The organism is Xanthomonas sp. NCPPB 3442 (assembly GCF_056725145.1).
Window position 1 is genome coordinate 4,650,397 of the sequence record NZ_CM161514.1, and the last position, 114,317, is coordinate 4,764,713.

A 114,317-nucleotide genomic window follows, 5' to 3' on the forward strand; every position below is an offset into this window, starting at 1 on the left:
CATCCACTGCCGGTGAGACACAGCGTATTGCGCCCATGCCACTGCTCCGCGGTCAGGCTCGGCGGTGACACTTGCTAGAATTCTGAAGTGACTGGCCGCACTTCCTTCGTTGCGGCTCACCTTGTTCGATGGTGGCTACCGACACGACGCAGCAGTGCTGCGTGCGTTTCTTGGCAGCCACTCTCACGTTTGCGGCCCCCCGCCCCCAATCGGCCTCCCTCATGTTGAAGTGGCTCCTCATCGCGCTGTTCATCGCATCGGCGCTCTACATCCATTATCGCGGTCGCGTGCGGCACCGGCTCAGCCGGCAGTTGCTGGACCATTCCACCTTCATGGCCCCCATCAACACACTGATGTACCTGTGTTCGCGGGTGCCGACCACCCCGTTCATCGACCCGGGCAAGGAATTTCCCGAGCTGGCGCCGCTGCGCGCGAGCTGGCCGCTGATCCGCGACGAAGCGGTGGCGTTGCAGCAGATGCAGAAGATCCGCGCTGCCGAAGGCTATACCGACATCGGCTTCAATTCGTTCTTCCGGCGTGGCTGGAAGCGCTTCTATCTGAAGTGGTACGGCACCGCGCATCCGTCTGCCGCCGAATTGTGTCCGCAGACCACCGCCTTGCTGAAATCCATTCCCACGGTGAAGGCCGCAATGTTCGCCGAGCTGCCGCCGGGCAGCGAACTTCGCCCGCACCGCGACCCGTTCGCCGGCTCCATGCGCCTGCACCTGGGCCTGGCCACACCGAACGACGACCGTTGCTTCATCGACGTCGACGGCCAGCGCCACAGCTGGCGCGATGGCGAGTGGACCATGTTCGACGAGACCTATATCCATTACGCGCGCAACGACACCGACCAGGACCGCATCATCCTGTTCTGCGATATCGAACGCCCGATGCGTTGGCGCTGGGCGGCGGCGGTGAACCGCTTCGTCGGCCGCAGCCTGCTCTCGGCCGGCGCCTCGCCCAATCAGGAAGGCGACAAGACCGGCGGCATCAATCGCGTGTTCCGCTATTTCTACGCCGCCCGCCTCAAGGCCAAGGCGCTGAAGGAACGCAACAACCCGCTGTACCAGGTGCTCAAGTGGAGCATCTTCATCCTGGTGGTGGTCGGGATCGTGTTGCTGTAATTCCCGCCTACCCGCGTAGAAGCGCACCCGGGCGCGAGCGTCGTCGTCGATAACGCTTCATCGCACCCAGGTGCGCTGTTACGCAGCGCTGGTCGATGCGCTCAGCGCGATACCTGCGCAATCCATTCCTGCAGGTTGTAGTAGTTGGTCACGCGGGTGATCGTGTCGCCGCGCACGTCGAAGAACGCACCGCCCACCAGCACATAGGTCTGCCCGTTGGCCTCCGGCAGGCCTTCGTCGGTGGTGTGATAGACGCCATGCACCACGTACTCGGCACCGACCCGGGTGCCATCGTCGTTGGCGATGACGACCACATCGCGCAATTGCTCGCGGTAGCTGTCGTTCATGCGCTGCAGGAACGCGGCAAATGCGTTGCGGCCGATTTCGCGCGGACCTTGATTGAGGTCGTGGGCGACGTCCTCGGCCAGAAACGCCAACATGCCGTCCCAATCGCCACGGTTGAATGCTGCGTAGTAGGCCTGCACCAGGCCAATGGCGTGTTGCCGATGGGTCTCGCTCATGCTCGAACCTGCCCGCTGGGAAAGCCGCATCATAGGCCTGCGGTCACGGCCCTTGCACCACCAGATCGCGGTGGAAGTAATACACCTCCTGCAACAGGAAGCGCCAGCTGGTGTGGAAGCTGCGAAACCGCGTGCTCGGCGTGGACGAAGCCAGCGCGTCGATACCCAGTTCCTGGCTCAGCCGCAGCGCGCGCGCCATGTGCAGTGGGTCGCTGACGATGATCGCCCGATGCAGGCCGTGCCGCTCCATCAGCGTGCGCGCCTGTTCCAGGTTCTGCCGGGTGGTGCGCGAGGTGGTTTCGATCACGATGGCTTCCGGCGGAATGCCGTGGCGCAGCGCGTAGCGTCGGGCCACCTGCGATTCGGCAAAGCGTGCGCCGTTGCCGAAGCCACCGGTGAACAACAGCCGCGGCGCATAGCCCTGCGCGTACAGGTCCAATGCGTGCCGGATGCGTTCTTCGAACACCGGCGAAGGGCGCGCATCGTAGGCGGCCGCACCCAGCACGATGATCACATCGGCCGGTGCGGCCTGATCGCGGTCGCCGATCCACACGATCCAGCCTGCCACGGCCACCAGCCAGATCAGCGCCAGCATGCACAACCGCCAGCCCCAGCCCCACAGGCCGAGCCCGCGTGAGCGCCTGCTCACGCCGCGGCCCAAGGCAAGGCATCCAGATCGACATTGCCGCCGGACAGGATCAGCCCCACCCGCCGCCCGGCAAACCGTGCCGGCTGGGCCAGGACGGCGGCCAGGGCGATCGCCGAAGACGGCTCGACCACTTGCTTGAGCAACTGCCAGACCAGCCGCATCGCCTGGACGACCGCCGCATCGTCCACCGTGATCACCTGTGCCCCGGCGCGCTGCAGCACTGCGAAGTTGGGCGCGCCCAAGGTGCCGCGCAGGCCATCGCAAATGGTGTCCGGCACGAAATCGACCAGCCGCTGCCCGGCCGCCAGCGAACGCGCGGTGTCGGCTGCGCCGGCCGGCTCGGCCAGTACCAGCTCGCAGTCCGGCGAGGATTGCAGCGCCAGTGCGGCGCCGGCCGCCAGCCCACCACCGCCGACCGGCGCCACCAGCACATCCAGCCCGCCGCTTTGGTGCAGCAGCTCCAGCGTGGCGGTGCCCTGCCCGGCGATCACTGCACGATCGGTATACGGGTGCACCAGCGTGGCGCCGCTGCCGGCCTGCACCTCGGCGCACATCTGTTCCCGCGCCGCGATGGTCGGCGCGCAACGCCACAACGTGGCGCCGTTCCGGGAGATATTGGCCAGCTTGGCCGCCACCGCGCCCTCGGGCACCACCACATGGCAGCCGATGCCGCGCGTGCGTGCGGCAAGCGCCAGCGCCGCGCCGTGGTTGCCGGAGGAATGCGTGACCACACCATGCGCAGCCAGCTCATCCGGCAGCGACCACACGGCATTGCAGGCACCGCGGAACTTGAATGCGCCACTGCGCTGCAAATGCTCGGCCTTGAAGAACAACTGCGCACTGCTGAGCGCGTCCAGACTGTGCGATGTCAGCAACGGTGTCGGCGCGCAGTGCGGCGCAATCCGCGCAGCGGCCTGCAGGACGTCGGAATGGGCAAGGGGGACCGTCTCGATCATGCCTGCAAGATTAACGTATCGCCTCCTCTTCACGGGTCGCACGCAGTGCCGCCGCGCATGCTGGATCGATGACAAAGCGTCGCAATGCCGCACAATTAAGGACCGATTCAATGCATCGGTTCGACAGTGGCATCATGGTTGCAGGAGGGCACCATCCATGAAATTCCGTCTGATCTTCGCCGCCGGGCTCTTGGCCCTGGGCGGCTGCGCAACCTACGACTACACCGGCGGTGGGTCGGGCGGCTATTACCGTGGTGCGCCTGCCGTGCAGTATCGCTATCCGCCCGGCTACTCCCCGTACTTCTACGGCAATCCGTATGGTTTGCCATATGGGTATGGCGCCGGGTCGATCGGCCTGTACGACTACCCTGTGTATCCGGTCTATCGCGGTGGTGGCGGCTACTACTACCGGCAGTACGATCGCCGTCCGCAGTACCGTCCGCCGCGCCCGAACGGCTCGTTCAACAATGGGCAGCGCCCCGGCGGCTCGCGGCCCCAGCAACCCAATCGCCCGCCGGCAACCGGCGCGCCGCCGTCGCGGCCGCCACCGCGTATCGGCGCGCCGCCGCGCGTCATTCGCGAGATCCAGCGGCAAACCGCGCCGCGCAACACACGCGAACAGATTCCGTGAGAGGCTGACTGCGACCTGGCCCACACTTGGCGACATTGGGGGCTTGCGTTCAGCTGACGATTGGCCGCAAGCTAGGTGCTCTGTGTGACCCGCCACGTCATTTTTTGACCGGGCCAGCCCCACTGACGACTTATGTCGATGTCCGACAGGGAAATCTGGATCCCCCCTGTTCCGGCCCTGTCGGATATCGGCGCCTACAACACAGAAAGCCCCGGCATGCCGGGGCTTTCTGTTTTTGTTTCGATGGTTGCCAAGCAGGCTGCAGCGGAACGGGCGCGTGCTCCATTTCGCAGAAACCTTAAAAAATAAGGGTCGGCAGTCCCCCGACTACCGACCCTTACGCTACCCCATCGCACGCGCGGCTGGCCCCTGTTCCAATTCCAGCCTTTGCGCCCATGTCGCAATGCCACGACGGGTGCGGTAGGGATATCCGCACGAAACATGCCAACTTGAGGGTCACTTACGTAAATTGTGATTTTCATCACAATTTATAGCGAACGAGTGACCTCGCCCGCCCTTCAGCCGATACTTTCGCGGCCGTTTTCCTTTTCCCGCTCCTGGTCCACGCCCATGTCCGACTCCTTCTATCGCTACGACGTCATCGTGATCGGTGGCGGTCATGCCGGCACCGAGGCCGCCCTGGCGTCTGCACGCACAGGGGCGCGCACCTTGTTGCTCACCCACAACATCGAGACAGTGGGCGCGATGAGCTGTAACCCGGCCATCGGCGGAATCGGCAAGGGCCACCTGGTCAAGGAGATCGACGCACTCGGCGGGGCGATGGCACGCGCCGCGGATCTGGCCGGCATCCAGTGGCGCACGCTCAACGCCTCCAAGGGGCCGGCAGTGCGTGCCACGCGCTGCCAGGCCGATCGCAACCTGTACCGCACTGCGATCCGCTGCATCGTCGAGGCCCAGCCCAACCTGACCGTCTTCCAGGCGGCAGTGGACGACCTGATCATCCACAACGGCACGTCCGAAGCCGACAGCGTGCGCGGCGTCATCACCCAGACCGGGCTGCGTTTCCAAGCGCCTTCGGTGGTGCTGACCGCCGGTACGTTCCTGGCCGGCAAGATCCATGTCGGCGAAACCCAGTACGCGGCCGGGCGCATGGGCGACCCGCCGGCCACCACGCTGGCCGCGCGCCTGCGCGAGCGCCCGTTCGCGATCGACCGGCTCAAGACCGGCACCCCGCCGCGGATCGACGGGCGCACCCTCGATTACGGCGTGATGGCCGAGCAACCCGGCGACGACCCATTGCCGGTGATGTCGTTCATGGGCCAGGTCAGCGACCATCCGCGCCAGGTCAGCTGCTGGATCACCCAGACCACCGAACAGACCCACGAGATCATTCGCAACGCGCTGCACCGCTCGCCGCTGTATTCGGGGCAGATCGAAGGCATCGGCCCGCGCTACTGCCCGTCGATCGAAGACAAGGTGGTGCGTTTTGCCGAGAAGACCAGCCACCAGATCTTCGTCGAACCCGAAGGGCTGGAGGTGGCCGAGATCTATCCCAACGGTATTTCCACCTCGCTGCCGTTCGATGTGCAGCTGGCGCTGGTGCGCTCGATCCACGGCTTTGCGAACGCGCACATCACCCGCCCCGGCTACGCCATCGAATACGACTTCTTCGACCCGCGCGGGCTCAAGGCCTCGCTGGAGACCAAGGCGGTGGGCGGGCTGTTCTTCGCCGGGCAGATCAACGGCACCACCGGTTACGAAGAGGCCGCCGCCCAGGGTCTGCTGGCCGGACTCAATGCAGCGCGCCACGTGCAGGGGCTGCCGGCGTGGTCGCCGCGCCGCGACGAGGCCTACCTGGGCGTGCTGGTGGACGATCTCATTACCCACGGCACCACCGAGCCGTATCGCATGTTCACCAGCCGCGCCGAATACCGCTTGCAGCTTCGCGAGGACAATGCCGATGCGCGGCTGACCGGCGTCGGGCGTGCGATGGGCCTGGTGGACGACGCGCGCTGGGCGCGCTTTGCGGCCAAGCAGGAGGCCGTGCAACGCGAAACGACGCGGTTGTCGGCGCTTTGGGCGACACCGGGCAATGCGCTGGGCCGCGAGGTGGCCGACGCGCTGGGCGTGACGGTCAGCCGCGAAACCAACGTGCTGGATCTGATCAAGCGCCCGGAGCTCACCTACGCCACCTTGATGCGGGTGCCGACCCTGGGCCCGGGCGTGGATGATGCGCAGGTGGCCGAGCAGGTCGAGATCAGCGTCAAGTACGCCGGTTATCTGGATCGCCAGCGCGACGATATCGCGCGTCAGCAACGTCACGAAACCACGCCGATCCCGGACGGTTTCGATTACGCCAGCGTGCGTGGTCTGTCGATCGAAGTGCAACAGAAACTCGAGCGCGTGCGTCCCCAGCACATCGGCCAGGCACAACGGATTCCCGGCATGACGCCGGCGGCGATCTCGCTGCTGCTGGTGCATCTGGAGCGCGCGCGACGCAGCCAGGTGGCGTGATCGACGCGACGATCGCTGCCCGTCGGCAGCGAACGCCGGGCCATCCATCCCTCTGAAGGCAGCCGTGAGCACGCCAGTCATCGCGAAACGATGGCGTGTGCCGATTAGCGAACATGCGGGCGAGCAAAGGCGACCTGAGCCGACCGAACGGTCGAAGCGGACTCAAGCGTTATTGCTATGATTTGCCAACGACGACACATTTCGACACATGAACGCATCTCGCACGTTACTGCCGGCGATGTTTCGCAGCGCCTGCGCCCTCCTGCTGTTGACCCTGGCATGCAGTTGGCCGGCGCATGCCAGGACCGAAGAAGACGGGCGTTACTGGCTGAGCGTCTACGCGCAAGGCAAGCTGCCGGTCGAAAACCTGTACTGGAGCATGGATGTGCATCCGCGCTGGCGCGAGGAAGGCGAACAGTTCGATCAACTGATCTTGCGCCCTGCCGTGTTCTATCGGCTCAATCCCAAGGCCAGTGTCTGGATGGGTTACGACACCATCATCAGCCATCCGGCCGGGCAGCCATCCAACCGCGAGAATCGCTGGTGGGGACAATTTCAGTATCAATTCGATCCGATCGCCGAGATCACCATTACCAGCCGCACGCGCCTGGAACAGCGTCACCGCGAAGGCTTCAGCGATGAAGGGTATCGCGTGCGGCAGATGATCCGCGCGGTGCGCCCCAGCGGGTTCAGTCCGCAATTGTCGTGGGTGGCGTTCAACGAAGTGTTCGTCAATCTGGATCAGACCCGATGGGGCGCACAACGCGGTCTCGATCAGAACCGGGTGTTTGTCGGCATCAACTGGAAATTCAATGCCATTGCCAACGCCGATGTCGGTTACCTGAATCAGTTCGTCAACACGCGTACGGTGGATCGGGAAAACCACGTCCTGATGACCACGTTCCGCTTCAATTTTTGAGCATCACGTGCGCGTGGGCCAATGCAGGGCGAAGTTGAAAGCGCTGCGTTCAATCGACCCCGGCGCCATGCTGACTGGTTTCGATAGGACCTGCGGGTTGCCGACGAGCCACCGATGACGACCGTGACGGTTCGCGTGGTGCACAGCGCCCTTGGCGCCCACACAGCTGCCGGCGCACGGCTGCACCCAGGTGTTCTTTTTGCGAGGCGAGCCCGCACGCGGTGACACACGCCCCGACGCTGCAGTGACACCGCCACAGGTGCGGCAGCGCGTGCCTCGGCACGGCTGCCGCAGGCTGTCAGGCGGCCCTGCGTTCGATCGCGGGCAGCAGGCGCTGGCGTAGCGTCAACGCCGCCAGGTCCAGCGTTTCACCGGCGGCACGCAAGACGCTGCCCATGTTGATGAAGCCGTGGATCATGCCCGGGAAACTATGCAGGGTGACCTCCACTCCCGCCGCACGCAGGCGCTCGGCATAGGCGCGGCCTTCGTCGTACAGCATGTCGCGGTCGCAGACCACGACCAGCGCAGGCGCAACGCCGGCGACATCCGGCGCCAGCATCGGCGAGACACGCCAGTCGTTGGCCACCGCCATATCCGGCAGCAGATGGCGGTTGAAGAATTCCACCGCTGCCGCAGTCAACGGTGGCAGGCCGGCATTGAGCGAGCGCGATGGATACACGCCGCTGTCCTGGCGCGCGTCGGTCAGCGGATAGACCAGCAGCTGGCAACGCAAAGCGATGCCGGCATCGCGCGCGGCCAATGCGGCAACCGCGGCCATGGCGCCGCCGATACTGTCGCCGCAGACGGCAAGGCGCTGCACATCGGCGCCGACCGTGTCCGGGTGCGCAACCAGCCAATGCAACGTCGCGATGACATCTTCCACGCCGGCCGGCGCCGGATGCTCGGGGGCCAGACGGTAATGGATCGCCAACACCTGACAGCCAGCACGCGCCGCCAGTTGCCGGCACACATCGTCATGCGATTCCAGATCGCCCACCAGACCGCCGCCGCCGTGCACGAACAGGCAGGTCGGGGCCGGGCCGGCCGCGACCCCCGTGGGGCGATACAAGCGCAAAGGCACTGCACCGGTGGCGGCATCGGCCTGCAGATCGCGTACCTCGGCCATCTCGATGCGCGGGAAACCGAACTGCGCGCCCACCGCGCGCATCATCGCGCGCGCGCCTTCGATCGGCAGGGTTTCCATGGGCGGCTGCGCCGCCTCTTGAAGCTGGGCGAACAGACGCACGACATCAGGATCAAACGACATGACGAACTCTCCGATAAGCGATGGTCGAGCTTGCCAGATTGTTATGAACCATCACTATTCAAATCGTTAATCAGTACCGACAAAAAGGCCGGTGGTCCGGGCACGTACGCAAAAAAGCCCAAAATTGCTGAAAAAAGTGGCCGCACACGCGCAGATTGGCCGCTCGGCGATGTCGCAATGACTGCAGCGTGCGCGCTGAATTTGCTGCGCTGCATCGCAACCAATGCGCTGCTGCTGCGGCCTGTTGGCGCTTCCTAGTCGTTGTCTTCGGCAGCCGCTTCGCGGCCTTGCTGGCGAATGAGGTTTTCCTGGCGCGCATCTTCGATCGAGGCACGGACGGCGCGTACATCGGCGCGGCGGGTGTCGAATTTGAACCGCCCGGTGAGCACGCTGTCCGGGCGCAGTTCGCCCTTTTCGAACAGCGCCCACATCTCTTCGCCGTAATGGGTGTCCAGCAGCTCGGGCGCGAAACGGCCCAGGCAGTCGCGCAGGTTGTGCACATCGCGCAGCAGCATGTCGCGCGCGGCATTGTTGCCAGCGGCACTGACCACCTGCGGAAAGTCGATCACCACCGGGCCATCGGGCGAAACCAGCACGTTGTATTCGGACAGATCGCCGTGCACCAGGCCCAGCGACAGCATCTTGGCCACATCGCCGATCAGGCTGGTGTGGAAGGCGCGCGCCTGCTCGGGTTCCAGGTCCACCTCGCCCAGCCGCGGTGCGCTGTGACCGGCGTCATCGGTGACCAGATCCATCAGCAGCACGCCGTGGAAGTAACCGCGCGGTTTGGGCACATGCACCCCGGCATCCACCAGTTGATAGAGCGCGTCGGCTTCGGTGTTCTTCCAGGCGGTTTCAGCTTCCTTGCGGCCGAACTTGGTGGCCTTGCCCATCGCGCGGGCCTGACGGCTGCCACGCACCTTGCGGCCTTCCTGGTACTGCACGCGCGCCTGGAAACTGCGTTGCGCCATGTCCTTGTAGACCTTGGCGCACAGGATCTCGGCGCCTGCGCTCACGACGTAGACGGATGCTTCCTTGCCGCTCTTCAGTGGTCGCAACACTTCGTCGATGACGCCGTCGTCGATCAGCGGCTGCAGGCCGTTGGGGGTTTTCATGGACTAAGCGCACCGATCCGTCACAAACCAGCGGCGATTATGCGGCAAGCAGGGTGAAGCGCTTACATGCCCACGCACAGAGTGTGAGCCGGGGCATGCCATGGCGCGAGCGCTTACCATGCACGGACCTGTCCGCTGCCGCACTCCTATGCCCGAGCCCGCCTCCAGCCGCCGCAAACGTCCCGCCGCCGTGGTTGCGGCCGGCAGCGATCGCGGCCTGCCGCATGAGCTGATGCAGCAGATCGCCGCCGCCCAGGGCGATCCGGACTTCATGACCTCGCTGGGGCGCGGGCTGGTGGTGCTGAGCGTGTTCGCACAGCATGCGCGCGAAGTGACGATGTCGCAGATCAGCCTGGAAACCGGCATCTCGCGCGCAGCCGTCCGGCGCGTGCTGCATACGCTGGCCAAGCTGGGCTATGTGGGCGAGCAAGGACGTGGCTACGTGTTGCTGCCGCGCGTGCTGGGCATCGGCGGCGCGTACGCGGCGTCTTCATCGATGACCGCGGCCGCACAGCCGGTCCTGGACGGGCTGCGCGACCAACTGCTCGAATCGTGTTCGCTGGGCGTGCTGGATGGCGACGATCTGCTGTACGTGGCGCGCTCGGAAACGGTGCGCATCATGTCGATCGGGCTGCGCCCGGGGACGCGGCTGCCGGCCTACTGCACCTCGATGGGGCGGGTGTTGCTGGCCGCCCTGCCCGGCGACACCTTGCAGGCGTATCTGGAACGCACCACCTTGCGTCCGCGGACCGACCGTACGGTGACCCAGGCCTCGGCGCTGCTGGAGGTGCTGGCGCGCACGCGCCGCGAAGGCATGTGCCTGACCGATCAGGAACTGGAAATCGGCCTGCGCTCGATCGCCGTGCCGGTGCGCAACCTGCGCGGCGAGGTGATCGCCGCGCTCAACATTGGCGCCCAGGCCGGGCGGGTGAGCCTGCAGACGATGCAAACGCAGTTGCTGGAACCGCTGAAGCAGGCGGCGCAGCGGCTGGGAACCTTGCTGAGTTAGTGCAGCACCTTGCGTTGGCGCGGGCGTCGCCCGCGATGCATCTGACCTGCCGCTGTGCTGCATAAGCGCTAGTGGCGCAGTGGTGGTGGCTGGCAGAGGTCAAAAGCAATCGTGTCCACGCATTGCGCGCGTGCCCGACGTGCATGCGAGGCGGCACATCGCAAAGCGCCAGGCCAGGCCTGTTCGGATTGATCGCCACTTGCTGTTGCACGCGTCCCGACTCAGAGCGGCAAACAAGACATAGCGAGCAGTCGGCAGATGGGTGCGGATGACGCATAGGAACCGCAATGCACGAGGTTGCAATGACGCACCGGGCACCGGCCACGCCCGCCTGACGGCCGGGCAGTCTTTTGTTGACGGCTCCTAGCGCGGCCGGCGCAGAAAGCTCACCAGCGCGTCCACCCACGCCGCGTGGCTGTCTTCGACCTGGGCCACGTGGTCGGCGTGCGGTAGGGTCACCCAGCTGCGATCTTCGCTGCGCAGGCGTGCGTAGAGATGCGCGTTGTCTGCCTGGGTGGCGATCGGGTCGTCGACGCCGCGCAACAGCAAGACCGGCACCGTCGCGACTTGCTCGGGGTGGAAGGCGAACTGCTCCATGGCGCGCCAGTCGGTGCGCACCGGGTCCGCTGCCAGCGCCTGGGCGACGTAAGCCGCACGCACACCCGGTGGTGCCGCATTGGCGGTGATGAAGTCCTCACCGGCCGCAGCGGCCGTGGTGGGTGCGCCCAAGGGCCGATCTGCCGGAACCGCCGGCGCAGGCGCTGCATCCACGTCATCGGGGAAGCCAAACAACACCAGGGCAGACATCGCCTGCGGTTGCTGCTGCGCGAGCAGCAACGCCACCCGCGCGCCGTTGGAATAGCCCAGCAATGCCGGGGGCGGCAGGCCGGGATGGGTCTGCGCGACCCAGGCCAGCACATTGCGGACATCGGCCACTGCACGGGCGGGCGTATTCCAGCCCGTGCGGTCGCGTGGGCTGCCACCGTAGCCGCGCAGATCCACCGCATACGCGGCAAACCCGGCTTGCGCGAGCGCTGCAAGGACAGAGCGCGCGTCACGCGGCTCGCCAGGCACCTGCAAATCGAAGTTGGGCAATGCGCTCCAGGTGCGGCCGTGCACCAGCACGATCGTGCCACGTGGCTGCGCGGGCACGCGCGACCACACGGCCAGCGTCTGGCCATCGTCGGTACGCACCTGCGCCAACACGGTGCCGGGGCCGGGCTGCGGTTGTGCGTGCAGCGCCGCGGTTGCCAATGACACCACCAGCAGGCAGACCAATCGATGCAGCATGCAATGTCTCCGGTTGCGGTGGGTTGAGCGCGACCAACACGCGTGTGCGCGCAGTCGGCAGGCGATTCTGGACGGCGCGCCAGGCACCGCAGTGTACGAGTGGTCCCCGCCGCACCGGGTACCGACCACGCGCGCCGGGCGCTGAGCGCAGTCGGTTTGCCCGCCGCCCGGAGACCACTCTTACCGCGGTTGCACCGCCGATGCTGCGCCAGCGTCTGCCGCCTGTTCTTCCAGGATCGGCCTGGCCAGCACGAACGCGTGGTTGGCGGCCGGCACGCCGCAGTAGATCGCCGCCTGCAGCAGCACTTCCTTGATCTGCGCAGGCGTGACGCCGTTGTTGCGCGCCGCACGCACGTGCAGCTTGAATTCTTCGTCGTGGCCTAGCGCGATCATCATCGACAGGGTGATCAGCGAACGGGTGTGGGCCGGCAGGCCGTCGCGGGTCCAGATGCTGCCCCAGGCGTAGCGGGTGATCAGGTCCTGAAATTCTTCGGTGAATTCGCTACGCCCGGCCAGCGCACGGTCGACGTGCGCATCGCCAAGGACGCGTCGGCGTTCGCGCATGCCGGCTTGATAACGTTCGTCTTCGTGCATGGGGTGTCCTTGCAAGGTGGGAAAGCTCACTGGCCCTGAAGAAAGCCGAGTACCGCCTGGTTGAACGCGGCCGGCGATTCCAGGTTGCAGATGTGGCGGCCAGGCACCTGGGCGTAATGCCCGTCCGGCGCGGCATAGGCGATCTCGCGCAGGTCAGGCGGCGGGCACACCGGGTCGTCGTCGCCGGCCAGCGCCAGCAGCGGCAGGCTCAGCCCGTCCAATGCGCCGCGGAAGTCCGCATCGGCCACCGCCTGGCAGCAGGCGATGTAGCCGGCAGGCGAAGTGGACACGAAGGCAGCAGCGATCATGTCCAGGCGCTGCGCATGGCTGATGGCAAATTCGGGGGTAAACCAGCGCTGCAGCGTGGCATCGATCAGCGTCGGAAGGCCTTCGCTGCGCACCTGTTCGATGCGGGTTTCCCAGGTGGCCGCACTGCCGATCTTCTGCGCGGTGGCGCACACCACCAGCCGGCGCAAGCGCTGCGGTGCATGCAGGCCCAGCCACTGGCCGGTGAGCCCGCCGATCGACAGGCCGCAGAAATCGCTTTGCGCGATCTCCAGGGCGTCCCACAGTGCCAGCACGTCCTGACCCAGGTCGGCGACGCTGTACGGGCCGGGCGGCGTCTCCGAATACCCATGGCCGCGGCGGTCGTAGCGCAGGATGCGGTAGTGCGGAGCGAAGGCTTCGAGCTGCACGTCCCACATGTGCAGATCGGTGCCCAGCGAATTGCAGAAAGTCAGCCAGGGGCGTCCTTCGGTGCCGTCCAGGCGGTAGTGCAGGCGATGCGTGGGCAACTGGAGATAAGCCATCGAGGCACCGTCAACAGGAAGAAGATCCAGCCAGCACGCGGTCGATCCACACCGAGGACATGCCGCGCCAACTTGCGCTATCGAACACTGCCTGCAGTTGCGCGTGCGTGAGCACCGCGCTCACCTGCGCGTGCTCGCCAAGCACCTCGCGCAAATGCCGTTGCTGCGCCTGCGCGCGCAGCGCGGCCTGTTCCACCAGGGCGTGCGCCTGCGGCTTGCCCAGGTGTGGCGCAAGCGCGAACACGGCCGCCTCGGCGTAGAGCAGCCCGCCGTGGCTGTCCAGATGCGCCTGCATGCGTGGGCGATCCAGTTCCAGACCCGACAGGCACAGCTGCATCTGCGCCAGGCTGCCGGCGGTGAGGCAGACGATCTGCGGCAAGGTGTCCCACTCGGCATGCCATTGCCCGGCTGCGCGCTCGTGCGGCTGCGCCATGGCGCTGAACAAGGTGGCGACCAGGCCCGGTACGCGGGTGGCCGCAGCCACGGCTGCCACGCTGGAGACCGGATTGCGCTTGTGCGGCATCGCCGAGGAGCCACCTCTGCCGGCGGCGGCCGGCTCGAACGCTTCGCCCACCTCCGTTTGCATCAGCAACACCACATCTCCGCCGATCTTGCCCAGCGTGCCGGCCAGCAGACCGAAGGCGCAGCCGACCTCGACGATGCGGTCGCGCGCGGTATGCCAGGGCAGCGCGGGCAGCGGCAACGCCAGGGCGCTCGCCAGCGCCTGCGCCACTTCCAGGCCACGGCCCTGCAACGAGGCCAGGGTGCCGGCCGCGCCGCCGAACTGCAGCACCAAGGCATCGTGCCGCAAGGCGTGCAGGCGCCGCTGCGCACGCTGCAGGGCGTCCAGCCAACCGGCGACCTTTAGCCCGAAGGTGACCGGCACGGCCTGCTGCAGCAGGGTGCGACCGGGCAGGCCGGTGTTGCGCTCGCGTTCGGCCAGCACCGCCAGATCGGCGCACAGGGCGTGCAGACGCGGCAGCAGCAGATCCAGTGCGGCGCGCAACTGCAGCACCATGCCGGTATCGATGACGTCCTGGCTGGTGGCACCCCAGTGCACCCAGCGCGCGGCGGCGTTGTCGTGCGCGGCCACCTGCGCGGTCAGCGCCTTGACCAGCGGAATGGCGGGATTGCCGGCCAGCGCCGTGGCCTGCGCCAACGCGGCCAGATCGTAGTGCTGCACATCGCAGGCAGCGGCAATGGCCTGCGCGGCCTCGGCGGGAATCACCCCGCACTGCGCCTGGGCGCGCGCCAGCGCCGATTCGAACTGCAGCATCGCCTGCACGCGCGCGGCATCGTCGAACAAGGCCTCGCACGCAGGCTCGCCGAACAAGGATCCCAACAACGAAGATGTCGCACTCATGCATTGCATCTCTAGGCGAGCCGGCAGCATCGCACCGATGTACCAAGGTGCCAACTAGACCAAAGGGCAATGCATCGGGCGCGCCTGGCACTGCCGGGATGATGTGGATGAGGCCATGCGTGCTTGCGCTGCGTGCACGCGAGTGCACGTGTGCGCCTGCCTGCCACGATGCGCGCTGCCCCGGATGCATGTGCGTGAGGCGTCACGGCGCACTGCTTGTTGCCGGAGATACCCTGGCGATGTTTCGGCAGCAGGCGCTCGTGCAGCTGCGCCTGTGGCCCTGTGGACGTGGCCGCGTGCCGGCAGGATGCAGCGCTGTCCCTTTACGCATACGGCGTTTCAACATCGGCATGCGGATCAATAGCGGAAGAACACCGTTTCCGCGTCGCCCTGCATGTGGATGTCCCACGTGTACGCACCGCCTGGATGCGGCTGGGCCAGCAAGGTGGCGCGCCGCTCGGCCGGCACCAGCGCCAGGATCGGGTCGCTGCCCAGCTGTGGGTCGTCGGCGAAATACAGCCGCGTCGACACCCCGCGCAAGAGGCCGCGCATGAAGACCAGCACCGTCAGATGCGCCGCCTGCTGCTTGCCGTCCGGGCCCGCCACCCTGCCCGGCTTGATGGTGCTGAAGGTAAAACGCCCGTTGGCATCGGTGGGCACGCGGCCCCAGCCGTCGAAGCTGGGGTCGTGGGCCTCGCAGCGACCGTCGGCCACATGCGCATAGATGCCCGCAGCATCGGCTTGCCACACTTCCAGCACCGCATCGGCCACTGGCGCGCCGGCGCCATCGAAGATGCAACCGCTGATCTGCACATGCGTGCCCGCGGCCTGCGCAGGTGCGATCTGTTGGCGATACAGCGGCTCCAATCCCAGCCGGTAATACGGGCCGACGGTCTGCGACGGCGTTGCATGCAGGCTCATCGTGTCACTCCCAGACCGTTTGCTTGCGACCGCGCAAGACGATGTCGAAGCGGTAGGCCAACGCGTACTCGCTGACGGCGTTTTCCCAGTCGAAACTGGACACCATGCGTTCGCGCGCCAGCGCATCGTCGACACAGTTGAAGATGGGGTCGTGCGCCAGCAGCGGGTCGCCGGGGAAATACATCTGGGTGACCAGCCGCTGCCCGATGCCATCGCCGTGCAACGAAAAATGGATGTGCGCAGGCCGCCAGGCGTTGTAGTGATTGCGCCACGGATACGCGCCCGGCTTGATGGTCTTGAAACTGTAGCGGCCGTGTTCATCGGTCAGCACCTGGCCGGTGCCGCGGAAGTTGGGGTCCAGCGGTGCATCGTGCCGATCGCCAGCGTGCTGGTAGCGACCAGCCGCGTTGCATTGCCACACTTCCACCACGCTGTTACGGACCGGCCTGCCGTTTTCGTCGAGCACGCGGCCGGAGACGATGATGCGCTCGCCCAGCGGCGCGCCACTGAACCCTGCAGTGAGATCGGCCGCGTGCGCGCCCAGCGTGAGCCGATCCAGGCGCGGGCCGGTGACTTCCGACAGCGTGACCGGCAGGTCGATCGGATCACGCGTAGGCCCTCGCAATGTGGTGGAAGCGTATGCCGGATGCAGGTAGGCCGGCTGCGTACCGGGCCGGCTGCGGCGGTAGCCGAGCAGCGGGTCGGCGATGGCAGGTTGGTCAGCGGTGGGATCGCGCATCTTGAATCTCCGTCGGCAACAAGACGACCAGAACGACATGGGTGCAAGGGAAGGACGAGGGAGGTTGCAACAGCCGGTTCACAGGCGCTCGATCGCCAACGCCACGCCCTGCCCCACTCCGATGCACATGCTGGCCAGCCCGAGTCGCCCGTTGCCCGCCTCCAGCTGCCGCAGCAAGGTCAGCGCCAGCCGCGCGCCGCTCATGCCGAGCGGATGCCCGAGCGCAATGGCGCCACCGTTGGCATTGACGTGTGCGGCATCGTCGGCCAGGCCCAATGCGCGCGTGCAGGCCAGCGCCTGCGCAGCGAAGGCTTCATTGAGTTCGATCGCATCGAACTGCGCGATGCGCAGGTGCAAGCGCGCCAGCAGGCGCTGCGTGGCCGGCACCGGGCCGATGCCCATGTATGCCGGCTCCACACCTGCCGATGCAAACCCCAGCACCCGCGCGCGCGGCGTCAACCGATGCGCCTGTACCGCCTGCGCCGAGGCCAGCAGCAAGGCAGCGGCGCCATCGTTGAGACCGGAGGCATTGCCGGCTGTCACGGTGCCGGGCTGGCGAAACACCGGTTTGAGCTTGGCCAGCATCTCGGCCGTGGTGGTGGGCCGCGGCGCTTCATCGTGTTCGACCGTGGAGGCATCGCCGCCCTTGCGTGCTGCCACGGCCACCGGGGTGATTTCCGCATCGAAGAAACCGGCTGCCAGCGCCGCCGCCACGCGTTGCTGGCTGCGCAGTGCGAACGCATCCTGGTCTTCGCGCGCGATGGCGTACCGCTGCGCCACGTTTTCCGCCGTTTCACCCATCAGTTCGGTGCCATAGACCGCCTGCAGGCGCGGATTGATGAAGCGCCAGCCCATGGTGGTGTCTTCCAGCTGCTGGGTGCGGGCGAAGGCGCTGTCGGCCTTGCCCATCACCCACGGCGCGCGCGACATCGATTCGACGCCGCCGGCAATGGCAAGATCCAGTTCGCCGGCACGGATGCCGCGCGCTACCGTGCCGATCGCGTCCAGGCCCGAGCCGCACAGGCGATTGAGCGTGCTGCCCGGCACCGAAGACGGCAGGCCGGCCAGCAACAGACTCATACGCGCGACATTGCGATTGTCTTCGCCGGCCTGGTTGGCGCAGCCCAGGTACACATCGTCGATTGCGGCCGGCTCCAGCTGCGACTGCCGCGCCAGCAATGCGGCGATGGGCACTGCGCCCAGATCGTCGGCGCGCACGCTGGACAAGGCGCCACCGTAACGGCCGATCGGCGTGCGGATGCCATCGATCAGGTACACCTCACTCATGCCTGGGCTCCCATTGCCTGCACACCATGCGCTGCATCGGTGCGTGCCTGCAGCGCGCGCAAGGCATCCAGCTCGGCGGTACTGGGCGGCGTGGTTTGTGCAAGGTCGGCGGCGAACCGGATCGGCCACCCGGTCGCCGCGCTGACCTGCTCGCGCGTGGCGCCGGGATGCAGCGAGGTCACGGTGAGTTCGCGGGTCACGGGGTCGGGTTCCATCACGCACAGGTCGGTGACGACCACGGTCGGGCCGGCGCCGGGGAGGCCGGCGCGCGCGCGCGCATCGCCACCGTCCAGATGCCCGACCGTGGTGATGAAGTCCAACCGCGACACGAAGCTGCGTTCGGATTGGCGCATGATGATGAACACCTGCTTGGCGCTGGCGGCAATTTCCGGCGCGCCACCGGCGCCGGGCAGGCGCGTTTTCGGCGCAGCGTAGGAGCCAATCACGGTGGTGTTGAGGTTGGCGTACCGATCGATCTGCGCCGCCCCCAGAAAGCCCACATCCACGCGCCCGCCCTGCAGCCAGTAGCGGAAGATCTCCGGCGTGGAGACCACGGTGTCGGCGGTTTCGGCCAGCTCGCCGTCGCCGATCGAGAGTGGCAACACCTGCGGGCGCGCACCGATCGGGCCGGATTCGTAAATCAAGGTGACGTCCGGTGCATGCGTCAGCCGAGCCAGGTTGGCGGCAGTGGACGGCAAGCCGATACCGACAAAACACACTGCGCCATCGGGCAGGCGGCGCGCGGCAGCCACCGTCATCATCTCGTTGGTGCTGTAGGCGCTCATGCGGCCACCTGCTGCTGGGACTGTGCATACACGCGCTGAAAACCGGCGAAATCGTCGGTGTCGAGAATATGCGTCTGGATCCAGGCATGGAACTTCGCACGGTCGCGCGCGATCGTATCCCAGGCCAGATAGAACCGATTGTCGCGCGCGTAGTAGCCATGCGCATACGAGGGCGCCGCGCCACCAGGGACAACGCAGACCGCATCGACAACCCAACGCGGCAGGATGCAGGCATTGGGCGGCGCGTCCAGGCTGTCGACGATCTCTTCCACCGTCACGATCACCTTGCGCGCTGCCAGCACCGCTTCCTTCTGCACGCCCAGAATGCCCCAGAGCAACACGTTGCCGCGGCGGTCGGCCCGCTGGGCGTGGATCACCGTGACATCGGGGTTGACGGCCGGCGAGGTGGCCAGCGTTTGGCCGGTATACGGGCACTGCAGGAACTTGATGCTGTCGTTGACGCGCGGCAGATCCGAACCGACATACCCGCGCAGCACTGCAAACGGCAGCCCCGACGCACCGGCCACATAGGCATTGGCCATATCGGCGTGGCTGTGTTCGCGAATCTGCAGCGGCTGCGGCCAGGCGTGTTCCACTGCATCGCGCAGCCGGTGCAACGAGCCGACGCCGGGATTGCCGCCCCAGGAAAACCGCAGCGCTGCCGCGCAACCGGCGCCGATCAGCTGGTCGTAGATCAGGTCGGGGGTCATGCGCACCAGCCGCAGCGCGCGCTTGTGCTGGCGGATCACCTCGTGCCCGGCCGCATGCGGAATCAGATGGGTGAAGCCTTCCATCGCCACGCAATCGCCATCGGCGATCAGCTGCGACACCGCTTCCGCGAGAGCGACGATTTCGGCCATTGCGTTCCCTTCCAGCACAGCGAGCGTGGGCTCACGGTAGGCGCAGCCGGCAGGGCGGTCAATCCGATAATCGGTGATTCAAATCGATATTCGCACAATTTCGGCAACCCCGTGACGCGCCCACATTGTCTCCGGTGTATACATAACTTCGCTCACAAGCAGACGCCAGCGTTGCGATGCGCGCCAACTAGCTGCAGGCCGGCGCACGCCGCGTCGCATCCAGGTTGCCTACACACCCAGGAGTCACGGTCATGTCCCAGTCCAAGCCGCTGTTTCCCCTCAATGCGTGGTACGCCGTTGCCTGGGACCATGAGATCAAGCACGTGCTCAGCCCGCGCAAGCTCTGCAACCTGGATGTGGTGGTCTACCGCACCACCGCCGGTACGGTCGTCGCGCTCGAAGACGCGTGCTGGCATCGGCTGGTGCCCTTGTCGATGGGCAAGCTGCGCGGCGACGACGTGGTCTGCGGCTATCACGGGCTGGTCTACAACACGCAGGGGCGCTGCGTGCACATGCCCTCGCAGGACACCATCAATCCCTCGGCCTGCGTGCGCAGCTTTCCGGTGGCCGAAAAACACCGCTACGTATGGATCTGGCCGGGCGACCCGGCCAAGGCCGATACGCGCCTGATTCCCGACCTGCACTGGTCGCATGATCCGGCCTGGGCCGGCGATGGCCGCACCATCCATGCCAAGTGCGACTATCGGCTGGTGCTGGACAACCTGATGGACCTGACCCACGAGACCTTCGTGCACGGCTCCAGCATCGGCCAGGACGAAGTGGCCGAAGCGCCGTTCGATGTGGTGCATGGCGATCGCAGCGTTGTCGTGTCGCGCTGGATGCGCAATATCGACCCGCCACCGTTCTGGGCCAGCCAGATCGCCCGCCATCTGGACTATCGCGGCAAGGTCGATCGCTGGCAGATCATCCGTTTCGAGGCGCCCTCCACCATTGCCATCGATGTGGGCGTGGCCATTGCCGGCACCGGTGCGCCAGAGGGCGATCGCAGCCAGGGCGTCAACGGCTATGTGCTCAACACCATCACGCCCGAAACCGACACCACCTGTCATTACTTCTGGGCATTCATGCGCAACTACGCGCTGCACGACCAGTCGCTGACCACGCTCACCCGCGACGGCGTGACAGGCGTGTTCGGCGAAGACGAAGCAGTGCTGGAAGCGCAGCAACGCGCCATCGATGCGCATCCGGATCACACCTTCTACAACCTCAACGTCGATGCCGGCGGGATGTGGGCGCGACGCGTGATCGACCGCCTGATCGCGCAGGAACAACGCGCGCAGGATCTGTCGCTGCGCATGGTGGGCTGAGCACTTCGCATGCGGCCAGCCATGTCATCGCTCACAGCGCCGCATTGCGGCGCCATCACAGCCGGCGCCGGCCGGCAGACCTCATTGCCTGGAGCCCTTCATGCGTAAAGACACCCAGTGGCATCGCGCCCGCGTCGTCAGCATTGCCGACGCCTGCCCGGGCGTGCGCGAAATCGTGCTCGATCCCGGCACCGCTGCGCGCAGCTTCGAGGTGGGCAGCCATGTGGATTTTCGTGTGCAGCTGCATGGTCGCGACGATGTGCGCTCGTATTCGCTGGTGGGCGAACCGCGTGCCGACGGGTACTACCAGATCGCAGTGCGGCAAATGCCCGACAGCCGTGGCGGCTCGCTGCATATGTGGACGCTTGCCCCGGGCGATGTGGTGGAGATGTCGCCGCCCAGCAACAACTTCGCGCTGGATGAAAGCGGCGAGGAAATCCTGCTGATTGCCGGCGGTATCGGCATCACCCCGATCGTCGGCATGGCGCAGCGGCTGGCGCGTGGCCACCGCGCGTTCCGTCTGCTGTACGCCGGCCGCTCGCGCAGCGCAATGGCGTATGTCGACACGCTGGAAGCACTGCTAGGCGAACGTTTGCAACTGCAATGCGACGACAGCGCCGGCCCGCCGGATCTGGCTGCCGAACTGGCGCGCCTGTCGCCCAATGCCGAGGTGTATGTGTGCGGGCCGCTGGGCATGCTCGAAGCGGTACGCCAGCACTGGCACGCCGCCGGACGGCCACGCGCGCGCCTGCACTTCGAAACCTTCGGCAATAGCGGGCGGGTGCCGGCGCAGGCGTTCGTGGTGAAATTGCCGGGGCTGGGCCTGGAAGTGCCGGTCGCTGAAAACGAATCGATGCTGGACGCACTGGCCGACGCCGGGGTGGAGCTGATCGCCGAGTGCCGCCGTGGCGAATGCGGTTTGTGTGCAGTGGACGTGCTGGACAGCTCCGCCGATATCGATCACCGCGACGTGTTCTTCAGCGACGAGCAGCGCCGGGAGAATCGCAAGCTCTGTGCCTGCGTGTCGCGTGCGGTGGGCGGCAGCATCAGCATCGACACCGGCTATCGCAGCGAGCTGGGCTGAGCCGGCATCCGGCCGGCTGCGCATCGTCCGGCGGTTGCGGTCGATACCGGCTTCAGCGAGCAACGCGTTTGCGGCGCCCGCGTTTCATCGGCACGACCCACTGCGTGTCCACGCGTTGCTGCCCACCTTCTCGTTGGCGCTTCAGCGCGCACACACCGAAGGCGGCGATTTTACGAGCCCTGGCCGAGCTTGCCGGGTAATCGTATGCGTCCAGAGCCGTGAAGCCTCAGCGCAGCGCGTCCGGCATGTCGCCACGCGTGCACCGCTTCAGGCCGATGTTCGCCGGCAAGCCCTATCGCGCTCAGCGTGCACCCCGCCGTGTTTGCATCCTCACGCGTATGCGCGATCATCTGCGCATGGAGTCGACTCACTACAGGACGGTCCCGGCGCCGGCGTTGAACCCGCGCCAGGAGCAATTGGTGGCGCTGGTGCGGCAGCAGGGCTTTGCCGAGGTCGAAGGTTTGGCCACACGCTTTGAGGTGACGCCGCAGACCATCCGCCGCGATCTGACCTTGCTCTGCGATGCCGGCGTGCTGCGCCGCTATCACGGCGGCGTCAGCATGCCCTCCAGCGTGGAGAATCTGGCCTACACCGCACGCAAGGCGCTGCAGGCCCGCGAAAAGCAGCACATCGCCGCACGTGTGGCGCGTTTCATTCCCGACGATGCCTCGCTGTTCATCAACTTGGGTACCACCAACGAAGAAGTCGCACGCGCGTTGCTGCAGCACCGCGGGCTGCGCGTGATCACCAACAACCTCAACGTGGCGGTGATGCTCAGCGCCAACCCCAGTTTCGAGGTGATCGTGGCCGGCGGTGTGGTGCGCGGGCGCGACCAAGGCGTGACCGGCGAGGCGACGGTGGAGCTGATCCGCCAGTTCAAGGTGGACTTCGGGGTGATCGGCATTTCCGGTATCGATCTGGACGGCACCCTGCTGGATTTCGATTACCAGGAAGTGCGCGTGGCGCAGGCCATCATCGAGCACTCGCGGCACGTGCTGCTGGCCGCCGATCACAGCAAGTTCGGTCGCAACGCCATGGTGCGGCTGGGCGCTCTCGCCCAGGTGCACGACTGGTTCACCGACCGGCCGCCGCCGCAGGAGTTGGCAAGCGTCCTGGCCGAGGCCGGTACCCGGGTGCACTTGGCGGACGCGGACGCAACCGCCTGAGTTCGATGTTCGTTTTTGAGCGTTTTTACGCGATAGCCGCCGAAGACCATCGGGCCTGATAGGGACGCCATCTCTTAATCCGCTCTTACATAGCCGATTCGCGCTTACGTCACTGCTGATACTAAAGCTGTCCATCTTCACGCCCCCGCAAGGTTCGATGTTCGAATATGTTCGAACATGACAACTTGGGTTCGCTCATCAGCGCGCCCGGACGGAGGCACCGATGGGCGAGATGTACGATCTTCTGGTAATCGGCGGCGGCATCAACGGGGTCGGCATTGCCCGTGATGCGGCCGGGCGCGGTCTGTCGGTGTGCCTGTGCGAGCAGGACGACCTGGCCGCGCATACCAGCAGCGCCAGTACCAAACTCATTCACGGCGGCCTGCGCTATCTGGAGCAGTACGAATTCGCGCTGGTCGGCAAGGCACTGGCCGAGCGCGAAGTGTTGCTGCGGCTGGCCCCGCACATCATCTGGCCGTTGCGCTTCCTGCTGCCCCACCAACCGCACCTGCGCCCGGCATGGATGATCCGCGCCGGGCTGTTCCTGTACGACCATCTGGGCGGCAGCAAGCGCAGCCTGCCACGCTCGCGGCGGCTGTCGCTGCGGACGCACCCGGTCGGTGCGCCGCTGCAGGAATCGCTGCGCACCGGCTTCGTGTATTCGGACGCCTGGGTGCAGGACGCGCGGCTGGTGGTGCTCAACGCGATGGACGCCGCCAGGCGCGGCGCCAAGATCCACACGCGCACGCGCTGTGTCGGTGCCTGGCGCGATGCCGGCTTCTGGTATGCCGAGCTCGAAGACCGCGAGGGCCGCCGCCGCACGGTGCAGGCGCGCGCGCTCGCCAATGCGGCCGGCCCCTGGGCAGTGGCGTTCCTGGACACCGTGGCCTCGGTGCCGCACGAACACGCATTGCGGCTGGTCAAGGGCAGCCATATCGTGGTGCCCAAGCTGTTCGATCACGACCATGCTTACATCTTCCAGCAACCGGACCGGCGCATCGTGTTCGCCATCCCCTACGAGCACGACTTCACCTTGATCGGCACCACCGACGTGGACTACGAAGCCGACCCCGCCGCGCCGAAGATCGATGCTGCCGAGGTGCAGTACCTGTGCGATGCGGTGAACCTGTATTTCCAGCAGCAGATCTCCCCCGCCGATGTGGTGTGGAATTACAGCGGCGTGCGCCCGTTGCTGGACGACGCCGAAGACAACGCAGCCGAAGTGACCCGCGACTACCAGCTGGAAGTGGTCACCGAGGGTGCGCCATTGCTCAACGTGTTCGGCGGCAAGCTGACCACCTATCGCAAGCTCGCCGAAGAGGCAGTGGACCGGCTCACCCACGCGCTGGGCGCACGCAAGCCGGCGTGGACCGCACGTGGGGAGGCATTACCAGGCGGCGAGCAGCGCGATATCGCCAGCCTGCTGGAACGCGTCGGCCGCGCGCGCCCCTGGCTGCCGGCGGCGACTGCGCAGCGGCTGGTGCGCAACTACGGCACCTGCGCCGAACAACTGCTTGGCGATGCGCAGAGCCTGGCTGATCTGGGCACGCACTTCGGTGCGGACCTGTACCAGGCCGAGGTGGATTACCTGCGTCAACACGAATGGGCGGTGGCTGCCGACGATATCCTGTGGCGGCGCAGCAAGCTCGGCCTGCGGATCGATGCGGCCGGGCGGCAGCGCCTGGAAGACTATCTGCAGACGCAGTCGATCCGGCAACGCGATGCCGTTTCTGCTTGAACACACCGCGTTGCCGGCGAGGACGGGTCGCCCGGCAACGTATTCCGGCGCTTCAGCCAGCGTCACCCAAGTCACGTGGAGGGCACCCCAGATGAGCATCACCGACCACCGCTGCGCGCGAGCAAGCGCGCTGCACGCTGTTTTCTGCATCTTCGACCTTGCGGGCATGCACGCATGAGCCGGCAACTCGTAGGTGAGTTGATCTCCGAGGCGGTCGCGATGTTCATCATCATCGCGCTCGGCGATTCGGTGGCGGCAATGTACATCCTGTACGACCCCAGCCCTTATCAAAACGCCTATTGGGGCGTGTGTATCGCCTGGGGCCTGGCGGTGACACTGGCGATCTACGTGACCGGCTCGGTGTCCGGCACGCACGCCAATCCGGCGGTCACGCTGGCGCTGGCGCTATTCCGCGGTTTTTCCTGGAAGAAGGTATTGCCCTACTGGTTTGCGCAGGTGGTCGGCGCATTCCTGGGCGCGGCCATCGTCTATCAGTTGTACGGGCCGGTGATCGATCACTTCAACCAGGTGCAGCAGCTCACCCGCGAAGCCGGCGGCGCAGCCGGGGTGTTCTTCACCGCACCGGGGCTGGCGGTCACGCCGATGCATGCACTGGTCGACCAGATCATCATCACGGCGTTCCTGATCTTCGGCATCTTCGCCATCACCGAGCAGTTCAACGAGGCCGCACCCACTGCCAACTCCGGCGCGTTGATGATCGGCTTGCTGGTCGCCACGCTGGGCGCGTCGATGGGCTATCTGGAGGCCTGGGCGATGAACCCGGCGCGCGACTTCGGCCCGCGCCTGTTCGCGTATTTCGCCGGCTGGGGCGAGGCCGCGTTGCCGGCCAAGGACAACTATTGGTGGATCCCGATCGTTGGCCCGTTGATCGGCGGGCCGATCGGCGCGCTGGCCTATCAGTGGCTGATCCTGCCATTCCTGCCGGCGCGGGTGCGCCATCTGCAGGGCGGCAGCAAACCGCTCGATCCACTGTGATGGTGCTGCGCCAAGCCAACAATCACGCTGACGACGCGTGAGGTTACCTGTGGCCAAGCCCTGATGGCCACGCGGCGTCATCGCCTGCACCGACCTTTCTCGCCGTGCGCCAATGCCGGCATTGTTCGAGGAATCTTCGATGGAAAAGCAGTACGTCCTTGCGATCGATCAAGGCACCACCAGCTCACGCGCGATGTTGTTCGACCGCCAGGGCAAGGTGGCCGGCGTGGCGCAGCGCGAATTCGGCCAGATCTTTCCGCAGCCGGGTTGGGTGGAACACAACCCGCGCGAGATCATGACCAGCGTCTATACCACCATCACCGAACTGCTCAACAACGCGCAGATCGATGCGCGCGCGATCGCCGGGATCGGCATCACCAACCAGCGCGAGACCGCGGTGGTGTGGGACAAGGCCACCGGCCAGCCGATCTACAACGCCATCGTGTGGCAATCGCGGCAGACCAAGGACATCTGCACCCAGCTCAAGGAGGCCGGGCATGAGCAGATGGTGCGCGAGAAGACCGGCCTGCTGATCGATGCGTATTTTTCCGGGACCAAGGTCAAGTGGATTCTCGACCACGTCGAAGGCGCGCGCGAACGCGCGCAGAAAGGCGAACTGGCGTTCGGCACCATCGACAGTTGGCTGATCTGGAATCTCACCGGCGGCAAGGTGCACGTCACCGACTACACCAATGCCTCGCGCACCATGATGTTCAACATCCACACGCTTGAGTGGGATGCTGAACTGCTGGCCATGTTGGACGTGCCCGCGCAGATGCTGCCGGACGTGCGTTCGTCCAGCGAGGTCTATGGCATGACCCAGACCCAGTACTTCTATGGCGAACAGGTGCCCATCGCCGGCATCGCCGGCGACCAGCAGGCCGCGTTGTTCGGCCAGGCCTGCTTCGAACCGGGCATGGCGAAAAACACCTATGGCACCGGCTGTTTCATGCTGATGAATACCGGCGACAAGGCGGTGGCGTCCAAGGCCGGTTTGCTGACCACGATTGCCTGGGGCATTGACGGCAAGGTCGAATACGCGCTGGAAGGCGCGATCTTCGTTGCCGGCTCGGTGGTGCAGTGGCTGCGCGATGGCTTGCGCATGCTGGGCAAGGCCAGCGACTCGCAAGCCTATGCCGAGCGTGCCGGCGACAACGATGGCGTGTACATCGTGCCGGCCTTCGTCGGCCTGGGCGCGCCGTACTGGCGCAGCGACATCCGCGGCGCGGTGTTCGGGCTGACGCGTGGTACCACCAAGGAACACTTCGTGCGTGCAGCAGTCGAATCGATGGCCTACCAGACCCGCGACGTGCTCACCGCGATGCAAAGCGATTCCGGCATCGAGCTGAAAGAACTGCGTGCCGACGGCGGTGCCATCGCCAACGACTTCATGGCGCAGTTCCAGAGTGACATTCTCAATGTGCCGGTACTCCGCCCGGAAGTTGCGGAAACCACTGCGCTGGGTGCGGCGTATCTGGCAGGGCTTGCAACTGGATTCTGGGGCAGCCGCGAAGAAATCGCCAAACAGTGGGCCGTGGATCGTCGCTTCGAGCCGGCCATGGCCGACGACAAGCGCCAAGCGCTCTACGCCGGCTGGCAGCAAGCAGTGGAAGCGACGATGGGATTTCGCATCAGCTGACACTGGGGCCGCCAACACGGCAGCGCCCACCGTGAGGTGGGCGCTGTGATGAGCTCATCTTCGAGCGTCGAGGACACACGCAGGGCCACGCAACGCAGCCTGGTGTGCAGCGGTGGTTACTGGCCGCCGGTGCTGGCACGTCCGGCGATGGTGTCCGGGTCCCAATGTTCCTTGATCAGGCCCTTCTCGATCCGGAACATGTCGAACCAGGTGGTGGTGTACGTGGTGCCGGGCTTATTGGGGTTGGGTAAGGTGCGCACCGACACCAGGGTGACCAGATCGCCATCGGCGGTGATGGCGACCAAGGGCAATCGCACCCGCGGCTGCACCGGCGTCGGCTTCACGAATGCAGTCAGGAAGGCGATAAACGCATCGCGCCCATTGGCCACGTTCGGATTGTGCTGGATGTAGTTCTTGTCCATGTACATCGGCGCGTATTGCACCTGGCCAGCTTCGAACACGGTGCGCCAGAAGTCGTAGACCAGCCGCTTGTTTGCAGTTTCATACCAGGTGCTGCCGAGCAGCATCTTCTGATGATCGGGATTGGCCGTTACCGCGGTCTGCGCAAACGCAGCCAATGGCGCGATGAGCATGACCAGCAGCAAGGCACGGGAGAGCAATTTCTTCATGGAGTACTCCTGGGTGGAGAGTGGCAGTGCGCTCATCGGGGATGCCAGCAACGTGTCCGTTGAGCGGGGGAAGACGCGCGTGCGCACAGCTGCATTAACGCGTCATCGCCACCCTAACGGTGCCGTTCACCGGCCCGCTAGCCGCCTGAGCATGCACCTGGGCACTTGTGCAACCGTTGGTGAGGAAAACATCACCATGTGGTGAGCGCCAGCGTGCTGCTGCACCGTGTACAGAATGGACCCGGGGTGTGGCGGTCGAGCAGGCGATGACCGCAATGGAAGCAATGCATGTGCGCTGACGCGCATCATTCAAGCCGGTTTGGGGAAGCGCTGTTGTGCGCACGCATCGCACTTGCGCAGCCAAGGCGACATCGAGCCAGGATATCCACCTAGAAATCCGCTCCGCGGCGTCTGCTATTACGCAATCACGAATGCGCCATCAGTCCGATAGCGCGGCCAACGGGAGACCTGCATAATTTTCCGCCAGCGTCGCGCGGCCCGCCTCGCTACCGAGCAGATAGTCCAGCTCCGCTCCGTGCAGCCGCGCAGTGAATGCGTCTTCGTCATCGAAGCGGTGCAACAGGGTGGTCATCCACCACGAGAACCGCTCGGCCTTCCACACACGCTGCAAGGCCAAGGTCGAATACTGTTCCAGCACACCGGCATCGCCGCTTGTCTTCCAACGCTCGAACAGCTGCGCCAACAAGCCGACATCGCCAAGCGCCAAGTTCAGGCCCTTGGCGCCGGTGGGCGGCACGATATGTGCAGCATCGCCAGCCAGGAACAAGCGGCCATACTGCATCGGCTCGGCGACGAAACTGCGCAGCGGTGCGATGCTCTTCTCGATCGATGTGCCGGTGACCAGTTGCGCCGCCAACGCAGGCGGGAGCCGTGCACGCAACTCGTCCCAGAACGCCTGATCGCTCCAGGCCTCCACCTGCGCGCTGGCCGGCACCTGGATGTAATAGCGCGTACGGGTGGGCGAGCGCATCGAACATAGTGCAAACCCGCGCCGGTGACGTGCGTAGACCAGTTCTTCGTGCACGGGTGGCGTATCGGCCAGCACCCCGAGCCAACCGAACGGGTATACGCGCTCGAACAGGCGCAGCCGCTCGGCGGGGATGCTGGCACGGCTGACGCCGTGATACCCATCGCAGCCGACGATGTAATCGCAGTCAAGACGCCTGCGCTGGCCGTCCTGCGTGAACTCCACTGCAGGCGTGGGGCCTTCCACATCGCACAGGGCCACGTCCTGCGCGTTGTAATGCGTGGGTGCCCCGCTGCGCTGGCGCGCATGCATCAGATCGGCGGTGACCTCGGTCTGCCCATAAACGGTGACGCCGCGGCCGCAGCCGCGCAGCAGATCGATACGCTCGCGCTGACCGTCCAGGGACAATTCGAAGCCGTGATGCAGCAAGCCTTCGCGCTGCAACCGCTCGCCGACGCCGGCGCGCTGCAGCAGTTCCACACTGCCCTGCTCCAATACCCCGGCGCGGATGCGCGCCAGCACATGCTGGGGCGTCTGCCGCTCGACGATGACGCAATCGATGCCGGCGAGCCGCAACAGTTCGCCCAGCAACAGGCCCGATGGTCCGGCGCCGATGATCGCAACCTGCGTTCGCATGCACTGCTCCTGGCCTGGATGGCGATGCGTGCAGTGTCGGTAGCCAAAGCGCTGCGTTGAAGGGATGATTGCGTGCAGTCCTTGGACTTTTCGACGATGGCCACATCCGTGCCCGACACTGCCGCAGTCCCTGCCTTCGGCTTGTACGGCGAGCAACACGCCGATGCCGCCGAATTGCTGCATTGGGAATCGATTGCCGCACGCAGCCGGCTGCACGACTGGCAGATCGTGCCGCACCGACACGAGGATTTGGCGCAACTGGTCTATGTGCAGCGCGGACCGGCCACCCTGCAGCTGGATGGGCGCACCCAACGCCTGCGCGGTGCCAGCGTGGTGTGGCTTCCGCCGCTCTGCGTGCATGGCTTTGCCTTCGACCCGGCAGTGCGTGGCCACGTCATCACCATGTGCATGCCGCTGGTCAGGACGGCGCTGAACGCTGCGCCGTTACTGCAACAGGTCATGGCCGCGCCAGCCGTTGTGCACGCCCAGCATGCGCGCAAATGGCTGGATGTGTTGTTTGGCAGCATTGCGCAGGACCACGCACGCCGGTCGATCGGCGATGACCTCGCAGCGCAGGCCGCAGCGGCGCAGCTGGTCATCTGGATGGCGCGTACGGCACTGGAGCGGGCCCGGCATGCCGCAGCGATCAGCCCGCAGGCAGACCCGGCACTGCGCCATCTGCGCGCCTATCAAGGCTTGATCGACCAGCACTACCGCGCCCACTGGCCGATTTCCCGCTACGCCGATCAACTCGGGTTGACGCCCGGTCACCTCAACGCGCTGTGCCAGCGCCTGGCTGGCGCCTCCGCACTGCAGTTGTTGCAGCGCAGGATCATGCTGGAAGCACGCCGCACCCTGCGTTACACCAGCCTGAGCGTGCAACAGATTGCCGCCAGCCTTGGATTTTTCGACGCCGCCTATTTCAGTCGCTACTTCGCACGGCACGCCGGTTGCTCGCCGACGCGCTTTCGGGCCGGTCAGTAGGAGCGACCAGCAGAACGACTCACTCACTCGCTGCGCGCGTAGCAGGGAGAACGATCTGCAGACCAGCTGCAGGGTCCTTGCCCGCCCACCATCGCAGGACACGCTGCACGTGGCGAGGGCACCGCGCGCTCGACCAGTGAAGCCTTTGCCTGCATCCAGAACTGATGCAACGCCGCACCAAAAAATCCAAGGCAATGGCCGGGCACGTGACCGCCATCCATACAGCGATGGAGAGGCCGAGCCAGCCGCCCCATCCCCAAGCCATTGCCATCAGAACGGATACTGCGGCACTTCGCTCTTGATCGTCAGCCATTGCCAGTGCGTGTACTGCTCCCAATCGGCGGGGCCGCCGACGCTGGTGCCGTTGCCCGACGCACCGGTGCCGCCGAATGGATTGACGACTTCGTCGGCCACCGTCTGGTCGTTGATATGCAGCAGGCCGGTGTGCAACTTCTCGCCCAGGGCCAGCGCGCGCGAGACCGATGCCGACAGGATGCCGGCCGCCAGCCCGTACTCGCCCTGGTTGGCCAACTCGGCAGCGTCGTCGTCGGTGTCGAACACGGTGATGTTGATCACCGGGCCGAACACTTCTTCGTCGAACGCGCGCATGCCAGGACGCACGTTGGACAATACGGTCGGCGCATAGAACAGGCCTTCATGGGTGGCGCCGGCCTCCACGACCGCGCCGGCTGCAACGCTATCGTTGACGATGTCGACGACGCGCTGCAGCTGGCGTTGATCGATAATCGGGCCCAATGCCACGGTGCCGCTGACCGGGTCGCCTACCGGCAAATGGCGCGCTTTTTCGGCCAGCCGTTGGGTCAGTGCCTGCGCCACGCTGCGGTGCACCAGCACACGCCCGGTCGCCATGCAGATCTGGCCCTGGTGCATGTAGGCGCCGAACGCGACCGCCGAGGCAGCCTTGTCCAGATCCGCGTCGTCGAGCACGATCACTGCGTTGTTGCCACCCAGTTCCAGCGAGACTTTCTTCAGATGGCGGCCGGCAATTTCGCCGATGCGGCGGCCGGCGGCCGTGGAGCCGGTGAACGCAATCATCGGGACATCCGGCGATTCCACCAGCGCCTGGCCAATCTGCGCATCGCCATGCAACACGTGCAGCAGGCCCTTGGGCAGGCCGGCTTCTTCGAGCACCTGCGCGATGATCACGCCACCGGTGTAGGGCGTGCGCGGGTCGGGTTTGAGAATGACCGCATTGCCCATCGCCAGCGCCGGCGCCACCGAGCGCAGCGACAGAATCAATGGGAAATTGAACGGCGAAATCACCCCGATCACGCCCAATGGCAGGCGGCGCGCAAGGCTGAGTTGGCCGGATGCGGTCGGCAACATCTGGCCGCTGGCCTGCAACGGCATTGCGGCAGCCTGCTGGTAGAACACCACCGATTCGTCCACCTCGCGCTGGGCCTTGGGCAGGATGCCGCCGGTTTCGCGCGCAATCAGCAACGTGGCTTCGGCACTGCGTGCCTGCATCGCCTGCGCAGCACGATGAAAGACGGCTGCGCGTTCGCGCGGCGGTGTCGCGGCCCAGGCACGCTGCGCCTGCTTGGCCTGTGCGATGGCAGCGGCGACATCGGCCAGGTCGGCCTTGCCCACTTCATGCAGCAAGGCGCCGGTTGCCGGCTCATGGATGGGCACGCTGCCACCGCGACCGGGCACCCAGTCGCCATTGAAGATGCAGCCATGCCACGCGGGCGTCTCGGTCGCAGCGGCGGTTGCGCTGGTAAGGGCATTCATGGTCTAGCCTCCTGCTAAAAACGTGTGGGGATTACAGCGTGGTGGAAGCCAGCCCGCCATCGATCGGCAGGGTGATGCCGTTGATCCAGCGGGCTGCGTCGGATGCCAGAAACACGATGCCCTCGGCCACTTCATCGGCATAGGCCGGGCGGGTCATGCGCTTGGCGTCTGCCTTGACGCGTTCCTCGCCGAGCATGGCAGCAAAATCGCCCAGGATCGGGGTGAACACCGGGCCCGGAGAGACGTTGTTCACGCGCACGCCGTGGTCGGCGAACCAGGGCCGCGATTGCAGCAAGGTCCACACGATCAAGGCCTCTTTGAAGTATTGGTAGCAGGTGTCGTGCGCCACCGGATGCGCCGCCAGCCACGCGCGGCCGCTTTCGAAGCTGTCGGTTGCCGCCAGCTGCTTGTGCAGGTCCAGACGCTGCGGCCATTCGGCGCCCAGGATCGAGGCGACATTGATGATGGAACCGCCCGGCACGATGCGTGGCAGCAACCCCTGGGTCAGATGGCGCAAGCCCAGATAGTTCACCCGCGCCACCACATCCAGCGGCGCGGTGCCCGGCACGCCGGCAATGTTCGCCAGGGCATCGATGTGGTCCGGCAACGCCTTCACCAGGGCATCGATGGATGCCGGGTCGCCGAGATCGGCCTGGTGAAAGCCGTGCAGGGTCATCTGCACGGGCGTGCGATCGACCCCGATCACCTTGGCACCATGAAACCGCGCCAGCCGTGCGACCTCCGCGCCAATGCCCGACGCCACGCCGGTCACCACGATCGTCTTGTTCTGCAAATTCATCGCCATCCTCCAAAGGAGCCAGCCGTGCCGGCGCTAGAACACATGGACATACTCGAAATTGACATTGTTGCCGGACGCGGCATTGCGTACCTCCACCGGTAGATAGACGTTGGCGAACAGGATGTTGTTTGCATCAAAGCGCCACACGCCACCCGGCCCTGCATAGAACGCGCGTTGACGGCTGTCCGGCACGCGCTGGTCGTTGGTGCGGTTGTCGCGGAACTGGGTCAGGTAATACGCATTGATGCCCAGCCGCAGCTTCGGTGCCACTTCCCAGGAGGTGGCGAAATTGATCCATCCCGCATCGCCTGCCTGACCATTGCGGAAGTCGAAGCCTGGTTGCAAGTTCGGACGGCGCTCGCTGCGAAAGTTATAGATGTAGTTGATGCGTGCGCTAAGTTCCCAATTGGGCGTGGGCAGTACCGTGAATGCGTAGCTTGGAATGAGCGACCAGTAACCGGAACTCTGGTTGAGATCGCGATTGCCGTCGTACTTGCCAATCGGTGCCACGGCGTCGAATTCGAACCGCTGCGAGAACACCGGTCGCCCGTTGCGTATCAAAGGTGGCATTTGCAGATACGGCCCGAACGTCACATCACCCACGCCAGCGCCATTGTCACGCAGCGTGGCAATGCTGTTGCGGCCGAAGGAGGCATCCAGATTGACCAGCGGCACCAGCGCAGTGATGCCGAGCGCGCCGCCGAATACGTGATAGGGCGTGACGTAGGCGAACTGGGTCAGCAACACGGTGGAATCGATCCGCGGGTTGTCGAACACCGGGATATCGTTGCCACGTGCGTCCTTGATGGCATCCAGCGCGTTGTGCCGCAGATAGGTGACCACCGCCAAGCCGGGCGTGGTGCTGGTAAAGCCATCCAGGAAACTGGTGCCCCCGGTATTGATGCCATTGGTCAGCGCCGCGCTCTGTGGCGCATTTTGCGCAGGCGCCGCACCCGCTGCCAGGCATGCCGCCAGGCCGAGCAACGCGCGCAGCCGCCAGCCTGCTGCCACACCCGCACCACGCATCACCGATGATCGAATCACTGCAGATATCTCCAGCGTTGGGAAGCAACAGCGGTGCGTGTCACATCAGCGACGGCAGGCAAGCGCGCGCCCCGCGCGACGCACAGCACGTGCCGTGGAAACGTTCGTTGGGAATGGCTGCCGGGCGGCAGGCCGCCGACCGAGGCGGGTTACGGCGTGTCCAGACGGTCCAGACGGTCCAGGGCGCGCAACAACGGTGCTTCGCTGGAACCGAGCACGGCACTGAGTTGCTGTTCCATGCGCAGCACTTCGGCCTCGGCGGCGGCCAGGAGCGCGGCACCGGCCGCGGTCAGCGAGAGGTGCTGCATGCGCCGGTCCTGCCGCCCACGCACCTGCCGCAGCAGGCGACGCTTGACCAGCCTGGCCACCACGATCGCCAGATTCGGCGGCGACACGTGCAGCACATCGCCGATCTGGCGCTGGTTGATGCCAGGGTTGCCATCCACCAGCATCAGCAGCGAGAAGTCGACCGGCTTGAGGTCGAAGGCGGCCACGCACTCCTGGAACATCCGCCGCACCATCAACTCGGTGCGGGTGATGCGATACCCCAGCAACCGCAGCAGCCGCGCCTGATCCACCGTGGTGACGGCATCGGGCAAGGGTGCAGCAAGAGCGGTGACGGGCATGGCGGTTCTCGCGACGGGGGCAGCGGGCGGACCGGTACGCGCAATGCGCCGCATCCGCAACGCCGATCCACGGCGTGCACCGCATTGTAGACGCCACCGGGCCTGCCGATGTGGACAGGCACGCCGCGGGTGCGTCAGCCCCGACGCCCCGCCACGCACGCAGCCTGCAGCGGCGGGCCAGCGCTGCGGCTGACGGGGGGCGACGGTGATCCGGGCAAGGCTGAGACATGGTTCCGGCCGGCAAGTGATTGCGTTCCGGAATAGTTATTGATCATAACTACATTGCCAAGCTGCAGCGCAGCATGGTCGCGTTCGCTAGCGGGGTGGCGCTTCTGTGCAAGGAGTGTCGCGGTGATCGGCGCGCATGACGCACCGCGCGCATTGCCGCGGCGGCTGCCGATTCAACGCCTGTATAGCCCGTCTAGGGCAGCCAGAGCTTTTCCAGATCGCGGAAGCCCCATTCGGCAGGGCTTTCCATCTGCGCAATGCGGTCATGGCAGTCCGGACGCGACAGGTCGATGTCCTGCACCAACACGTGGCTGCGCAACTTGGCCGAATAGAACACGCGCACCTTGGGCTTGAGCAGCGCATCGGGCGTCTGTTCGATCACCACCGCAAGTTTTTGCGACTCCAGCCGCACCAGCGAGCCGACCGGATAAATCCCCAGCCGGCGCACGAAAGCCTGGAACACCACCGGGTCGAAATGGCCCTTCCAGGACGCCATTTGCTTGAGCGATTCGGCCGGATCCCAACCGCGTTTGTAAGGGCGGTCCGAGCTGATGGCGTCGTAGACATCGCAGACCGCACCCATGCGCGACATCAACGAAATATTCTCGCCCACCAATTGATTCGGATAGCCGCTGCCATCCATCTTTTCGTGGTGATGCAGCGCGATTTCCAGCACCACCGCGTTCTGCACGCCGCCGGCCACCAGCAGCCGATGGCCATCCAGCGGATGCTGGCGCATGATCTCCATTTCGTCGTTGGTGAGCCGGCCGGGCTTGTTGAGAATTTCCAACGGTGTCACCGCCTTGCCCATGTCGTGCAGCAGGCCGCCCATCGCTGCTTCCACCACCTGCGATTCGGGCAGGCCGAGCTGGCGCGCCAAACCGCTCATCAGCCCGGCCACGGCCATCGAATGCAGATAGGTGTAGTCGTCGGCGGTCTTGAGCCGCGCCACGCTGATCAAGGCCTGCGGATGCCGCAGCACCGAGTCGTTGATGGCTTCCACCAGCGGCATGGCCGCTTCTGTGTCGACGGTGCGCCCCAGCCGCACATCGCGGAACATCGCCTCGACCATGTCGCGGCCGTCTTCGAAGATGCGGCGTGCGCGTACCACCTCCGCTTCGATGCCGACCTGGGCGGTCACGCTGTTGGTGCGCACGCTACGCGGCGCGGCGGCAGGCTCCGGCGGTTCGGGCGCAGCAGGCGCCGGGCTCGGCGGCGCGGCTGGTTCGGCGGACACGCCAGGGGGCGCGGGCGCCTCCACATCCAGCCCGCGCGCGGTATCGATCACCAACTGCTCGATGCGGCTGTCATGGATCTTCTCCACATCGTCGGAATCGACCAGAAACGACGTCTTCCAGAACGGATGGTGCACCCACGCGCCCAGCAGCTTGTAGACGTACATGCCGGGGCGGAGTTGATCTGAGTCGATGGTTCTGAGCATGCCGGCGCTGGTCTGCACAATGTCCAGGAAAAGTTCGCCACGACTTGGCGGTCTGCGGTGTTATCGGCACATGGCACGATTTCTTTGGCCCGCGGCCAGGTCGAGAACGGCCCGGATGTGATGCCGGACGCGGCTGTGGGCGGGCCGCTCAGCGGTTGGGCAACCGCATTGCCAGCACGGCGAGGATGGCAAACAGCAACGGCACGCTGCAGGCCAGATACAACATGGCCGGTGACCATCCGGCGTCCAGCAACACCCCGGCGCAGAACGGCGACAAAATCGCACCCAAGCGCCCCATCCCGATCGCCCAGCCCAGCGCAGTCGAGCGCACCGCAGCGTTGAAGACGATCGGGACAATGGCGTACATGCCGCCCACCGCAGCAAACATCGCTGCCCCGGTAAGCAAGGCGACGGCGAAGGCCCAGCTCAACTGCGTACTGCACAGGCCGGAGGCCAGCATCGCCAGGCCCATCAGCAACAGGGACCCGATCGTCAGGCGCGAGAGCCGCACGCACGATGCCAACCCGCTGAACAGCAAGCCGCCGCCGATGCCACCAAGATTCAACAGCACCCCGCCCGTGACGCCGTCCGTGGCCGACGCGCCGGCGGTCACCAGCAGCTTCGGCGTCCAGCTGATCACGAAGTAGAACGCAAACATCAGCGAGAAAAAGCCAAGCGCGATCAGCAGCGTGTGCCGCCGCATGGCAGCGTCAAACAGGGCCCGATAGCCTTGTGCCTGCGTGGCAGATTGCGGCGGCAGCGGCGGCAATGCGTCGTGCGGCGGCATTCCCATCCGCGCCAGCACGGCGTTGAAGCGCGCGACGGCATCGGGTGGCCGGCGCATGATCAGGAACTCCAGCGACTCGGGCAGGAATGCAAGCACCAACGGCACGCACAGCAACGATGCCACCGCCCCGAGTACGAACACCGCGGGCCACGACCATTGCTGCATCAATAGTTCGGCAATCATGCCACCCAACGTGGCACCGACCGGGTAGCCGGTCACCTGCAGCACGATGGCAGTGTTGCGCCAACGGGGGCTGGAAAACTCCCCTGCCGTGACCGCAACGCAGGCCAACATACCGCCGATACCCAGACCGGTCAGCAGCCGCAGCGCCCCGAGCTGCCACGCAGTGCTGGCCACTGCCGACATGCCCATGCCGACGGTCAGGATGGCCAGACATGCCAGCGTCAGCGCGCGACGGCCGATGCGGTCGGCCAGCGGCGCCAACCCCAGTGCGCCAAGCGCCATGCCGATCAGGCCCGCGCTGAACAGCATGCCCAGCAGCTTGCCCGACAGCTGCCAGTCTGCCGACACGTGCGGTGCGGTGAACGCCATCGCCATCACGTCGAAGCCGTCGAGCATCGTCAGCAACACGCACACCGCAACGGCTCTCCACTGAAACGGCGTCATGCGCTCCAGCACGAAATGCCCAAACGATGCAGTGTGCTGAGGCATTGGCATGTCCTGTGGTGAGAGAGGGTTGAGGCGAAGGCACTGCAGTGGCCGTTGAACGGCGCAGTGTGCGAGACCGGCTACACCGCGGTGCAGCGATGCGTGCAATCGCCGATGCGCAGTGGCTTGCGACCGCCTGCACACGCTAGCCCATTGCACTGCCGGTTCAAGGCCGATGACCGCAACGCTGTGCGCTTATCGGAAATGCGCCAACACACTTGGCCAGCGCTGCGATGTCTCCGGATGCACCGCGTGACGTGCTGCCCGCGGCTTTGGAATCTCTGGCGACGCGACACACTCCATTGCACGTCGGCCCACCCGGCCACCTCTGCCAGCCACCTCGCACACATTGCATCCGTGCGTTGGTGACTGCAGCCCGGTGCGCTGCCGCAGCGGCAACCGCAGCGCAGGTATCATCCGCAGCGTGTCCGCAGTGGGCGGCACGCTGACCTGACGGAGATGCCGTGACCCCGATTCGCTCCTTTTTGCACCACACCCCGCAACTGGGCGCCCGCGTTTACGTGGATCCTGCCTGCACCATCATCGGCGAGGTGAGCCTGGGCGATGACGTCTCGGTCTGGCCGGGCACCGTGATTCGCGGCGACGTCAATCATGTGCAGATCGGCGCGCGCACCAACGTGCAGGACGGCACCATCATCCACGTCAGTCACCACAGCCCGTTCAACAAGGCCGGCTACCCCACCGTGATCGGCGAGGACGTCACCGTCGGCCACGGCACCATCCTGCATGCCTGCACCATCGAAGACCTGTGCCTGATCGGCATGGGCGCCTGCGTGCTGGATGGCGCAACGGTCAAACGGTATGGCTTTGTGGGTGCCGGCGCAGTGGTGGGCCCGGGCAAGGTGGTGGGCGAAGCCGAGTTGTGGCTGGGCAATCCTGCACGCCTGGCGCGCACGCTCAGCGACAAGGAAATCGAAAGCCTGCATTACTCCGCGCAACATTACGTGCGGCTCAAGGATCAGTACCTGGGCGCCTCACCCGCCGGCTGAGCCGCAGCACCGGCGCACCTGTCTGGCGCGGGCGCGACGGTACCAGGTGCGCGCGGCTACGGCTGCGTGGCGTGCTCCAGTGCCGTCAACATCGCCAGCGCCTGGGCGCGCGATTCACCGCACATGTCCTGGGACGGGCGCAGGCTGGTGCAGACCGCCGGCCGCGTCGGCAGGCCGAACAGGCGGCAGCGGCCCTGCCCGTCCAGTTGCACGCACGGCACCCCCGCCGGCTTGCCGTGCGGCATGCCGGGAATCGCCGAACTGATGGATGGGGCGATACAGCAGGCCGCGCAGCCAGCGCGGCAGGGGATGTCCATGTGCATGCCGCAGTGTAAACCGCCGCCACCTCCCGGCAGCGGCGGCGCTGCCGGCTAGCGGGGCGGAATGTAGCTGGACAGACGTACGTCGAAGAATGCCTGTACGGCGGCGAGATTGGCCTTGGCCTGGATGTCCGCACCCACGTCGCGGCTCATGCCCAGCACGTCGTCGTCCGGCCACCCGGGGCCGAAGCACCATTGCGTGCTGGGAATGTTGTAGGCCTGCAGATGCGCCAGCATGCGCGTGGTGGCGATCTCCGCGCTGCGATTGCCTGCCGGATAGCCGTGCTCGCCCAGGTAACCGCGCTTGCCGGCCTGCTGCAGCGCTTCGATAAACGGGCTGACCATGTTGATGCCGGTATCCGGCTGGATCACCTCGTTGCGCCCACCGGGGCCAATCCAGTTGCCGCCCCCGCTGCCGTTGTTGTCGAGATAGTTGTGCGCCTCGTACACGATACGATCGTACGGGTCCGGGATGTCGAACAGGTCCATCGAATCGTCCTGCCAGCGCCGGGCGCTGGCATAGCCGTTGCCGCACACGAACACGAAATGGTTTCGATCGCGGTCGATGATGGCCTTGGAGCAGGCGGTGGCGGTCTTCTGCCAATGTGCGGCCATCGACAGTACGCTGCCATCGGCGTTGCGCTCGGCGCCCTGGTACGGCTCGTTCATGACGCCCCAGCCGAACACCGCCGGGTGCTGCTTGAACCGGTTGACGAGACGCGCCCACAGATCCGGCAAGCCGGCGTCGTTGTAGAGCGTGCACCCCGGCGTGCCGATCACCCGGTATTCGTAGAGCTTGAGCAGTTGGTCGCGACTGTCCAGATAGCCCACGTAATTGAAGTTGCGCAGCGGGTAGGTGTCGGCCCACAACCCGGCCGCCGCCAGGTCGCCGACACGGTTGCCACGCGCATCGACCACTGCACCGCTGGCATCGCGCCGATAACCGCTTTTGGCCGCCACCCGCTGCGGCAGCCGCATGTAATCGTGCAACTCCACGATGGCGCGCTTGCCGCGCGCAGCAATGTTGTCCAGCGCGTCCTGCACCTGCCTGCAGTAGCTCTCGTTCAACGGCGCGCCCTGTCCACGCGTGAAGCGCGCGGCAGTGGTCGGCAGACGGAAGAGCGGGCAGCTCCCCGCCGCGGCCACATGCTGGGCAGTGATGGCGCGGTAATGCGTGCCGATCTCGGCGTTCTCCACATAGCTATTGGAGGCCAGACCGGACAGGTTGAGGCCAGCGAACGGCAGGCTGGCGCTTTGCGCGGCCGCATGGCCTGCCCAACCGGTGGTGGCCACGACCGCAGCGCCGGCCGCGCCTTGCAGCACGCGACGGCGGCTGATGCCGCCGGCGACCGGTGGCGTGGTGGAGTGAGATGATGCCGCTGGTACGCGGCGTGGAGAGGGATGGTCGGACATGGGGCGCCTCCTGCGGTGCCGTTGGAAAGATCCTCGCCGGCGCAGCTCCCCTCGGCCGCAGCGGTCCGGTTCGATGGTGGCCGCGCCCCAGCGCCCGGATCTGCGCGCCGGTTCGCACTCCTGCCACTGCATGCCCGGACGCATACGTTTACATCGCATTACATGACAGGCAAAGGCGCCGCGCACGTGCAGCCTCGCAAGGCAATGGTGTACGTGCGGTCACTGCACGGCATGCCGGCAGCGCCCGCCGCTGCACTGCAGGTGCACGTCGGCGTGCGTGCTACCGTGCGGACCCTGCGCGTGCGGCGACGGTTGCAGCAGCAACAGTCACGACGCGCTCTAATTGCCAGCCACCGCTCGCCAATCAGCCGTCGAATTCGCCATGCCCGAGTACCGTTCCAAAACCTCTACCCACGGCCGCAACATGGCCGGCGCCCGCGCCCTGTGGCGTGCCACCGGCATGCGCGATGGCGACTTCCACAAGCCCATCATCGCCATCGCCAACTCGTTCACGCAGTTCGTGCCCGGGCATGTGCATCTGAAGGATCTTGGTCAGCTGGTCGCGCGCGAGATCGAACGCGTCGGCGGCGTGGCCAAGGAGTTCGACACCATCGCCGTGGATGACGGCATCGCGATGGGCCACGACGGCATGCTGTATTCGTTGCCCAGCCGCGAGATCATCGCCGATTCGGTCGAATACATGGTCAATGCGCATTGCGCCGACGCGCTGGTGTGCATTTCCAATTGCGACAAGATCACCCCCGGCATGTTGATGGCCGCGCTACGGCTCAACATCCCCACCGTGTTCGTTTCCGGCGGCCCGATGGAAGCCGGCAAGACCAAGCTGGCCGAGCACAAGCTCGACCTGATCGACGCGATGGTGATCGCCGCCGACGACACCGCCTCCGACGAAAAGGTGGCAGAGTTCGAGCGCAGCGCCTGCCCCACCTGCGGCTCGTGCTCGGGCATGTTCACCGCCAACTCGATGAACTGCCTGACCGAAGCGCTGGGCCTGTCGCTGCCCGGCAACGGCACGGTTGTGGCCACGCACGCCGACCGCGAACAACTGTTCCTGCGCGCCGGACGCGTGGCGGTGGAACTGTGTCACCGCTGGTACGGCGGCGAAGATCCCACTGCCCTGCCGCGCGGCATCGCTACCTTCGAAGCCTTCGAAAATGCGATGACGCTGGATATCGCCATGGGTGGCTCGACCAACACCATCCTGCATCTGCTCGCTGCCGCACAAGAGGGCGAGGTTGCATTCGGCATGCACGATATCGACCGCCTGTCCAAGCGCGTGCCGCAGCTGTGCAAGGTCGCGCCGAATACGCCCAAGTACCACATCGAAGACGTGCATCGCGCCGGCGGCATCATGGCCATTCTCGGCGAGCTGGCACGTGGTGGCCTGCTGCATACCAACGCCGCCACCGTGCACGCACGCACGCTGGCCGAGGCCATCGCGCAATGGGATGTCACCCAGACCGACGATGAAACAGTACACACGTTCTACAAAGCCGGCCCGGCCGGCATTCCCACGCAGATCGCCTTCAGCCAGGCCACGCGCTGGGACAGCCTGGATACCGACCGCAGCGACGGCTGCATCCGCGATGTCGCACACGCGTTCTCGCAGGAAGGCGGCCTGGCCGTGCTGTACGGCAATATCGCCCGCGACGGCTGCGTGGTGAAAACTGCAGGCGTGGACGAATCCATCCACGTATTCGAAGGCACGGCCCGCGTGTTCGAGAGCCAGGATGCGGCAGTCAAGGGCATCCTTGCCGATGAGGTGGTCGCAGGCGATGTGGTGGTCATCCGCTACGAGGGCCCCAAGGGCGGCCCCGGCATGCAGGAAATGCTCTACCCCACCAGCTATCTCAAATCCAAGGGCCTGGGCAAACAATGCGCCCTGCTCACCGACGGCCGCTTCTCCGGCGGCACCTCGGGGTTATCGATCGGCCACGCATCGCCGGAAGCCGCCGCAGGCGGCGCGATTGGCCTGGTGCGCGACGGCGACAGGATCCTGATCGACATTCCCAATCGTTCGATCAATCTGCTGATCTCCGACGAGGAACTTGCGCTGCGTCGTGCCGAGCAGGACGCCAAGGGCTGGAAGCCGGTGGAGGCGCGCCCACGCAAGGTCACCACCGCGTTGAAGGCGTATGCGCTGCTGGCTACGAGCGCAGACAAAGGCGCGGTGCGCGACAAGGCGATGCTGGACGGCTGAGGCGCGCAAGCAGCGCTTATCTCCCAGCCAGCGGCTGACGATCGAGCGGGCTGCGCACCGCCGACGCGCCTCGCCCCAGCATATGGGTGTAGAGTTGGGTGGTCGCCACGTCCTTGTGACCCAGCAGCTCCTGCACGGTGCGGATGTCGTACCCGGCTCGATCAGATGGGTTGCAAAAGCATGCCGCAGCGTGTGGCAGCTGGCCGGCTTGTCCAGCCCTGCCTGCCGACAGGCCGCCTTCACCGCACGCTGCAAACCCTTCTCATCCACATGATGGCGGCGAACTGCACCCCCTCATCTGTAGCCAGGACCGCCTACGCAGTCCTACAGCGGAGCAAGTGTTCGCCACTTGGCCAGGCGTCGAGACCTCATCCGCAGGCCTCAACAACGATGCAGAGAACCCGGTGACGCCTGAGCTCCTGCAATGGGCTGACCTCGTCTTCGTCATGGCGGGCACATCGCTCCAAGTTGTCGGCCAAGTTCAAGCCGAGCCTCGCCAAGGCCAAGGTCATCTGTCTGGAGATCCCAGACGAGTACGAGTACATGGATCCAGAGCTAGTCCGTTTGCTAAAGGCCAAGGTGCCAAGGCATTTGCCGTCGTACTGAGTGCTGCGTAGGCTGCAACCTAACTATTCGTTCAAGCCGACGCCGCTTCGCGGCGCGGCTTAACTCAGGTGTTAGGGCCCACAGGAGAGCTGATCGTATGCGTCGCTACTTGCTTCTCGCTGCGGCGGTATTCGTTCCCGTTGCGGCAGCCCAGAGCTCCGGGGAATACGTGCGCATGAGCCGCGCGTCCTGGTCTGCTTTTGAGTGTTCCGCGTACGCCGACGTGCTGGAAAAGTCGTCGGAACACGAACGCCTGTTCCGCTACGGGTACGAACAAGGAAAGGCATTCATTGAGGCAGCTCGGGCGGGTCACGTGAAGGAAGCAGATCTCCAATCAATCTCGCCCAGTGGCTTCCTCATGCTGGCAAAGGGCCCAACCGCTGATTTCGCGCTAGGCCGGGTATTCGAAGGTGCACTCGAGAACGCCCTCAAGGATGTGTATACGCCGGAGAACATCCTCGAAAAGGATTTGCAGAAATCCGTGGCGTCCCGCAAGTACGTTGCGGCGAACTGCGAGTTTTTGGGGCGTGGGCCCGACGTCCCCCCGCTCTGAGTAGCGGCCGGGTTTAGAGTCCGGAGTTGATGATATCGGTGTTGGCCAGCTGTTGGGCATACGCAGATGGCGTCATGCCGCCAATGGCCTTCTTGGGTCGCTCCTCGTTGTATTCGCGTCGCCAGCGTTCGATCTCGGTACGCGCATGCAGCAGGGTTGGGAACCAGTGCTCGTTGAGGCATTCGTCGCGCAGCCGGCCATTGAACGATTCGACGTAGGCGTTCTGGTTTGGCTTGCCAGGCTGGATCAGCCGTAACTGCACGCCACGCGCATGTGCCCAGGCCACCATCGCTTTGCCGCAAAACTCCTTGCCGTTATCTGTGCGGATCACCTGTGGCAAGCCGCGACTGTGCGCCAGCCGATCCAGCACGCGTGTCACGCCATGGCCCGAGATTGCGCGCTCCACCTCGATGGCGATCGCTTCGTGGGTTGCATCGTCCACGATCACCAGACACTTGATCACTCGGCCTTCGGCGCTGCGGTCGAACACGAAATCCATCGACCACACCTGATTGGCCTGCGATGGCCGCAGCAGCGGCTGACGCTCTCCTATCAGCACCTTTTTGCGCTTGCGGCGCCGGACCTGCAGCTGCTGCTCGCGGTACAACCGCTCCACACGCTTGTAGTTCACGATGCGTCCTTCCTGTCGTAATTTGAGATAGATCATCCCCACACCATAACGGCGATGGCGATGCGCCAACGCACAGATGCGTTCGCGCAGTTCGACGTTGCGATCTTCGCGCGGGCAATATCGCAGCGCACTGGCGCTCATGCCGATCACTGCCAACGCACGACGCTCGCTGGCACCACGCCCGATCCACTCGCGCACCAGCATGCGACGCGCCGGTGCGCTCACCACTTTTTTCGCAGTGCATCCTTGATCAGGTCGTTCTCGAACAGCTGCTCGGCCAGCAACTTCTTCAGCCGCGCGTTCTCGGACTCAAGGTCCTTGAGCCGCTTGGCATCGGGCACGCTCATCCCGCCGAACTTGCTGCGCCACAGATAATAGGAAGCCTCGCTGAAGCCATGCCGCCGGCACAGGTCCTTGATCGCCACACCGGCATCAGCTTCGCGCAGGAAGCCGATGATCTGTTCTTCAGAAAAACGCTTCTTCACGTCCAATCTCCTCGAGTTAGGGAATTGGACTCCAAACTGAGGTGCTACTCAAAATCGGGGGGGCGTCGCCTTGATTGCAGATGCGCGACTTGAACACCCTTGCTAGCGACAGGCCTGCACGACCGCTCGCTCAAGAGCCTGCATGAAATCCGGATCGCCACGCATCGTAGTATCGGCGCGGGCGCTGTCGCGCACATGGGTGGCGCGCATACACGCCTCCGGGCTCGGCTGGCGCTCGTAGCTGATCAGGCGTAAGCCCAGGTTTGACTCCTGGCCCGTGGCAGACGCCGTGTTCGGGCCAGCCTGCGTCGCCGCAACCGTTGCGGTCGGAGCCGGCCCGGCTTGCTTGTTCCAACGCTTCTGCTCGGCGCCGTCGGCGCACGGCGTGGACTGGTAAACGGTCCCCAGCTTTGCATCGCTGCACTTGTAGGCCGACTGCGCCGCTGCCGGTAACGACAACACGCACATCACCACCGCAAGACTTATTTTCATTTACGCCCCCCAAACGGCATAGCTTACCGATAGCGGAGAACGAAGGTTGTCTCTTGGAGCACGCGTTCTCTTCTTCAGTGACGAAGATGGATAAAGCGCGCCTGGCGGCTTGTTAGAGACCGGCTTGGACCGGCTTGGACCGCCATGAACCCGGCACATTGCCGATGACAGCGCCAAGCAGACGCACAGTGCTCGCTGACCGATGTCGCATGCAGCCCTTTTTTTTTGCGCCGGACACAACTCTGGCCGGCGATGGAAGTGCAAAGAACTGCAGTTTCCGCCGACGCGCAAGCACAGCGGCCATAGACGCATCTTTTTGCGGGCATTCAGCGGCTCGTCGGCATCTCAAGTCGCTGTTGTCGACCGATAGGTTAGCCTGGCCCGGTTACCCCGGCTTTGTGATACCAGTTACCTATTTTGCACTTTCGTTCGTTCCGGCACATTGCTGACAAATGGTTTTCAGAACGTCACAATGATTGGACAGTGATCTGATATGTCGTCGAGCGGGTTGATGCTTTTAGAAAAGTTGGCCACTGCGGGAGCAATATTAAGCACTTCAACATTGGTCGCAACATTGCTTCCGGAGATTGCATAATCGTACGTCTTGGAAACTCCAATCTTAGCGTTATGCGTGTCTCCATTAAAAGCAACATTGAAATAATTAAGATCGGAACCACTCTCTTGCATGGCGAGGATGAGACCTGCGGGCTCACAATTCAGATCTCCCATTAACACAAACGAGCCGTTGTGCAGCTGATGCAGTGCCTCGGCTACCCACCCAACTAAAAAGGCCGCCTTCCCGCTAGCATTGGCATGGTAAACATACAAACTTATCCCGTTCAAAGCCCCCAGACACGCAACATGACGCTTGCTTTGCTTCGTGAATTCACCTCCGCCTTTTTTCCAAGGCGAAGTCCCGAAAACGTCCCTGAAGCTTGGAGGATTAAAGCGCATCAATACACTTTCATCGAGGTCATCATCGATAGCTGCATAGCCAAGCTGAGCCTTGGTCCCCTTTGCGGTCCGCTTAGCAGTGACTACTTGCTTGTTGATGGCCACACCTCCAAGCTCAAGGTCGCTTGTAACTTCACATAGGACAGCAAATTCTGCGTTGTGCAGATGGAAAGCCTCAGCGACAACTTGCTCCATTATTTTTTGCTTGCTGCCTGGCGTTCCAGTACCAAGCCGCTGGACATTCCAGAATAGGATCCTCATTGCAGGCACCCTGTCTTTAAAAAATTCGACTGATAGCAAAGCCACCGCCTTCTGCCACTGGTGTCAATCATCACAGTTCTCCAATCCGATTAGGCGTCACCAAATCCCGAAAATCTGGGAAAAAAAAGAATTCGACAAAATCGCATCGATCATTCGTTCCGTTTCACTACCGCGGCAAACCGAATCATCACTAGTTCCATCAGCGCATCGTCATGCTTGAAAATAATCCTGTAACGCTCCTGGACCGGGAGACGGGGTCAGATTCACTTCTAAACCGAACCTGATCCGATTTTTTATTAAAGTGTTCCTAACGCTGTTCCCGAGCACGCTCGCGCTTGTTGCCGATGGCTTGGATCGTCGAGGAAGTGGCGGCGATGAAGAATGCAGCTTCGCAGTTCTGCAGTTCTTCGTTTTTGCCTGCACCGGTCTAGCTCGGAATTCATATGCTCTGCGCTCCTTTTAGTTCTTATCGGGCATTACGGAAATCTTGGCCGCGCACCCGACAATTCCAAAAGTTCAGTTCTTCCTCGCCTCAATGACAGACTTGTAATAGATGTTTTCGCGCAGCTGGGTATAGGCCCGAATTTCTTCCCCGTCGTTTGTCCAGACCGTCCTGTTGATGTGGGGTGGCTTCATGTTGATGGTCCGCCCATTCGTGTAGTGTGCGTCTACGTAGGGTTCCTCCCCATTTTTCAAGCCCTTGTGCCGGCGAGCGTAGAGGAATTCCCCCAACCACGATTGAGTCGGGAGCAGCGTCCGCAGGCGTTCGGTAGCGATCTGCGGGCACCTGAATGTCTTAGCGTAGATGTTCTGTCGATAGTCCTCCGCACCGTCGAAGCAGTCCACCAGGAAATTCCACATATAGGCTCGCTGTGGCCCGCCTTGTGCGAGAAACGTCCGGGTGGAACGGTACTGGACTGACTTGGCGTAGTAAACGGCCGCCACCTCGCCGAATCGCTGGACCAGCAGAAGCCACTGTATCGCGTGCGTGAACTCGCCATGGGCGCGGGTGAAAAGGTCGCGAAACATGATCTTCGCCCCCACTACATCGTTGAAATCAGCAGGGCTAATCTGGCCATTGAGAATGACCACTTTCCTACTGAACCCGTAATAGGATGCATATTTTCCAAGCGCACAGGAGAAGGCGCCGAGACGGCGATAATTGACGCCATCGCGCTGTACCTCACGGAACTTTGCGTATTCCGTGCCCAGCTCAAAGGACAGGTCCTTGACCGCCGACGCAAGCGCTTCGTTGTCGGAAAGGAAACTGGCCATGCGCGCGAAGACGAGCATGTCCCTCATCCGCTGCGTCGCTTCGATCTGGACACCATCGACAACCTGGAAATTCTCATCCAGGAACAACACCATTTCCAATTCCGATGCATCACTGATCTTCATCGAAGTCCTCTCTTTGGATTCTGTCCGTGCGCGCCAGCGCCTGTCAGTGGAACAGGTACGAGAAGCCGTCTGGATTCGTGCTCATTCCTACGCCTCCGATGGATGCCTGGTGTGCAAGCCGCCCCAGGAATTCCCTCGACATCGCCGGCAACATCGAATTCGTCAAAATCGCATCGATCATCCGCCCACCCGATTCGCTTTCGGTGCACCGCGATACCACTAGCTCCACCACCGCATCGTCGTACTCGAACGGAATCCTGTATCGCTCCTCGATGCGCTTCTTGATGTGATTCAACTGCAGCCGCACGATCTGCCCGAGCATGTCGTTGCTCAGCGGGTAGTACGGAATCGCCACCAAGCGCCCGAGCAATGCCGGCGGAAACACCTTCAACAACGGCTCGCGGATGGCCTTGGCCATGGCTTCCGGGTCGGGTATCAGTTCCGGGTCCTTGCACAGGCTGGCGATCAGGTCGGTGCCGGCGTTGCTGGTGAGGATGATCAAGGTGTTGCGGAAGTCGATGCGGCGGCCTTCGCCGTCTTCCATCCAGCCCTTGTCGAAGACCTGGAAGAACAGTTCGTGCACGTCCGGGTGGGCTTTTTCCACTTCGTCCAGCAACACGACCGAGTACGGCTTGCGTCGCACCGCTTCGGTGAGCACGCCGCCTTCGCCGTAGCCCACATAGCCCGGCGGTGCACCCTTGAGCGAGGAGACGGTATGCGCTTCCTGGTACTCGCTCATGTTGATGGTGATCAGGTTTTGTTCGCCGCCGTACAAGGTTTCGGCCAGCGCGAGTGCGGTTTCGGTCTTGCCCACGCCGGAGGTGCCGGCCAGCAGGAACACGCCGATCGGTTTGTCCGGGTTGTCCAGACCGGCGCGGCTGGTCTGGATACGCTTGGCGATCATCTCCATGGCATGGTCCTGGCCGATCACGCGCTTGGCCAGCAGGTCGGGCAGGCGCAGCACGGTGTCGATCTCGTTGCGCGCCATGCGCCCGACCGGAATGCCGGTCCAGTCGGCGACCACGGCGGCCACCGCCTGGTAATCGACGGTGGGCAGGATCAGCGGCGATTCGCCCTGGAGTGCGGCCAGTTCGGCCTGCACCAGCTGCAGACGTGCCAGTAAGGTGTCGCGATCCACCTGCACCGATGCCTCGAGCACGGCGAGATCGCCAGACGCAAGCTGTTCGGCCTCCGCTTCCAGCGCACTGCCGGTGCCTTCCACCGGCGCATTGGCGCCTCGCAGTTGCGCGCGTAGCGACAAAAGCTCATCGACCAACGCCTTTTCGCCAACCCAGCGCTGTTCCAGCTCGCGCAGGCGGGTATGTTCGCTTTCCAGCAGGCTGGCGCAAGCTGCAGCACGCTCATCCACCACGATGCCAATCGCACGCTCGCGTTCGATGATGGCGTGCTCGGTCTCCAGCGATTCGATGCGGCGGCGACTGTCGTCCACTTCCGCAGGCGTAGCGTGCAGGCTCACCGCCACGCGCGCGCAGGCGGTGTCGAGGAGGCTCACCGATTTGTCCGGCAGCTGCCGCGCCGGGATGTAGCGGTGACTGAGCTTGACCGCCGCTTCCAGCGCTTCGTCCAGGATCTGCACGCGGTGGTGCTGTTCCATCATCGAAGCGACGCCGCGCATCATGCGCACTGCCTTGGCTTCGTCCGGCTCGTCCACCTGCACGGCCTGGAAGCGCCGCGTCAATGCCGGATCCTTTTCGATGTACTTCTTGTACTCGGCAAACGTGGTCGCCCCCACGGTGCGCAAGGTGCCACGCGCCAGTGCGGGCTTGAGCAGGTTGGCCGCATCGCCGGTACCGGCCGCGCCACCGGCGCCGACCAGGGTGTGGGTTTCGTCGACAAACAAAATGATCGGCTTGGGGCTGGCCTGCACTTCGTCGATGACTGCGCGCAGGCGTTGCTCGAATTCGCCCTTCATGCTGGCGCCGGCCTGCAGCAGGCCCACATCCAGCGTGCGCAGCTGCACGTCCTTCAACGCGGGCGGCACATCGCCGCGCGCGATGCGTTGTGCGAAGCCTTCCACCACCGCGGTCTTACCGACACCGGCCTCGCCAACCAGGATCGGGTTGTTCTGGCGGCGGCGCATCAGGATATCGACGACCTGGCGGATCTCGTCGTCGCGGCCGATGATCGGGTCCAGCTTGCCCTCGCGTGCTTGTGCGGTGAGGTCGGTGGTGAATTTCTTCAGTGCTTCCTGCTTTCCTAGTGCGGCCGGCGCGATGGCGCCGCTAGCCTCCCCAGGTGCAGCGGTCTGACCGAGTGAGAAACCATCGCTGGGCAGCAAACCATCTTCCGGGGAGCCGGCCACGATCCGCGCAAAGTCTTCGCTGAGTACCGCGGGCTTGAGCTTGTCGAACTCCTTGGAGATCGCCAGTAATGCATTACGCAAACCGCGCACGCTCAGAATGCCAACCACCAGATAGCCGGTGCGCACCTGCGCTTCACCAAAACTCAGTGAGGCATACACCCAACCGCGCTCCACCGCTTCTTCGACATTGGCCGACAGGTCGGTGACGGCAGTGGAACCGCGCGGCAAGGCGTCCAGGGCCGACGTGACATCACGCGCCAGCGTGGAGGGGTTGAGCTGAAAGTGTTTGATGATGCGGTGCAGGTCCGAGTCCTGCAGCTGCAGCAACTGATGCAGCCAATGCACCAGCTCCACATACGGGTTGCCGCGCAGCTTGCAGAACACGGTGGCGCTTTCGATGCCGCGGTAGGCCAGCGGATTGAGCTTGCCGAACAGGGCACTGCGGGAGATCTCGGCCATGGTGCGTCCTTCGAAGTCGGTACGTTACGTGTGAGCGAAAGGTAGAGCGGTGTGCGTCAGCCCGATGGGCGCAGCAGCACCTCGTCGGCGTCGGCAATGCTCCAGGCGCGACGGCCGAGCCAGGTATCCAGGCCCAGCCGGCTATTGCGCGCCAGGTGCGGCGTGGGGACCTCGTCGGCCTAGAGCAACAGCTGCAGTTCCCAGCCAAATTCGTCGCCCAGATAACTGCGCACCGCAGCGGTGAGTTGCCTGAGCGCCTGGCCGCCCGGAAGAAAGCGTTGAAACGCCAGGCGCGGCAGCGGCCCCAGGCAGATGCGCACGCGTTGCTGGGCGCCACGCACGTGTGCGCCCACCACGCTGTCCACGCCCAGCCGCGCGTTGCGCGGACCCAGACCAAGTTGCAGGTGCGCATCGGCCGGCAGGCGCATCCATTCGGTGATGAATTCCTGTACCTGCACCGGCCATTCGCACAACTGCTGCAGCAGGGCACGCAAACCTTCCGGCGTGCGCGTGGCGGTGCCAAGACGGCCGGCGTAGTAACGACGTGCATCGTCCGGCAACGCGTCGCGGTCGCGCAGATGCGGGCTGGCGATGCCGACCAGTGCATCCAGCCAGGCACGGAACTGGTCGCTCGCCGGGCGCTCGGCCTGCACGCTGGGCTGTGCCTGCGCCCAGGCGCGGTAGAACAGGCTCAGCATGCGGTGGTGGAACACATCGGCAAATGCGGCAAAGGTGCCATCCTTGGCTTGCTGCGCACGCTCGATGGCGTATTCGGTCAGGTGCAAGGGCAATGGTGCATTGGGACCGAACAGGCCTAAAAACAGACCGTACAGCGCGGCAGGCTGATCGTGCGTTGCCGGTGTGTAGCGGTCCAGCGCATGGGGTGCGAATGCCAGTGATGGCGCATGCCGCAGCCGCAGCACATCGTCGCTGGCGCGCGTGGATTCACCCAGGCGTGGCTGCAGCGGATGGCAGCGCTCGATCGCGCGCAAGGCCGCGAACGGGCTGAAATCCTGTGGCCGGGTCTGCAGCGCCTGGGCCAGCGCCGCAGCCGCCGCGCTCACAGGCGCGGGTGCGTGCCGGGCTGGGCTGGCCATCGGGCCACCTCGTTGCGTTCGGTGGTGCGCAGCACGGTCTCGGTGAAGGAATTCACCGAGACATAGCGCGCGAAGAAGTGCCGCAGCACCGAAGCCAGCAGGAAGGCGCCGGTGCCTTCGAAGGCGGCGTCCTCGCAGGTCAGCGTGATCTCCAGGCCGCGACCGAAGGTGATCGGGCCAGGCACCGGGATACGCCGCACGATCGGTGTGCCGCTCACCTGCTTGACGCCTTCGATCTGCCGCTGCGCGGATGCGTCGAACGGGTCGCAGTACAAGGTGAGGATCTCGCGTAGCGCAGCGGCGCCGTCGGGGCCGTCTTCGAAGAGCGAGAGATAATTGAGCTGCAATTGGCTGAGCAGGCGCCACGCAGTCTGCCCAGCCGACAACGCCGGGCGCGGCTTGGTCGGCCCGGCCACGCAGCGCACGCTCTGGACCGGCACGCCGCTGTCCATGGTGAAATCGGTGGTGCCCTTGCCTACCGGCATATGCAGCGGCAGATCGCGGTTGCTGCACCACAGTTGCAGCCCAAGCTGGCGCAGGCGCGTGCTGTGCGGCTGATCGTCGGCATCGACCAGGCTGACGAACACTTCGCTGCCTACATAACTCGACCGCGCGCCATCGCGGCGCTGGCGGACCGATAGCATGCGCGGTTCGCGGCGCATGCTGTAGAACGCGCCATGCCGTGCATGCCAGGTGCGTGCGTCGCCACCATAGAACGGCGCGAAGCGTTGCTCCGGCTCCTGACGATCGCCGAAGCCTTCCACTTCGCCCAAATGATGGATCTCGAAATCCATCGGCCGGGTGCGGTCGGCCAGCACGTGGTATTCGTGCAGCCCGGCGTGCAGATGGATGCGATCGGCACGCCGCGGGAACAGATTGATCGCCGGGGTGCAGAACAATTTGAAATGCTCGGCGCCCACTGCCGCAGCCAGGCTCGGCAGGCTGCGTTGCAGCAACACCACCACCTCGAAGCTGCTGCCGTGCAACCGCCGCAATGGCGCGCGCAGCCCGGTGAGTTCTGCGAACAGAAAGCGCTCCGGACAGGCGAAGTATTCCTGCAGCAGGCGGTAACCACTGAACGAACGGCCGTCGTACGGAATCAATGCATCGTCATCGGCAAAGCCGCGCATCTGCACGGTATCGGCGCCCAGCGTCATCTCCAGCATGCCACCGCTGGCATTACTGCCACGCACCACCACGGCGGTGGTATCGGCATGCAGTTGTTCGTAAAGGCGCTTGGGCAAGCCGTCGGCGCCGGCCAGAAACAGCGGCAGCCGATCCAGCGCCAGCGCGTGCGTCTGCGCACCACCCACCAGCTCAAAGCGCAGACGCACGCCGGCACGCACCACGCGCCCGGCCGGCAAGGCGATGCCGGCAGCCGCCAACGCGGCCGGCGATTCAAGATACTTGGCCTCGGCCAGCTGCAACGGCCACAAGCTCACTGCATGCGCGGTGCGAAATTCGCAGGCGGTGCGCTCGCCCGGGCCGACCAGGCTGCGCAGCGCACTTTGCCGCGGCACCACCACGCCTGCTGCCAGCCCGCTGTCTTTCAGATCCGGCTGCAACTGCACCACCGCCATCGACGGCAGCGGCGCCAGATAATGCGGGTAGACCATCTCCAGCAGGTGCTGGGTGAACACCGGGTACTGCGCGTCCAGCTTGAGTTGCACGCGCGCGGCCAGGAACGCGAAGCCTTCCAGCAACCGCTCGACATACGGGTCGGCACATTCGAACGCGTCCAGACCGAGCCGCCCGGCGATCTTGGGATACTCGCGCGCGAACTCGGCGCCCATGTCGCGCACGTGCTGCAATTCGCGGGTGTAGTACGGCAGCAGGCGCGGGTCCATGGCGTCAGCCGTGTCCTTCGACGACATCGAGCCGGCCGGTTTCCAGGTCCAGCGCGGTCTTCAGATACAGATTCAACGGCAGCGGTTGCGCCCACATCTCCGATTCGATGGTGAACAGCAGCGAACGCCGGTCCATGCGTGCGGCATCGGCATGCACACTGACGCGCAGCGTCTCGGGTATCAGCCGCGGTTCGAAGGCTAGAATCGCCTCGCGGATGCGCTGTTGCAGCGCTGCCCCATCGATGCCGGCCACTGCAACACCGGCCAGGTCCGGGATGCCGTAATTCAGCACCGAGCTGCGCACCTGCGGGTGCGCCTCCAGCGGGCGGCTGGTTTCCAGATTCACGGCATTGAGCAACCACGACAGATCGCGGATCACGCATTCGCGCAGGCGCGTGGCCGAGATCACGCGTTGCTCGCGGCTCTCTTCGCGCTGGCTGGGCGCGGCATCGGTGAGCCGGTCCAGTAGCGAAGGCTGCAAGCGTTCGGTGGTGGTGAGTTCGGCCATGGCGTGTCAGCCCGCGTCGAACTGCACGTCACGCACATCGAGCAGCGCAATCTCGTGCGACTCTGTGCTCCACATGCGCTGGCCCAGGCCGATTTCGCCTTGCGCACCATGCGTCCATTCGGTGCGGCGCGCCAGTTGCAGCTCGCCGGCATCCAGGTGCTCGCTGCCGGGGTAACGCACCGGCAGGTAGCCGAAGGCCTGGCCGCCGTTGCGCCATAGCACGCTCACCGGCGCCCACACGGTGTCGCGCAGATCCAGCGGCGCTTGCATGCGCAGCTGCTGGATGTGGCTGAGCGGTGCCCAGGCGTAGCCGCTGTCGAGCATGAGCTCGATGCAGGGTCCGAAACGGGTATCGGCATCTGCAAGCCATTGGAAGCGTTCGCCATCGAGCACGCCCGCACTGGTGGGTGCCCGTTCGAAGGCCTGCGCCCGCAACGCCGCAGCTTGTTCGCCATGGCCCTGCGCCGCCAGTTGCAGCGCCTGCAGATGCATTGCCAGCCACTCGGCCGGTTCGCCAATCACATGCGGTAGCCGCGTGCCGGCAAACACCTCGGCGCGCGTCTGTTCGCCCTGCAGCACTGCAAGGTACGTCTGCACCAAGGGCAGCGTGGCGGCATCCAGTTCAGCGCAGGCGCGCAGCTGGTCTGCGGCGCGCGACCACTGCCCGAGGACGGCCAGCAACTGAAACAGGAACACGCGCTGCGCTGCATCGGCCGGTTGCCGGCGCACCTGCTGGATCAGTTGCTGCAACGCCTGCGCCGGCTCGCCTTGGGCCAGCAGGGTCTGTGCGGTGGCATCCATCGCGCGGTTCCTTGTCGAAGAAGGTGGCGGTGCCGTGCGCGGCACCGCCCGTCATTGCATTGCCGCCATCGGAGGCAGCCAACGTCACAGCGCCAACATCCGCTGGGCGGCTGGGGCGGCGCAGCGCGCGCGTCTACACGCGTGCTGCGTGCCGCACTGCATCGCCCAAACGCTCCTGCGTGGCGAAGGCGTCGTGGTTGCCTGCGTTCGTGTTAGGCCTTGGCCACACCCTGGATGTCGTAGGTGAATTCCTTCGCGCCACCCTGGGCGGCACCCTTGTCGTCCTGCGGCTGGAAGCCGTACTTGAACTTGCCGAAGTGCAGCGTCACGTTTTCGGTCAGGCGGTCTTCGCCGCCGGAACCGCCGGTCGACAACGAGGTAATCAGCACGCCTTCGCTCAATTCCAGGGTGAGAAAGTCGCTCTGCTCGCCAGTGGCATTGGTGACGTACAGCCAGGCGTTTTCCACACGTGCCCCCGTGCATACCGCATCGAGCAATGCGTTGGAGCAACCATCCACGTACTTGGTGATGGAGATGTCCTGGATATGCGCCTTGCCACCACTGGCCGAGCCGCCACCGGTGTGCAGGTCGCCGGAATTGCTCGCGCCCCAAGACCAGGCCAGGATCGGAATTTCGCCCTTGTGCTTCTTGTGGTTGGACGCGCCTTCGATCTTGACCTTGCCGCTGCCGAACTTGATGTGCATGTCGAACGCCATGGAAACGCTCCTTCAATGAGAGTGACAACACGAGGTGGCGCGACGCGCATTCGCGTCGTGCCCGTGACGCGAATGCGTCGGATCAGGCCTTGGCGGCCGAGGGAAGGCGCGAGACCAACCGCAACGACACGGTCAGGCCCTCCAGCTGGTAATGCGGCTTGAGGAAGAACTTGGAGCTGTAATAGCCCGGCGCGCCTTCCACTTCTTCCACCACCACCTCGGCGGCAGCCAGCGGCTTGCGCGCTTTAGTTTCTTCGCTTGAGTTGGACGGGTCGCCGTCGATGTACTGGGTGACCCAACGCGTCAGCCAGCTCTGCATCTGTTCGCGATCGGAGAACGAACCGATCTTGTCGCGCACGATGCACTTGAGGTAATGCGCAAAGCGGCAGCACGCGAACATGTAGGGCAGGCGCGCGCCCAACGCTGCGTTGGCGGTGGCATCCGGGTCGTCGTATTCGTCGGGCTTGTTGAGCGACTGCGCGCTGATGAAGGCGGCCATGTCCGAGTTCTTGCGATGCACCAGCGGCATCAGACCCATCTTGTCCAATTCGGCAGAGCGGCGGTCGGTGATTGCCACTTCGGTCGGGCACTTCATGTCCACGCCACCGTCGTCGGTGGGAAAGGTGTGGGTGGGCAAGCCTTCCACTGCGCCGCCGGATTCGATACCGCGAATGCGCGAGCACCAGCCGTACTGCTTGAACGAGCGATTGATGTTCACTGCCATCGCATAGGCAGCGTTCTGCCAGGTGTACTTGGACGAGTCAGCGCCGGCAGTGTCTTCTTCGAAATCGAATTCATCCACCGGGCTGGTGGCCGCGCCGTAAGGCAGACGCGACAGCGTGCGCGGCATCGCCAGACCGATGTACTTGGAATCTTCCGATTCGCGCAGCGAGCGCCATGCGGCGTAATCGGGCGTGGAGAAAATCTTCGCCAGGTCGCGCGGGTTGGAGAGCTCGCTCCAGTTGTCCATGCCCATCAACTTGGGCGCGGCCGCGGCGATGAACGGTGCATGCGCGGCAGCGGCCACCTGCGCGATGCCGTTGAGCAGTTCCACATCCGGCGGGCTCTGGTCGAAATAGTAATCGCCGACCAGGCAGCCATACGGTTCGCCACCGAGCTGGCCGTATTCCTGCTCGTAGACCTTCTTGAAGATGGGGCTCTGGTCCCAGGCGGTGCCCTTGTAGCGCTTGAGCACCTTGCCCAGTTCCTTCTTGCTGATGTTCAGCACGCGGATCTTGAGCTGCTGGTCGGTCTCGGTGTTGTTGACCAGATAATGCAGGCCGCGCCAGGCGCCTTCGAGCTGCTGCAGATCGGCGTGATGCAGGATCTGGTTGAGCTGCTCGGTGAGGGCACGATCGATCTCGGCGATATAGGCCTTGATGGTCTGCGACACGTCTTCGCTGACCACATCGCTGCGGTTGAGCACCTGCTCGGCCAGCGTGCGCACGGCCGATTCCACTTCTTCCTTGGCGCGTTCGCTCTTGGGGCGGAACTCGCGATTGAGCAGCGCGGCAAAGTCGCCCTGTTCGGTTGTTTCGGTGCTACTGGTGGCCAGTGCGGCTTCGGTCGCGGACATGGCGTCAGGCTCCTTCCGGTTCGGAGGCAGGCTTGGCGGCCGACACCAGCGACTGCAGCAACGCCGGGTCGCGGATGGCGTTGGCAATCAGCTGCTCTGCACCGGCCTTGCCGTCCATGTAGGTGTCCAGGTTGGCCAGCTGCGTGCGCGCTTCCAGCAACTTCGCCAGCGGCGCAACCTTGCGCGCGATGGCGGCCGGCGAAAAATCGTCCATGCTTTCGAAGGTGATATCCACCGCCAGCTCGCCTTCGCCGGTGAGCGTGTTGGGCACCTTGAATTGCGCGCGCGGCCGCATCGACTGCAGGCGGCTGTCGAAGTTGTCGACGTCGATCTCCAGTGCCTTGCGCTCATCCAGCGAGGGCAGCTCACCGGCATTGGCGCCGGACAGATCGGACATCACCCCCATCACGAACGGAATCTGCACCTTCTTCTGCGCGCCGTAGACCTCCACGTCGTATTCGATCTGCACCCGTGGCGCCCGATTGCGGGCAATGAACTTCTGACTGCTGGCCATGCCTGATCTCCGATTGAGCCCGTTGCGCCAGCGTGCGGTGCACGTGCGCTGCCATGTGGCTTGGATGTCGCCGGCCCGGCGGAATGCCTGCAGCCTGCGTGCGACGCCGCTGCCGCGGGCTAGCCCGCAACCGCCGCGCACCACGCGGACCGAAGCGGCGGGCCGTGCGATGACGCTTCCTCAGCGCTGCGGCGAGGATAGAAATGCGCCCGTGGGCTCACCCGACAAATCGTCTCAATCGCCGCGATCGTGCGCAGGCAGGCACCGATGCGTGATCCAGCGCCGACTTTGTGAAAGAGGCGTGATGGGTTGGCGCTGCTTTTCTCGGTTGACCAGGGGACAGGCCCCGGGGAGTGGGCCGCAGGCAGCATCCGCATGAGCAGCACCGGTTACTACAGCGCCATCGTTCCGCACGTATCCACGGCCGGGGAGGCACACACGCCGCTGATGATCGACCTGCTGGCGTATATCGAGCAGCACATCGGCGAGGCGGAGTTGGGCACCGAGTCGTTGCAGCACGCGTTCGCGTTATCGCGCGCATCGCTGTACCGCCTGTTCCAGTCGCGCGGCGGCGTGGCCAGCTATATCCGCGAGCAGCGGCTAAGCACCGCGCACCGCTACCTGCAGGCCTATCCGGACTGCAGCCTGACCTGGTTGCTCTACGAAATGGGCTTTGCGTCCGAGCGTCAGTTTCAGCGCGCGTTTCAGCAGCGCTTCGGCATGCCGCCCATGCAGTGGCGTCGCCAGTGCCGCGCTGCGCCGCATCTTCCTTCGCCACGGCGTGGTCACTACGTGCCGATGTGGCGCTTCATGCGCGAACTGAGCCAGCACGTACAACCCGAGTACGCATCCATGCGTAGCGGCGCGGCCACACCCACGCACGGCTCTCCGCTGGTGCATACCGAAGCACTGCGCCGGCTCGCCCGACCGGTCCGGCGCTTTGCGGCACAACTGGAGCCGATGGAGAGCGAAGTACCTTGAGTTGCGTAGGAGCGCGCCTGGGCACGAGGTGCATGACCTGGGCGCCACATCGCGCCCAGGTACGCGCCCAGGTGAGGCAAGGCACTGGCATCGGCATCAGCGAATGACCAGTACCGGAATCGCACTGTGGGTCAGCACTTCCACCGTCTGGCTGCCGAGCAGCATGCGCTGCATCCCGCGGCGGCCGTGCGAGGTCATGATGATCAGATCGCTGTTGCAGTCCTTGGCGGTCTGCACGATGCCCTCGGCCGCGAAACGATCCAGCACATGCCGCGGCGTGGCCTTGATGTTGGCAGCGGCGGCCAACTCCAGCGCCGGGCGCAGGATCTTTTCGGCGGCCGCTTCGCGCTCTTTGCGGTATTCGGGGCTGGCCTCGTAGCCCACGCTCCAGCCCATTGCGTCGTACATGCCCATCGCCCACGGCTCGGACACGGTGACGATATCCACTTTCGCACCGGTCGCCTTGGCCAGCTCCAGGCCTTGAAACAGGCCGCGATGCGACAGCTCGGACGCATCAATGGCGATCAGGATTCGTTTGTACATGATGACCTCCCGGATGGACCGGCAGCGGCGCCGGCGATTTGAGATTGACAGCACTCAACAACGCAGACCTTGATACAAATCAATCTTGCACGTCACGGACTGTAGCGCTTCAAGCCGCTCATCTGGCTGACGAGCAACCATCACCTCGGCGCCAGTAACGCGCTCAAAACTGCCCTGTTTGCGTATGAGCTGCATTGCGCAGCGGCCACGTCCGCCTGACAGCTTCGGTCGCGGCGCTTCTTGGTTGCCTTCAGTCGGTGGGCGCTTCATCGGCAGCACCCCGGGGTACGCGCACGCGCGCCGGATTGCCCACGGAGGTCGCGCCGGCCGGCACATCGCGCGTGACCACCGCACCGGCACCGATCACTGCGTCGTCGCCGATGCTGACGCCCGGCAGGATGATCGCCCCGCCACCGATCCACACATTGCGCCCGACGCGAATCGGCCGTCCGAACTCCAGCCCGCTGGCGCGTCCGGCCGCATCGCGCGGATGATCGGCAGCGTAGAACTGCACGGCGGGCCCCACCTGCGTGCCTTCGCCGATATGCACCTGACAGATATCCAGAATCACGCAATTGAAATTGAGGAACACGCCCGCGCCCAGATGGATGTTGTAGCCGTAATCGCAATGAAATGGCGGCCGGATCACCGCACCGGCACCCACCTCGGCGAGCCGCTCGACCAGCAATGCATGCCGCTGTGTGGATGGCTGCGCGCCAGTGGCGTTGTAGCGCTCCATCCACGCCGCCGCCGCCGCTTGATCGGCCTGCAGTTGCGCATCGGTGGCGTTGTAGAGCTCGCCTGCCAGCATCTTCTGTTTTTCGGTTTGCATGCCGCCGGGTACCTGTGCAATGAACTGCTGACAGGGTGGCATGGATGCAGCGCGCTACGCATCGAGCGATGCACCAATAGCCCCGATTGCCGGCTCAAAGTGGCTTACAGAACCTCACGATCTGCCTATTCGCCAAAGCGATTGGCGCGCTCACCACCGGAAACCGCCAATGGGAGTTCGAGCACCGGCCTCACCCGCGAGGTGACTGTGTCGCCATTCCACCGCTTGTCGCATCCGTTGCAATGCCGCGGCGCCAGCATCGATACTCCAGGCCGTGCCCTTCCGGTGCGACCACGTTCAAGGATGACGTCATGACACGATTTGTAGCAGCCTGCGTTGCGTTCTTGCTGTGGGCATGCCTCAGCACACCTGCACACGCAACCACCTCACTTTCTTTTGAAGAGAGTGGCTACTCCATCCTGTTCGAAATCGGGCACGACACCCGACCAGTGATCGCCAGTCTTCGTTTCAATGCACCTGGCGACAGCGCGGGCATCTGGTTGCAAGGCAATTTCCAGGTCACGACGTTCGATACCAAACGCAGAATCCTGCGCCTGATTTACACAGGCGACGACACGCGCGTGCCGCCCTTTACCCTGGTCGTGCTCGCCAACAGGTCGACACTGGCCGTGAACGGCAAGCAGATCAACTCAAGCTTCAGCTGGGAAATGTAGGCGCGCAACAGCGCAGCGGAGGCGACGCTTCATCCATCGATCATCTGTCACGGATGGTCATGCGATCTCGCTCGACGTATGAGGTGCAGCAGCGGTCGGCTCTGCTTGCTGCACGCACAATGCAACGGCACGACGCCCTCGCCTGCTGAACAACGCGCAATCGCTGACGAGTGCCGAGCCGCCTACACCACAGTCAGATTGGCGTAGGCCATCACCAGCCACTTGGCGCCGACCTCGTCGAACTGCACCTGCACGCGCGCATGCGCGCCAGCGCCTTCGTAATCGACCACCACGCCGCCGCCGAACTTGGGGTGTTCGACGTTGGCGCCGAGCTTGATCGGCGCGGTCTCCACGATGCCATGCATCGGGCCGCCGCGCGCCGCGCCCAGCGATGCGGTGCGCGAAACCTGCACCTTGGGGCGTACTTCGTTGAGCAGGTCGCGCGGAATCTCGCGCAAGAAGCGCGAGGGTACGTTGTAGTTGTCCTGGCCGTGGATGCGGCGCGATTCGGCATAGCACAGCACCAGCTTCTGCCGCGCGCGGGTGATGCCCACGTACGCCAGGCGACGCTCCTCTTCCAGCCGGCCGCTCTCTTCCAACGAGCGCGCGCTGGGGAACAGGCCGTCTTCCAGACCGACCAGGAACACGATGGGGAATTCCAGGCCCTTGGCCGAATGCAATGTCATCAGCTGCACGCCTTCCTCGCCAGCCTGGGCCTGGCCTTCGCCGGCCTCCAGCGAGGCATAGGCCAGGAAGGCGACCAGCTCGGTCATGCCCTGGCTGTCTTCGTCGTCGGGGCGGGTGAAGCGCGAGGCGACCGACACCAGTTCGTCCAGGTTCTCGGTACGCGATTCCGAATCCAGCCCGCCACGGCTTTCCTTGGCCCAATGCTCGCGCAGGCCCGAGCGCATCAGCACATGGTCGATGCGTTCGGCCAGTTCCATCTGCCCGGTTTCGGCATGCAGCTGGCCGATCAGGCTGAGGAAGCTGGCCAGGGCATTGCGTGCGCGTGCGGCCAGCGTGTTCTGCTGCGTGCACAACATGGCCGCTTCCCATAACGACAACGCACTGGCACGCGCCAGCCGGCGCACCTCATCCAGCGTCCGGTCGCCAATGCCCCGTGTGGGCGTGTTGACCGCGCGTTCGAAGGCCGCGTCGTCGCTGCGGTTGGTGAGCAGGCGCAAATAAGCCAACGCGTCCTTGATTTCGGCACGTTCGAAGAAGCGCATGCCGCCATACACGCGGTACGGCAACTGCTCGGAAATCAGCGCTTCTTCCAGCGCGCGCGATTGCGCATTGCTGCGGTAGAGCACCGCCACTTCGCCATAACTGCCGCCGTCGCGCACCCACTGCCGTGCACGCTCGACCACATAACGCGCCTCGTCCACTTCGTTGTAGGCCGCATACAGATCGATCGGGTCGCCATCGCCGGAATCGGTCCACAGCTGCTTGCCGATGCGGTCCGGATTGTGCGCGATCACCGCATTGGCCGCGCCCAGGATATTGGCGCTGGAGCGGTAGTTCTGCTCCAGCCGCACGGTCTGCGCGCCGGGGAAATCTTTGAGAAAACGCTGGACGTTCTCGACCTTGGCGCCGCGCCAGCCGTAGATGGCTTGGTCGTCGTCACCCACCACGAATACATTGCCCGATTCGCCGGCCAGCACGCGCACGAAGGCGTACTGGATGGCGTTGGTGTCCTGGAACTCGTCGACCAGAATCTCGCGGAAGCGCGCACGGTAATGCGCCAGCAAGGCCGGGGTGTCGCGCAGCAACTCGTGCGCGCGCAGCAGCAACTCGGCGAAATCCAGCAGCCCGGAGCGGTCGCAGCGTTCCTGATAAGCCGCATACACCTGCCGGCGCACCTCGGTCCAATCGTCGTTGGGCTCGGGCTGGATATGCTGCGGACGGCGGCCCTCATCCTTCTGCTCGTTGATCCACCAGCTCATCTGCTTGGGCGGATACTTGCTCTCGTCCAGCTCCAGCGCCTGCACCACGCGCTTGACCAACCGCAACTGGTCGTCGCTGTCCATGACCTGGAAGCCTTCCGGCAACCGCGCGTCCTGCCAATGCAGACGCAACAGGCGATGGGCCAGCCCGTGAAATGTACCGATCCACATCCCGCGGCTGCCATTGCGCAGCTGCAGGTCGGTGCGGTGACGCATTTCGCCGGCCGCCTTGTTGGTGAAGGTCACCGCGAAGATGCCGTGGTTGGGCACGCCCTGGACTTCGTTGAGCCAGGCGATGCGATGGATCAGCACGCGCGTCTTGCCGGAGCCGGCGCCGGCCAGCACGAGGTAATGCCCCGGCGGCGCAGAAACGGCCTCGCGCTGGGCGGGGTTTAAATGATCGAGCAAATGAGAGACATCCACCGGCGCATTTTACCGGTTGTGGCGTCGCTGCGGCTGAGATTGCGATGAAGCGGTTGGGATTGTGGTGATTGCTCGCCGGATAGACGCCCCTCTCCCTTCGGGGCGAGAAGGCAGGGCTTGCGCACCGACGGTGCGAGTGTCTTTGAGCGGCCGCGCCGCTGGCGCGGGCTGGGCGCGGAGCGGGGATTGGGGTGAGGGTACGGGGCGAAGCCACTACGAGTGATGGGTAACACGAGGCTTCGCTCGCACCCTCATCCGGCGCTTCGCGCCACCTTCTCCCAGCGGGAGAAGGGAACAACGCCCATCACCGCCCCAGCAGCACCAGCACATCCCGCGCAATCGCCGCAGCCTGCTCGCGCAACTCCGGCACCGCCAGGCTTTCCCACAGCGTGCCGATGCGCAGGCTGCCGATCACCCGCAGCTGCGGCTGCGTACGTCCATCGGCATCGATCAGGCTGCCATCGGCAGTGGTGTCCACGCCGATCCCATGCGGCCCGGCCACGGCAATGCCCTGCCCCAGCAGTTGCTGCAGCAGCCGGTTGCGCATCGCCTGCACGCGCATTTCCACCCCAGTGGCATTGACCAGCGTCTGCACATCCAGCTGCAAGGCATGTCCGGCGTTGGCGGCGCTGGCGGCCCCGGCGCTCACGCGCACGCAAGCACCCACCTCGAAGGCCACGTCCAGCCGTGCGCGATGCACCTGCAGCTGCCCGCTTGCCTGCATGGCCTGCAGCTGCGCATGCACCGTTGCGGCGATGCGATGCCGATGCACGTCCCAGTAGCGCACCACATGCCGCAGAAAACGACGCTGATCGGCAACCGACAGCGTCTGCCATAACGCCTGGCTCAACGGCCGGATGCGCTCCATCACGCTCTGCCATGGCAGGCCCTGCGCGGCGGCGGCACGCGCGTGCTGGCGCAGTGTGCGCATGCGTGCGCGCAGCGGCATGGTCAGCAGCGGCTGTGGATCGAACAGCGCCACGCCGCCGTGCGCCTGCGGTAACGGCAACAAGCCATGCCGCGACACCACGTGCACGCTTGCCCGATGCGCCTGCGCTGCCAGCGTCATCACGGTATCGGCCATGCTCAAGCCCGAACCGACGATGCACACGGCCGCGTCCGGTGGCAGCGCTGCCACCGCCTCGGTCTCCCAGGCTTCGACACGCTGCGCGTGCGACAGCCCGGTGGCACCCCGCAGCGGCAGCGGTCGCAGCGCATTGCCCACTGCCAAGACCACCACGCTCGCCTGCAGCACCTGTCCATCGTCCAGCTGCAACAGTGCGCCACCGGCATTGGGCTGCAGCGCCTGCACGCGTGCGGGGTGGACGCGCAGCGTCGCCGGGCTGTGCGCACGCGCCGCCTGCAGGCGGTCGCGCAGATACGGCGCGTAGTGCCGACGCCCCACGAACTGCTGCGGCAACTGCGCATCGTCCAGTTCGGGGCAACAGGCGTTCGCGCGCAGGTAATCGACAAAGTCGTGAGGCAGTTCCAGCAGCGCACTCATGCGCGCAGCCGGCACATTGAGCAGGTGTTCGCCGCGCGCGGTGGAATACGCCACGCCTTCGCCAAGCGCCGCATGCGGCTCGATCATGACGATCTGCAACGGCGCTGCGGCCTGGCGCAGCAGCTGCAGCGCCACCAGCACACCGGACGCGCCACCACCGACGATGGCGATGACGGCATCGCCGGGATCACGCAGTGTATTCATGTCGACATTGTAGGCGATGCATGCGCAATACCAGCAGGCCGTCGCCGGCAGTGATTGTCTTCACGGCATCACCAGCGCGGTGTGTGTCAACGCCTCCCACACGCACTGCATGCCAGGCGCTTACGATTGGTTGATCAGCATCGGCACGCGCCCTTGGGGAATCTGCAACATGTCCATCACCCTGGTCAGGCTCATCCTCTACGTCCACGATGTGGCGGCAATCAAGGCGTTCTACCAGACCCACTTCGCGCTCCCGCTCACCGAGGAAATTGCCGACGAGTGGGTGGTGCTCGCAGCTGGCGGCATCGAGCTGGCGCTGCACCGGGTGGGCCAAGCCTACCGGCAGCGGCCATCGACGCATGCGCTGGCTCCTGTCGCGGATGCGACACACGCGACCACCAAACTGGTGTTTGCGATGACCAGCGATCTGGTCGCGCATCGTACGCAACTGCAGCACGCAGGCGTGCATGTGGGCGAGCTCAAACGTTACCCCGGCTTTGCGTACCAGATGTACGACGGCCGCGACCCGGAGGGCAACGTCTTTCAGGTCATGCGCCTGGATTGACCCAGGCGCCCTACATCAACGCGTCGGCCAGCCGCGCAATGCCCTCGCGACTGCGGCGCCAGGCCGGGCGGCGACGCCACTGTTCCAACGTCAATTGCCGCGCGTTGGCCAGATAATCCTGCTCGATCTCACGCAACCGCTGCACCACCCCGGTGTCGTAGCAGAGCATGCCGATCTCGGCGTTGAGCGCGAACGAGCGGATGTCCAGATTGATCGAGCCCACCAGCGCGATGTCTTCATCCATGCTCAGGTGCTTGGCGTGCAGAAAGTGCGGGCGATACAGCGAAATCTTCACCCCGCAACGCAGCAGTTCTTCGAAATAGGCTTCCTGCGCCCACGCGGCCAGGCGTTGGTTGTTGTGCTCGGACAGGATCAGTTGCACGTCCACGCCCGAGACGGCGGCGATGCGCAATGCGCTCAGCAAGGCTTCGTCGGGCACGAAGTACGGCGTGACCAGCACCACCTTGCGCCGCGCCAGATGGATCACCGCATTGATCGCATCGCGCGCATTTTCGAACGGGTACGCCGGCCCGCTGGGCAGCAACTGCGTCGCGATATTGGCCTCGCACACCGGTGCATCGGGCCACACGTCCAGCCGCTCTCCGGTTTCGGTGAACCAGTCGCTGGCGAAGACCGCTTCCAGATGATTGACCACCGGCCCGCGCACGCGTGCCACCAATTCGCGATTGGGCACGCCATGGATGAAGCCGGCTTCGGCCAGGTTCTGCGAACCGACAAATGCCACCCGGTTGTCGAGCACCGCAATCTTGCGATGGTTGCGCAGATCCATGCGGCCGCTGCGACGCCAGCGCAGGCCACCCGGCAGTACCGCCAGCACCTGCACGCCGCCGTCCTGCAGGCGCTTGCGGTAACGGCGCAGGCCGCGCTTGGCGCCCACCGCATCCAGCAGCACGCGGCAACGCACGCCGCGCGCGCTGGCGCGTTCCAGCGCCGCCACCACCGCCTCGCCCACCGCATCGTCGAACATCAGGTAGTACAGCAGGTGCACACGTTTGTCGGCCGCGTCGATCGCCGCGATCAGGGCCTGCAACGACTGCGCGTAGTCGTCGAGCAATTCCACCGCGTTGCCCAGGGTGGGCATGAAATCGCCCTCGCGTTCGATCAGCGGCACCACCTCGGCACTGCTGGTGTCTGCCTGCGGCATCCAGCGCAACGCATGCAAGGGCAGTTGTTGTTCGCGAATCACCTGAGAAGCGGTGGCTTGCCGCTCCACCCGCAGCCGCGACAACCATGGGTGGCCGAACAACAGGTACAGCGGCAGACCAACCACTGGCACAAAGCCGATCAACAGCAGCCAGCTGCGCGCGGCACCCGGCGTGGTGCGGGCGGGAATCCATAGCAGCGCGGCCAGGCGGATCGCCCAGTCCAGCGCCAGCAGCCAGGTACCTGTGACCCAATCGGGCAGCATCAGTGGTCCGTTTTCATCAGGAATCCGATTCTGACTTGGCCGCGCGCAAACGCAACGGCGGCGCATAGACAGGGGGGCAATAACGAAACGGCCCGCCCTGCGCATCGGCCGGCTGCACGCGTTCGGCGCAGACCTGCCGCAACGTCTGCACGAAGGCCGACTGCATCCGGGTGGGATACCAGTCGCTGCGCGTGGTCATGCCGATCTGCCGGCGCAGCAACGGCCCGGCGCTACCGATCTCCTCGAGCAGGCCGGCGCGGCGCTCGAACAGGAACTGGTCGCGCGACATCAAGGTCAACCAGTCGCCTTCCAGCAGCAGGCCACGCACGGTCAATTCGGCGCCGCATTCGATGCGCACCGGCGGCGGCTCCAGCTGGTGGTCGCCGAACAGCTGCTCCCAGCGCGCGCGCACCGGCGTGCCGGCGGCAGCGATCACCCAGGGGTAATCGCGCAGTTGCGCAAACGCGTAGCCCTGCCCGGCCAAGGGGTGGCCGCTACGCGCCACGATCACCGGTTCGTCGTCGAACAACGGCTCCTGCAGCACATCGCGCACCGGCAACGGGTCGCGCAGCGCACCGATCAACAGATCCAGGCCGCCCTCGCGCAGACGCGCCAGCAATTGCTCGTACGGGCCCTCGACCACCTGGACGCTGGCCCCCGGATGCGCACGCGCAAACCGCGCCAGCACCTGCGGCAACAGGATGGCGCGCGCCAGCGGCATCACCCCCAGGGTGAGGCGCCCGGCGTGCTGGGAACGCAACGCGGCCACCTCGTCCAGCCCGGCATGCAACTCGGCCAGCGCCAGACGCACCTGCCGCAGCAGCCGCAGCGCCACCGGCGTGGGCTGCATGGTCTTGCCGCGGCGTACCGTCAACGGCACTTCGATCACATCGGCCAGCGCTTGCACCGCGCGATAGATCGCCGGCTGCGAAACGCCAGCGCGCACCGCCGCCAACGCGTAACTGCCTGCCACATCCACCGCCACCAAGGCCTGCAGCTGGCCCAGCGACACCCGCCGCTCCAGGCCAGGGCGCGCCGGCAGGCGCAGCGCACGCCGCGCGACCCCGATCCCCCGAGCCAGATGCGCCAGCACCCGCTCGATACGCGGCACCAGCAACCCGGCAGCCTCGGTGGCCGACATGCCCCCTGGGTGCCGGTCGAACAGGCGCACGCCCAGTTGCTGCTCCAATCGCGCCACCGCCTGGGTCAGCGCCGGCTGTGACAGATTCACCCGCGGCGCCGCCGCGCTGATGCTTCCGGCCTGGTGCACCACGACCAGCGCGTAAAGGTGACGCAGATTCGGTTCCGGGATCGGCTGCATGCTCTAACTATAAGCAAAACCAATATGCATACCTCAAATGAATCTTGAGCCAGCTGGCTTCGGCCAGCCAGACTCGGCGCACTCTTAACGAGGATGGATGGATGAGCCAGGTCGTTACCCGGATCGAGCGGACGCCGTTGGCCATCGTCGACGCGCTGGCGCAGGCCGGCGTGGCCACCGCGCACGAAGCGCAGGGCCGCAGCGGCCTGCTGCACCATCGGCTACGTCCCATCTACGCCGGCTGCCGCATCGCCGGCACCGCGGTCACCGTGTCGATTCCGCCCGGCGACAACTGGATGATGCATGTGGCCATCGAGCAACTGCATGCAGGCGATGTACTGGTGGTCGCGCCCACCAGCGACTGTTGCGACGGCTACTTCGGCGACCTGCTGGCCACCTCGGCGCAGGCGCGCGGATGTCGCGGCCTGATCATCGACGCCGGCGTGCGCGATGTGCGCGATCTCACTGCCATGCAGTTCCCCGCCTGGAGCCGCGCCATCTGCGCGCAGGGCACCATCAAGGAGACGTTGGGTTCGGTCAACGTGCCGCTGGTGTGCGCCGGGCAACTGATCCGGCCCGGCGATGTGGTGGTGGCCGACGACGATGGGGTCTGCGTGGTGCCGCGTGCCACCGCTGCCGAGGTGCTGACCGAGGCACAGGCGCGCCAGGCACGCGAGCTGCGCAAGCGCGAACGCCTGGCAAACGGCGAACTTGGCCTGGACATCTATGCGATGCGCGAACGTCTGGCCGCCAAAGGCCTGCGTTATGTCTGAGCGCGTGCGCGCGATGTGGATGCGCGGCGGCACCTCCAAGGGTGGATTCTTTCTGGCCGACGATCTGCCCGCCGACACCGCCGCGCGCGACGCGTTTTTACTGCGCGCCTACGGCTCGCCGGATGCGCGCCAGATCGACGGCATGGGCGGCGCCGACCCGCTGACGTCCAAGGTCGCCGTGGTGTCGCGCTCGACGCGTGCCGATGCCGACGTGGACTATCTGTTCCTGCAGGTCGCGGTGGAACACGCGCAGGTCAGCGATGCACAGAACTGCGGCAACCTGCTGGCCGGCGTTGCCCCGTTCGCGCTGGAACGCGGCTTGCTGCCCGCACGCAACGGCCAGACCCAGGTGCGCATCTTCATGCGCAACACCGGTACCCTGGCCACCGCCACCGTGCAGACGCCCGGTGGCACGGTGCGGTACGACGGCGATGCCCGCATCGACGGCGTCCCCGGCACGGCCGCGCCGATCGCGCTGGCATTCGCCGATATCGCCGGCTCTTCGTGCGGCGCGCTGCTGCCGAGCGGGCATGCGGTGGACACGCTCGACGGCCTGCAGGTCACGCTGATCGACAACGGCATGCCCTGCGTGGTGCTACGCGCCAGCGATGTCGGCATCAGCGGTTACGAAGACCGCGCCACGCTCGACGCCGATGCTGCGCTCAGGGCGCGCCTGGAAACGCTGCGTCTGCAGGCAGGCCCGTTGATGCATCTGGGCGATGTAGGCACTGCCACAGTGCCGAAAATGATGCTGGTCGCCGCGCCGCGCGCCGGTGGTGCCATCAGCGTGCGCTCGTTCATCCCGCACCGCTGCCATGCCTCCATAGGCGTGCTGGGTGCGGTGACCGTCGCTACCGCCTGCCTGCTGCCCGGCTCGCCCGCCTACGCGCTGGCGCAGGTGCCTGGCGGGCGCAGCCAGCGGCTGGACGTCGAACACCCCAGCGGTGCGAGCAGTTGCCTGATCGAGCTCGATGCGCAGGGCAGCGTGGTCGGTGCCGCGGTGGTCCGCACGGCGCGCAAATTGTTCGATGGTGAGCTGTATGGCTGAACGTGCCGTTGCATCGCCGAGCTGCCGCGGCCGCCATCGCAGCGGCACGTGTGCGTATGGACCGCCTGAGCAGGCCATCGACACGCAGCGCGTCGTGATCCGTGCCGATCTGCGCATCGGGACCGCCACATCCGTCGGGACCTGCAGCGTCCGTGCCCCCGGCAGCCCCACCTTGCGCGCAGGCAATCGCTGGCGCACCGCTTCCGCTACAACGCACCCACCATCGCCATGATCATCGACTGCCACGGCCACTACACCACCGCGCCTGCCGCGCACGATGCGTTCCGCAAGGCACAGATCGCGCATTACAACGATGCGCAAGCGCCTGTGCCGGTGTATCCGCACATCAGCGACGATGCGCTGCGCGAAAGTGTGGAGATGCACCAACTGCGCCTGCTGCGCGAGCGTGGTGCCGACATGACGATCTTTTCGCCACGCGCCAGCACCATGGCGCATCACATCGGCGACGAAGCCGTGAGCCAGGCGTGGACGCGCCACTGCAACGACCTGATCGCCCGCGTGGTACAGCTGTATCCGCAGACCTTTATCGGCGTATGCCAGCTGCCGCAATCACCGGGCGTGCCGATCGCGCACGCGATCGCCGAACTGGAACGCTGCGTCAACGAGCTGGGTTTCGTCGGCTGCAACCTCAATCCCGACCCATCGGGCGGGCACTGGAACGGTGTGCCGCTGACCGACCGCGCCTGGTATCCGTTCTTCGAAAAAATGGTCGAACTCGACGTCCCGGCGATGGTGCATGTCTCCGGCAGTTGCAATGCCAATTTCCATGCCACCGGCGCGCATTACCTCAATGCCGACACCACGGCCTTCATGCAGTTTCTCGAAGGCGATTTGTTCACCGATTTTCCGCAGCTGCGCTTCATCATTCCGCACGGCGGCGGTGCGGTGCCGTATCACTGGGGCCGTTTCCGCGGCCTGGCCGACATGCTGGGCAAGCCTGCGCTGTCCACGCATGTGATGGGCAATGTGTTCTTCGACACCTGCGTGTATCACCAACCCGGCATCGACCTGTTGTTCAAGGTGATCGACATCGACAACATCCTTTTTGGCTCGGAAATGGTCGGCGCAGTGCGCGGCATCGATCCGCAGACCGGCCACTATTTCGACGACACCAAACGCTACATCGATGCGCTGGCGATTTCCGATGCCGACAAGCACAAGGTGTTCGAGGGCAATGCGCGGCGGGTGTATCCACGGCTGGACGCACAATTGCGTGCGCGTGGGCTGTAGCCGTGTCCCCTTCTCCCGTCGGGACATTGTCCTCCTTTATGGGGGAGAAGGTGCCCGTAGGGCGGATGAGGGTACGGGCGAAGCCTCGTGCAGTCAGAATAATTGCGAGGCTTCGCCCCGTACCCTCACCCCAACCCCTCTCCCGAGGGGAGAGGGGCTTTATCACGCACCTTTGTTTCTCTTGGGCTTGGCTGGCAACCCGATAGTGGAAATCACACTGCCATCGGCACCTGCACGCATCAACACCATTCCCCAACCCCACAAACGCAAACACCCGCCTTGCGGCGGGTGTTTGCTTGAAAGCGGATCCAGCGATCAGTCGATCACTTGATCTTGCCTTCCTTGTACATCACGTGCTTACGCACGACCGGGTCGTACTTCATCATTTCCATCTTCCCCGGCGTGTTTTTCTTGTTCTTGTCCGTGGTGTAGAAGTGGCCGGTAGCGGCCGAGGAAATCATACGAATCTTGTCACGCTTGCCTTTTGCCATGACTGCTTACTCCTCAGACCTTTTCGCCGCGCGCACGCAGCTCTTTCAGAACGGCATCGATGCCGTTCTTGTCGATGGTGCGCAATGCATGCGCGGAAACACGGAGCTTCACCCAGCGGTTTTCGCTGGCAACCCAGAAGCGACGCTCGTGCAGGTTGGGCAGGAAGCGACGACGGGTTCTGTTGTTTGCGTGGGAGACGTTGTTACCCGTCTGCACACGCTTGCCGGACACTTGGCATACGCGGGACATTACGCACCTCGATAAATGAATTGCCACCCATAGCCTGGGGAGCGGCGGCCCCGACAGCGCAGGGCTGTCACGCAACGTTGGGAATCAAGAACTTACGCTGGAACAGGCCGGCAACCCCATTGCGCTGGGTACCGCCATCCGGAGCGATCCGGGCACAGCGAGCCGCGCATTATGCACGGCTTTCCTATGTGCCGCAAGCACTTACGCTACCTGCCCGGACGCGGTCGGCGGTGCACCCGGCAACGGTGCCAACGCGCGATCACCCGCCTCCGGCTTGCGCTGGCGCAGCGACCCGGCGCAGTTCCGCCCAGGCACCACGCGCCACCTGCCAGGCCGAGCGCAGAAACAAGAGCAACAAGACCCCTGCGATCAGCAGGTCCGGCCAACCACTGCCGAACGCCCACACCGCTGCGCTGGCCGCCAGCACCGCCACGCCCTCGTAGACATCGTTGCGCGAGCAGGCCCAGGCCGATGCCAGGTTGATGTCGCCGCTACGGTAGGGCCACAACAGGCGCAGGCAGACCAGATTGGCCGCGAAGTTCAGCCCCGCCACCACCCCCATGCTCTGGAACAGCGGCAGCTGTGGGTGGGCCAGTTTCCAGCCGATCTCGGCCGCCACCGCCAGCGCCGCCAGCAGGATCATGCCGGCCTTGAGCAGGGCCACCCGCGCCTTGGCGGTCAGGCTGGCGCTTACCACAGCCAGGCTGAGTGCATAGGTGAGTGCATCGCCCAGATTGTCCAGGCTGCCGGACAGCAGCGAGGCCGCGCCGCTGTGCAGCGCGCCGGCCAACATCAGCGCAAAGCTGCCGGTATTGATCGTCAGCACCCACCACAGGACGCGCCGTTGGCGCGCCTGCATGGCGGCCACATCCAGGGTCTTGCCGCAGCCGCAGCAGGCATCGCTCATGGCGTGCTCCCGTGCGGCTGCGTGGGAAGCGATGCGACGCGTGGCGCCCGCTCCCGATGCAGCCAGCGATACAGCACCGGCAATACCAGCAGGGTGAGCAGGGTGGAGGAGACGATGCCGCCGATCACCACCGTGGCCAGCGGGCGCTGCACTTCGGCACCGGCACCGACGTTGAAGGCCATCGGCACAAAGCCCAGCGCGGCCACCAATGCGGTCATCAGCACCGGTCGCAGCCGCGCCAGCGCGCCTTCGCGCAATGCCTGCTCCAGCGGCATGCCCTCGGCGCGCAGGCTGCGCACGAAGGCGATCATCACCAGACCGTTGAGCACCGCCACCCCCGACAACGCGATAAAGCCCACGCCGGCGGAAATCGACAAGGCCAGCCCGCGCAGCGCCAACGCCACCACGCCGCCGGTCAGCGCCAGCGGCACGCCGCTAAACACCACCAGCGCATCGCGCAGCGAGCCGAACGACCAGTACAGCAGCGCGAAGATCAGCACCAAGGTGCCCGGCACCACCCAGGCCAGGCGCTGGCTGGCGGAGATCAACTGCTCGAAGGTGCCGCCGTAGCCGATCCAGTACCCGGTCGGCAGTTTGACCTGCGCCTTGACGCGCTGCTGCACCTCGGCCACGAAGCTCCCCAGATCGCGATCGCGCACGTTGGCCGTGATCACGATGCGGCGCTTGCCGTCTTCGCGGTTGATCTGGTTGGGCCCCAGCACGGTGTCGACCTTGGCGACCTCGCGCAGCGGCACGGTGGTCGGCTCGCCACTGCGCCAGCCTGCCGCGCGGCTGGACTCGTCCGCATCGGCACGTTCGCCATCGCCACGCAGCGGGATCGGCAGATCGGCCAGCGCCGTCGGGTCCTGGCGCAGGGCTTCGGGCAGGCGCACCACGATGTCGAAGCGCCGGTCGCCTTCGAACAATTGCCCGGCCTCCTGCCCGCCTACGGCCGCCGCCACGGTGTCCTGCACCACGCCGGGATTGAGCCCGTAGCCGGCCAACGCGGCGCGATCGGGCACCACCGCCAGCATCGGCAAACCGGTGGCCTGTTCCAGACTCACATCGGCCGCACCGGGCACCGCGCCGGCGATTTCCTGCACGCGCTGCCCGAGCTGGACCAACGTGTCCAGATCGTCGCCATAGACCTTGATCGCCACATCCGCACGCACACCGGAGATCAGCTCGTTCATGCGCATCTGGATCGGCTGGGTGAACTCGTAATTGTTGCCGGGCAGCTGCTTCACCGCCTCCTCGATCTCGGCCAGCAACTGCGCCTTGGGCTTGCGCGGATCCGGCCACTGCGCACGCGGATGCATGATCAGGAAGGTATCGGCGACCGATGGCGGCATCGGGTCGGTGGCCACTTCGGCGGTGCCGAGTTTGCCGAACACATGCGCCACCTCCGGAAACTGCTTGATGCGTTTTTCCAGCGTGGATTGCATGGTGATGGCCTGCTCCAGGCTGGTGCCGGGAATGCGCAGGGCATGCAGCGCAATATCGCCTTCGTCCAGGTTGGGAATGAACTCGCTGCCCAGGCGCGTGGCCAGCACCGCGCACAGCGCCACCGTTGCAAACGCTGCAATGCCGACCCAGCGGCCGTGGCGCAGCGCACGATCGAGCAATGGCGCGTAGACGCCGCGCGCCCAGCGCATTGCGCGGTTGTCGTGCTCGGCCACCTTGCCGCCGAGCAGCAACGCGATCGCTGCCGGCACGAAGGTCAGCGACAGCAGCATCGCGCCGGTCAGCGCCAGCACCACGGTGATCGCCATCGGGTGGAACATCTTGCCTTCGATGCCGGTGAGCGCGAACACCGGCAGATACACCGCGGTGATGATGCCCAGGCCGAACAGACTGGGGCGGATCACCTCGGCAGTGGCTTCGGCAGTGAGCGCGAAGCGCTCATCGCGTTCGAGCACGCGCCCCAGCCGGCGTTGCGCTTCGCCGAAGCGGCGCAGGCAGTTCTCTACGATGATCACCGCACCATCGACGATCAGGCCGAAATCCAGCGCACCCAGGCTCATCAAATTGCCGGACACGCCACCACGCACCATGCCGGTGAGCGTGAACAGCATCGCCAGCGGAATCACTGCGGCCGTGATCAGCGCTGCGCGCACGTTGCCCAGCAACAGGAACAACACCACGATCACCAGCAATGCGCCTTCGATCAGGTTCTTGGCGACGGTGACGATGGTGCGGTCCACCAGTGCGGTGCGGTCGTACACCGGCACTGCCTGCACGCCGGCCGGCAGGCTGGCGTTGGCCACTTTCAAGCGCTCGGCAGCGGCCTGCGACACGGTGCGGCTATTGGCGCCGACCAGCATGAACACCGTGCCGAGCACCACCTCGGTGCCGTCCTGGGTGGCCGCACCGGTGCGCAACTCACGCCCCTCGCCCACCTGCGCCACATCGCGCACGCGGATCGGCACGCCGGCGCGCCGATCCAGCACGATCGCGCCGATCTGCGCGATGTCGTCCACCTGCCCCGGCACCCGCACCAGAAACTGCTGGCCGTTGCGTTCGATATAGCCGGCGCCGATGTTGCGGTTGTTGGACTCGACCGCCTGGGCAACGTCGTCCAGGGTAAATCCCAGCGCGACCAGGCGCGCCGGATCGGGCGTGATATGGATCTGCCGCGCATACCCGCCGATGGTGTTGACCTCGGTCACGCCCGGCACATTGCGCAGCTGCGGGCGCACCACCCAATCCTGCAAGGTGCGCAGATCGGTCGCCGTCCATGCACTGCCATCGGGCTTGCGCGCATGCGGCTTGGCCTCGACCGTGTACATGAAGATCTCGCCCAGGCCGGTAGCAATCGGCCCTAGTTGCGGCTCCAGCTCGGCAGGCAATTGCGACTTGACCTGCTGCAGACGCTCGGCCACCTGTTGCCGCGCGAAATACAGATCGGTGCCGTCGGCAAAGACCGCCGTGACTTGCGACAAGCCATAGCGCGACAGCGAGCGGGTGGATTCCAGACCCGGCAAGCCCGCCAGCACTGTCTCCAACGGAAACGTCACCCGCTGCTCGGATTCCAGCGGCGAATAGCCGGGCGCTGCGGTATTGACCTGCACCTGCACGTTGGTGATGTCCGGTGTTGCATCGATCGGCAAGCGCGAAAAACTCCACGCCCCGATCGCAATCAGCACGCCGGTCAACGCCAGCATCAACCACCGCTGCGCGATCGCAAAGCGAATGATGTTGGTCAGCATGACACGCTCCCCCGTGCAGACATGGCACCGCAAGCCGCCGAGCGTCGCACTGGTCGCACCACCGACAGACAGCGCCGTTGCCCCACAGGAACGCGCCGCACCACATCAAACAGACACTCACCCACGCGCCAGCACTGTCGTGGTATTAGTTCTCGTTGTTGCTGTTGCTGTTGTTTGCTTTCGGGGCCCCATACCGCAGCGGCAAGGCCGGCAGATACAACCCGCAGGGCGGCGCGCATGGATGCGCGACGTTTTTGTAAGGGACAGGGACGTCCCTTACAAAAATTTCTGCCGGCCTTGCGAACCCGCAGCGCCGCAGGCGCGGAGGGCGCGAGGACGGGGTGTGCTTTCTTTTGGTTACTTTTCTTTGCACAAGCAAAGAAAAGTGACTCGCGCCCGACAGGGCGTGAAAGCCTTTGCCCTAGCCCGAAGGGGCGCGAAAGCCTCTGCTCCAGCCCAAGAGGGCGCGAAGGCCTTGGACGTGGCACATCCCCCTGCACCCAACAAACGCCCCCACTCGACAACGCACTGCCACACAAACCAACGCGATCAATGATCATGCGAAGCCCCCGACTTTTCGATATCGGCCTTCACCAGATAACTCTGCTCCACCACCACCGCATCGCCTACCGCCAAGCCCGATAACACTTGCACCTGCTGCGCATCGCGCGCCCCCAGCTTCACCGGCCGCACTTCGTAGACATCGCCCACCCGTACAAACACCACGTCCCAGTCGCGGAACCGCTGCAACGCCCCCACCGGCACCACCATCGCTGCCGGTTGCTGCGCCACCGTGACCCGCGCCTTCACCGCAGAGCCAGGCCGCCATAAACCATCGCTATTGCGCAGCACCGCGCGCGCCACCGTGCTCTGGCTCGCCGTCGCCGTGCCGGGCAATACACGCTCCAGGTTCGTTTGCGCCACGACGCCATCGCTGATGCGCGTGACCGTCACCGGTGCGCCGGCGGTGATATGCCCGGCGTCGGCGCCGAAGATGTGCAGATCCACCCACAAGGTGGACAGGTCGGCGATCTCGAACAAGGCCTGGCCTTCGCTGGCATTGCTGCCCAGGCTGGCATTACGCGCCAGCACGGTGCCGCTGATCGGTGCGCTCACCGAATAGGTGGTCAGGCTCAGATTGCTCTCCACCGTGGCCAGCACCTGACCGGCGCGTACCTGGTCGCCCACGTTGACGCGCAGGCTGCGTACCGGGCCGGGAAAACGCGCGGTTGCCTGCGCTTGCGCGCCTTCTGCCGGCGTCAGTAGCCCCTGCACTTCGTGCTGGTCGGCAATGCTGCCGGCGCCCACCGGCGCAACACGAATGCCGGCGTCCTGCGCAACCTTGGCCGCGATGGTGGTGCGGCCTTCATAGCTGGGATAGGCCCAGCGATGGGTCTTGCCCTGCACGGTGGCGCGCACCTCCACATCGAACGAATGCGGCTCGCTGACCGTGCTGTCGGCCAGCAGACTGCCGTCGTCGCGCGGCCGCAAGCGATGCACTTCATTGATACCGCCGAGCCGGGTCAGATGCACCTCCACCTTGCCGGCGGTGGCCGGCAATGGTTTGCCATCGCGGTACAGCCAGGCCTGGTACGTAGGCGGCGTGCCGTCTTCGGCGATGGCCAGCTCCACGCTGTCGCCGTCCTGGCTGAGCAACCGCCCGCCGTGCGTGCCGGTCTGGGCTTCATCAGCGTGCGCATCGGCGCCCGCCTCGCCTTCGGCGGCGTGCCCTGTGTGGCCTTCGTGCGCTGCGTCGCTGTTGCGGCTGCAGCCGCTGAGCACCAGCGCCAGCAGCAGCGGCGCAATCATGAAACGTGTCATCGAAGGCGGTCCTGGTTGGCGCCGACGCGCTGCGTCGGGCGAACGAATGGAAGTGGGTTGCGAAGAAGGTGCGCCTGGCGTGGGCAGCGTTTGGCGAGCGCTGGGTGCCGACATCGCTGCAGATGCGGCGATTCCGATAACGCCCTCACGCGCGGCATGAAGACGCGGTACCGAAACAGCAGTCATGGCGTCACCTGCGCGGCAGGCTCGCGCACGAACGGCTGCCCGGTCAGGCGCTGGATTTCGATCAGCGCCGTCTGTGCTTCCAGTGCGGCGGCCAGTTGCTGCTGGCGTGCATCGCTGCGTTGCGCCTGCAGCTGCGCCCAGTCCAGATAACTGGTGGCGCCGGCGCGATAGGCGCGCTCGGCGGCGGCATCGGCGCGTGCGAGCGCCGGCAGTACATCCTCGCGCATGCGCGTCACTTCCAGCTGTGCCGCGCGGTAGCGGCCATGCGCATCGGCCAGCGTGGCGTAGAGCACCGACGCCTGCGATTGACGTTCGATGTCCAGCAACGCCAGCTCCGCTTCGGCGGCGCGAATCTCCGGCTGCGCACGTGCAGCGCTGCCCAATGCCAGCCAGACGCTGCCAAGCAATGCAGTGGCGTCATTGCCTTCGAGCCGGCGCACGCCCACCTGCCAGTCCAGATCCGGGCGCGCCTGGCTGCGCGCCAGGCGTACGCGGGCTTCGCGCACGCGCTGCTCGCCGTTCAAGCGCGCCAGTTCCGGCGTGGCATCGAGCAGCTGCGCCAGCACCTCGAACTCGGGAATCGCCGGCAGCTGCAACGGGTCGCCGGTGATGGCGCCGAAGTCCGGCGTGCGCTCGCCCCACAACACCGCCAGCTGGCGGCGTGCGGCCAGCAGCTCCTGCTGGGCGCGATCGCGCTCCAGTTCTGCGCGCGCCTGCAGGGCTTGGGCGGTCAGCAGCACCGATTCGGGCGATGCGCCGGCCTGCAGCCGTTGGCGCGCAGCACTGACGGTGCGCTGGCGCTGGGCCAGCGCTTCGAGTGCCGCCGCGTGCCGCTGCGCGGCCATGCCGATGGCCAGGTAACGCCGCGCGACTTCGGCCAGCACATCCAGCCGGGCCAGGGCGCGTTGCGGTGCCAGCGCATCGAGACGTGCTTGCGCCAGGGTGCGGCGCGCGTCGAGCTTGCCGCCGCGTTCCAGCACGCCGGCCAGGGTGACGGTGAGTTCGGCCTGGTCCAGCGCGCGGGTCGGGCCGGTGCCGAACACGTTTTCCAATTCGGCACCGATGCGCAACGGCGGACGCAGGGCGTCGCGCTCGGCGTCGGCGGTGAGGACCGCGCGTTGGCCATCGGCCAGGCGCAGATCGGGGTGCTGGCGGGCGACGCGCGCAATGGCGTCGTCCAGGGTCAGCACGGGTTTGGGCGGCAGGTCCTGCGCGTTGGCGCACGGCACCACCGCGAAGACGGCAAGCGCCGTCAGTCGCAACCACATGAGGGTGTCTCCGGAATCGGGATCGATGGACAGGCCGGCAGCTGCCGGCGGTGCATCAGGCCGCGATCGGAGGACGCAATCCGGTCTCGCTCAGATGCGAGCGGTAGGCGGTGGTCAGCACGGGCGGCTGCCCGTGCGTGCGCGCAGGCAACGGGCCCCAGGCCAACGCCGGCAGCATGGCCGGGCTGTGCCCGTGGCAATAGCCGCTGTGCATCAAGGCATGCAGCAAACCGGCACCGTCGCGTTCGCCGGCATCGCCTTCGTCGGCACCGTCATGGCCATGCGGTGCGGTGTCGTCCAGATGCGCCTGATCGTGCGCCAGCGCATGCACATCGCCCAGTGCGCAGGCGACCGGTGCAACCAGCACGCCCATGACCAGCACCAGCAACGCCATCAGGCGGAGCAACGGGTCCGACAGGCGGGCGCGAGGAAGCAGCATGGGCGCAGCGTATAGGGGCCGGGGTGGTTACACAATTGCACGGGGTGTTGCGTTGTTTGATGCTCGGTGGCTTTCAAAGCTCGGTGGTTCGAGCGCGCGATGCCCTCGCCGCTCGCGGGACACACCGTCAACCCGTCCATGGGGGCTCGATGGCGGCATCCATGCCGCCAACGGTCCCGCAAGCGGCGAGGACACCGCACCAGACAGTTGGCTGGTGATTCTTACTGAAGAGCGAGAGCCGCGTCCGGTGGTCTGCTGGTTGCTTGTTGAAAACGCTGCACACCGACCAACGCGACTGGTCCTTGCCCGCCTACCGTCGTGGGACCCTGGCGGCATGGATGCCGCCACGGAGCCTACATGGACGCACTTGCGGCGTGTCCCGCGATGGTGGGCGGGCAAGGGCCCTGCAGCAAACGCGAAGACCTTGAGGGCGCGATGCCCTCACCGCACTAGAAGGTTGGCCGGCGGTCGGCAATGCGACCCAGCATCACGGCGCCGCGCGACCGGGCGATTTGGCGTCTATCGGGCGTGCCTTGCTCTCAGCGATAAAGGCGCGCACCTGCTGTTCCAGCACGGGCAAGGTGACCGAGCCCTGGCGCAGCACCACATCGTGGAAGGCCTTGATGTCGAAGCGGTCACCCAGCGCCTTTTCTGCCTCGGCGCGCAGCTTGACGATGGTGATCTCGCCCAGCTTGTAGCTCAACGCCTGGCCGGGCCAGGAGATGTAGCGGTCCACTTCGGTGGTGACTTCGTGCTCGCTGAGTGCGGTGCGGTCGCGCAGATAGGCCAATGCCTGCTCGCGGCTCCAGCCGTCATGGTGCACACCGGTGTCGATCACCAACCGGCAGGCGCGCCACATTTCGTAGGTAAGCCGGCCGAATTCTTCGTACGGGGTTTCGTAGATGCCCATCTCCTGGCCGAGCTTTTCGGTGTACAGCGCCCAACCTTCGCCGTAGGCGGAAATGTAGTTCTCGCGCCGGAACGCCGGTTGCTCGCCCTGCTCCAGCGCCAGCGACCCCTGCAGCGAATGACCCGGCGAGGACTCGTGCAACGTCAGCGCCGGCAAGTTGTACAGCGGCCGCGATGGCAGGTTGTAGGTATTGACCCAGTAAGTGGTGGCGCCGCCGCGGCCGGCGGTCCAGAACGGGGCGATATCGTCGGGCACCGGCTTGATGGTGAAGCGCCCGCGCGGCAGCGTGCCGATGAACTTGCCCACCTGCCCGTCCACGCGCTTGGAAATCCATGCGGCGCGATCGAGCAACTCCTGCGGGGTCTTGGCGTAGAACTGCGGGTCGGTGCGCAGGAAGGCCAGGAACTGCGCGAAGCTGCCCTTGAAACCCACCTGCTGGATGATGGCGTTCATCTGGGTCTGGATGCGCGCCACTTCGTCCAGGCCGATCTGGTGGATCTGCTCGGGCGTCAGTTCCAGCGTGGTGTATTCGCGGATCTGCTGACGGTAGAACGCCTTGCCGTCGGGCAGTGCTTCGGCCGCCAGCGTGGTGCGCGCCCTGGGCATGTAGTCGTTGCGGAAGAACGTCAGCAGCTTGCTGTAGGCCGGAAGGACGGCGGTGCGCAACGCGGCCTTGGCCTGTTCGCGCAGTTGCGCCTGCTCGGCCGCCGGGATCTGCGCAGGCAGCTGCTTGAACGGCGCGTAGAAAGTGGATTCGGTGGGATCTTTGACATCGGCCACGGTGGCGATGGAGACATCGCGCCCGTCCAGCACGGCACGCGGCACGCTGAATCCGCGTGCCAGGCCGGCGCGCATGTTGACCGTCTGCTGGTCGAAATAGCGCGGTACATCGTTCAGGCGCGCGATGTAGGCGCGGTACTCGGCCGCGGTCTTCATCGGCCGCTGCGCCATGAAGCCCAGATTCGACCAGAACGAGCTATCCGAATTGAACGGCATTTCGTACAGGCGCAGGCGCACTTCGGCGGCCAGGTTTTCCACCTGCGGGCGGTAGATGGCGAAGTTGATCTGGTTGGCGGGCGAGAGCTGCTTCGGGTCGATGCCGTCGAGCTGCTTGAGTACGCCGTCCCATACCGCCAGACGCGCCTGCTGCGCGGCCGCGCTGACATCGGGCAGATGCGTGTTGTCGCCGGTGGTGTCGCTGTCTTCGTCGGCCTGGCCGGTCTCGGCCTGGCGCCAGGCCCACTCTTTCTCGTAGATCGCGCGAAAGCGTGCATCGGCCGGTGCCTCGGCGGTGAGCGTGGCCGGGGCCGGTGGCGTGGCGGCCTGCGCCGAGGGGGCGGCGAAGCCTGCGCCCAGCAGGGCGAGCGAGAGTGCGGCGGCGAGCGGAGAGGTCACGTGCGGAAAGCCTGATCTGGAGCGAACGCCCGATCATGGCAGCACCCGGTCGTGCTGCCATGGGCCGGAAGTCCCAGCACGGGCTGGTGCAGGGGCATGGCTGGAGTGTCGGTGCTGCCCTGTTATTGACGGGCGTGTCAGGGGGACTGCCCCCATCCGCCCTTCGGGCACCTTCCCCCGCAGGCGGGGGAAGGGACTTTTAGGTTTGTCAGGGAAGGACGAGACGCTCTTGGTGAGTGCGGTATCGCCCCCGCCTGTGGGAGAGGGCGTGGTGAGGGCCGCTTGAGACCGGCCGACGCGGCTTCGGCTCAGCCCTTGCGCACCACCACCAGGTGCCGCTCGCCCTCCAGGCCGGGGACCTGCAGCGGGTGCACCTCGCCAACGGTCCAGCCGGCCGGCAATGCGGCGATTTCCTCGTGCGGGTACACACCCTTCATCGCCAACAGGCTGCCGCCCGGGCGCAACAGGTGGCCGCCGAAGGCGATGATGCCGGCCAGCGTGTCCAGCGCGCGCGCGGTGAGGTGGTCGTAGGCGGCCGCCTCGTCCAGCGCTTCGGCACGGGATTCGGCCACTCGGGCGTTGCCCAACTCCAGATGGCGCAAGGCCTCGCGCATGAAGCGCGCCTTCTTGCCATTGCTTTCCACCAGCGTCACCTGCAGCTGCGGGCGGGTGATCGCCAGCGGGATGCCGGGCAAGCCGGGGCCGGTGCCCAGGTCGGCCAGGGTACCGCTGGCGATGTAGGGCTGCATGGCCAGCGAATCGAGCAGATGGCGGGTGACCATCTCGCGCGGGTCGCGCACGGCGGTCAGGTTGTAGGTCTTGTTCCAGCGCACCAGCAGGGCCAGGTAGCGCAGCAGCGGTGCGGCGAAGGCCGCATCCAGGGATTGGGCCTGCAGGCCGCGTTCGAGCGCGGCAGAGACATCGGGGGCGAGTGCGGCATCGTTCATGGCGCGATTATCGCAGCTGGGCTGGCGGGCATGCGCGCACCGATCTTTGCATCGCGGCTGGGAATGGCGTGGTTGCCTCGGCAGGCCGTTGCCCTGCCGCGTGCTGCCCGGCCGCGCCGTGGCTGGCTGTGCTGAACCACCGGCCGTGACGCTGCAACACGTGACACAAAACGGACATGCCGTGGCCACAGCATGGTCGTGTCTGCTTGCCTGCCGTTTTGACCATGCCTGTGATCGACCCGTCTGCCGCCTCACCCCTGCCTGATTGCGCTGCCACGCCGGCGCCACCGGATCCGAGCCGGCGGCGCATCCTCATTGCCGGCGCCAGCCTGGCCGCGGCGGGGCTGCTCAGCCCGTTCGCACGCGCCAGCGGCAGTGCCGATCCCTTCACGCTGGGCGTTGCCGCCGGCGACCCGTTGGCCGATGGCTTCGTACTCTGGACACGGCTGGCACCCCGCCCGCTGGACCCGGACGGACGCGGCGGCTTGCGCGCAGCGGTGCCGGTACGCTGGCAGGTGGCCAGCGACCCGCAGATGCGCACCATCGTGCGCCAGGGCGAGACCGTCGCCAGTCCCGCCTGGGGCCACGCGGTGCACGTGGAGCTCACCGGTTTGGCGGCCGATCGTCCCTACTGGTATTGCTTTCAGGCCCTGGGTGCACGCAGCCCGATCGGCAGTGCGCGCACCCTGCCGGCGGCACATCGGACCCCGGACGCAGCGCGGTTCGGGTTTGTCTCCTGCTCGCACTGGGAACTGGGGTATTTCAGTGCCTACCGCCACCTCGCCGCGGAACAGCCGGACCTGGTGTTCTTCCTCGGCGATTACATCTACGAGTACAGCAACCACGGCGAGGCGGCGCACAAGATCGTGCGCCCGCACGGCAGCGGCGAATGCCTGGATCTGGCCGGCTACCGCAACCGCTACGCGCTCTACCGCACCGACCCGGACCTGCAGGCGCTGCACGCCGGCAGCGCCTGCGTGGCGACCTGGGACGACCACGAGGTACAGAACGATTACGCCAATCGCTGGTCGCAGGACCCCTCGATTCCGGTCGACACCTTTCTGGCCCGGCGCGCTGCCGCCTACCGCGCCTTCTACGAACATTTCCCGCTGCGAGCGCGGCATCGCCCGCACGGCGCGGACATGCGCATCTACCGCTCCTTCGATTACGGCCAGCTGGCGCGTTTCTATGTGCTCGATGGCCGCCAGTACCGCAGCGAGCAGCCCTGCCCGCAAGCCAATGGCTGGCGCGGCGGCCATGTGGTGGCCGACAGTTGCCGCCAGCGCACCGACCCGCAGCGCACCATGCTCGGCTGGGAGCAGGAGCGCTGGCTGCATGGCGGCTTCGCGCAGTCGCCAGCACGCTGGAACGTCATTGCGCAGGATCTGCTGGTGGCACCGATGCGACAGGCTGGGCGCGACGGAGTGGTCGGGCACTGGACCGATGGCTGGGACGGCTACCCGGCCACGCGCGACCGCATGCTCGATGCGATTGCGAACACGCGCCTGCGCAACCCGGTGTTCTGGGGCGGCGACATCCACTCGTATTGGGTCACCGACCTGAAGGCCGATCCGGGCGACGACGCGTCGGCAACGCTGGCCACCGAATTCGTCGGCACTTCGATCACTTCCGACGGCCAGAGCAACGACGAACTGCACGCGACCATGGCAGCCAACCCGCATGTGCACTACGTGGACGGGCAAACGCGCGGCTATGTGTCGGTGACGCTTACGCCGGGCCAGATGGAAACCCGGCTGCAGGGCATCTCCGATCGGCGCGACCGCAACGCCACGGTGTCGACCACCAAGCGCTTCGTGGTGGAGGACGGCAGACCCGGCGCAGTGGAGGCCTGAGCCGGGGCGGTAGCCGCGGACGCACTGCCCGAGGCTGGTGCGCGCGGCATCCTGATCGCGGCGCACTGTGCGGCCCATCGCGGTAACGCGCCCGGGGGTGGTCACGGACACGTGGCGGTAAGACGGCGGCGCTACACCTGCACGCAGCCGCAGCCGCCTGAAGGACACGCATGACTGTCTCCGATCCCGCCCGTCGCCGCATCCTGCAAGGCTTGGGTGCCGGCGTGTTGCTGCCGGCCACTGCCGGTTGGTCAGCGCGCAGCCTGGCCGCGCCGTCGGGACGACCCACCATCACCGACGGGGTGCAGAGCGGCGATGTGCTGGACGACCGCGCGATGCTGTGGAGCCGTGCCGATCGCCCGGCGCGGTTGCGGGTGGAATGGGACACCCGCCCAAGCCTGCGTCAGGCGCGGCGCGTGGACGGCACGATCGCATCGGCGGCGCACGACTTCACCGCACGTGCGGACCTGCGCGGCCTGCCACGCGACCAGGACATCTTCTATCGCGTGCGTTTCGAAGATGCCGACAGCGGTGTGTTGAGCGCGCCCGTCCACGGCCATCTGCGCAGTGCACCGCAGGCGCGTGGCGATGTGCGCTTTGTCTGGAGCGGCGACACGGTTGGCCAGGGCTTCGGCATCAACCCGGACATCGGCGGCATGCGCATCTACTCGGCGATGCGCGAGCGCAATCCGGATTTCTTCCTGCACAGCGGCGACACCATCTACGCCGACAGCCCGATCCCGGCCGAGCTGACGGTGGAAGACGGCAAACGCTGGCGCAATCTCACCACCGCGGCCAAAAGCAAGGTGGCCGAAACGCTGGACGAATTTCGCGGCAACTACCGCTACAACCTGCTCGATGCGCACGTACGCCGCTTCAATGCCGAGGTGCCGCAACTGTGGCAATGGGACGACCACGAAACCACCAACAATTGGTCGCCCGGCAAGCAACTGGATGCGCGCTATCAGGTGCGCGACATCGACGTGCTGGCCAGGCGCGCCCGCCAGGCGTTCCTGGAATATGCGCCGATGCGCGGTGTGCGTGCCGACGGCAGCGGGCGTATCTACCGCAAGATTGCCTACGGCCCGTTGCTGGATGTGTTCGTGCTGGACATGCGCAGCTACCGCGGCGCCAACAGCGACAACCTGCAACCGCGGCCCGGTCCCGATGCCGCGTTTCTCGGGCCGGAGCAACTGGCGTGGTTGCAGCGCGAACTGGCCGGCTCGCGCGCGCAATGGAAGGTGATTGCCGCCGACATGCCGATCGGCCTGCAGGTGCCAGATGGCGAAGATGGAAACGGGCGCCCGCGCTGGGAGGCGATTGCCAATGGCGACCCCGGCGTGCCACGTGGCCGCGAACAGGAAATCGCCACGCTGTTGCGCTTCATCAGCCGCGCACGCATCCGCAATACGGTGTGGCTCACCGCCGACGTGCATTACTGCGCGGCGCACTACTATCACCCCGATCGCGCCGCGTTTCAGCAGTTCGAACCGTTCTGGGAATTTGTCGGCGGCCCGCTCAATGCCGGCAGTTTCGGGCCCAATGCACTGGATGCCACGTTCGGCCCGAGCGTGGTGTTTCAAAAAGCGCCACCTGCGCCCAACACCTCGCCGCTGGCCGGTTACCAGTTCTTTGGCGAAGTGGACATTGATGGCCGCAGCGGCGTCCTCACGGTGACGTTGCGCGACCTGGATGGGGTGGCGCAGTTCCGTCAACCGATTCTGCCGCACGGCGTGGCGTAGGCCCACGCAGCGGACGGGTTAAGCGCCTGCCAACGGATGGAACGCCAATGCGGCGCGGCACTCTGGAGTGGCCCACCATTCGTGCAGCTGCCAGTGTTCGGCCTGGCCAAGTTCCGGATCGCACCACTGCAGGCGCAGTGCGCCGTCGGGCGCGGGCGCATACGCAAGCCGGTGCAAGCCGAACGACAGGCCATGCCCATGGGCCTTGAGCAAGGCTTCCTTGGCGCACCACAGCCGGAAGAACAACGCGTGCTGTGCGTCCGGCGCCAGCGCAGCGAGCAAGGCGATTTCATCGCGATGGAAGAAGCGTTGCGCGATCTCCAGCACACGCGGGCGCGCACGAATGCGCTCCAGATCCACGCCCAGTCGCACGCCCTGGCCCAGCCCTACCAGCAGATAGTCGCCGCTGTGGCTCCAACCGGTATCGCGGTCGGGCAGCGCCGGCTGCAACGAGGGGCGCCCGCGTGCATCGCGCTGCAATGGCACCACTGCCGGGTCGATGCCCAAGGCCGGGCCGAGCAGCTGACGCGCCTGCGGCTCGCCACGCTCGCCGGGGCGGTGCGGGCGTAGCCACAGCTGCACCGGGCCAACCTGCCAGCTCGCATGCGCTGTCACGCGCCGTGCACCAAGCCGAACATTCGGCCACATCGTTCATCGCGCTCGACAGCTGCTTCACGCGCAGCTGCGTTGAATGGCGCCCATGCACCACTTCCGGTGCACGCGAACATGGAGATCAGCAACATGGGCATCATCATCTGGTTGATCGTCGGCGGCATCGTGGGTTGGCTGGCCAGCATCATCATGCGCCGCGACGCGCAGCAGGGCATCATCCTCAATGTGGTGGTGGGCATCGTGGGCGCACTGATCGCCGGTTTCCTGTTTGGTGGCGGCATCAACCAGGCCATTACGCTGTGGACCTTCGTGTGGTCGCTGGTGGGTGCGGTGATCTTGCTGGCCATCGTCAATCTGGTGACCCGCGGCCGACTGCGCTAACGCAGCGCCTCACACAGCTCTCGCGTCGCGCAACGCCCGGGCCTGCCCGGGCGTTGTCGTTTCAGCCTTTCGCGGCAATGCGATCGGCCGGGTGGTGCACGCCGTCTTCCACCGGCACGGCGATGTTCAACGCATACGGATTGACGCCTTCCAGGCAACCGACGTTATAGCCGTATTCGTTGGGATTGGAGCGGCGCCGGTGATGGGTGTAGATGCCGCACACGCCGCAGAAATAATGCGCTGCGGTCTGCGTGTTGAATTGATACAGCTGCAGCACTTCCTCGCCCTGCACTACATGCAGGCCATCGAGGGTGACCGACGCGACGATGGCGCCGCGCCGGCGGCACATCGAGCAATCGCAGCGGCGTGGATCGAGCAGGCCATGCGGCAGATCCAGATCGATTTGCACTGCACCGCAGTGGCAACTCAGGCGATGCACCGGCCCCAGCGTGACATCGCCCACCTTGTGCGTGCTACGACGCAGATGCCGCTCGCTCATGCGCCGACCTCCGCCAGCCGCACCCACGCCGGCGCATGGTCGCTGGGCCGCTCCCAGGTCCGCGGTTCGCGGTCGATGCCCGATTCCACCGCGCGCGTGCGCAACGCGTCCGAGACCAGGGTCAGGTCGATACGCAAGCCCAGATTGCGGCGGAAACCGGCCTGGCGGTAATCCCACCAACTGAAGTGCTCGGCGTCCTGGTTGTGCAACCGGAATGCGTCGTGCAAGCCCAGCGCCAGCAGTTTGTCCAACGCGGCGCGCTCGTCGGTCGAGGTGAGGATGTGGTGCTCGTTCCACACCGTTGCATCGTGCACGTCGCGCGCGTCCGGGGCGATGTTGAAGTCGCCCAGCACCACCAGCTGCGGGTACCGCTGCAGCTCCTGCGCGATCCAGTCGTGCGCTGCGGCGAGCCAGCGCAACTTGTAGGCGTACTTCTCGGTGCCCACGTCCTGGCCGTTGACCACATACAGATTGATGATGCGCACGCCATCCACCGTGGCGGCGATGACGCGCTGCTGCACATCGTCGAGCCCGGGGATGCCCATCTGCACGTCAACTGCCGGCGAGCGCGACAGGATCGCCACGCCGTTATAGGTTTTCTGCCCGCAGAACACGCTGCGGTAGCCCAGTGCCGCCAGCGCTGCATCGGGGAACTTGTGGTCTTCCAGCTTGGTTTCCTGGATGCCCACCACATCCGGCGCAAACGCGGCGAGCCACTGTTGCAGGTGCGGCAGGCGCACATTGAGCGAGTTGACGTTCCAGGAGGCAATCTTCATGGCGCGGACCGTGGTTCAAACCACCAATGGTACCGCGCCATGCGTCGCCCTCAGGACGGTGGAGCCCGGCGTGGCGGAACCGGGCTATTCCGCCACGCGCTGCCGTGCCGTGTGTGGGAAGGCGCGCGTGCCGGCCTGGCGTGCGCGTCTATGCGCTTGCCGCCGAACGTTGGCGAGCGGCCTGCGCCTACGCGCGGGCGCTGCCGGTCGGGCGACCGCCGCCCGTGAGCGAAGGCACGAGACGGGCACCTGCACCGGACAGCCGCCATCATTCAATCACTTGGCGTGAAGCAACCCGCCCGGTTGAAGTGGATAAGTTGGCCTGACCCCCATGACACCGCCAGCCATGCCGTCATCCGCCGCAGTCGCGTCGCCACCGCAGTCGCCTGCCTTCCCCGGCCTGAGCCTTGACGAGCGCGACATGCGCGACCGCCTGCGTCTGGCCGGCGTACTCACCCGTGCCGACCTCAGCCGTGGCACCGGAGTGTGCGCGCGCCACCGCGAACACGCGGCCACCTGGGCCAGGGCCGTGCGGGCATCTCGCACATGTCCCTGGCCGGGCCGCCCCGACAGCGGCGGCATCGCCAAAACGCAGAACGCCGGCACTGGGCCGGCGTTCTGCGATCACATCAACCATCAACCCGTCGATCAATGACCGGAGGCGCCACTGGCACCCAGGCCGGTTTCGGCACGGATCTGCTGCGCCTTGAAGGCAGCGCGTTCGTTGGCTGCCTGCGGGCTGCGATCCAGCACCGAGAACAACCAGATGCCGACAAAACCAATCGTCATCGAGAACAGCGCCGGCGAGGTGTACGGGAACGGCGCCGAGCCGGCCGCGTTGCCCAGCGTGTCCACCCACACCGACGGCGACAGGATCGTCAACACCAGCGAGGAGATCAGGCCGAGGAAACCACCGGTCACTGCACCACGGGTGGTGCAGTTCTTCCACAGCAACGACAGGATCAGCACCGGGAAGTTGGCCGAGGCGGCGATGGCGAAGGCCAGCGACACCATGAAGGCCACGTTCTGCTTCTCGAACACGATGCCCAGCAGCACCGCGATCACGCCCAGCACCAGGGTGGTGGCACGCGAGACCTTGAGCTCCGAACCAGGCGCCGGGTTGCCCTTCTTGAGCACCGTGGCATACAGGTCATGCGACACCGCCGAGGCGCCGGACAGGGTCAGGCCGGCCACCACCGCCAGGATGGTGGCGAAGGCCACCGCCGAGATGAAGCCCATGAACACGTTGCCGCCCACCGCGTTACCGACCAGCACCGCCGCCATGTTGGCCGCGCCCTTGCCGCCGTGGATGGTGCCGGTGGCGACATCGGCGAACTGCGGGTTGGTCAACACCAGTGCGATCGCACCGAAGCCGATGATGAAGATCAGGATGTAGAAGTACCCGATCCAGGTGGTGGCCCACAGCACCGACTTGCGTGCCTGCTTGGCATCGGGAACGGTGAAGAAGCGCATCAGGATGTGCGGCAGGCCGGCGGTACCGAACATCAGCGCCATGCCGAAGGAAATCGCCGAAATCGGGTCCTTGACGAAACCGCCCGGCCCCATGATCGACAAGCCTGCTTTTGCTGCATCCTCGGGCGAAGCGCCACCGCTGGCCGCGACCGCGGTTTTCACCCGCACGCCTTCGGCAAACAGCGCCTCGAAGCTGAAGTTGAAATGCCACATGATCGCCACGGCCATGAAGGTCACGCCGGTCAGCAGCAGCACGGCCTTGATGATCTGCACCCAGGTCGTTGCGGTCATGCCGCCGAACAACACGTAGATCATCATCAGCACGCCGACCAGGGTCACCGCCACCCAGTAGTCCAGGCCGAACAGCAACTTGATCAGCGCACCGGCACCGACCATCTGTGCGATCAGATAGAACAGCACCACCACCAAGGTGCCCGACGCCGCAAAGCTGCGGATCGCCGTCGGCGCGAAGCGGTAACCGGCCACGTCGGCGAAGGTGTACTTGCCGAGGTTGCGCAGGCGTTCGGCCATCAGGAAGGTCAGGATGGGCCAGCCGACCAGAAAGCCGATCGCATAGATCAGGCCGTCGTAGCCGTTGGCCATCACCGCAGCGGTGATGCCCAGGAACGACGCCGCCGACATGAAGTCGCCAGCGATCGCCAGGCCGTTCTGGAAACCGGTGATGCCACCGCCAGCGGTATAGAAGTCGGCGGCCGACTTGGTCTTGGCCGCCGCCCATTTGGTGATCCACAGGGTGGCCAGCACGAAGAAGCCGAACATGGCGATCGCCACCCAGTTGGTGGGCTGCTTGTCGACCTGGCCCAGGTCGCCGCCGGCGGCCAGCGCGATGCCGGCAGGCATCAGGCCGGCCAGGATCAGGAGAAGGCGCGAAGTCTTGCTCATTTGCGGGCTTCCTCCAGGATCTGCGCGGTCAGCTGGTCATAGGTGTTGTTGGCGCGACGCACGTAGATGGCGGTGATGACGATGGTGAACACCATCACTCCGATCGCGATCGGGATGCCGATCGAGGTCACGCCGGCACCGATCGGCTTGGCGAGGAATTCCTTGTCGAAGGCAATCAGGCCGATGTAGCCGTAATAGGCCAGCAACATCAGTATGGTGAGCGTCCAGCCCAGCGTGTTGCGCTGACGCTTGAGTGCGTGGTACTTCGGATTGGCATCGATCTTGGCGATCAACGCGTCATTCGAGACGGTCATGGTCTGTCTCCTGGTAGAGCGCTGGTAAGACATAAGGCGGCGATGCCCGCTCCACCGCAGTGGAGCAGGCCGCCAGTGGCAGAACGCTAGAAGCTGTACTTGGTGGTGAACTGCAGCCGCGAAATGTCGCCGCTGTCGCCGTTTTCGGCTTCGCGACGGCCGTACATCAGCTCGGCGCCCACATCCACCTTCGGCAACGGCGAATAGAACACGTTGGCGCGAATGCTTTGCTGGGACTTGCTGGCAAGCCCACCGGTATTGGCCAGCGAATGGTCGTAATTCACGCGCGAGTACATGAGGGTGCTGCGCAGCTTGGCGTTGTAGTCATGGCGCCAGGCCACCCAACCGGCAACCGTGGTGACGGTCTGGATATTGCCGTCGATGTCGATCTCCACATCCGAGCCGTTGCCCAGGCCCAGATAGCGTCCCAGGCCCTCGCCGTAGCTGAGCTGGTAGCGCAGATCGTTCTTGGAGTTGATGATCCAGCGGCCGCCGCCGGCGATGGCACCGCCGAAGTCGGTGTCGTTGGTCAGCGCGCTGCGGGTGCGGTACTGGCGCGCAATGGCCGACAGACCGAAGGTGCCCCAGGTGCCCTTCCAGTTGTAGCGTGCAGTCAGGTCCGGCATCGCGCCATGGTCCGAGGCCAGGATGGTGTTGCCGCCCTGGTACGGGGTGGTCAGCGTCTCGGGGTTTTCGGCCGACACGCTGAAAGCGCCGCGGGTGTACCGGATCTGAGTCTGACGGCTGAACAACGCACCGTCGGTCGGCCCGACGATGTCGGCCGCTTCCGGCAGGATGGTGGGATCGATGAAGTTGGACCAGGTCTGACCGGCCAGCCAGTTGTTCCAGCTCATGTAGGCGTGCCGCAAGGTACCGCCATACAGATTGTTGACCTGGTTGGCCAGCGCGTTGCCGAAGAAATCCAGTTCGATGAAGGCGGTGAGCTTGTCGCCGTTCTCGGTGACGGTGTCCACGCCCAGATTGAAGCGCGAGAACTTGGCGTGGAAGTCGGTATCGGTGCTGGACGCCTGGCCGCCGACCGGCGTCTGCGTCGGGATATACAGGTAACGCCCCACCGCACCCTCAGGCAATGCGCCGTCGCTGGTGCGGGTGGTCATGAAGTCGGCCTTGATGAAACCACCGTAACGGAACGTTGTCCCCGGCAACGCGTTCGGCGTGATGCTGGTCAGCTGGATCGGCTTCTTGCCGGCCGGCACCGCCGGTGCAGGCGGCGTCTGCGCCTGCAAGGTGCGCACTTCGGTGACCTGCGTCTGCGTCTGCGCGATCTGGCCCTGCTGCTGTTGCTGCGCAGACACCAGCATCTGGACCTGGCGCTCGAGCTCGGCGATACGCGCTTCCAGTGCCTTTTCCTTGGACGTCTGGGCGAACGCAGCGCCCGGCAAAATGGTGGCCACGAACAAGGCGGCCGCCAACGGATGGCGCACCAGCGGTGCAATACGGTGTTTCATGGAACCCTCTCCCCAATGAAGGCCTCGCGCTTGATGGCGATGCTGTGCGGAGCGTGAGGCAGTCCGCGCTTCGGAGCCTATTCGCCTTTGGTCGTAGCTGCAACGCAGCATTGCGCAAGATGACCGATGGTCGCACCGCAGCACGCCTGGCATGTGCGTTGGCGCACTCACCCCGGTTACGACCATGGTCTAAGGCGCCGTTGACCGCCGGGACAGAATGGATGCGGCACACTGATTGTCTACCGAGGGCAGCCGCAACGCCCTCTTCCGACAAGTTCATCGCAAGTGAGGGTGCCATGGCTGATGTTTATCCCGTCGATCCCGCGTTCGCCGCCGATGCGCGCGTGACGCGCGAGCAGTACGCCGCGCTGTACCGCGAATCGATCGAACACCCCGAACAGTTCTGGGGCAAGGCCGCGCAGCGGCTCGAATGGTTCAAGCAACCCACCCAGATCAAGGACGTCAGCTACGCGCTGGACGACTTCCATATCCGCTGGTTCGGCGATGGCGAGCTCAACGCCAGCGTCAACTGCCTGGACCGCCAGCTGGCCACACGCGGCGACAAGACCGCACTGCTGTTCGAACCCGACAGCCCGGATGCGCAGTCCTACCCGGTCACCTACCGCGAGTTGTACGAGCGCGTCTGCAAGCTGGGCAATGCGCTGCGCAACCTGGGCGTCAAGAAGGGCGACCGGGTCACCATCTATCTGCCGATGATCGTCGACGCCGCTGTGGCCATGCTCGCCTGCGCGCGCATCGGTGCGGTGCATTCGGTGGTGTTCGGCGGCTTTGCTGCCAACTCGATCGCCGACCGCGTGATCGATTGCCAGAGCAAGCTGATCATCACCGCCGACGAAGGCCTGCGCGGCGGCAAGAAGATTCCGCTCAAGGCAAATGTCGATGCAGCGCTGAAGATTCCCGGCACCGATACGGTGGAAACCGTGCTGGTGGTGCGCCATACCGGTGGCGCAGTGGAGATGCAGGCACCGCGCGATCGCTGGTTCCACGATGTGGTCGACGGCCAGCCGGCCGAGTGCACACCCGAGCGCATGAACGCCGAAGACCCGCTCTTCATCCTCTACACCTCCGGCTCCACCGGCAAACCCAAGGGCGTGTTGCACACCACCGCCGGCTATCTGTTGTTTGCCAGCTACACGCATGAAGTGGTGTTCGACCTGCGCGAGGACGACATCTACTGGTGCACCGCCGACGTGGGCTGGGTCACCGGCCATAGCTACATCGTCTATGGCCCGCTCGCCAATGGCGCCACCGCGGTGATGTTCGAAGGCGTGCCCAATTACCCGAACGTGTCGCGCTTCTGGGAAGTGATCGACAAGCATCAGGTCACCATTTTCTACACCGCACCCACCGCGATTCGCGCATTGATGCGCGACGGCGCGGAACCGGTCAAAAAGACCTCGCGCAAGAGCCTGCGCCTGCTTGGCAGCGTTGGCGAGCCGATCAATCCGGAAGCCTGGCGCTGGTATTACGAGGTGGTCGGTGACAGCCGTTGCCCGATCGTGGATACGTGGTGGCAGACCGAAACCGGCGGCATCCTGATTTCGCCGCTGGCCGGCGCGGTCGATCTCAAGCCGGGCTCGGCCACCTTGCCGTTCTTCGGCGTGCAGCCGGCGCTGGTCGATGCCGAAGGCAAGATTCTGGAAGGCGCCACCGAAGGCAATCTGGTGCTGCTCGATTCCTGGCCGGGCCAGATGCGTAGCGTGTACGGCGACCACCAGCGTTTCATCGACACCTACTTCCGCACCTATCCGGGCAGCTACTTCACCGGCGACGGCTGCCGTCGCGATGCCGACGGCTACTACTGGATCACCGGCCGCGTGGACGATGTGATCAATGTTTCCGGGCACCGCATCGGCACCGCCGAAGTGGAAAGCGCGCTGGTTTCGCACCCCAAGGTCGCCGAAGCGGCCGTGGTGGGCTTCCCGCATGACGTCAAGGGCCAGGGCATCTATGCCTACGTCACCCTGATCGCCGGGCAGAGCCCGAGCGAAGACCTGCACAAGGAATTGGTCAGCTGGGTGCGCAAGGAGATCGGCCCGATCGCCTCGCCCGACCACTTGCAGTGGGCGCCCGGCCTGCCCAAAACCCGCTCGGGCAAGATCATGCGCCGCATCCTGCGCAAGATCGCCGAGAACGCGCCCGACCAGCTCGGCGACACCTCCACGCTGGCAGATCCGTCGGTGGTGGATTCGCTGGTCAACGGGCGCCTGGCGCGCTGACGCGCCGAAGGGCCGGGATTCGGGATTCGGGATTGGGGATTCGCAGAAGCGGCTTTCCAATCTCTTTCCATTTTCCTCTCCGGATCTGCATTGTCGAACAGTAATGCGTGCGGGCAGTTACGAATCCCAACATCCCTGCTTTTACGAATCCCCAATCCCCAATCCCGGCCCCACCATGACCACCCTGCTCATCGCCGACGACCATCCCCTGTTCCGTGAAGCCTTGCGCGGGGCGGTGCAGCGCGTGATGCCGGGGGTCGAACTGTTCGAAGCCGATAACGTGGATGCGCTGTACACCCTGGCCGATGCGCAGCCGGACGCCGATCTGCTGCTGATGGATCTCAACATGCCCGGCGCACAGGGATTCAGCGCGTTGGTGCACATGCGCTCGCTGCATCCGCAATTGCCGGTGGTGGTGGTCTCCGCACGCGAAGAGCCCACCGTCATGCGACGCGCGATCGACCACGGTGCGTTCGGCTTCATTCCCAAATCCGCCGATTCGGACACCATCGGGCGGGCGCTGGCCACCGTGCTCGATGGCGAGCGCTGGATCCCGGCCGAAGCGCAAAACCTGCCGCCGACCGACAGCGAGGAACGCGAGGTTGGCCAGCGTCTGCGCGATCTCACGCCACAGCAATTTCGCGTGTTGCAGATGCTGGGCGCGGGGCGCCTCAACAAACAGATCGCCTACGACCTGGGCGTATCCGAAGCCACCATCAAGGCCCATGTCACCGCGATCCTGCGCAAGCTCGGCGTCACCAATCGCACCCAGGCAGTGCTGATGGCCGGCAAGCTCGCCATCGATGCCGACGGCATCGTGCTGCCGCCGCCGGAAGAAGACTGACGCGCGCAGGTGTAGGACTGCGTGCGTTGGGGTTGATCGGTGAGGCTTGGTCGCGTCCGGGTGCGCTCGTGCCCGTGCTCCCGCCACCTCGGCCGTCATCGGTGGTGGGCAATCGACGGACGTGCCATGCAACGCAGCGTGGCACCAACGTAGGAGCGCACCTGGGTACGATGCGCGTTCTCGGCAACGCTTTGCAGAAGACAACCGATGCGCGTTGGCGCATACGATCGTGGTGAGCGTTGCAAAACGCTTCGTCGCGCCCTGCTGCCCTGCTGCTTGTCCGGTTTATTCCGGTGCGCGCACGAACAACACGTTCAAATCGCGCATCGGCACGAAGTTGGCCTGCTTGAACTGGAAGGTTAGCGGGTCGATCTTTTTCAGGTCGCCGTCGAAACACAGGCTCAGGATGTCGCTGGCCGCCTGCTTGCGGATGGTCAGCTGGAAGTCCTTGATCGGGCCGTTCCAGTTCTTGCCGGTCGTGAGCACGTAGCGCAGGTTGGCCCATCCCAACCCGTACTTGCCCTCACGACGCTGCATGCTGGCTTTGGTCGCCGGTTCGATGCAGGTGTCTTTTGCATACGCCTTCAGCAAATAGCTGCTGGGCTGCGGGACGCCGGTAGACAGGCTGGGTGTATAGGTGTGGCGGATCTGCACGCTTGCCTTGGCAGGAAATTTCTGCTGCCAGACGAAGTAGGCGTTGAGCGTGAAACGCGGTTGCCCATCGCCATCGACCCAGCGCGCGGGCAGCGGCTTGCGCCCCTTCGGGGGCGTGGCCGATTCGGTGAGCGCGGCGACATCGTCCTGGGTCCAGCCAGTGGCGGCGAACGCGGTGGAGATGTCGCTGCCGTCATCCAGCAACACCACCAGCTTGCGCGTGGTGGCAACCGGTTTGCCGTCGGCCCAGAGCTTGAAATCGCTCAGCGCATTATGGTCGGCCATGCCGAAGTACATCGGCGGCATCGGGAAGGCCACTGGCACGCTCAGGTCGCGCTCGCTGGTGTTGGTGAACACATAGTCCACTTGCACGCGTTCTTCGCTGAGCAACAGCGCTTCGCGGTCCATGCTGATGTCGGGCTGATGCAGCAGGCGGATGGTGCCATTGTCGTCGCCGAAACTGCTGTCATTGGCCTGTGCAGCACTGCAGGCACACAGTGCCAGCACACACAGCCGGACGGAAAACGCCATTGCACGCATGAGGTGATCCTTGAAAGGCCGGCGTACCCGCGCGCCGGGCCGCACAGCATGCCACGCGCGGGCTCGACCGAATGGTGGGCAGCGCGTCGCGCGACGCGTGCGGCAATGGCGCAGGGTCTGATGTGTTTGTGGTGCTGTCGTGCTTGCTGGTGGCGTTGGCCTGGCCTACGGATCAGCCTGCACGCGAGGCGACGCACCTCGACCGTCCACATGCGCTCGCTCGCCTTGGTGGCGGTGTTGCTGTGGGGCCCGCTTAGCGTGCTGGGTGATTTGAACGCGCCAGTGCACTCGCAACGTCATCCCGGCCTTCCCTACGCGTGCCCGCGCCAATGCTGCATGCACGCTTCCATGGCGCGCTGATTGCGCAAATGCCAATCGCGACACCACGCGTCAGTGACAAGCCCAAGCGCGGGGGCGTGATCGCATCCACAACCGCAGACCGTGCGACATCGCAGTTGTCGATATCACCATTGACCATGAGCTGATGCCTGGGCAAGGCTCGAGCACCAAGGACGCTTTGGAGCTGGCATGGCGCGACGTTTCCCCTGGCTCTGGATGGGCCTGCTGGTGGCCTGTGCATTGATTGCGGTGCTGGCGTGGCAGAACCGGCAGCTACGCGTGCAGCAACACTGGCTGCAGACGCGCATCAGCACGCCGTATGACGGCATGTACGTGCCGCGTATCGAAGCGACCGATGGCGATGGCCGGCGGCATCTGCTCGGTGCGCCGCATGGGCCGGCGCAGGTGCTGTTCTTTTTCACCACCACCTGCCCGTACTGCCAGCGCTCGGCGCCGACCGTGCTGCGGGCAGCGCGGCAGCTGCAGGCCAACCTGCCCGGCCGGCCGCAGCTGCTGGGCGTGTGCCACTGCGATGCCGCGCAGGCTGCGCGCTACGCACATGTGCACGGTTTCGATTTCCCGGTGGTCACGTTGACCGATCGTCGCGCGTTGATGCTGTTCCGCGCACGCAACGTGCCGCTGCTGATGGCCATCGATGGGGAGGGGCGCGTGCGTCATTCGCATCTTGGCGTTTTCGATACCACGGAGCGGGTGCAGGACCTCGTTGCCGCCTTGCGCCGCACGGACGCGCCAGCGGCTTTTGCAACGGTGAAGGAGTAATGCATGAAGAAGCGTTGGGTAAGCTTGCGTAGTGCGTTGATGGCAGCGACCTTTCTGGCCAGCACCGGCTTCGGTGCCTTCCAGGTGATGGCGGTCGATAACGCACAGCCGAAAGTCGAATCGTGTAGTGCATGGGCCTGCAAAGCCGAGTGTCCGGAATTCGGCGGCGACCTGGGCCAGGGCAACGTCTGCTACTGCTGCGGTTAACTGCAATCGATAGAGCGACCGCGTCGCTGCCAGATGGAGCAGGCCGGCGTACGGAATCGGCATGTACCGCGTATCCATGGCGATTCTTGACGCCGTCCGCATCCCGCTGACGCTGTGCGCAAGGCCTCGATGGTCGCAGTTACGCCTGACGGCGAGGTCCCCCCGGGCCTCGCCGTTTGACTGTCACGCTGGGTGGCGTGATGCGCGCTCAGCTCAGCGCGCGATAGCGGAAATCGCGCAATACCACCTCGCCTTGCTGCGCGGCATACACGCCAAGCTGCAGGTTGAGAAAACCGCCGAACACGTTGTGATGGAATCCGGAGACTTCCATGCGGGTGGGGTGGCGCGTCCATTGCCGGCCCTCATCGACCGAATACTCGAACCCTACGACCTGGTGATCGTTGGTCAGCCGCACGCGAATGCGCCGATGCGTGTTGGGTGCGCGCGCCCAGACCAGTTCTTCGGAATATTCGTAGGTCTTCATGCTGTCGGCAGTGAAGCCGATGCCGACGAAGGCCTTGTGGTTATAGAACAACACAATGCCGCCTTCGGCATTGCCGACCAGTTCCAGCGTCACCTCTGCCATGTAGGCGCGATCGGGCACGCCGCAGGTCAGTGGCGTGCTGTCGATCGGCGAGCTGCCCGCACAGGCCAGCGTCAGCGCCTTGTTCGCGCGCCGCACCCGCGCCTGTTCGCCGGGCTTGGGCGCATGCAGGCTCCATTGGGTGCCGAACCTGTCGCTGGAAAAATCGTCGGACAACGCCAACCCCGTCGCCGGCGCCATGCCGGCGGCAGGCACGCGTGCCGGTGTGCGTAATGGTTTGGACAGATCGCCGCCAGTGGCGCGAAACCAGCCGTCGGCCGTCCACTCGATCGGCTCCAGCAAGGTCTGCCGCCCCAGCGTGCGAAAGCCGTTTTCGTAGCCGTGATAGACCATCCACCAGTCGCCGCGCGGCCCTTCCACCAGCGTGGCATGCCCACGCGACCACCACGGCTCCTGGTCCGATTGGGTGCGCACCAGCGGGTTGCGCGGGCAGTGTTCCCACGGCCCATGCACCGAGCGCGAACGCGCGGCGATGACCATGTGCCCGGTCACCGGCCCGGCAGTGCCGCCAACGGCGGTGACCAGGTACAGCCACCCATCGTGCCAGGTCAGCTTGGGGCCCTCGGGCGCGAAATTCTCCACCACCCAGTGGTCTGGATAGCGCCACGGCGCGTAGGCCGGTTCCAGCTGTCCGTCGGTGGCCAGGCCGTCATCGCGCAGGCGTACCTTGCGGATGCCGTTGACGAACAGATAGCGCTTGCCGTCTTCGCCGACCACGTGACCGGGATCGATGCAGCCGGCGATCTTCAGGTCGATCGGTGCGCTCCACCGCCCGCGGATGTCGTCGGCCCAGATCACGAAGATCGACCAGCCGGTGTCGTCCGGATTGGCCGGGATGTAGATGTAGTAGCGACCGTTGTGCTTGCACAGGTCCAGCGCCCAGATCGTGCCCAGCCCCTGATGCAACGCCGGGCCGATCGGGGTCCAGTTGACCAGATCGGTGGAATGCCACAGCACGATGCCCGGGTAGGAAAAGAACGACGAAAACGTCATGTAGTAGTCGTCGCCATCCTTGAGGATGGTGGGGTCGGGGTGATCGCCGGCCACGATGGGGTTGAGATAGGTGCCGTTGCCCAGATCCGCCTTGCGCTGCCCCTCCACACCGCGCGCCCACGGCGGGGTGCCTGCGCACTGTGGCGTCGACGCCTGGGCCGCGGCCGCCAGCGGTGCGACCAGTGCGCCGGCAGCCAGTCCCTTGAACAAGTCCCGCCGTGTCGTGTCTGCCATGCGTCAGCTTCGTCGAAGAAGGCAGGTATCTAGCCGCACCGGCTTTCATGCCGCAACCGCAGGCCGGGCGTTATAGGAACTGGTCATGCCAGTTGCGAAATCCGACATAGCGCCGCCGGCCTCACGACGGTGTGCAGACCCGGGCACCGCAATGCTGCACTGCAGCGTGATCTGTTCATTGATGATTGCCATATTCATATGCGAACAGTCCGGCACCTGCCGGATGGTGGACGTTGCAATGCTCAGCTTCTGCTCGACGGATTCTTCAAGCCCCCGCACCTGCGCCCTGCTCGCGGAGCGGCGCGCATGAGCGGCGTGGCGCGGCAGCGTCTGGGCGGCACGGACGTGCAGCTTTCTGCACTGGGCTTCGGTGCCGCCCCGATCGGCAACCTGTACACGGAAGTGGACGAAGCAGACGCACTGGCAGCGGTCGCAGGCGCGTTCGAGGCCGGCATTCGCCATTTCGATACCGCGCCCTACTACGGCTACGGGCTGAGCGAAGCGCGTCTGGGTCGTGGCCTGGCCGGTGTGCCGCGCGCGGACTACACGCTGTCGACCAAGGTTGGCCGTTGCGTCTACGACGACGCCCACGCCGTTGCCGGGCGCGACGGTTTTGCGGTGGCCGGGCGGCGTGCCGAGTTCGACTACAGCGCCGACGGCGTACGCCGGGCGTTCGACTCCAGCCTGCAGCGCCTGGGCACCGACTACATCGACGTGCTGCTGCTGCACGACATCGGCGCGCTGACCCACGGCGACAACCACGCCAACGTGCTGCGCCAGGCCTTGGAGGAGGCCTTGCCGGCGATGGCGGAGCTCAAGGCGGCCGGTGCCTGCGGGGCGATCGGGCTGGGCGTCAACGAGCAGGACGTGGCACTGGAGGTGTTGCCGCGTTTTCCGCTCGATTGCGTGATGCTGGCCGGCCGCTACACCCTGCTGGAACAGCACGGCGCGCGCGCGTTGCTGCAGCAGGCGCAGCAACGCGATGTGGCGATCCTGTCGGCCGGCCCGTACAGCTCCGGCCTGCTCAGCGACGCACGCGGCCCCGGCGCCACCTACAACTACGCCCCGGTCGATACCGCCACGCTGCAGCATGCGCAGCGGCTGTACGCGGCCTGTGCGGCGTTCGGGGTGGATATCGGCGCGGCCGCCTTGCAGTTCCCGCTGGCGCACCCGGCGGTGACCACGGTGGTGGCCGGCATGCGCACCGTGGCCGAAGTGCGATCGGCTGCCACGCGGCTTGCGGCTCCGGTGCCATCGGCACTGTGGCAACGCCTGCGCGATGAGGGCCTGCTCGCAGCAGAGTTGCCCACGCCATGAGCCGGGTCGACGCGCACCTGCATTTCTGGCACCTGGCCCGTGGCGATTACCACTGGCTGACGCCCGAGCTGGCACCGCTGTACCGCGACTTCGGCCCGGGTGACGTCAACGCTGCGCTGGACGCGGCCAATGTCGGTCAGGTGGTGGTGGTGCAGGCGGCCGCCACCGAAGCCGAGACCTGTTACCTGTTCGAGCTGGCCCGCGACGATGCGCGCATTGCCGGCGTGGTGGGTTGGGTGGACTTCGCTGCGCCCGATGCCGCTGCACGCATCGGCGCACTGGTGCATGCCGGCGGCGGCGTACTCAAGGGCCTGCGCCCGATGGTGCAGGACATCACCGACGTGCACTGGCTGGCCAGTCCCGCCCTGGATGCCGCCTTCGATGCACTGCTGGCGCACGATCTGGCCTTCGATGCGCTGATTCGTGCCGTGCACGTGCCGGCACTGCAGGCGCGCTTGAAGCGCCATCCGGGCTTGCGCGTGGTGGTCGATCACGGCGGCAAGCCGCAGATTGCGGCCGGCGAGTTCGTTGCCTGGGCCGCCGGCATGGCGGCCCTGGCGCAGCATCCCACTGTGCATTGCAAACTCTCCGGCCTGCTCACCGAAGCCGCGCGCGGCGCGGGCGTGGACGCGCTGGAGCCGTATGTGGCGCACCTGTTCGCCCGCTTCGGCGCGCAGCGGCTGCTATGGGGCAGCGACTGGCCGGTGCTGACCCTGCGCGCCGACTACGCGCACTGGTTCGCGCTCGCCCAGCAACTCGTCACCCGGCATGCCGCCGAGCACGCGGCAGCCATCTTCGGCGACAACGCACGCACGTTCTATCGTCTGCCACGGCCGGCGGCCCCCACCCACGGAACCTCATCGGTATGACTGTCTCGATCTCCACCACACCCAACACCCGCCTGCAGGGCAAGCGCTGCCTGATCACCGCCGCCGGCGCCGGCATCGGGCGCGAAAGCGCGCTGGCCTGTGCACGCGCCGGTGCACAGGTGATTGCCACCGACATCGACGCCGCGGCCTTGCAGGCGCTGGCCGCCGAATCCGATGCCATCACCACCCAGCTGCTCGACGTCACCGACGCCGCCGCGATCAGCGCATTGATCGCCGCACATGGCCCGTTCGACGTGCTGTTCAACTGCGCCGGCTTCGTGCATCAGGGCAGCATTCTCGACTGCGACGAGCCGGCATGGCGCCGCTCGTTCTCGATCAATGTCGATGCGATGTACTACACCTGCAAGGCGGTATTGCCGGGCATGCTCGAACGCGGCCGCGGCAGCATCATCAACATGTCCTCGGTGGCTTCCAGCATCAAGGGCGTGCCGAACCGCTTCGTGTACGGCGTGACCAAGGCCGCGGTGATCGGCCTGAGCAAGGCGATCGCGGCCGACTACGTGGCGCAGGGCGTGCGTTGCAACGCGATCTGCCCGGGCACCATCAAGACGCCGTCGCTGGGCGAACGCGTCAAGGCCCTGGGCGGCGACGAACAGGCGGTGTGGAAGAGCTTCACCGACCGCCAACCGATGGGCCGCCTGGGCGACCCACGCGAGATTGCGCAGCTGGTGGTGTACCTGGCTTCGGACGAATCGTCGTTCACCACCGGCCAGACCCACATCATCGATGGCGGCTGGTCCAACTGAGCACGGCAACGACGCATGCGGCCGCCCGCCACACACGCAGGCGCAGCGATCGCGTGACGCGATCTGTCGCATGTGTCTGCGTCAGGATGCGCACACCGTCCTTACCCACCCGATGCATGCGCGCTAGGTTTGCTAGCCGCTCCCCTTCTCATCTGCAAAGGAAGACCGCATGAAACTCGTACGCATTGGCGCCGAAGGCCACGAACGCCCTGGCCTGATCGACAGCGAAGGCCGCATCCGCGACCTCAGCGGTTTGATCGACGACGTGGCCGGCGAGCACATCACCAACGCCGGCCTGGAAAAACTGCGCGCACTGGATGTGGCCACGCTGCCGTTGATCGAAGGTGAGGTGCGTTACGGCGCAGCGGTGGGCCGCATCGGCAAGTTCATCTGCGTCGGCTTGAACTATGCCGACCACGCCGCCGAATCGGGCATGGAAGTGCCCAAGATGCCGATTCTTTTCATGAAAGCCACCACGGCGGTGTGCGGCCCCAATGACACGGTGATCATCCCGCGCGGCTCGGTGAAGAGCGATTGGGAAGTGGAGCTGGGCGTGGTGATCGGCGACGTGGCGCGCGATGTATCGGTGGAGCAAGCGCTGAACCATGTGGCTGGCTACGCAGTGATCAACGACCTGTCCGAGCGCGAGTTCCAGCTCGAACATGGCGGCCAGTGGGTCAAGGGCAAGAGCGCGGACACCTTCGGCCCGATCGGCCCGTGGCTGGTCACCCGCGACGAAATCGCCGACCCGCAGAACCTGTCGATGTGGCTGGAGGTCAACGGCCACCGCTACCAGAACGGCAGCACGCGCACGATGGTGTTCGGCGTGGCCGAACTGGTCAGCCACATCAGCCGCTATATGACGCTGATGCCGGGCGATGTGATCAGCACCGGCACGCCGCCGGGCGTGGGCCTGGGCCAGAAGCCGCCGGTCTACCTCAAGCCCGGCGATGTGATGGAGCTGGAGATCGAAGGCCTGGGTCGTCAGCGCCAGCCGGTGGTGGCGCACCCGCGCGATGCGGCTTGAGGTTCTCTAGAAGGATTGAGGTAGCACTGCACTACATTGCGTACCACCCCTAAGAATTTTTCTTGCGCGAAAGCCGAAGGACTCACGCAACTCGAATCGCACGACAACGCAAAGCCCCTCTCCCATCGGGGCGCCAAGGCACAGCTTGCGCGCCATTGGCGCGCGTGCCTTGAAGCGCCCGCGTTGCTGGCGCGGGCCGGGGCGCGGAGCGGGGGTTGGGGTGAGGGTACGTAGCCACGGAGTCGCGCAATTCGATGTCATGCCGTCTGTTGTTTGGTCTGACATGTAGACGCTCATGCTGACGCATCACAAGCACGTTGCTCTTGCGGAGTTTGCCGCCGCGTTGCATTTCAAAAGCGGTGTAGCGCTTCGATGGCAATACACAGCTGGTTGTGCGATCGATTCATTGGGCTGCGTTGCAAAGGCATGAGTCACTGCAGCGCCTCAACATCCCTGGCGCTAAGCGTTCGTACCCTCACCCCAACCCCTCTCCCGGTGGGAGAGGGGCTAAAGCAATTCTCTGTTTCCGTTCTTGTCGGTCCGTTCTTCTTCCACCCTTCACCGCCCAGGATTTTCATGCGCACCATCATCGCCCTCGAAACCCATGACGTCCGCTTCCCCACCTCGCGCGAGCTCGATGGGTCGGACGCGATGAACCCGGATCCGGATTACTCGGCCGCCTATGTGGTGCTGCGCACCGATGCAGCCGATGACCTGGCCGGTTACGGCCTGGTGTTCACCATCGGCCGCGGCAACGACGTGCAGACCGCCGCGGTGGCGGCCCTGGCCGAGCATGTGATCGGCCTGTCGGTCGACGAGGTCATCGCCGATCTGGGCGCATTCGCGCGCCGGCTCACCAACGACTCGCAGCTGCGCTGGCTGGGCCCGGAAAAGGGCGTGATGCACATGGCCATCGGCGCGGTGATCAACGCCGCCTGGGACCTGGCCGCACGCGCGGCGAAAAAGCCGCTGTGGCGCTTCATCGCCGAACTCACGCCCGAGCAGTTGGTCGACACCATCGACTTCCGCTACCTCACCGACGCGCTCACCCGCGACGAAGCGCTGGCCATCCTGCGCGCTGCGCAGCCGCAGCGCGCGCAGCGCATCGCGCAGCTGATCGAGCAAGGCTACCCCGCCTACACCACCTCGCCAGGCTGGCTCGGCTACTCGGACGAGAAGCTGGTGCGGCTGGCCAAGGAAGCGGTGGCCGACGGCTTCCGCACCATCAAGCTCAAGGTTGGCGCCAACGTGCGCGACGACATTCGCCGCTGCCGCCTGGCGCGCGAAGCGATCGGCCCGGATATCGCCATGGCGGTCGATGCCAATCAGCGCTGGGACGTGGGCCCTGCGATCGACTGGATGCGCCAGCTGGCCGAATTCGACATTGCCTGGATCGAAGAACCCACCAGCCCGGACGACGTGCTCGGCCATGCCGCCATCCGCCAGGGCATCGCGCCGGTGCCGGTTTCCACGGGCGAACACACGCAGAACCGCGTGGTGTTCAAGCAACTGTTGCAGGCCGGCGCGGTGGACCTGATCCAGATCGATGCCGCGCGCGTGGGCGGGGTCAACGAGAATCTCGCCATCCTGCTGCTGGCCGCCAAGTTCAACGTGCGCGTGTTCCCGCATGCCGGCGGTGTCGGTCTTTGCGAGTTGGTGCAGCATCTGGCCATGGCCGATTTCGTGGCCATCACCGGCAAGATGGAAGACCGCGCCATCGAATTCGTCGACCACCTGCACCAACACTTCCTGGACCCGGTGCGCATTCGCCACGGCCGCTATCTGGCCCCGGAAGCGGCTGGTTTCTCCGCACAAATGCACGCCGCCTCGATCGCGGAGTTCAGCTATCCGGGTGGACGGTTCTGGGTGGAGGATCTGGCGGCCAGCGCGAAGACCTGAGCCCGCGTTCCCTCATCCGCCCTTCGGGCACCTTCTCCCGCGCGCGGGTGAAGGAAACGGTACGGGACCGCTCGGCAATTCGGATTGACACATCTCGGCCTGAACTTTCGGCCATGCAGAACAGCCAACGGCTGGCTGCCTAAACCTGCCACGCCTGGATCAACGCGGAGCATGCCCTTCTCCCGCCTGCGGGAGAAGGTGCCCGCAGGGCGGATGAGGGCGCTCTTAGCGCTGCGCGTGGATCGCCTCGCCCAGCGCGAAGATCCGCCCGGCCTGCCGCCATTTCTCGCCTGGGGCACTGCCGGGCAGCGGTTTCTGAAACCGCCACATCAACTGCTCCCACGCCTGGATGCGCGGGTCGGCGGCATCGCGCGCGGCTTTGGCGGCCGGGTCGTAGTCCTCGCTGACCTCCATCAGCATCACCAGCCGGTCGCCGCTGCGAAAGATCTCCAATTCCAGGATGCCGGCCTGCTGCAGCGAGACCACTACCTCCGGCCACACCTCGGTGGGCTGATGCCAGCGCTCGTACTCGGCGATCAGCGCTGCATCGTCGTGTAGATCCAGCACATAACAAAGACGCGGCATGCTCAGGCTCCTGCAACGACGGGCGCCGCGCGACGTGCGCGCAACGCGAACGACAAAATCACCGCAAAGCACGCACCCGGCACCACCATCGCCCAGTGGATGCCGGCCATATCCGACACCGCGCCCATCACCGCCGTAAGCAAGGCACCGCCGATGATGGACATCACCAGCATGGACGAGCCCAGCTTGCGGGCATCGTCGTGCATGCCGTCCAGGCCCAGCGCAAAAATGGTCGGGAACATCACCGACATGAACACGCTGGCCGCCACCAGCGCGTACAGCCCGGTCCAGCCGGGTAGCGCGATGGCCACCGCGCACAAGACCAGATTGATCACGGCAAAACTTGCCAACAGCTTCGCAGGCGCCAGGTAACGCAACAGCGCAGTGCCGATGAAGCGGCCGGCCATGAACAGCACCAGCGAGATGGTCAGATAGGTCGCAGCGGTTTTCTCCGGCGTGCCAGGCACTGCGTCCTGCAGATAGCGGATCAGATAACTCCAGATGCCGACCTGCGCGCCCACGTAAAAGAACTGCGCCACCACCGCAAACACGAACAAGCGGTTACGCAGCAGTTCGCCGAAGCGTGCGCGCCTGGGCGCAACGCCGGTGTCTGCCTCCGGCGCGCCGCTGGGAAAACGCACCAGCGCGATCAGGATCGCCCACAGCACCACCACCGCACCGATGATCAGGTAGGGCATCTGCACGGCCGCCGATTCGGTGGCGAAGAACGCCTCGCGCGCGGCCGGCGCCATCGCTGCCAGTTCGGCCGGGGTGTGCTCCACGCCGGAGAAGATGAAGTGCTGGCCGACCAGCACGCCGGTAATCGAGCCCAGCGGGTTGAACGCCTGCGCAAGGTTCAGGCGTCGCGCCGCGCCATCGGCCGGACCAAGGACGGTCACCAGCGGGTTGGCCGTGGTTTCCAGGAACGCCAGGCCGCTGGCGATCACGAACAGCGCCAGCAGGAACAGCCAGTAGGTGTGCACCTGCGCGGCCGGATAGAACAGGAACGCACCGCAGGCGTACAGCAGCAGGCCCAGCACCACCGCGGCCTTGTAGCTGTAGCGGCGCATGAACATCGCCGCCGGCATCGCAAACACGAAATAGCCCATGTAGAACGCGCTCTGCACCAGCCCGGCCTGCAGGTCGGTCAGCTCGAACGCCTTCTTGAACTGCTTGATCAGGATGTCGTTGAGGTTGTTGGCCATGCCCCACAAAAAGAACAGGCTGACGATCAACAACAGGGGAACCATGGCGGTACGCGCCAGGTTGCCGCGCGGCGACGCGGCAATGTCACTGTGATGCATGCGACCGTTCCCCTCCCAAGGCTGTGGCGCTTGCGTTGCAATCGGGCGAGCGTACTGCGCAGACCAGCGCCATGCAAATATAAAATCTTTGTTTATATTTGCACGAAGAGACCTCCACCGCCGCCGTGCCTGCGATGCCTGTACCCTGGCGCGCCGCACCTTGCCTGGACCCGCAAACGGATGAGCACCGAACCCGCCAAGTACCGCGCACCCGCCCTGGACAAGGGGCTGGACATCCTGGAATTGCTCGCCCGCCAGGCACAGCCGATGAGCATGGGCGCGATCTCGCAGGGTATCGGGCGCTCGCGCGGGGAGATCTTTCGCATGCTGCAGGTGCTGGAAGAGCGCGGCTACCTCACGCGCGATGGCGAAGGCGATTACGTGCTGACCAACCGGCTGTTCATGCTCGGCATGCAGCAGCCGCACGTGCAGAGCATCAGCGAGGCCGCGTTGCCGGTGATGCGGCGGCTGTCCGATGCGATCTCCCAGCCCTGCCACCTGGTGGCGCCGTCCGGCGACCAGATCGTGGTGATCGCGCAAATGGACGTGCCCAGCGACCTGGGCCTGGTGGTGCGCCCGGGGCATCGTCGCCCGTTGACGCACTCCAGCTCCGGGCTGGTGCTGTTCGCCTTCCAGCAGCCGGAGGTGCAGGCGCGCTGGCTGGACATGCTCGAAGCCAGCGACGTGCCATTCGAGCGCGCGCAGTTCCTGGCCGCCGCCGCGCAGGCGCGCCGCGATGGCTATGCCATGCAGCCCAGCGAGGCAGTGGTGGGCGTGATCGATCTGACTGCACCGATCCTGCAACGCGGCAGCGCCAGCTACACGCTCACGGTGCCCTTCATCGAACGGCGCCCTGCGTTGGTGAGCCCGCAAGCGGCGTTGCAGGCCCTGTGTGCGGCAACCGCCGAGATTTCCAGCGCGCTGCACTAGCCACTTGCACGTCCGGCGCACGCGCGCCGTCGCCTGCCATACGCGTTTCCAGGCGCCCGGCTCCTGCGCGATGCCGCATCGCCCCTGCTGCCACTGCGCCGCACGTCGATGCCTGCGGTGTATGAAATACACACTTGTTGGGCAGCTCGAAGAAGCGGGCAGGCCGCACGCATGGCGCCCGGATAGCCACGGCTATAAAGATCAGACCGACCTTCGCGTGCAGTGCAAACGCACCGAACGCGGCAATGCGTTGGTACACTGCGCGCCCCTTGGGGAGTAGCCTGCTTTCGTGCATCGAAAGCGCCTGCATCAACATACTCGGCCAGTGCGCCGTGGTGCAGGCAACCAGTTCGGTTTGGCGAGACCAGCGGCATGCGTGCACGACGACGGTTGGCGCGGGCGCATGTCGTTGTGACCGTGCCCAACCCGAGAGTGTCGATGTCTCCTTTTTCCATTGTGTTGATCGGTTTTGCGATGTCGACCGATGCGTTTGCCGCGGCGATCGGCAAGGGCGCGGCGATGCGCAAACCGCAGTGGCGCGATGCGCTACGCGCCGGCCTGATCTTCGGCTGCATCGAAGCCATCACTCCGGTGATCGGCTGGCTGCTGGGCCGTGCCGCATCCAGTTATGTGTCTGCCTACGATCACTGGATCGCCTTCGTGCTGCTGGGCGCATTGGGCACGCACATGATCGTTGCCGGCCTGCGCGACGGGCCGGATGATGCCGAAGACGCAGCCTCCGACACGCCAAAACGGCATGGCGTGCTGGGCTTGGCCACCACCGGCTTTGCCACCAGCATCGATGCGATGGCGGTCGGCGTCAGCCTAGCGTTTCTTGATGTGCATATCGGCGTGGTGGCGGTGGTGGTGGGCCTGTGCACCTTCAGCATGGTCACTGCCGGAGTGATGCTGGGCCGCGCGCTGGGCAATCTGATCGGCAAGCGCGCTGAAATGCTGGGTGGACTGATTCTGGTGATCGTCGGCAGCGTGATTCTCTACGAGCACCTGAGCGGCGCGGCGTAAGCACCTCTCCTCGTAGGAGCGTGCCTGCGCGCGACGGAGCGTTATCGGTAATGCCCAATCGCGCGCAGGCACGCTGCTACGCTGCAGTCGCACCTGTCAGCGTGTCTTTGCATCGTGGTAGGCGCTCAGGAACGCGCGTAACGAGGCCGGTTTCACCGGCTTGGTCAGCAGCCGGTAACCGCGTTCGCGCGCAAGCTGCTTGAGTTCGTCGCGGCCGTCGGCCGTGAGCAGGGCGCCGGCGATCGGCGCCGGTGCGGCGGCTTGCACGGCATCGAGCGTGTCCAGGCCATCCATGCGGTCGTGCAGGTGGTAATCCACCAGCATCAGGTCCGGCTGTTCGCGCGCACGTTCCAGTGCCTGGTCCACGGTGCTGGCGGTGATCACCTCCACCTGCCAGCGACCGAGCAGCGCGCGCATGCCATCGAGAATTTCGCGGTCGTTATCCACGCACAGCACGCGCAGGCCGGCCAGCGAATCGCCACTGGGCGATGCACGTGCGGCCGTCACCGGCAACAGCGGTGCCACCGGAACCGGCGCCACACGCGGCAACAGGATCGAGAACATGCTGCCTCGGCCGACCTGGCTACGCGCGCTCAGGTCGTGGTCGAGCAGGCGCGAGATGCGTTGGCAAATCGACAGACCCAAGCCCAGACCCTGCTCGCCCCAATCGAAGGGCTGCTGATAGCGGCGGAATTCTTCGAAGATCTGCCGCATGTGGTGCTCGGGAATGCCAGGGCCGGTGTCCCACACCTGCAGCTCCACCTGCTGCCCACGCCCGCGCATGCCCAGCACGATGCGGCCCTGGCGCGTGTAGCGCAGCGCATTGGCCAGGAAGTTCTGCATCACCCGGCGCAGCAGGCGGCGGTCGCTGCGCACCCAGATCGGGCGCACATGCACCTGTAGCTGAAGACCACGGCTGGCCGCCACCGGCGCGTATTGCGCGGCCAGCTCGTGCATCAGCGCGCTGGCGTCGAAATCCTCGACCGTGGGACGCAATCCACCGGCATCCAGGCGCGAGACGTCGAGCAAGCCGTCGAGCAATTCTTCGGCCGCACGCAGCGAGGCATCCACGCGTTCGGCCAGATGCCGCTGCTCTTCGTTGTGCTGAAGGCTCTCGCGCAAGGCCGAGGCGAACAGGCGCGCGGCGTTGAGCGGCTGCAACACGTCATGGCTGATGGCCGCCAGAAAGCGGGTCTTGGATTGTTGCGCCAGCTCGGCTTCGCGCGAACGATCGGCCACGCGTTGTTCCAGGTTTTCGTTGGCGTCCAGCAACGCGCGTTCGGCGCGCTTGTAGTCGGTGATGTCGTTGTAGCTGGTGACGTAGCCACCGCCCGGCAGCGCCTGGCCACGCATCTCGATCACCTTGCCGTCGCTGCGGGTGCGTTCGAACACATGCGGCGAGCCGGCGCGCATATGCCGGATACGCCGGTCGATCTGGTCTTCGATATCGCCCTCGCCCAGTTCGCCGCGCTCGGCGTTGTAGCGGATCAGATCGGCCACCGGCCGGCCCACATACAACATGCCATCGGGATAGCCGAACAACTGCTGATAACGCCGGTTCCAGGCGGTCAGGCGCATGTCCGGGTCGACCACGCTGACCGCGGCGCTGATGTTTTCCAGCGTGGTGGACAAGATCTCGCGATTGAAGCGCAGCTCCTGGCCGGCTTCGTCCAGCACTGCCACCACTTCGCCCAGTTCCATGCCCGAACCGCGCAACAGGCTGGTCAGCACCAGGCGCGCGGAGGCGGCGCCGATGGAGGCCGCGAGCAGGCGTTCGGTGAACTGTACCCAGGCGCGGTCGGCCACCACGGTGGGCTGCAGCTCGCGTTCCAGCAGCACCGCCTGGTCGACGAAAGCGCGATGCGCGTGCCGCTCGCCCACCACACGCTCGGCCAGCGCCTGCAGATCGGCCACGCGCACATGCCCCGGCCAGTCGCCGGCCACCGCCGGGCGCTGCGCGTACGGGTCCAGGAACGGCGCTGCACGCAACCGTTCGTCCACGCCGGGACGCCAGCGCGCAGAGACCAGCATCATCGCGCCCACGTTGATCAGCAGCGACCAGAACGTGCCATGCGCCAACGGGTCCCAGCCGCGCATGCCGAACAGCTGCTGCGGCTGCAGCCAGGCGATACCGAACGGCCCGTCCACCAGCCAGTCGGTCTGCAGCCAGCCGGCGCGCGTGGCCGCCGGCAGCAGCAGCGTGTAGATCCAGGTCATGAAGCCGAGCGCCATGCCGGTCTCCACGCCCTTGCGGCTGGCACCGCGCCAATACAGCCCGCCGATCACACCGGGCGCAAACTGCGCCACCGCGGCAAATGCCATCAGCCCGTACGCAGCCAGCGTGGTGTCGTTGGCCACGCTGCGGTGATACCCATAGGCAATGAGCGCCAGCAGCAAGATGGCAACACGTCGGATCCACAACACGCGCGAGGCCACCGCCGCGCGCGCATCGGCGCTGCCGCGGCGACGCAGCAGCACCGGCATCACCAGGTCGTTGCTGACCATGGTGGCCAGCGCGATGCTGGCCACGATCACCATGCCGGTGGCCGCCGAGAAACCGCCCACATACGCCACCAGCGCCAGCACCGTGTTGCCCTGGCTCAGTGGCAGGGCCAGCACCACCGCATCGTCGACCACCGCACTGCCCTTGCCGAACAATGCGATGCCTGCCGAAGCGATCGGCACCACCATCGCCGAGATGATCACCAGATAGGCGCCGAAGAACCAGCGCGCACGGCGGATATCGCCAACGTCGCTGCATTCGACCACCGCCACATGGAACTGGCGCGGCAGGCAGATCACGGCCAGAAAACTCAGCAGCGTCTGCGAAATGAAGCCCACCGACGGCGTGTGCTCGAACAGCGTGCGCGCCGAATCGGCGATATGCAGTTGGTGCTCGCTCAACCATAGCCACGCGAACAGCCCCACCGCCACGATGGCGACCAGCTTGATCACCGACTCCAGTGCGATCGCCAGCATCATGCCGCGGTGGTGTTCGGTGGCGTCGACCTGGCGGGTGCCGAACAAGGTGGCGAACAAGGCCATCAGCAATGCCACATACAACGCCGGGTCGGCGAAGATGCCGCGCCCGGCGCTGCTATGCCCGGTCAGCACTTCCAGGCTCATCGCCACCGCTTTGTATTGCAGCGCCAGGTACGGAACGATGCCGATCAGTGCAATCACCGCCACCAGCGCGGCCAGGCGGCGCGAACGGCCGTAGCGCGAGGAGATGAAATCGGCGATGGACACGGTATTTTCGGCGCGCGCGATCAGCGCAAGGCGCTCGATGATGCGCCAGCCGAACAGCAGCAACAGCAGCGGGCCCAGATAGATCGGCAGGTAGCCGATGCCATTGCGCACCGCCGAGCCGACCGCGCCGTAAAAGGTCCACGACGAGCAATACACCGCCAGCGCCAGGCTGTAGACCGCCGGCCGCAGCCACGGCCGCTCCGGATACAGCGGGCGGCGGTCGCCCCACCACGCCACCCCGAACAGCAGGGCTGCGTAACCCAGGGACACCAGCAGCAGGATCCAGCTCGAGACCAACATGTCCTCCGACGTGGCGCAGCGCCAGCGGTGGAGTTTACGCAGTCGCGCACATCGGCGTTGCAGGCGCGGCATCCGGGCCGGGCGGCTCTGCCGTGTGGGTGCATCGGCATGCGCGTTGCGTCCTGCCGGGCTGCGCAATGCCTTGGTGGCCTGCACTACCCCCGCCTTGCCGGGCATTGGCATCGCAGATTGCGCAAACATGCCCGCGCGGACTGGGGGCATATCTGCGGTTGGTGT

At 65.6% G+C, this 114,317-nt stretch carries 98 protein-coding genes, 1 other RNA gene, 7 pseudogenes and 1 riboswitch; of the genes and pseudogenes, 40 read left to right on the plus strand and 66 right to left on the minus strand.

Features of this window, described 5'->3' with window-relative positions; all coding sequences use genetic code 11:
• The first annotated feature begins 221 nt into the window (after positions 1-221).
• Positions 222-1,127 (plus strand): lipid A hydroxylase LpxO, encoded by a 906-nt coding sequence (lpxO, locus tag AC1POX_RS20150; RefSeq protein ID WP_008578114.1) that lies wholly within the window; start codon positions 222-224, stop codon positions 1,125-1,127.
• Positions 1,128-1,228: 101 nt separating this feature from the next.
• On the opposite strand, the gene AC1POX_RS20155 is transcribed toward lpxO, so the two are convergent.
• Genes AC1POX_RS20155 through AC1POX_RS20165 form a run of 3 tightly spaced genes read right to left on the minus strand, consistent with a single transcriptional unit; the run spans position 1,229 to position 3,253 of the window.
• A complete protein-coding gene (locus AC1POX_RS20155; protein ID WP_005912741.1) occupies positions 1,229-1,648 on the minus strand; it encodes a ketosteroid isomerase-related protein in 420 nt (139 codons plus the stop codon).
• A gap of 43 nt (positions 1,649-1,691) precedes the next feature.
• The gene (locus tag AC1POX_RS20160; RefSeq protein WP_005912742.1) at positions 1,692-2,309 is read right to left on the minus strand and encodes a YdcF family protein; all 618 of its coding nucleotides are present in this window, start codon (positions 2,307-2,309) and stop codon (positions 1,692-1,694) included.
• Positions 2,294-3,253: a pyridoxal-phosphate dependent enzyme gene (locus tag AC1POX_RS20165; RefSeq protein ID WP_008578111.1), complete on the minus strand. Its 960-nt coding sequence runs from the start codon at positions 3,251-3,253 to the stop codon at positions 2,294-2,296. Before AC1POX_RS20165 ends, AC1POX_RS20160 begins: the two co-directional genes overlap by 16 nt.
• Before the next feature lie 157 nt (positions 3,254-3,410).
• Between AC1POX_RS20165 and AC1POX_RS20170 the strand changes: the two genes are divergently transcribed.
• The 4 genes from AC1POX_RS20170 (at position 3,411) to AC1POX_RS20185 (ending at position 7,278) form a co-directional block, all read left to right on the plus strand.
• Positions 3,411-3,884 (plus strand): hypothetical protein, encoded by a 474-nt coding sequence (locus AC1POX_RS20170; RefSeq protein ID WP_005912746.1) that lies wholly within the window; start codon positions 3,411-3,413, stop codon positions 3,882-3,884.
• A gap of 132 nt (positions 3,885-4,016) precedes the next feature.
• Positions 4,017-4,193, plus strand: coding sequence for a hypothetical protein (locus tag AC1POX_RS20175; protein WP_011346080.1), 177 nt, complete (start codon positions 4,017-4,019; stop codon positions 4,191-4,193).
• Positions 4,194-4,454: 261 nt separating this feature from the next.
• Positions 4,455-6,359 (plus strand): tRNA uridine-5-carboxymethylaminomethyl(34) synthesis enzyme MnmG, encoded by a 1,905-nt coding sequence (gene mnmG, locus AC1POX_RS20180; protein ID WP_372356532.1) that lies wholly within the window; start codon positions 4,455-4,457, stop codon positions 6,357-6,359.
• 238 nt (positions 6,360-6,597) lie between these two features.
• Positions 6,598-7,278 (plus strand): DUF2490 domain-containing protein, encoded by a 681-nt coding sequence (locus tag AC1POX_RS20185; RefSeq protein WP_031420787.1) that lies wholly within the window; start codon positions 6,598-6,600, stop codon positions 7,276-7,278.
• 298 nt (positions 7,279-7,576) lie between these two features.
• On the opposite strand, the gene AC1POX_RS20190 is transcribed toward AC1POX_RS20185, so the two are convergent.
• Together AC1POX_RS20190 and AC1POX_RS20195 are read right to left on the minus strand one after the other, a co-directional pair.
• Positions 7,577-8,545, minus strand: coding sequence for an alpha/beta hydrolase (locus AC1POX_RS20190; RefSeq protein WP_029818396.1), 969 nt, complete (start codon positions 8,543-8,545; stop codon positions 7,577-7,579).
• Positions 8,546-8,799: 254 nt separating this feature from the next.
• Positions 8,800-9,660: a PA4780 family RIO1-like protein kinase gene (locus AC1POX_RS20195; protein WP_372356533.1), complete on the minus strand. Its 861-nt coding sequence runs from the start codon at positions 9,658-9,660 to the stop codon at positions 8,800-8,802.
• A 148-nt stretch (positions 9,661-9,808) separates the two neighbouring features.
• Between AC1POX_RS20195 and AC1POX_RS20200 the strand changes: the two genes are divergently transcribed.
• Positions 9,809-10,669 carry an IclR family transcriptional regulator domain-containing protein gene (locus AC1POX_RS20200; RefSeq protein ID WP_372356534.1) on the plus strand — a complete coding sequence of 287 codons (861 nt, stop codon included), beginning with the start codon at positions 9,809-9,811 and terminating at the stop codon, positions 10,667-10,669.
• Positions 10,670-10,897: 228 nt separating this feature from the next.
• Here the strand turns inward: AC1POX_RS20200 and AC1POX_RS20205 are convergent.
• From AC1POX_RS20205 to AC1POX_RS20250, 10 genes are all read right to left on the minus strand, one after another.
• Positions 10,898-10,972: non-coding RNA, sX9 sRNA (locus AC1POX_RS20205), on the minus strand.
• Positions 10,973-11,032: 60 nt separating this feature from the next.
• Positions 11,033-11,959, minus strand: a complete 927-nt coding sequence (locus AC1POX_RS20210; RefSeq protein WP_372356535.1) for an alpha/beta hydrolase — start codon at positions 11,957-11,959, stop codon at positions 11,033-11,035.
• 180 nt (positions 11,960-12,139) lie between these two features.
• Positions 12,140-12,553: a 4-carboxymuconolactone decarboxylase gene (pcaC, locus tag AC1POX_RS20215; protein WP_372356536.1), complete on the minus strand. Its 414-nt coding sequence runs from the start codon at positions 12,551-12,553 to the stop codon at positions 12,140-12,142.
• Between the two features lie 26 nt (positions 12,554-12,579).
• Positions 12,580-13,362: a 3-oxoadipate enol-lactonase gene (pcaD, locus tag AC1POX_RS20220; protein ID WP_029818393.1), complete on the minus strand. Its 783-nt coding sequence runs from the start codon at positions 13,360-13,362 to the stop codon at positions 12,580-12,582.
• A gap of 10 nt (positions 13,363-13,372) precedes the next feature.
• The gene (locus tag AC1POX_RS20225) at positions 13,373-14,725 is read right to left on the minus strand and encodes a 3-carboxy-cis,cis-muconate cycloisomerase (protein ID WP_127172315.1); all 1,353 of its coding nucleotides are present in this window, start codon (positions 14,723-14,725) and stop codon (positions 13,373-13,375) included.
• A gap of 357 nt (positions 14,726-15,082) precedes the next feature.
• Positions 15,083-15,646 carry a protocatechuate 3,4-dioxygenase subunit alpha gene (gene pcaG, locus AC1POX_RS20230; protein WP_014089111.1) on the minus strand — a complete coding sequence of 188 codons (564 nt, stop codon included), beginning with the start codon at positions 15,644-15,646 and terminating at the stop codon, positions 15,083-15,085.
• 4 nt (positions 15,647-15,650) lie between these two features.
• On the minus strand, positions 15,651-16,385 hold the full coding sequence (gene pcaH / locus AC1POX_RS20235) for a protocatechuate 3,4-dioxygenase subunit beta (RefSeq protein WP_008577958.1): 735 nt from the start codon (positions 16,383-16,385) through the stop codon (positions 15,651-15,653).
• A 78-nt stretch (positions 16,386-16,463) separates the two neighbouring features.
• The gene (pcaF, locus tag AC1POX_RS20240; RefSeq protein WP_071118618.1) at positions 16,464-17,672 is read right to left on the minus strand and encodes a 3-oxoadipyl-CoA thiolase; all 1,209 of its coding nucleotides are present in this window, start codon (positions 17,670-17,672) and stop codon (positions 16,464-16,466) included.
• Entirely contained in the window at positions 17,669-18,457 is a 789-nt protein-coding gene (locus tag AC1POX_RS20245) for a CoA-transferase subunit beta (RefSeq protein ID WP_008577960.1), read from the minus strand. The genes pcaF and AC1POX_RS20245 overlap by 4 nt, the downstream gene beginning before the upstream one ends.
• Positions 18,454-19,317, minus strand: coding sequence for a CoA transferase subunit A (locus tag AC1POX_RS20250; RefSeq protein WP_372356537.1), 864 nt, complete (start codon positions 19,315-19,317; stop codon positions 18,454-18,456). Before AC1POX_RS20250 ends, AC1POX_RS20245 begins: the two co-directional genes overlap by 4 nt.
• A 251-nt stretch (positions 19,318-19,568) precedes the next feature.
• On the opposite strand from AC1POX_RS20250, the gene AC1POX_RS20255 reads away from it, so the two are divergent.
• From AC1POX_RS20255 to glpK, 6 genes are all read left to right on the plus strand, one after another.
• A complete protein-coding gene (locus tag AC1POX_RS20255; RefSeq protein WP_218490877.1) occupies positions 19,569-20,645 on the plus strand; it encodes an aromatic ring-hydroxylating dioxygenase subunit alpha in 1,077 nt (358 codons plus the stop codon).
• 100 nt (positions 20,646-20,745) lie between these two features.
• Positions 20,746-21,729, plus strand: a complete 984-nt coding sequence (locus tag AC1POX_RS20260; RefSeq protein WP_008577963.1) for a PDR/VanB family oxidoreductase — start codon at positions 20,746-20,748, stop codon at positions 21,727-21,729.
• Positions 21,730-22,067: 338 nt separating this feature from the next.
• A complete protein-coding gene (locus AC1POX_RS20265) occupies positions 22,068-22,895 on the plus strand; it encodes a DeoR/GlpR family DNA-binding transcription regulator (protein WP_014089105.1) in 828 nt (275 codons plus the stop codon).
• A gap of 223 nt (positions 22,896-23,118) precedes the next feature.
• Positions 23,119-24,633, plus strand: a complete 1,515-nt coding sequence (gene glpD, locus AC1POX_RS20270; protein WP_218553248.1) for a glycerol-3-phosphate dehydrogenase — start codon at positions 23,119-23,121, stop codon at positions 24,631-24,633.
• 174 nt (positions 24,634-24,807) lie between these two features.
• On the plus strand, positions 24,808-25,629 hold the full coding sequence (locus AC1POX_RS20275) for an MIP/aquaporin family protein (RefSeq protein ID WP_008577967.1): 822 nt from the start codon (positions 24,808-24,810) through the stop codon (positions 25,627-25,629).
• Positions 25,630-25,768: 139 nt separating this feature from the next.
• Positions 25,769-27,268, plus strand: coding sequence for a glycerol kinase GlpK (glpK, locus tag AC1POX_RS20280; protein WP_031420778.1), 1,500 nt, complete (start codon positions 25,769-25,771; stop codon positions 27,266-27,268).
• A 116-nt stretch (positions 27,269-27,384) separates the two neighbouring features.
• On the opposite strand, the gene AC1POX_RS20285 is transcribed toward glpK, so the two are convergent.
• Together AC1POX_RS20285 and pobA are read right to left on the minus strand one after the other, a co-directional pair.
• Positions 27,385-27,897, minus strand: coding sequence for a nuclear transport factor 2 family protein (locus tag AC1POX_RS20285; protein WP_057682087.1), 513 nt, complete (start codon positions 27,895-27,897; stop codon positions 27,385-27,387).
• A gap of 439 nt (positions 27,898-28,336) precedes the next feature.
• Positions 28,337-29,521 (minus strand): 4-hydroxybenzoate 3-monooxygenase, encoded by a 1,185-nt coding sequence (pobA, locus tag AC1POX_RS20290; protein ID WP_057682088.1) that lies wholly within the window; start codon positions 29,519-29,521, stop codon positions 28,337-28,339.
• Between the two features lie 96 nt (positions 29,522-29,617).
• On the opposite strand from pobA, the gene AC1POX_RS20295 reads away from it, so the two are divergent.
• Positions 29,618-30,505: a helix-turn-helix domain-containing protein gene (locus AC1POX_RS20295; protein WP_014089100.1), complete on the plus strand. Its 888-nt coding sequence runs from the start codon at positions 29,618-29,620 to the stop codon at positions 30,503-30,505.
• A gap of 270 nt (positions 30,506-30,775) precedes the next feature.
• Here AC1POX_RS20295 and AC1POX_RS20300 read toward each other — a convergent pair whose 3' ends face one another.
• The 6 genes from AC1POX_RS20300 to AC1POX_RS20325 all read right to left on the minus strand — a co-directional run bounded on the left by AC1POX_RS20300 (position 30,776) and on the right by AC1POX_RS20325 (position 37,854).
• A complete protein-coding gene (locus AC1POX_RS20300; RefSeq protein WP_209242163.1) occupies positions 30,776-32,257 on the minus strand; it encodes a benzaldehyde dehydrogenase in 1,482 nt (493 codons plus the stop codon).
• A gap of 31 nt (positions 32,258-32,288) precedes the next feature.
• Entirely contained in the window at positions 32,289-33,056 is a 768-nt protein-coding gene (locus AC1POX_RS20305; RefSeq protein ID WP_014089098.1) for a coniferyl-alcohol dehydrogenase, read from the minus strand.
• 33 nt (positions 33,057-33,089) lie between these two features.
• On the minus strand, positions 33,090-34,082 hold the full coding sequence (locus AC1POX_RS20310) for a SphA family protein (RefSeq protein WP_372357201.1): 993 nt from the start codon (positions 34,080-34,082) through the stop codon (positions 33,090-33,092).
• Between the two features lie 167 nt (positions 34,083-34,249).
• A complete protein-coding gene (locus tag AC1POX_RS20315) occupies positions 34,250-34,780 on the minus strand; it encodes a MarR family winged helix-turn-helix transcriptional regulator (RefSeq protein WP_014089096.1) in 531 nt (176 codons plus the stop codon).
• Between the two features lie 367 nt (positions 34,781-35,147).
• Positions 35,148-36,395, minus strand: a complete 1,248-nt coding sequence (locus AC1POX_RS20320; RefSeq protein ID WP_057682098.1) for a cyclic di-GMP phosphodiesterase — start codon at positions 36,393-36,395, stop codon at positions 35,148-35,150.
• A gap of 148 nt (positions 36,396-36,543) precedes the next feature.
• Complete coding sequence (locus AC1POX_RS20325) at positions 36,544-37,854, minus strand: MFS transporter (RefSeq protein WP_372356538.1); 1,311 nt, start codon at positions 37,852-37,854, stop codon at positions 36,544-36,546.
• Between the two features lie 240 nt (positions 37,855-38,094).
• Here AC1POX_RS20325 and AC1POX_RS20330 point away from each other — a divergent pair.
• Both AC1POX_RS20330 and AC1POX_RS20335 read left to right on the plus strand, forming a co-directional pair.
• Positions 38,095-38,319: pseudogene (locus tag AC1POX_RS20330) on the plus strand (hypothetical protein).
• On the plus strand, positions 38,316-38,861 hold the full coding sequence (locus AC1POX_RS20335) for a gamma carbonic anhydrase family protein (protein WP_008577979.1): 546 nt from the start codon (positions 38,316-38,318) through the stop codon (positions 38,859-38,861). The pseudogene AC1POX_RS20330 and the gene AC1POX_RS20335 overlap by 4 nt, the downstream one beginning before the upstream one ends.
• Positions 38,862-38,917: 56 nt before the next feature.
• On the opposite strand, the gene AC1POX_RS20340 is transcribed toward AC1POX_RS20335, so the two are convergent.
• Together AC1POX_RS20340 and AC1POX_RS20345 are read right to left on the minus strand one after the other, a co-directional pair.
• Positions 38,918-39,106 (minus strand): hypothetical protein, encoded by a 189-nt coding sequence (locus AC1POX_RS20340; RefSeq protein WP_029818374.1) that lies wholly within the window; start codon positions 39,104-39,106, stop codon positions 38,918-38,920.
• 126 nt (positions 39,107-39,232) lie between these two features.
• Positions 39,233-40,594, minus strand: coding sequence for a glycoside hydrolase family 5 protein (locus tag AC1POX_RS20345; RefSeq protein ID WP_372356539.1), 1,362 nt, complete (start codon positions 40,592-40,594; stop codon positions 39,233-39,235).
• A gap of 382 nt (positions 40,595-40,976) precedes the next feature.
• Here AC1POX_RS20345 and ilvD point away from each other — a divergent pair, with 382 nt between their 5' ends.
• Positions 40,977-42,815: a dihydroxy-acid dehydratase gene (gene ilvD / locus AC1POX_RS20350; RefSeq protein ID WP_372356540.1), complete on the plus strand. Its 1,839-nt coding sequence runs from the start codon at positions 40,977-40,979 to the stop codon at positions 42,813-42,815.
• Between the two features lie 16 nt (positions 42,816-42,831).
• Here the strand turns inward: ilvD and AC1POX_RS20355 are convergent.
• Positions 42,832-43,106: pseudogene (locus tag AC1POX_RS20355) on the minus strand (tyrosine-type recombinase/integrase); the annotation flags it as partial.
• On the opposite strand from AC1POX_RS20355, the pseudogene AC1POX_RS20360 reads away from it, so the two are divergent.
• Together AC1POX_RS20360 and AC1POX_RS20365 are read left to right on the plus strand one after the other, a co-directional pair.
• Positions 43,100-43,421: pseudogene (locus AC1POX_RS20360) on the plus strand (low molecular weight protein tyrosine phosphatase family protein). The pseudogenes AC1POX_RS20355 and AC1POX_RS20360 overlap by 7 nt on opposite strands.
• A 97-nt stretch (positions 43,422-43,518) precedes the next feature.
• A complete protein-coding gene (locus AC1POX_RS20365; protein WP_081216251.1) occupies positions 43,519-43,974 on the plus strand; it encodes a hypothetical protein in 456 nt (151 codons plus the stop codon).
• A gap of 13 nt (positions 43,975-43,987) precedes the next feature.
• Here AC1POX_RS20365 and AC1POX_RS20370 read toward each other — a convergent pair.
• The 13 genes and pseudogenes from AC1POX_RS20370 to tssB all read right to left on the minus strand — a co-directional run bounded on the left by AC1POX_RS20370 (position 43,988) and on the right by tssB (position 58,036).
• Positions 43,988-45,090 (minus strand): IS3 family transposase gene (locus AC1POX_RS20370; RefSeq protein ID WP_372356361.1). Its coding sequence is split into 2 segments (ribosomal slippage): positions 43,988-44,832 and positions 44,832-45,090, totalling 1,104 coding nucleotides; the frame shifts between segments, so codons are not numbered across the junction.
• A gap of 102 nt (positions 45,091-45,192) precedes the next feature.
• Positions 45,193-45,582, minus strand: a complete 390-nt coding sequence (locus AC1POX_RS20375; protein ID WP_136732978.1) for a DUF4124 domain-containing protein — start codon at positions 45,580-45,582, stop codon at positions 45,193-45,195.
• Positions 45,583-46,041: 459 nt separating this feature from the next.
• Positions 46,042-46,842 carry an endonuclease/exonuclease/phosphatase family protein gene (locus AC1POX_RS20380; RefSeq protein WP_134813302.1) on the minus strand — a complete coding sequence of 267 codons (801 nt, stop codon included), beginning with the start codon at positions 46,840-46,842 and terminating at the stop codon, positions 46,042-46,044.
• Between the two features lie 265 nt (positions 46,843-47,107).
• Positions 47,108-47,224 (minus strand): annotated as a pseudogene (locus AC1POX_RS20385) (IS5/IS1182 family transposase); the annotation flags it as partial.
• A gap of 89 nt (positions 47,225-47,313) precedes the next feature.
• A complete protein-coding gene (locus AC1POX_RS20390) occupies positions 47,314-48,195 on the minus strand; it encodes a LirA/MavJ family T4SS effector (RefSeq protein ID WP_029820715.1) in 882 nt (293 codons plus the stop codon).
• A 43-nt stretch (positions 48,196-48,238) separates the two neighbouring features.
• Positions 48,239-50,977: a type VI secretion system ATPase TssH gene (tssH, locus tag AC1POX_RS20395; RefSeq protein ID WP_372356541.1), complete on the minus strand. Its 2,739-nt coding sequence runs from the start codon at positions 50,975-50,977 to the stop codon at positions 48,239-48,241.
• Positions 50,978-51,033: 56 nt separating this feature from the next.
• Positions 51,034-52,074: pseudogene (gene tssG, locus AC1POX_RS20400) on the minus strand (type VI secretion system baseplate subunit TssG).
• Positions 52,038-53,921: a type VI secretion system baseplate subunit TssF gene (tssF, locus tag AC1POX_RS20405; protein WP_372356542.1), complete on the minus strand. Its 1,884-nt coding sequence runs from the start codon at positions 53,919-53,921 to the stop codon at positions 52,038-52,040. The pseudogene tssG and the gene tssF overlap by 37 nt, the downstream one beginning before the upstream one ends.
• Before the next feature lie 4 nt (positions 53,922-53,925).
• Entirely contained in the window at positions 53,926-54,429 is a 504-nt protein-coding gene (gene tssE, locus AC1POX_RS20410) for a type VI secretion system baseplate subunit TssE (protein WP_277574440.1), read from the minus strand.
• A gap of 6 nt (positions 54,430-54,435) precedes the next feature.
• A complete protein-coding gene (locus AC1POX_RS20415; protein WP_109290448.1) occupies positions 54,436-55,230 on the minus strand; it encodes a type VI secretion system accessory protein TagJ in 795 nt (264 codons plus the stop codon).
• Positions 55,231-55,442: 212 nt separating this feature from the next.
• The gene (locus AC1POX_RS20420) at positions 55,443-55,946 is read right to left on the minus strand and encodes an Hcp family type VI secretion system effector (protein ID WP_008572542.1); all 504 of its coding nucleotides are present in this window, start codon (positions 55,944-55,946) and stop codon (positions 55,443-55,445) included.
• An 82-nt stretch (positions 55,947-56,028) separates the two neighbouring features.
• A complete protein-coding gene (gene tssC / locus AC1POX_RS20425; protein ID WP_057680777.1) occupies positions 56,029-57,522 on the minus strand; it encodes a type VI secretion system contractile sheath large subunit in 1,494 nt (497 codons plus the stop codon).
• 4 nt (positions 57,523-57,526) lie between these two features.
• On the minus strand, positions 57,527-58,036 hold the full coding sequence (gene tssB, locus AC1POX_RS20430; RefSeq protein ID WP_008572540.1) for a type VI secretion system contractile sheath small subunit: 510 nt from the start codon (positions 58,034-58,036) through the stop codon (positions 57,527-57,529).
• A gap of 309 nt (positions 58,037-58,345) precedes the next feature.
• On the opposite strand from tssB, the gene tagK reads away from it, so the two are divergent.
• Positions 58,346-59,017, plus strand: a complete 672-nt coding sequence (gene tagK, locus AC1POX_RS20435; RefSeq protein ID WP_372356543.1) for a transcriptional regulator TagK — start codon at positions 58,346-58,348, stop codon at positions 59,015-59,017.
• A gap of 96 nt (positions 59,018-59,113) precedes the next feature.
• Here the strand turns inward: tagK and AC1POX_RS20440 are convergent, their stop codons facing one another.
• On the minus strand, positions 59,114-59,560 hold the full coding sequence (locus tag AC1POX_RS20440; RefSeq protein WP_008572535.1) for a universal stress protein: 447 nt from the start codon (positions 59,558-59,560) through the stop codon (positions 59,114-59,116).
• A gap of 250 nt (positions 59,561-59,810) precedes the next feature.
• Positions 59,811-60,392 (minus strand): sugar O-acetyltransferase, encoded by a 582-nt coding sequence (locus AC1POX_RS20445; protein ID WP_136733750.1) that lies wholly within the window; start codon positions 60,390-60,392, stop codon positions 59,811-59,813.
• Between the two features lie 449 nt (positions 60,393-60,841).
• Here AC1POX_RS20445 and AC1POX_RS20450 point away from each other — a divergent pair, with 449 nt between their 5' ends.
• Entirely contained in the window at positions 60,842-61,066 is a 225-nt protein-coding gene (locus tag AC1POX_RS20450) for a hypothetical protein (protein ID WP_372357202.1), read from the plus strand.
• 182 nt (positions 61,067-61,248) lie between these two features.
• Here the strand turns inward: AC1POX_RS20450 and uvrD are convergent, their stop codons facing one another.
• Positions 61,249-63,435, minus strand: coding sequence for a DNA helicase II (gene uvrD, locus AC1POX_RS20455; protein ID WP_372356544.1), 2,187 nt, complete (start codon positions 63,433-63,435; stop codon positions 61,249-61,251).
• Between the two features lie 304 nt (positions 63,436-63,739).
• Complete coding sequence (locus tag AC1POX_RS20460) at positions 63,740-65,143, minus strand: FAD/NAD(P)-binding protein (RefSeq protein WP_029820722.1); 1,404 nt, start codon at positions 65,141-65,143, stop codon at positions 63,740-63,742.
• A 169-nt stretch (positions 65,144-65,312) separates the two neighbouring features.
• On the opposite strand from AC1POX_RS20460, the gene AC1POX_RS20465 reads away from it, so the two are divergent.
• Positions 65,313-65,708 (plus strand): VOC family protein, encoded by a 396-nt coding sequence (locus AC1POX_RS20465; protein ID WP_033478657.1) that lies wholly within the window; start codon positions 65,313-65,315, stop codon positions 65,706-65,708.
• Positions 65,709-65,718: 10 nt separating this feature from the next.
• On the opposite strand, the gene cls is transcribed toward AC1POX_RS20465, so the two are convergent.
• Together cls and AC1POX_RS20475 are read right to left on the minus strand one after the other, a co-directional pair.
• Entirely contained in the window at positions 65,719-67,137 is a 1,419-nt protein-coding gene (gene cls / locus AC1POX_RS20470) for a cardiolipin synthase (protein WP_008572527.1), read from the minus strand.
• A 16-nt stretch (positions 67,138-67,153) separates the two neighbouring features.
• Positions 67,154-68,458 carry a LysR family transcriptional regulator gene (locus tag AC1POX_RS20475; RefSeq protein WP_372356545.1) on the minus strand — a complete coding sequence of 435 codons (1,305 nt, stop codon included), beginning with the start codon at positions 68,456-68,458 and terminating at the stop codon, positions 67,154-67,156.
• A 101-nt stretch (positions 68,459-68,559) separates the two neighbouring features.
• Between AC1POX_RS20475 and AC1POX_RS20480 the strand changes: the two genes are divergently transcribed.
• The 3 genes from AC1POX_RS20480 (at position 68,560) to AC1POX_RS20490 (ending at position 71,530) form a co-directional block, all read left to right on the plus strand.
• Complete coding sequence (locus AC1POX_RS20480; RefSeq protein WP_008572523.1) at positions 68,560-69,231, plus strand: 4-carboxy-4-hydroxy-2-oxoadipate aldolase/oxaloacetate decarboxylase; 672 nt, start codon at positions 68,560-68,562, stop codon at positions 69,229-69,231.
• The gene (locus tag AC1POX_RS20485) at positions 69,224-70,279 is read left to right on the plus strand and encodes a 4-oxalomesaconate tautomerase (RefSeq protein WP_008572521.1); all 1,056 of its coding nucleotides are present in this window, start codon (positions 69,224-69,226) and stop codon (positions 70,277-70,279) included. Before AC1POX_RS20480 ends, AC1POX_RS20485 begins: the two co-directional genes overlap by 8 nt.
• 228 nt (positions 70,280-70,507) lie before the next feature.
• Positions 70,508-71,530, plus strand: a complete 1,023-nt coding sequence (locus AC1POX_RS20490; protein ID WP_008572519.1) for an amidohydrolase family protein — start codon at positions 70,508-70,510, stop codon at positions 71,528-71,530.
• Positions 71,531-71,853: 323 nt separating this feature from the next.
• Here the strand turns inward: AC1POX_RS20490 and rpmG are convergent, their stop codons facing one another.
• The 10 genes and pseudogenes from rpmG to rsmG form a co-directional block, all read right to left on the minus strand.
• A complete protein-coding gene (rpmG, locus tag AC1POX_RS20495) occupies positions 71,854-72,021 on the minus strand; it encodes a 50S ribosomal protein L33 (protein WP_002809462.1) in 168 nt (55 codons plus the stop codon).
• A 13-nt stretch (positions 72,022-72,034) separates the two neighbouring features.
• Entirely contained in the window at positions 72,035-72,271 is a 237-nt protein-coding gene (rpmB, locus tag AC1POX_RS20500; protein WP_002809459.1) for a 50S ribosomal protein L28, read from the minus strand.
• Positions 72,272-72,530: 259 nt separating this feature from the next.
• Positions 72,531-73,178 carry a cation diffusion facilitator family transporter gene (locus AC1POX_RS20505; protein ID WP_218554683.1) on the minus strand — a complete coding sequence of 216 codons (648 nt, stop codon included), beginning with the start codon at positions 73,176-73,178 and terminating at the stop codon, positions 72,531-72,533.
• Positions 73,175-76,387: an efflux RND transporter permease subunit gene (locus AC1POX_RS20510; RefSeq protein ID WP_372356546.1), complete on the minus strand. Its 3,213-nt coding sequence runs from the start codon at positions 76,385-76,387 to the stop codon at positions 73,175-73,177. The genes AC1POX_RS20505 and AC1POX_RS20510 overlap by 4 nt, the downstream gene beginning before the upstream one ends.
• Before the next feature lie 549 nt (positions 76,388-76,936).
• On the minus strand, positions 76,937-78,208 hold the full coding sequence (locus tag AC1POX_RS20515) for an efflux RND transporter periplasmic adaptor subunit (protein ID WP_372356547.1): 1,272 nt from the start codon (positions 78,206-78,208) through the stop codon (positions 76,937-76,939).
• A gap of 182 nt (positions 78,209-78,390) precedes the next feature.
• Positions 78,391-79,662: a TolC family protein gene (locus AC1POX_RS20520; protein WP_372356548.1), complete on the minus strand. Its 1,272-nt coding sequence runs from the start codon at positions 79,660-79,662 to the stop codon at positions 78,391-78,393.
• A 55-nt stretch (positions 79,663-79,717) separates the two neighbouring features.
• Positions 79,718-80,101, minus strand: a complete 384-nt coding sequence (locus tag AC1POX_RS20525; RefSeq protein WP_008577212.1) for a DUF2946 family protein — start codon at positions 80,099-80,101, stop codon at positions 79,718-79,720.
• An 87-nt stretch (positions 80,102-80,188) separates the two neighbouring features.
• A pseudogene (locus tag AC1POX_RS20530) lies at positions 80,189-80,436 on the minus strand (hypothetical protein); the annotation flags it as partial.
• A 152-nt stretch (positions 80,437-80,588) separates the two neighbouring features.
• The gene (locus tag AC1POX_RS20535; protein WP_218489058.1) at positions 80,589-82,406 is read right to left on the minus strand and encodes a DUF885 domain-containing protein; all 1,818 of its coding nucleotides are present in this window, start codon (positions 82,404-82,406) and stop codon (positions 80,589-80,591) included.
• A 308-nt stretch (positions 82,407-82,714) separates the two neighbouring features.
• On the minus strand, positions 82,715-83,353 hold the full coding sequence (gene rsmG, locus AC1POX_RS20540; protein ID WP_372356549.1) for a 16S rRNA (guanine(527)-N(7))-methyltransferase RsmG: 639 nt from the start codon (positions 83,351-83,353) through the stop codon (positions 82,715-82,717).
• Between the two features lie 224 nt (positions 83,354-83,577).
• On the opposite strand from rsmG, the gene AC1POX_RS20545 reads away from it, so the two are divergent.
• Together AC1POX_RS20545 and AC1POX_RS20550 are read left to right on the plus strand one after the other, a co-directional pair.
• Positions 83,578-85,206, plus strand: a complete 1,629-nt coding sequence (locus tag AC1POX_RS20545) for an alkaline phosphatase D family protein (RefSeq protein ID WP_372356550.1) — start codon at positions 83,578-83,580, stop codon at positions 85,204-85,206.
• 170 nt (positions 85,207-85,376) lie between these two features.
• Positions 85,377-86,948 (plus strand): alkaline phosphatase D family protein, encoded by a 1,572-nt coding sequence (locus AC1POX_RS20550; RefSeq protein WP_011349035.1) that lies wholly within the window; start codon positions 85,377-85,379, stop codon positions 86,946-86,948.
• Positions 86,949-86,966: 18 nt separating this feature from the next.
• Here the strand turns inward: AC1POX_RS20550 and AC1POX_RS20555 are convergent, their stop codons facing one another.
• Positions 86,967-87,563 carry a 4'-phosphopantetheinyl transferase family protein gene (locus AC1POX_RS20555; RefSeq protein WP_008575969.1) on the minus strand — a complete coding sequence of 199 codons (597 nt, stop codon included), beginning with the start codon at positions 87,561-87,563 and terminating at the stop codon, positions 86,967-86,969.
• Positions 87,564-87,689: 126 nt separating this feature from the next.
• On the opposite strand from AC1POX_RS20555, the gene AC1POX_RS20560 reads away from it, so the two are divergent.
• A complete protein-coding gene (locus AC1POX_RS20560; RefSeq protein ID WP_005914591.1) occupies positions 87,690-87,941 on the plus strand; it encodes a GlsB/YeaQ/YmgE family stress response membrane protein in 252 nt (83 codons plus the stop codon).
• Between the two features lie 61 nt (positions 87,942-88,002).
• Here AC1POX_RS20560 and AC1POX_RS20565 read toward each other — a convergent pair whose 3' ends face one another.
• On the minus strand, positions 88,003-88,440 hold the full coding sequence (locus AC1POX_RS20565; protein WP_008575974.1) for a GFA family protein: 438 nt from the start codon (positions 88,438-88,440) through the stop codon (positions 88,003-88,005).
• Complete coding sequence (gene xth / locus AC1POX_RS20570; protein WP_122272141.1) at positions 88,437-89,216, minus strand: exodeoxyribonuclease III; 780 nt, start codon at positions 89,214-89,216, stop codon at positions 88,437-88,439. Before xth ends, AC1POX_RS20565 begins: the two co-directional genes overlap by 4 nt.
• 421 nt (positions 89,217-89,637) lie before the next feature.
• On the opposite strand from xth, the gene AC1POX_RS20575 reads away from it, so the two are divergent.
• Positions 89,638-89,871: a hypothetical protein gene (locus tag AC1POX_RS20575; protein WP_372172714.1), complete on the plus strand. Its 234-nt coding sequence runs from the start codon at positions 89,638-89,640 to the stop codon at positions 89,869-89,871.
• Here AC1POX_RS20575 and AC1POX_RS20580 read toward each other — a convergent pair.
• From AC1POX_RS20580 to AC1POX_RS20590, 3 genes are all read right to left on the minus strand, one after another.
• Complete coding sequence (locus AC1POX_RS20580) at positions 89,865-91,592, minus strand: cation acetate symporter (protein ID WP_031424881.1); 1,728 nt, start codon at positions 91,590-91,592, stop codon at positions 89,865-89,867. The genes AC1POX_RS20575 and AC1POX_RS20580 overlap by 7 nt on opposite strands.
• Positions 91,589-91,906, minus strand: a complete 318-nt coding sequence (locus tag AC1POX_RS20585; RefSeq protein WP_008575982.1) for a DUF485 domain-containing protein — start codon at positions 91,904-91,906, stop codon at positions 91,589-91,591. The genes AC1POX_RS20580 and AC1POX_RS20585 overlap by 4 nt, the downstream gene beginning before the upstream one ends.
• Positions 91,907-91,992: 86 nt before the next feature.
• Positions 91,993-93,375 carry a DcaP family trimeric outer membrane transporter gene (locus AC1POX_RS20590; RefSeq protein ID WP_008575984.1) on the minus strand — a complete coding sequence of 461 codons (1,383 nt, stop codon included), beginning with the start codon at positions 93,373-93,375 and terminating at the stop codon, positions 91,993-91,995.
• 296 nt (positions 93,376-93,671) lie between these two features.
• Between AC1POX_RS20590 and acs the strand changes: the two genes are divergently transcribed.
• Together acs and AC1POX_RS20600 are read left to right on the plus strand one after the other, a co-directional pair.
• Positions 93,672-95,615, plus strand: a complete 1,944-nt coding sequence (gene acs, locus AC1POX_RS20595; RefSeq protein WP_372356551.1) for an acetate--CoA ligase — start codon at positions 93,672-93,674, stop codon at positions 95,613-95,615.
• Positions 95,616-95,790: 175 nt separating this feature from the next.
• Entirely contained in the window at positions 95,791-96,459 is a 669-nt protein-coding gene (locus AC1POX_RS20600; protein WP_008575987.1) for a response regulator transcription factor, read from the plus strand.
• A 285-nt stretch (positions 96,460-96,744) separates the two neighbouring features.
• On the opposite strand, the gene AC1POX_RS20605 is transcribed toward AC1POX_RS20600, so the two are convergent.
• Positions 96,745-97,653: a DUF4424 domain-containing protein gene (locus tag AC1POX_RS20605; RefSeq protein ID WP_372356552.1), complete on the minus strand. Its 909-nt coding sequence runs from the start codon at positions 97,651-97,653 to the stop codon at positions 96,745-96,747.
• A gap of 555 nt (positions 97,654-98,208) precedes the next feature.
• On the opposite strand from AC1POX_RS20605, the gene AC1POX_RS20610 reads away from it, so the two are divergent.
• Together AC1POX_RS20610 and AC1POX_RS20615 are read left to right on the plus strand one after the other, a co-directional pair.
• On the plus strand, positions 98,209-98,772 hold the full coding sequence (locus tag AC1POX_RS20610; RefSeq protein WP_008575992.1) for a peroxiredoxin family protein: 564 nt from the start codon (positions 98,209-98,211) through the stop codon (positions 98,770-98,772).
• Positions 98,773-98,775: 3 nt separating this feature from the next.
• The gene (locus tag AC1POX_RS20615; RefSeq protein ID WP_005922076.1) at positions 98,776-98,979 is read left to right on the plus strand and encodes a hypothetical protein; all 204 of its coding nucleotides are present in this window, start codon (positions 98,776-98,778) and stop codon (positions 98,977-98,979) included.
• 208 nt (positions 98,980-99,187) lie between these two features.
• Here AC1POX_RS20615 and AC1POX_RS20620 read toward each other — a convergent pair whose 3' ends face one another.
• Positions 99,188-100,810, minus strand: a complete 1,623-nt coding sequence (locus AC1POX_RS20620; RefSeq protein WP_057680789.1) for a family 43 glycosylhydrolase — start codon at positions 100,808-100,810, stop codon at positions 99,188-99,190.
• Positions 100,811-100,882: 72 nt separating this feature from the next.
• On the opposite strand from AC1POX_RS20620, the pseudogene AC1POX_RS20625 reads away from it, so the two are divergent.
• The 6 genes and pseudogenes from AC1POX_RS20625 (at position 100,883) to AC1POX_RS20650 (ending at position 106,689) form a co-directional block, all read left to right on the plus strand.
• Positions 100,883-101,120, plus strand: a pseudogene (locus AC1POX_RS20625) (hypothetical protein).
• Entirely contained in the window at positions 101,117-102,127 is a 1,011-nt protein-coding gene (locus AC1POX_RS20630) for an aldo/keto reductase (protein WP_011349045.1), read from the plus strand. Before AC1POX_RS20625 ends, AC1POX_RS20630 begins: the two are co-directional and overlap by 4 nt.
• Positions 102,124-102,996: an amidohydrolase family protein gene (locus AC1POX_RS20635; RefSeq protein WP_008576002.1), complete on the plus strand. Its 873-nt coding sequence runs from the start codon at positions 102,124-102,126 to the stop codon at positions 102,994-102,996. Before AC1POX_RS20630 ends, AC1POX_RS20635 begins: the two co-directional genes overlap by 4 nt.
• Positions 102,993-103,763: an SDR family oxidoreductase gene (locus tag AC1POX_RS20640; protein WP_127165700.1), complete on the plus strand. Its 771-nt coding sequence runs from the start codon at positions 102,993-102,995 to the stop codon at positions 103,761-103,763. Before AC1POX_RS20635 ends, AC1POX_RS20640 begins: the two co-directional genes overlap by 4 nt.
• Positions 103,764-103,932: 169 nt before the next feature.
• Positions 103,933-104,790: a fumarylacetoacetate hydrolase family protein gene (locus AC1POX_RS20645; protein WP_218489054.1), complete on the plus strand. Its 858-nt coding sequence runs from the start codon at positions 103,933-103,935 to the stop codon at positions 104,788-104,790.
• A gap of 576 nt (positions 104,791-105,366) precedes the next feature.
• Entirely contained in the window at positions 105,367-106,689 is a 1,323-nt protein-coding gene (locus tag AC1POX_RS20650; RefSeq protein WP_014091445.1) for an L-fuconate dehydratase, read from the plus strand.
• A gap of 225 nt (positions 106,690-106,914) precedes the next feature.
• Here the strand turns inward: AC1POX_RS20650 and AC1POX_RS20655 are convergent, their stop codons facing one another.
• Complete coding sequence (locus AC1POX_RS20655; protein WP_011349049.1) at positions 106,915-107,274, minus strand: L-fucose mutarotase; 360 nt, start codon at positions 107,272-107,274, stop codon at positions 106,915-106,917.
• Between the two features lie 2 nt (positions 107,275-107,276).
• Positions 107,277-108,578, minus strand: a complete 1,302-nt coding sequence (fucP, locus tag AC1POX_RS20660) for an L-fucose:H+ symporter permease (RefSeq protein WP_057680794.1) — start codon at positions 108,576-108,578, stop codon at positions 107,277-107,279.
• A 180-nt stretch (positions 108,579-108,758) separates the two neighbouring features.
• Here fucP and AC1POX_RS20665 point away from each other — a divergent pair, with 180 nt between their 5' ends.
• Together AC1POX_RS20665 and AC1POX_RS20670 are read left to right on the plus strand one after the other, a co-directional pair.
• The gene (locus AC1POX_RS20665; RefSeq protein ID WP_218490343.1) at positions 108,759-109,508 is read left to right on the plus strand and encodes an IclR family transcriptional regulator; all 750 of its coding nucleotides are present in this window, start codon (positions 108,759-108,761) and stop codon (positions 109,506-109,508) included.
• Between the two features lie 265 nt (positions 109,509-109,773).
• A riboswitch (yybP-ykoY riboswitch) is annotated at positions 109,774-109,934 on the plus strand.
• 12 nt (positions 109,935-109,946) lie between these two features.
• Entirely contained in the window at positions 109,947-110,531 is a 585-nt protein-coding gene (locus AC1POX_RS20670; protein ID WP_008571731.1) for a manganese efflux pump MntP, read from the plus strand.
• A 96-nt stretch (positions 110,532-110,627) separates the two neighbouring features.
• On the opposite strand, the gene AC1POX_RS20675 is transcribed toward AC1POX_RS20670, so the two are convergent.
• On the minus strand, positions 110,628-114,080 hold the full coding sequence (locus tag AC1POX_RS20675; protein WP_228729584.1) for a hybrid sensor histidine kinase/response regulator: 3,453 nt from the start codon (positions 114,078-114,080) through the stop codon (positions 110,628-110,630).
• Positions 114,081-114,317 lie beyond the last annotated feature (237 nt).

Coding starts and splice junctions, on each gene's coding strand:
- AC1POX_RS20365 (WP_081216251.1), top strand. CDS start 43,519: ATGCGTCGCTACTTGCTTCTCGCTGCGGCGGTATTCGTTCCCGTTGCG.
- AC1POX_RS20485 (WP_008572521.1), top strand. CDS start 69,224: ATGTCTGAGCGCGTGCGCGCGATGTGGATGCGCGGCGGCACCTCCAAG.
- AC1POX_RS20445 (WP_136733750.1), bottom strand. CDS start 60,392: ATGCAAACCGAAAAACAGAAGATGCTGGCAGGCGAGCTCTACAACGCC.
- pcaH (WP_008577958.1), bottom strand. CDS start 16,385: ATGCGCGATCCCACCGCTGACCAACCTGCCATCGCCGACCCGCTGCTC.
- AC1POX_RS20585 (WP_008575982.1), bottom strand. CDS start 91,906: ATGACCGTCTCGAATGACGCGTTGATCGCCAAGATCGATGCCAATCCG.
- ilvD (WP_372356540.1), top strand. CDS start 40,977: ATGCCCGAGTACCGTTCCAAAACCTCTACCCACGGCCGCAACATGGCC.
- AC1POX_RS20615 (WP_005922076.1), top strand. CDS start 98,776: ATGAAGAAGCGTTGGGTAAGCTTGCGTAGTGCGTTGATGGCAGCGACC.
- acs (WP_372356551.1), top strand. CDS start 93,672: ATGGCTGATGTTTATCCCGTCGATCCCGCGTTCGCCGCCGATGCGCGC.
- AC1POX_RS20315 (WP_014089096.1), bottom strand. CDS start 34,780: ATGCGGCGCATTGCGCGTACCGGTCCGCCCGCTGCCCCCGTCGCGAGA.
- AC1POX_RS20225 (WP_127172315.1), bottom strand. CDS start 14,725: ATGAGTGCGACATCTTCGTTGTTGGGATCCTTGTTCGGCGAGCCTGCG.
- AC1POX_RS20645 (WP_218489054.1), top strand. CDS start 103,933: ATGAAACTCGTACGCATTGGCGCCGAAGGCCACGAACGCCCTGGCCTG.
- AC1POX_RS20465 (WP_033478657.1), top strand. CDS start 65,313: ATGTCCATCACCCTGGTCAGGCTCATCCTCTACGTCCACGATGTGGCG.
- AC1POX_RS20200 (WP_372356534.1), top strand. CDS start 9,809: ATGCCCGAGCCCGCCTCCAGCCGCCGCAAACGTCCCGCCGCCGTGGTT.
- fucP (WP_057680794.1), bottom strand. CDS start 108,578: ATGCATCACAGTGACATTGCCGCGTCGCCGCGCGGCAACCTGGCGCGT.
- pcaG (WP_014089111.1), bottom strand. CDS start 15,646: ATGAGCCTGCATGCAACGCCGTCGCAGACCGTCGGCCCGTATTACCGG.
- AC1POX_RS20250 (WP_372356537.1), bottom strand. CDS start 19,317: ATGGCCGAAATCGTCGCTCTCGCGGAAGCGGTGTCGCAGCTGATCGCC.
- AC1POX_RS20605 (WP_372356552.1), bottom strand. CDS start 97,653: ATGCGTGCAATGGCGTTTTCCGTCCGGCTGTGTGTGCTGGCACTGTGT.
- AC1POX_RS20475 (WP_372356545.1), bottom strand. CDS start 68,458: ATGCAGCCGATCCCGGAACCGAATCTGCGTCACCTTTACGCGCTGGTC.
- AC1POX_RS20305 (WP_014089098.1), bottom strand. CDS start 33,056: ATGAATTTGCAGAACAAGACGATCGTGGTGACCGGCGTGGCGTCGGGC.
- AC1POX_RS20320 (WP_057682098.1), bottom strand. CDS start 36,395: ATGCTCAGAACCATCGACTCAGATCAACTCCGCCCCGGCATGTACGTC.
- tssH (WP_372356541.1), bottom strand. CDS start 50,977: ATGGCCGAGATCTCCCGCAGTGCCCTGTTCGGCAAGCTCAATCCGCTG.
- AC1POX_RS20635 (WP_008576002.1), top strand. CDS start 102,124: ATGAGCCGGGTCGACGCGCACCTGCATTTCTGGCACCTGGCCCGTGGC.
- AC1POX_RS20565 (WP_008575974.1), bottom strand. CDS start 88,440: ATGAGCGAGCGGCATCTGCGTCGTAGCACGCACAAGGTGGGCGATGTC.
- pcaD (WP_029818393.1), bottom strand. CDS start 13,362: ATGGCTTATCTCCAGTTGCCCACGCATCGCCTGCACTACCGCCTGGAC.
- AC1POX_RS20170 (WP_005912746.1), top strand. CDS start 3,411: ATGAAATTCCGTCTGATCTTCGCCGCCGGGCTCTTGGCCCTGGGCGGC.
- AC1POX_RS20155 (WP_005912741.1), bottom strand. CDS start 1,648: ATGAGCGAGACCCATCGGCAACACGCCATTGGCCTGGTGCAGGCCTAC.
- AC1POX_RS20375 (WP_136732978.1), bottom strand. CDS start 45,582: ATGAAAATAAGTCTTGCGGTGGTGATGTGCGTGTTGTCGTTACCGGCA.
- AC1POX_RS20295 (WP_014089100.1), top strand. CDS start 29,618: ATGGCCACATCCGTGCCCGACACTGCCGCAGTCCCTGCCTTCGGCTTG.
- AC1POX_RS20210 (WP_372356535.1), bottom strand. CDS start 11,959: ATGCTGCATCGATTGGTCTGCCTGCTGGTGGTGTCATTGGCAACCGCG.
- AC1POX_RS20420 (WP_008572542.1), bottom strand. CDS start 55,946: ATGGCGTTCGACATGCACATCAAGTTCGGCAGCGGCAAGGTCAAGATC.
- AC1POX_RS20390 (WP_029820715.1), bottom strand. CDS start 48,195: ATGAAGATCAGTGATGCATCGGAATTGGAAATGGTGTTGTTCCTGGAT.
- AC1POX_RS20340 (WP_029818374.1), bottom strand. CDS start 39,106: ATGCCGCACGGCAAGCCGGCGGGGGTGCCGTGCGTGCAACTGGACGGG.
- tssB (WP_008572540.1), bottom strand. CDS start 58,036: ATGGCCAGCAGTCAGAAGTTCATTGCCCGCAATCGGGCGCCACGGGTG.
- AC1POX_RS20460 (WP_029820722.1), bottom strand. CDS start 65,143: ATGAATACACTGCGTGATCCCGGCGATGCCGTCATCGCCATCGTCGGT.
- rsmG (WP_372356549.1), bottom strand. CDS start 83,353: ATGAACGATGCCGCACTCGCCCCCGATGTCTCTGCCGCGCTCGAACGC.
- pcaF (WP_071118618.1), bottom strand. CDS start 17,672: ATGAGTGAGGTGTACCTGATCGATGGCATCCGCACGCCGATCGGCCGT.
- AC1POX_RS20655 (WP_011349049.1), bottom strand. CDS start 107,274: ATGCCGCGTCTTTGTTATGTGCTGGATCTACACGACGATGCAGCGCTG.
- AC1POX_RS20600 (WP_008575987.1), top strand. CDS start 95,791: ATGACCACCCTGCTCATCGCCGACGACCATCCCCTGTTCCGTGAAGCC.
- lpxO (WP_008578114.1), top strand. CDS start 222: ATGTTGAAGTGGCTCCTCATCGCGCTGTTCATCGCATCGGCGCTCTAC.
- AC1POX_RS20510 (WP_372356546.1), bottom strand. CDS start 76,387: ATGCTGACCAACATCATTCGCTTTGCGATCGCGCAGCGGTGGTTGATG.
- AC1POX_RS20345 (WP_372356539.1), bottom strand. CDS start 40,594: ATGTCCGACCATCCCTCTCCACGCCGCGTACCAGCGGCATCATCTCAC.
- AC1POX_RS20300 (WP_209242163.1), bottom strand. CDS start 32,257: ATGAATGCCCTTACCAGCGCAACCGCCGCTGCGACCGAGACGCCCGCG.
- AC1POX_RS20310 (WP_372357201.1), bottom strand. CDS start 34,082: ATGCGTGGTGCGGGTGTGGCAGCAGGCTGGCGGCTGCGCGCGTTGCTC.
- tssF (WP_372356542.1), bottom strand. CDS start 53,921: ATGGACCCGCGCCTGCTGCCGTACTACACCCGCGAATTGCAGCACGTG.
- AC1POX_RS20620 (WP_057680789.1), bottom strand. CDS start 100,810: ATGGCAGACACGACACGGCGGGACTTGTTCAAGGGACTGGCTGCCGGC.
- mnmG (WP_372356532.1), top strand. CDS start 4,455: ATGTCCGACTCCTTCTATCGCTACGACGTCATCGTGATCGGTGGCGGT.
- rpmB (WP_002809459.1), bottom strand. CDS start 72,271: ATGTCCCGCGTATGCCAAGTGTCCGGCAAGCGTGTGCAGACGGGTAAC.
- AC1POX_RS20515 (WP_372356547.1), bottom strand. CDS start 78,208: ATGACACGTTTCATGATTGCGCCGCTGCTGCTGGCGCTGGTGCTCAGC.
- AC1POX_RS20545 (WP_372356550.1), top strand. CDS start 83,578: ATGCCTGTGATCGACCCGTCTGCCGCCTCACCCCTGCCTGATTGCGCT.
- AC1POX_RS20665 (WP_218490343.1), top strand. CDS start 108,759: ATGAGCACCGAACCCGCCAAGTACCGCGCACCCGCCCTGGACAAGGGG.
- AC1POX_RS20415 (WP_109290448.1), bottom strand. CDS start 55,230: ATGGATGCCACCGCACAGACCCTGCTGGCCCAAGGCGAGCCGGCGCAG.
- AC1POX_RS20285 (WP_057682087.1), bottom strand. CDS start 27,897: ATGAAGAAATTGCTCTCCCGTGCCTTGCTGCTGGTCATGCTCATCGCG.
- pcaC (WP_372356536.1), bottom strand. CDS start 12,553: ATGCACGAAGACGAACGTTATCAAGCCGGCATGCGCGAACGCCGACGC.
- AC1POX_RS20190 (WP_029818396.1), bottom strand. CDS start 8,545: ATGTCGTTTGATCCTGATGTCGTGCGTCTGTTCGCCCAGCTTCAAGAG.
- AC1POX_RS20670 (WP_008571731.1), top strand. CDS start 109,947: ATGTCTCCTTTTTCCATTGTGTTGATCGGTTTTGCGATGTCGACCGAT.
- AC1POX_RS20505 (WP_218554683.1), bottom strand. CDS start 73,178: ATGAGCGATGCCTGCTGCGGCTGCGGCAAGACCCTGGATGTGGCCGCC.
- xth (WP_122272141.1), bottom strand. CDS start 89,216: ATGAAGATTGCCTCCTGGAACGTCAACTCGCTCAATGTGCGCCTGCCG.
- AC1POX_RS20490 (WP_008572519.1), top strand. CDS start 70,508: ATGATCATCGACTGCCACGGCCACTACACCACCGCGCCTGCCGCGCAC.
- AC1POX_RS20560 (WP_005914591.1), top strand. CDS start 87,690: ATGGGCATCATCATCTGGTTGATCGTCGGCGGCATCGTGGGTTGGCTG.
- AC1POX_RS20185 (WP_031420787.1), top strand. CDS start 6,598: ATGTTTCGCAGCGCCTGCGCCCTCCTGCTGTTGACCCTGGCATGCAGT.
- AC1POX_RS20260 (WP_008577963.1), top strand. CDS start 20,746: ATGCGTAAAGACACCCAGTGGCATCGCGCCCGCGTCGTCAGCATTGCC.
- AC1POX_RS20675 (WP_228729584.1), bottom strand. CDS start 114,080: ATGTTGGTCTCGAGCTGGATCCTGCTGCTGGTGTCCCTGGGTTACGCA.
- AC1POX_RS20275 (WP_008577967.1), top strand. CDS start 24,808: ATGAGCCGGCAACTCGTAGGTGAGTTGATCTCCGAGGCGGTCGCGATG.
- tssE (WP_277574440.1), bottom strand. CDS start 54,429: ATGGCCGAACTCACCACCACCGAACGCTTGCAGCCTTCGCTACTGGAC.
- AC1POX_RS20590 (WP_008575984.1), bottom strand. CDS start 93,375: ATGAAACACCGTATTGCACCGCTGGTGCGCCATCCGTTGGCGGCCGCC.
- AC1POX_RS20195 (WP_372356533.1), bottom strand. CDS start 9,660: ATGAAAACCCCCAACGGCCTGCAGCCGCTGATCGACGACGGCGTCATC.
- glpK (WP_031420778.1), top strand. CDS start 25,769: ATGGAAAAGCAGTACGTCCTTGCGATCGATCAAGGCACCACCAGCTCA.
- AC1POX_RS20630 (WP_011349045.1), top strand. CDS start 101,117: ATGAGCGGCGTGGCGCGGCAGCGTCTGGGCGGCACGGACGTGCAGCTT.
- AC1POX_RS20580 (WP_031424881.1), bottom strand. CDS start 91,592: ATGAGCAAGACTTCGCGCCTTCTCCTGATCCTGGCCGGCCTGATGCCT.
- AC1POX_RS20165 (WP_008578111.1), bottom strand. CDS start 3,253: ATGATCGAGACGGTCCCCCTTGCCCATTCCGACGTCCTGCAGGCCGCT.
- AC1POX_RS20245 (WP_008577960.1), bottom strand. CDS start 18,457: ATGAGCGCCTACAGCACCAACGAGATGATGACGGTGGCTGCCGCGCGC.
- AC1POX_RS20550 (WP_011349035.1), top strand. CDS start 85,377: ATGACTGTCTCCGATCCCGCCCGTCGCCGCATCCTGCAAGGCTTGGGT.
- AC1POX_RS20265 (WP_014089105.1), top strand. CDS start 22,068: ATGCGCGATCATCTGCGCATGGAGTCGACTCACTACAGGACGGTCCCG.
- AC1POX_RS20520 (WP_372356548.1), bottom strand. CDS start 79,662: ATGTGGTTGCGACTGACGGCGCTTGCCGTCTTCGCGGTGGTGCCGTGC.
- AC1POX_RS20525 (WP_008577212.1), bottom strand. CDS start 80,101: ATGCTGCTTCCTCGCGCCCGCCTGTCGGACCCGTTGCTCCGCCTGATG.
- AC1POX_RS20175 (WP_011346080.1), top strand. CDS start 4,017: ATGTCGATGTCCGACAGGGAAATCTGGATCCCCCCTGTTCCGGCCCTG.
- AC1POX_RS20325 (WP_372356538.1), bottom strand. CDS start 37,854: ATGCCTCAGCACACTGCATCGTTTGGGCATTTCGTGCTGGAGCGCATG.
- AC1POX_RS20440 (WP_008572535.1), bottom strand. CDS start 59,560: ATGTACAAACGAATCCTGATCGCCATTGATGCGTCCGAGCTGTCGCAT.
- AC1POX_RS20610 (WP_008575992.1), top strand. CDS start 98,209: ATGGGCCTGCTGGTGGCCTGTGCATTGATTGCGGTGCTGGCGTGGCAG.
- AC1POX_RS20640 (WP_127165700.1), top strand. CDS start 102,993: ATGACTGTCTCGATCTCCACCACACCCAACACCCGCCTGCAGGGCAAG.
- AC1POX_RS20255 (WP_218490877.1), top strand. CDS start 19,569: ATGTCCCAGTCCAAGCCGCTGTTTCCCCTCAATGCGTGGTACGCCGTT.
- tssC (WP_057680777.1), bottom strand. CDS start 57,522: ATGTCCGCGACCGAAGCCGCACTGGCCACCAGTAGCACCGAAACAACC.
- pobA (WP_057682088.1), bottom strand. CDS start 29,521: ATGCGAACGCAGGTTGCGATCATCGGCGCCGGACCATCGGGCCTGTTG.
- AC1POX_RS20575 (WP_372172714.1), top strand. CDS start 89,638: ATGCGCGACCGCCTGCGTCTGGCCGGCGTACTCACCCGTGCCGACCTC.
- AC1POX_RS20480 (WP_008572523.1), top strand. CDS start 68,560: ATGAGCCAGGTCGTTACCCGGATCGAGCGGACGCCGTTGGCCATCGTC.
- AC1POX_RS20650 (WP_014091445.1), top strand. CDS start 105,367: ATGCGCACCATCATCGCCCTCGAAACCCATGACGTCCGCTTCCCCACC.
- cls (WP_008572527.1), bottom strand. CDS start 67,137: ATGCTGCCCGATTGGGTCACAGGTACCTGGCTGCTGGCGCTGGACTGG.
- rpmG (WP_002809462.1), bottom strand. CDS start 72,021: ATGGCAAAAGGCAAGCGTGACAAGATTCGTATGATTTCCTCGGCCGCT.
- glpD (WP_218553248.1), top strand. CDS start 23,119: ATGGGCGAGATGTACGATCTTCTGGTAATCGGCGGCGGCATCAACGGG.